General features: G+C 60.2%; 121 protein-coding genes, 1 tRNA gene, 1 other RNA gene and 1 riboswitch (2 of these 124 cut by a window edge). Of the genes, 85 read left to right on the forward strand and 38 right to left on the reverse strand.

What is annotated here, in order from left to right; all coding sequences use genetic code 11:
* The 3 genes in view from VWY60_RS15885 to VWY60_RS15895 are tightly spaced (at most 17 nt apart) and all read right to left on the reverse strand, a layout consistent with a single transcriptional unit that may run on beyond the window.
* A protein-coding gene (locus VWY60_RS15885) for a YbaB/EbfC family nucleoid-associated protein (RefSeq protein ID WP_019298230.1) crosses the window boundary here: on the reverse strand, positions 1-270 show its 5' portion. Its footprint begins 75 nt before the window's first position; the window shows 270 of its 345 coding nt (coding positions 1-270); its start codon is at positions 268-270; its stop codon lies off the left edge, out of view.
* 10 nt (positions 271-280) lie between these two features.
* Positions 281-652 (reverse strand): hypothetical protein, encoded by a 372-nt coding sequence (locus tag VWY60_RS15890; RefSeq protein ID WP_260082097.1) that lies wholly within the window; start codon positions 650-652, stop codon positions 281-283.
* Positions 653-669: 17 nt separating this feature from the next.
* On the reverse strand, positions 670-2532 hold the full coding sequence (locus VWY60_RS15895; protein ID WP_416541111.1) for a DNA polymerase III subunit gamma/tau: 1863 nt from the start codon (positions 2530-2532) through the stop codon (positions 670-672).
* Between the two features lie 230 nt (positions 2533-2762).
* Here VWY60_RS15895 and VWY60_RS15900 point away from each other — a divergent pair, with 230 nt between their 5' ends.
* Entirely contained in the window at positions 2763-3314 is a 552-nt protein-coding gene (locus VWY60_RS15900) for a protein-tyrosine phosphatase family protein (protein ID WP_416541228.1), read from the forward strand.
* 125 nt (positions 3315-3439) lie between these two features.
* Here the strand turns inward: VWY60_RS15900 and VWY60_RS15905 are convergent, their stop codons facing one another.
* The 3 genes from VWY60_RS15905 to VWY60_RS15915 form a co-directional block, all read right to left on the reverse strand.
* Positions 3440-3853 carry a hypothetical protein gene (locus VWY60_RS15905; RefSeq protein WP_416541112.1) on the reverse strand — a complete coding sequence of 138 codons (414 nt, stop codon included), beginning with the start codon at positions 3851-3853 and terminating at the stop codon, positions 3440-3442.
* A 91-nt stretch (positions 3854-3944) separates the two neighbouring features.
* Positions 3945-4186: riboswitch (cobalamin riboswitch) on the reverse strand.
* Between the two features lie 206 nt (positions 4187-4392).
* An RNA gene (gene ffs / locus VWY60_RS15910) (signal recognition particle sRNA small type) lies at positions 4393-4491 on the reverse strand.
* An 86-nt stretch (positions 4492-4577) separates the two neighbouring features.
* Complete coding sequence (locus VWY60_RS15915) at positions 4578-6446, reverse strand: 5'-nucleotidase C-terminal domain-containing protein (RefSeq protein WP_416541113.1); 1869 nt, start codon at positions 6444-6446, stop codon at positions 4578-4580.
* A 314-nt stretch (positions 6447-6760) separates the two neighbouring features.
* Here VWY60_RS15915 and nudC point away from each other — a divergent pair, with 314 nt between their 5' ends.
* The gene (gene nudC / locus VWY60_RS15920) at positions 6761-7756 is read left to right on the forward strand and encodes an NAD(+) diphosphatase (protein WP_416541114.1); all 996 of its coding nucleotides are present in this window, start codon (positions 6761-6763) and stop codon (positions 7754-7756) included.
* A 69-nt stretch (positions 7757-7825) separates the two neighbouring features.
* Positions 7826-8293, forward strand: a complete 468-nt coding sequence (locus VWY60_RS15925) for an SRPBCC family protein (protein ID WP_340546709.1) — start codon at positions 7826-7828, stop codon at positions 8291-8293.
* Between the two features lie 102 nt (positions 8294-8395).
* On the opposite strand, the gene VWY60_RS15930 is transcribed toward VWY60_RS15925, so the two are convergent.
* Positions 8396-9229: a prephenate dehydratase gene (locus VWY60_RS15930; RefSeq protein ID WP_340546710.1), complete on the reverse strand. Its 834-nt coding sequence runs from the start codon at positions 9227-9229 to the stop codon at positions 8396-8398.
* A 118-nt stretch (positions 9230-9347) separates the two neighbouring features.
* Between VWY60_RS15930 and VWY60_RS15935 the strand changes: the two genes are divergently transcribed.
* From VWY60_RS15935 to fnrL, 6 genes are all read left to right on the forward strand, one after another.
* Complete coding sequence (locus VWY60_RS15935; RefSeq protein ID WP_340546711.1) at positions 9348-9851, forward strand: c-type cytochrome; 504 nt, start codon at positions 9348-9350, stop codon at positions 9849-9851.
* Between the two features lie 232 nt (positions 9852-10083).
* Complete coding sequence (locus tag VWY60_RS15940) at positions 10084-12006, forward strand: extracellular solute-binding protein (protein WP_416541115.1); 1923 nt, start codon at positions 10084-10086, stop codon at positions 12004-12006.
* A gap of 9 nt (positions 12007-12015) precedes the next feature.
* Positions 12016-13101 carry a microcin C ABC transporter permease YejB gene (locus VWY60_RS15945; RefSeq protein WP_340546713.1) on the forward strand — a complete coding sequence of 362 codons (1086 nt, stop codon included), beginning with the start codon at positions 12016-12018 and terminating at the stop codon, positions 13099-13101.
* A gap of 3 nt (positions 13102-13104) precedes the next feature.
* Positions 13105-14211: an ABC transporter permease gene (locus VWY60_RS15950; RefSeq protein ID WP_340546714.1), complete on the forward strand. Its 1107-nt coding sequence runs from the start codon at positions 13105-13107 to the stop codon at positions 14209-14211.
* 88 nt (positions 14212-14299) lie between these two features.
* Entirely contained in the window at positions 14300-15910 is a 1611-nt protein-coding gene (locus VWY60_RS15955) for an ABC transporter ATP-binding protein (RefSeq protein WP_416541229.1), read from the forward strand.
* A 293-nt stretch (positions 15911-16203) separates the two neighbouring features.
* Entirely contained in the window at positions 16204-16944 is a 741-nt protein-coding gene (gene fnrL / locus VWY60_RS15960; protein WP_416541116.1) for a transcriptional regulator FnrL, read from the forward strand.
* 63 nt (positions 16945-17007) lie between these two features.
* Here the strand turns inward: fnrL and VWY60_RS15965 are convergent, their stop codons facing one another.
* Positions 17008-17847, reverse strand: coding sequence for a universal stress protein (locus VWY60_RS15965; RefSeq protein WP_340546716.1), 840 nt, complete (start codon positions 17845-17847; stop codon positions 17008-17010).
* A 207-nt stretch (positions 17848-18054) separates the two neighbouring features.
* On the opposite strand from VWY60_RS15965, the gene ccoN reads away from it, so the two are divergent.
* The 9 genes from ccoN to ccoS all read left to right on the forward strand — a co-directional run bounded on the left by ccoN (position 18055) and on the right by ccoS (position 27288).
* Positions 18055-19665, forward strand: coding sequence for a cytochrome-c oxidase, cbb3-type subunit I (ccoN, locus tag VWY60_RS15970; protein ID WP_340546717.1), 1611 nt, complete (start codon positions 18055-18057; stop codon positions 19663-19665).
* Positions 19666-19678: 13 nt separating this feature from the next.
* Complete coding sequence (ccoO, locus tag VWY60_RS15975) at positions 19679-20407, forward strand: cytochrome-c oxidase, cbb3-type subunit II (RefSeq protein WP_340546718.1); 729 nt, start codon at positions 19679-19681, stop codon at positions 20405-20407.
* Between the two features lie 12 nt (positions 20408-20419).
* Positions 20420-20617, forward strand: a complete 198-nt coding sequence (locus VWY60_RS15980; protein ID WP_340546719.1) for a cbb3-type cytochrome c oxidase subunit 3 — start codon at positions 20420-20422, stop codon at positions 20615-20617.
* Entirely contained in the window at positions 20614-21483 is an 870-nt protein-coding gene (ccoP, locus tag VWY60_RS15985) for a cytochrome-c oxidase, cbb3-type subunit III (protein ID WP_340546720.1), read from the forward strand. Before VWY60_RS15980 ends, ccoP begins: the two co-directional genes overlap by 4 nt.
* 153 nt (positions 21484-21636) lie before the next feature.
* A complete protein-coding gene (locus tag VWY60_RS15990; protein ID WP_416541117.1) occupies positions 21637-22437 on the forward strand; it encodes a transglutaminase-like domain-containing protein in 801 nt (266 codons plus the stop codon).
* A gap of 555 nt (positions 22438-22992) precedes the next feature.
* Entirely contained in the window at positions 22993-24432 is a 1440-nt protein-coding gene (gene ccoG, locus VWY60_RS15995) for a cytochrome c oxidase accessory protein CcoG (RefSeq protein WP_416541118.1), read from the forward strand.
* The gene (locus VWY60_RS16000; RefSeq protein ID WP_340546723.1) at positions 24429-24899 is read left to right on the forward strand and encodes a FixH family protein; all 471 of its coding nucleotides are present in this window, start codon (positions 24429-24431) and stop codon (positions 24897-24899) included. The genes ccoG and VWY60_RS16000 overlap by 4 nt, the downstream gene beginning before the upstream one ends.
* 6 nt (positions 24900-24905) lie before the next feature.
* On the forward strand, positions 24906-27086 hold the full coding sequence (locus VWY60_RS16005; protein WP_416541119.1) for a heavy metal translocating P-type ATPase: 2181 nt from the start codon (positions 24906-24908) through the stop codon (positions 27084-27086).
* Positions 27087-27129: 43 nt separating this feature from the next.
* Complete coding sequence (ccoS, locus tag VWY60_RS16010; protein ID WP_024095921.1) at positions 27130-27288, forward strand: cbb3-type cytochrome oxidase assembly protein CcoS; 159 nt, start codon at positions 27130-27132, stop codon at positions 27286-27288.
* A gap of 81 nt (positions 27289-27369) precedes the next feature.
* On the opposite strand, the gene VWY60_RS16015 is transcribed toward ccoS, so the two are convergent.
* The 3 genes from VWY60_RS16015 to VWY60_RS16025 form a co-directional block, all read right to left on the reverse strand.
* Entirely contained in the window at positions 27370-28950 is a 1581-nt protein-coding gene (locus VWY60_RS16015) for a D-alanyl-D-alanine carboxypeptidase family protein (protein WP_416538220.1), read from the reverse strand.
* Positions 28951-29272: 322 nt separating this feature from the next.
* A complete protein-coding gene (locus VWY60_RS16020; protein WP_416538221.1) occupies positions 29273-29599 on the reverse strand; it encodes a hypothetical protein in 327 nt (108 codons plus the stop codon).
* A 50-nt stretch (positions 29600-29649) separates the two neighbouring features.
* Positions 29650-30363 carry an HAD family hydrolase gene (locus VWY60_RS16025; protein ID WP_416534605.1) on the reverse strand — a complete coding sequence of 238 codons (714 nt, stop codon included), beginning with the start codon at positions 30361-30363 and terminating at the stop codon, positions 29650-29652.
* A gap of 88 nt (positions 30364-30451) precedes the next feature.
* Here VWY60_RS16025 and clpS point away from each other — a divergent pair, with 88 nt between their 5' ends.
* From clpS to VWY60_RS16050, 5 genes are all read left to right on the forward strand, one after another.
* Positions 30452-30793, forward strand: coding sequence for an ATP-dependent Clp protease adapter ClpS (gene clpS / locus VWY60_RS16030; RefSeq protein ID WP_340546728.1), 342 nt, complete (start codon positions 30452-30454; stop codon positions 30791-30793).
* A 14-nt stretch (positions 30794-30807) separates the two neighbouring features.
* On the forward strand, positions 30808-31800 hold the full coding sequence (locus tag VWY60_RS16035; RefSeq protein ID WP_416541120.1) for a class I SAM-dependent methyltransferase: 993 nt from the start codon (positions 30808-30810) through the stop codon (positions 31798-31800).
* A 106-nt stretch (positions 31801-31906) separates the two neighbouring features.
* Complete coding sequence (locus VWY60_RS16040) at positions 31907-32710, forward strand: SDR family NAD(P)-dependent oxidoreductase (protein ID WP_340546730.1); 804 nt, start codon at positions 31907-31909, stop codon at positions 32708-32710.
* 33 nt (positions 32711-32743) lie between these two features.
* Positions 32744-33637, forward strand: a complete 894-nt coding sequence (gene hemF, locus VWY60_RS16045; protein ID WP_416541121.1) for an oxygen-dependent coproporphyrinogen oxidase — start codon at positions 32744-32746, stop codon at positions 33635-33637.
* A gap of 116 nt (positions 33638-33753) precedes the next feature.
* Positions 33754-34593, forward strand: coding sequence for a GH25 family lysozyme (locus VWY60_RS16050; RefSeq protein ID WP_416534603.1), 840 nt, complete (start codon positions 33754-33756; stop codon positions 34591-34593).
* Between the two features lie 64 nt (positions 34594-34657).
* Here the strand turns inward: VWY60_RS16050 and hemC are convergent, their stop codons facing one another.
* Positions 34658-35632, reverse strand: a complete 975-nt coding sequence (gene hemC, locus VWY60_RS16055; RefSeq protein ID WP_416541122.1) for a hydroxymethylbilane synthase — start codon at positions 35630-35632, stop codon at positions 34658-34660.
* A gap of 110 nt (positions 35633-35742) precedes the next feature.
* On the opposite strand from hemC, the gene hemE reads away from it, so the two are divergent.
* Together hemE and VWY60_RS16065 are read left to right on the forward strand one after the other, a co-directional pair.
* Positions 35743-36777, forward strand: coding sequence for a uroporphyrinogen decarboxylase (gene hemE, locus VWY60_RS16060; RefSeq protein ID WP_416541123.1), 1035 nt, complete (start codon positions 35743-35745; stop codon positions 36775-36777).
* A 129-nt stretch (positions 36778-36906) separates the two neighbouring features.
* Positions 36907-37044, forward strand: coding sequence for a hypothetical protein (locus VWY60_RS16065; protein WP_340546850.1), 138 nt, complete (start codon positions 36907-36909; stop codon positions 37042-37044).
* A 2-nt stretch (positions 37045-37046) separates the two neighbouring features.
* Here the strand turns inward: VWY60_RS16065 and VWY60_RS16070 are convergent, their stop codons facing one another.
* Positions 37047-38147: a CaiB/BaiF CoA transferase family protein gene (locus VWY60_RS16070; protein WP_416541124.1), complete on the reverse strand. Its 1101-nt coding sequence runs from the start codon at positions 38145-38147 to the stop codon at positions 37047-37049.
* Positions 38148-38360: 213 nt separating this feature from the next.
* Between VWY60_RS16070 and VWY60_RS16075 the strand changes: the two genes are divergently transcribed.
* Positions 38361-40541, forward strand: a complete 2181-nt coding sequence (locus VWY60_RS16075; protein WP_416541125.1) for a heavy metal translocating P-type ATPase — start codon at positions 38361-38363, stop codon at positions 40539-40541.
* Positions 40542-40579: 38 nt separating this feature from the next.
* Here the strand turns inward: VWY60_RS16075 and VWY60_RS16080 are convergent, their stop codons facing one another.
* On the reverse strand, positions 40580-40774 hold the full coding sequence (locus VWY60_RS16080; RefSeq protein ID WP_340546737.1) for a SlyX family protein: 195 nt from the start codon (positions 40772-40774) through the stop codon (positions 40580-40582).
* A gap of 215 nt (positions 40775-40989) precedes the next feature.
* Here VWY60_RS16080 and hisS point away from each other — a divergent pair, with 215 nt between their 5' ends.
* The 4 genes from hisS to VWY60_RS16100 all read left to right on the forward strand — a co-directional run bounded on the left by hisS (position 40990) and on the right by VWY60_RS16100 (position 45256).
* Positions 40990-42477: a histidine--tRNA ligase gene (gene hisS, locus VWY60_RS16085; protein ID WP_416541126.1), complete on the forward strand. Its 1488-nt coding sequence runs from the start codon at positions 40990-40992 to the stop codon at positions 42475-42477.
* 3 nt (positions 42478-42480) lie between these two features.
* The gene (locus tag VWY60_RS16090) at positions 42481-43569 is read left to right on the forward strand and encodes an ATP phosphoribosyltransferase regulatory subunit (RefSeq protein WP_340546739.1); all 1089 of its coding nucleotides are present in this window, start codon (positions 42481-42483) and stop codon (positions 43567-43569) included.
* Complete coding sequence (gene hisG / locus VWY60_RS16095; RefSeq protein ID WP_340546740.1) at positions 43566-44258, forward strand: ATP phosphoribosyltransferase; 693 nt, start codon at positions 43566-43568, stop codon at positions 44256-44258. Before VWY60_RS16090 ends, hisG begins: the two co-directional genes overlap by 4 nt.
* 335 nt (positions 44259-44593) lie before the next feature.
* The gene (locus VWY60_RS16100; RefSeq protein WP_416541127.1) at positions 44594-45256 is read left to right on the forward strand and encodes a hypothetical protein; all 663 of its coding nucleotides are present in this window, start codon (positions 44594-44596) and stop codon (positions 45254-45256) included.
* A gap of 204 nt (positions 45257-45460) precedes the next feature.
* On the opposite strand, the gene VWY60_RS16105 is transcribed toward VWY60_RS16100, so the two are convergent.
* From VWY60_RS16105 to VWY60_RS16150, 10 genes are all read right to left on the reverse strand, one after another.
* On the reverse strand, positions 45461-46540 hold the full coding sequence (locus VWY60_RS16105; protein WP_416541128.1) for a tyrosine-type recombinase/integrase: 1080 nt from the start codon (positions 46538-46540) through the stop codon (positions 45461-45463).
* Between the two features lie 172 nt (positions 46541-46712).
* The gene (locus VWY60_RS16110; RefSeq protein ID WP_162894050.1) at positions 46713-46880 is read right to left on the reverse strand and encodes a hypothetical protein; all 168 of its coding nucleotides are present in this window, start codon (positions 46878-46880) and stop codon (positions 46713-46715) included.
* A 19-nt stretch (positions 46881-46899) separates the two neighbouring features.
* On the reverse strand, positions 46900-47202 hold the full coding sequence (locus tag VWY60_RS16115; RefSeq protein WP_416541129.1) for a hypothetical protein: 303 nt from the start codon (positions 47200-47202) through the stop codon (positions 46900-46902).
* A 35-nt stretch (positions 47203-47237) separates the two neighbouring features.
* Positions 47238-47891, reverse strand: a complete 654-nt coding sequence (locus tag VWY60_RS16120; RefSeq protein WP_416541130.1) for a hypothetical protein — start codon at positions 47889-47891, stop codon at positions 47238-47240.
* Between the two features lie 44 nt (positions 47892-47935).
* Complete coding sequence (locus tag VWY60_RS16125) at positions 47936-49072, reverse strand: DNA polymerase III subunit beta (RefSeq protein ID WP_416541131.1); 1137 nt, start codon at positions 49070-49072, stop codon at positions 47936-47938.
* Positions 49073-49220: 148 nt separating this feature from the next.
* Complete coding sequence (locus tag VWY60_RS16130; RefSeq protein WP_416541132.1) at positions 49221-49550, reverse strand: hypothetical protein; 330 nt, start codon at positions 49548-49550, stop codon at positions 49221-49223.
* The gene (locus tag VWY60_RS16135) at positions 49550-49807 is read right to left on the reverse strand and encodes a hypothetical protein (RefSeq protein ID WP_416541133.1); all 258 of its coding nucleotides are present in this window, start codon (positions 49805-49807) and stop codon (positions 49550-49552) included. The genes VWY60_RS16130 and VWY60_RS16135 overlap by 1 nt, the downstream gene beginning before the upstream one ends.
* Positions 49808-50040: 233 nt before the next feature.
* Positions 50041-50310, reverse strand: a complete 270-nt coding sequence (locus VWY60_RS16140) for a hypothetical protein (protein WP_416541134.1) — start codon at positions 50308-50310, stop codon at positions 50041-50043.
* A gap of 195 nt (positions 50311-50505) precedes the next feature.
* Positions 50506-51081, reverse strand: a complete 576-nt coding sequence (locus VWY60_RS16145; protein WP_416541135.1) for a hypothetical protein — start codon at positions 51079-51081, stop codon at positions 50506-50508.
* Positions 51082-51196: 115 nt separating this feature from the next.
* The gene (locus VWY60_RS16150; RefSeq protein WP_416541136.1) at positions 51197-51832 is read right to left on the reverse strand and encodes an XRE family transcriptional regulator; all 636 of its coding nucleotides are present in this window, start codon (positions 51830-51832) and stop codon (positions 51197-51199) included.
* 294 nt (positions 51833-52126) lie between these two features.
* Between VWY60_RS16150 and VWY60_RS16155 the strand changes: the two genes are divergently transcribed.
* From VWY60_RS16155 to VWY60_RS16195, 9 genes are all read left to right on the forward strand, one after another.
* Positions 52127-52450 carry a hypothetical protein gene (locus VWY60_RS16155; protein ID WP_416541137.1) on the forward strand — a complete coding sequence of 108 codons (324 nt, stop codon included), beginning with the start codon at positions 52127-52129 and terminating at the stop codon, positions 52448-52450.
* Positions 52447-52683, forward strand: a complete 237-nt coding sequence (locus VWY60_RS16160) for a hypothetical protein (RefSeq protein ID WP_416541138.1) — start codon at positions 52447-52449, stop codon at positions 52681-52683. Before VWY60_RS16155 ends, VWY60_RS16160 begins: the two co-directional genes overlap by 4 nt.
* 299 nt (positions 52684-52982) lie before the next feature.
* Positions 52983-53576 carry a class I SAM-dependent methyltransferase gene (locus VWY60_RS16165; protein WP_416541139.1) on the forward strand — a complete coding sequence of 198 codons (594 nt, stop codon included), beginning with the start codon at positions 52983-52985 and terminating at the stop codon, positions 53574-53576.
* Positions 53573-54484, forward strand: coding sequence for a helix-turn-helix domain-containing protein (locus VWY60_RS16170; protein WP_416541230.1), 912 nt, complete (start codon positions 53573-53575; stop codon positions 54482-54484). The genes VWY60_RS16165 and VWY60_RS16170 overlap by 4 nt, the downstream gene beginning before the upstream one ends.
* Entirely contained in the window at positions 54484-54792 is a 309-nt protein-coding gene (locus tag VWY60_RS16175; protein ID WP_416541140.1) for a hypothetical protein, read from the forward strand. The genes VWY60_RS16170 and VWY60_RS16175 overlap by 1 nt, the downstream gene beginning before the upstream one ends.
* Positions 54792-55055 carry a DUF2312 domain-containing protein gene (locus VWY60_RS16180; RefSeq protein ID WP_096868934.1) on the forward strand — a complete coding sequence of 88 codons (264 nt, stop codon included), beginning with the start codon at positions 54792-54794 and terminating at the stop codon, positions 55053-55055. Before VWY60_RS16175 ends, VWY60_RS16180 begins: the two co-directional genes overlap by 1 nt.
* Positions 55056-55063: 8 nt before the next feature.
* Entirely contained in the window at positions 55064-55489 is a 426-nt protein-coding gene (locus tag VWY60_RS16185) for a hypothetical protein (protein WP_416541141.1), read from the forward strand.
* On the forward strand, positions 55486-55905 hold the full coding sequence (locus VWY60_RS16190; RefSeq protein WP_416541142.1) for a DUF1064 domain-containing protein: 420 nt from the start codon (positions 55486-55488) through the stop codon (positions 55903-55905). The genes VWY60_RS16185 and VWY60_RS16190 overlap by 4 nt, the downstream gene beginning before the upstream one ends.
* A 9-nt stretch (positions 55906-55914) precedes the next feature.
* Positions 55915-56481, forward strand: a complete 567-nt coding sequence (locus VWY60_RS16195; RefSeq protein WP_416541143.1) for a hypothetical protein — start codon at positions 55915-55917, stop codon at positions 56479-56481.
* A 453-nt stretch (positions 56482-56934) separates the two neighbouring features.
* Here VWY60_RS16195 and VWY60_RS16200 read toward each other — a convergent pair whose 3' ends face one another.
* On the reverse strand, positions 56935-58131 hold the full coding sequence (locus VWY60_RS16200) for a DNA polymerase Y family protein (RefSeq protein ID WP_416541144.1): 1197 nt from the start codon (positions 58129-58131) through the stop codon (positions 56935-56937).
* An 81-nt stretch (positions 58132-58212) separates the two neighbouring features.
* Here VWY60_RS16200 and VWY60_RS16205 point away from each other — a divergent pair, with 81 nt between their 5' ends.
* Positions 58213-58488, forward strand: coding sequence for a hypothetical protein (locus VWY60_RS16205; RefSeq protein WP_416541145.1), 276 nt, complete (start codon positions 58213-58215; stop codon positions 58486-58488).
* Between the two features lie 499 nt (positions 58489-58987).
* Entirely contained in the window at positions 58988-60052 is a 1065-nt protein-coding gene (locus VWY60_RS16210) for a hypothetical protein (RefSeq protein ID WP_416541146.1), read from the forward strand.
* A 170-nt stretch (positions 60053-60222) separates the two neighbouring features.
* Here the strand turns inward: VWY60_RS16210 and VWY60_RS16215 are convergent, their stop codons facing one another.
* On the reverse strand, positions 60223-60855 hold the full coding sequence (locus VWY60_RS16215; RefSeq protein ID WP_416541147.1) for a DUF3885 domain-containing protein: 633 nt from the start codon (positions 60853-60855) through the stop codon (positions 60223-60225).
* Positions 60856-61195: 340 nt separating this feature from the next.
* On the opposite strand from VWY60_RS16215, the gene VWY60_RS16220 reads away from it, so the two are divergent.
* The 28 genes from VWY60_RS16220 (at position 61196) to VWY60_RS16355 (ending at position 82404) form a co-directional block, all read left to right on the forward strand.
* Positions 61196-61432, forward strand: coding sequence for a hypothetical protein (locus VWY60_RS16220; protein ID WP_416541148.1), 237 nt, complete (start codon positions 61196-61198; stop codon positions 61430-61432).
* 41 nt (positions 61433-61473) lie between these two features.
* Entirely contained in the window at positions 61474-62202 is a 729-nt protein-coding gene (locus VWY60_RS16225) for a lysozyme (RefSeq protein WP_416541149.1), read from the forward strand.
* The gene (locus VWY60_RS16230; protein WP_416541150.1) at positions 62202-62585 is read left to right on the forward strand and encodes a bacteriophage spanin2 family protein; all 384 of its coding nucleotides are present in this window, start codon (positions 62202-62204) and stop codon (positions 62583-62585) included. The genes VWY60_RS16225 and VWY60_RS16230 overlap by 1 nt, the downstream gene beginning before the upstream one ends.
* Positions 62586-62756: 171 nt before the next feature.
* Positions 62757-63308 carry a terminase small subunit gene (locus VWY60_RS16235; RefSeq protein ID WP_416541151.1) on the forward strand — a complete coding sequence of 184 codons (552 nt, stop codon included), beginning with the start codon at positions 62757-62759 and terminating at the stop codon, positions 63306-63308.
* Positions 63305-65254, forward strand: a complete 1950-nt coding sequence (locus VWY60_RS16240; RefSeq protein ID WP_416541152.1) for a phage terminase large subunit family protein — start codon at positions 63305-63307, stop codon at positions 65252-65254. The genes VWY60_RS16235 and VWY60_RS16240 overlap by 4 nt, the downstream gene beginning before the upstream one ends.
* A 108-nt stretch (positions 65255-65362) precedes the next feature.
* Positions 65363-65794 (forward strand): hypothetical protein, encoded by a 432-nt coding sequence (locus VWY60_RS16245; RefSeq protein ID WP_416541153.1) that lies wholly within the window; start codon positions 65363-65365, stop codon positions 65792-65794.
* Positions 65791-67386: a phage portal protein gene (locus VWY60_RS16250; protein ID WP_416541154.1), complete on the forward strand. Its 1596-nt coding sequence runs from the start codon at positions 65791-65793 to the stop codon at positions 67384-67386. The genes VWY60_RS16245 and VWY60_RS16250 overlap by 4 nt, the downstream gene beginning before the upstream one ends.
* On the forward strand, positions 67322-69409 hold the full coding sequence (locus tag VWY60_RS16255) for a phage major capsid protein (RefSeq protein WP_416592529.1): 2088 nt from the start codon (positions 67322-67324) through the stop codon (positions 69407-69409). Before VWY60_RS16250 ends, VWY60_RS16255 begins: the two co-directional genes overlap by 65 nt.
* A 74-nt stretch (positions 69410-69483) precedes the next feature.
* Positions 69484-69714 carry a hypothetical protein gene (locus VWY60_RS16260; RefSeq protein WP_416541156.1) on the forward strand — a complete coding sequence of 77 codons (231 nt, stop codon included), beginning with the start codon at positions 69484-69486 and terminating at the stop codon, positions 69712-69714.
* Entirely contained in the window at positions 69714-70025 is a 312-nt protein-coding gene (locus tag VWY60_RS16265; protein ID WP_303570110.1) for a head-tail joining protein, read from the forward strand. Before VWY60_RS16260 ends, VWY60_RS16265 begins: the two co-directional genes overlap by 1 nt.
* Positions 69985-70578, forward strand: a complete 594-nt coding sequence (locus tag VWY60_RS16270; protein ID WP_416541157.1) for a phage tail protein — start codon at positions 69985-69987, stop codon at positions 70576-70578. Before VWY60_RS16265 ends, VWY60_RS16270 begins: the two co-directional genes overlap by 41 nt.
* Before the next feature lie 3 nt (positions 70579-70581).
* Positions 70582-71115 carry a hypothetical protein gene (locus VWY60_RS16275; protein WP_416541158.1) on the forward strand — a complete coding sequence of 178 codons (534 nt, stop codon included), beginning with the start codon at positions 70582-70584 and terminating at the stop codon, positions 71113-71115.
* Complete coding sequence (locus VWY60_RS16280; RefSeq protein WP_061047705.1) at positions 71112-71537, forward strand: phage baseplate assembly protein V; 426 nt, start codon at positions 71112-71114, stop codon at positions 71535-71537. The genes VWY60_RS16275 and VWY60_RS16280 overlap by 4 nt, the downstream gene beginning before the upstream one ends.
* The gene (locus VWY60_RS16285; RefSeq protein WP_416541159.1) at positions 71537-71827 is read left to right on the forward strand and encodes a PAAR domain-containing protein; all 291 of its coding nucleotides are present in this window, start codon (positions 71537-71539) and stop codon (positions 71825-71827) included. Before VWY60_RS16280 ends, VWY60_RS16285 begins: the two co-directional genes overlap by 1 nt.
* Positions 71739-72215 (forward strand): GPW/gp25 family protein, encoded by a 477-nt coding sequence (locus VWY60_RS16290; protein ID WP_416541160.1) that lies wholly within the window; start codon positions 71739-71741, stop codon positions 72213-72215. The genes VWY60_RS16285 and VWY60_RS16290 overlap by 89 nt, the downstream gene beginning before the upstream one ends.
* On the forward strand, positions 72215-73114 hold the full coding sequence (locus VWY60_RS16295) for a baseplate assembly protein (RefSeq protein ID WP_096868916.1): 900 nt from the start codon (positions 72215-72217) through the stop codon (positions 73112-73114). The genes VWY60_RS16290 and VWY60_RS16295 overlap by 1 nt, the downstream gene beginning before the upstream one ends.
* A complete protein-coding gene (locus tag VWY60_RS16300) occupies positions 73107-73826 on the forward strand; it encodes a phage tail protein I (RefSeq protein WP_416541161.1) in 720 nt (239 codons plus the stop codon). The genes VWY60_RS16295 and VWY60_RS16300 overlap by 8 nt, the downstream gene beginning before the upstream one ends.
* Complete coding sequence (locus tag VWY60_RS16305; protein WP_416541162.1) at positions 73823-74380, forward strand: phage tail protein; 558 nt, start codon at positions 73823-73825, stop codon at positions 74378-74380. The genes VWY60_RS16300 and VWY60_RS16305 overlap by 4 nt, the downstream gene beginning before the upstream one ends.
* Positions 74381-74383: 3 nt before the next feature.
* Entirely contained in the window at positions 74384-74710 is a 327-nt protein-coding gene (locus VWY60_RS16310; RefSeq protein WP_416541163.1) for a hypothetical protein, read from the forward strand.
* Positions 74707-75576, forward strand: coding sequence for a hypothetical protein (locus VWY60_RS16315; protein WP_416541164.1), 870 nt, complete (start codon positions 74707-74709; stop codon positions 75574-75576). The genes VWY60_RS16310 and VWY60_RS16315 overlap by 4 nt, the downstream gene beginning before the upstream one ends.
* A gap of 11 nt (positions 75577-75587) precedes the next feature.
* Positions 75588-76070, forward strand: a complete 483-nt coding sequence (locus VWY60_RS16320) for a hypothetical protein (protein WP_416541165.1) — start codon at positions 75588-75590, stop codon at positions 76068-76070.
* Positions 76071-76169: 99 nt separating this feature from the next.
* Complete coding sequence (locus VWY60_RS16325) at positions 76170-77387, forward strand: phage tail sheath C-terminal domain-containing protein (RefSeq protein WP_416541166.1); 1218 nt, start codon at positions 76170-76172, stop codon at positions 77385-77387.
* Positions 77387-77893, forward strand: coding sequence for a phage major tail tube protein (locus tag VWY60_RS16330; RefSeq protein WP_416541167.1), 507 nt, complete (start codon positions 77387-77389; stop codon positions 77891-77893). The genes VWY60_RS16325 and VWY60_RS16330 overlap by 1 nt, the downstream gene beginning before the upstream one ends.
* A 9-nt stretch (positions 77894-77902) precedes the next feature.
* Positions 77903-78196 carry a phage tail assembly protein gene (locus VWY60_RS16335; RefSeq protein WP_052463898.1) on the forward strand — a complete coding sequence of 98 codons (294 nt, stop codon included), beginning with the start codon at positions 77903-77905 and terminating at the stop codon, positions 78194-78196.
* 114 nt (positions 78197-78310) lie between these two features.
* Complete coding sequence (locus tag VWY60_RS16340) at positions 78311-80806, forward strand: phage tail tape measure protein (protein ID WP_416541168.1); 2496 nt, start codon at positions 78311-78313, stop codon at positions 80804-80806.
* An 11-nt stretch (positions 80807-80817) separates the two neighbouring features.
* The gene (locus VWY60_RS16345) at positions 80818-81216 is read left to right on the forward strand and encodes a phage tail protein (protein WP_416541169.1); all 399 of its coding nucleotides are present in this window, start codon (positions 80818-80820) and stop codon (positions 81214-81216) included.
* The gene (locus VWY60_RS16350) at positions 81185-81406 is read left to right on the forward strand and encodes a tail protein X (protein WP_027247856.1); all 222 of its coding nucleotides are present in this window, start codon (positions 81185-81187) and stop codon (positions 81404-81406) included. The genes VWY60_RS16345 and VWY60_RS16350 overlap by 32 nt, the downstream gene beginning before the upstream one ends.
* Positions 81397-82404 (forward strand): phage late control D family protein, encoded by a 1008-nt coding sequence (locus VWY60_RS16355; RefSeq protein ID WP_416541170.1) that lies wholly within the window; start codon positions 81397-81399, stop codon positions 82402-82404. The genes VWY60_RS16350 and VWY60_RS16355 overlap by 10 nt, the downstream gene beginning before the upstream one ends.
* Positions 82405-82491: 87 nt before the next feature.
* On the opposite strand, the gene VWY60_RS16360 is transcribed toward VWY60_RS16355, so the two are convergent.
* From VWY60_RS16360 to VWY60_RS16380, 5 genes are all read right to left on the reverse strand, one after another.
* Positions 82492-82568: transfer RNA gene (locus VWY60_RS16360), tRNA-Pro, on the reverse strand.
* A 43-nt stretch (positions 82569-82611) separates the two neighbouring features.
* Positions 82612-83568: a DMT family transporter gene (locus tag VWY60_RS16365; protein ID WP_340546742.1), complete on the reverse strand. Its 957-nt coding sequence runs from the start codon at positions 83566-83568 to the stop codon at positions 82612-82614.
* A 212-nt stretch (positions 83569-83780) separates the two neighbouring features.
* Positions 83781-84884: a 3-isopropylmalate dehydrogenase gene (gene leuB / locus VWY60_RS16370; protein WP_340546743.1), complete on the reverse strand. Its 1104-nt coding sequence runs from the start codon at positions 84882-84884 to the stop codon at positions 83781-83783.
* 138 nt (positions 84885-85022) lie between these two features.
* Positions 85023-86090 carry an endonuclease/exonuclease/phosphatase family protein gene (locus VWY60_RS16375; RefSeq protein WP_416541171.1) on the reverse strand — a complete coding sequence of 356 codons (1068 nt, stop codon included), beginning with the start codon at positions 86088-86090 and terminating at the stop codon, positions 85023-85025.
* Positions 86087-86920 (reverse strand): hypothetical protein, encoded by an 834-nt coding sequence (locus VWY60_RS16380; protein WP_416541172.1) that lies wholly within the window; start codon positions 86918-86920, stop codon positions 86087-86089. Before VWY60_RS16380 ends, VWY60_RS16375 begins: the two co-directional genes overlap by 4 nt.
* 380 nt (positions 86921-87300) lie before the next feature.
* Here VWY60_RS16380 and VWY60_RS16385 point away from each other — a divergent pair, with 380 nt between their 5' ends.
* The gene (locus tag VWY60_RS16385; RefSeq protein ID WP_416541173.1) at positions 87301-88275 is read left to right on the forward strand and encodes a DUF2332 domain-containing protein; all 975 of its coding nucleotides are present in this window, start codon (positions 87301-87303) and stop codon (positions 88273-88275) included.
* A gap of 98 nt (positions 88276-88373) precedes the next feature.
* Here the strand turns inward: VWY60_RS16385 and leuD are convergent, their stop codons facing one another.
* From leuD to VWY60_RS16400, 3 genes are read right to left on the reverse strand one after another with little or no spacing between them, the layout of a single operon-like run.
* Positions 88374-88979, reverse strand: a complete 606-nt coding sequence (leuD, locus tag VWY60_RS16390; RefSeq protein ID WP_416541174.1) for a 3-isopropylmalate dehydratase small subunit — start codon at positions 88977-88979, stop codon at positions 88374-88376.
* Positions 88980-88991: 12 nt separating this feature from the next.
* Positions 88992-90395, reverse strand: a complete 1404-nt coding sequence (leuC, locus tag VWY60_RS16395) for a 3-isopropylmalate dehydratase large subunit (protein WP_416534593.1) — start codon at positions 90393-90395, stop codon at positions 88992-88994.
* A gap of 55 nt (positions 90396-90450) precedes the next feature.
* Complete coding sequence (locus VWY60_RS16400; protein WP_241770621.1) at positions 90451-90549, reverse strand: isopropylmalate isomerase; 99 nt, start codon at positions 90547-90549, stop codon at positions 90451-90453.
* 236 nt (positions 90550-90785) lie between these two features.
* Here VWY60_RS16400 and VWY60_RS16405 point away from each other — a divergent pair, with 236 nt between their 5' ends.
* From VWY60_RS16405 to rlmH, 3 genes are all read left to right on the forward strand, one after another.
* On the forward strand, positions 90786-92186 hold the full coding sequence (locus VWY60_RS16405; protein WP_340546749.1) for a mechanosensitive ion channel family protein: 1401 nt from the start codon (positions 90786-90788) through the stop codon (positions 92184-92186).
* 214 nt (positions 92187-92400) lie between these two features.
* Positions 92401-92769: a ribosome silencing factor gene (gene rsfS / locus VWY60_RS16410; RefSeq protein ID WP_416541175.1), complete on the forward strand. Its 369-nt coding sequence runs from the start codon at positions 92401-92403 to the stop codon at positions 92767-92769.
* An 84-nt stretch (positions 92770-92853) separates the two neighbouring features.
* Positions 92854-93324 (forward strand): 23S rRNA (pseudouridine(1915)-N(3))-methyltransferase RlmH, encoded by a 471-nt coding sequence (rlmH, locus tag VWY60_RS16415; protein WP_416538235.1) that lies wholly within the window; start codon positions 92854-92856, stop codon positions 93322-93324.
* A gap of 46 nt (positions 93325-93370) precedes the next feature.
* On the opposite strand, the gene VWY60_RS16420 is transcribed toward rlmH, so the two are convergent.
* Positions 93371-93739 carry a hypothetical protein gene (locus VWY60_RS16420; RefSeq protein WP_416534591.1) on the reverse strand — a complete coding sequence of 123 codons (369 nt, stop codon included), beginning with the start codon at positions 93737-93739 and terminating at the stop codon, positions 93371-93373.
* A gap of 36 nt (positions 93740-93775) precedes the next feature.
* The gene (locus tag VWY60_RS16425) at positions 93776-94528 is read right to left on the reverse strand and encodes a DUF599 domain-containing protein (protein WP_416541176.1); all 753 of its coding nucleotides are present in this window, start codon (positions 94526-94528) and stop codon (positions 93776-93778) included.
* Positions 94529-94619: 91 nt separating this feature from the next.
* Between VWY60_RS16425 and VWY60_RS16430 the strand changes: the two genes are divergently transcribed.
* From VWY60_RS16430 to VWY60_RS16450, 5 genes are all read left to right on the forward strand, one after another.
* On the forward strand, positions 94620-96068 hold the full coding sequence (locus VWY60_RS16430) for an FAD-linked oxidase C-terminal domain-containing protein (RefSeq protein WP_340546754.1): 1449 nt from the start codon (positions 94620-94622) through the stop codon (positions 96066-96068).
* 86 nt (positions 96069-96154) lie between these two features.
* Positions 96155-97255: an FAD-binding protein gene (locus VWY60_RS16435; protein WP_416538238.1), complete on the forward strand. Its 1101-nt coding sequence runs from the start codon at positions 96155-96157 to the stop codon at positions 97253-97255.
* A gap of 3 nt (positions 97256-97258) precedes the next feature.
* Complete coding sequence (glcF, locus tag VWY60_RS16440) at positions 97259-98593, forward strand: glycolate oxidase subunit GlcF (protein WP_416541177.1); 1335 nt, start codon at positions 97259-97261, stop codon at positions 98591-98593.
* A 128-nt stretch (positions 98594-98721) separates the two neighbouring features.
* Positions 98722-99561, forward strand: a complete 840-nt coding sequence (locus tag VWY60_RS16445) for a trypsin-like serine peptidase (RefSeq protein WP_416541178.1) — start codon at positions 98722-98724, stop codon at positions 99559-99561.
* A 243-nt stretch (positions 99562-99804) separates the two neighbouring features.
* Complete coding sequence (locus VWY60_RS16450) at positions 99805-100263, forward strand: Hsp20 family protein (protein WP_416538240.1); 459 nt, start codon at positions 99805-99807, stop codon at positions 100261-100263.
* A gap of 91 nt (positions 100264-100354) precedes the next feature.
* On the opposite strand, the gene VWY60_RS16455 is transcribed toward VWY60_RS16450, so the two are convergent.
* Together VWY60_RS16455 and VWY60_RS16460 are read right to left on the reverse strand one after the other, a co-directional pair.
* Positions 100355-102544 (reverse strand): esterase-like activity of phytase family protein, encoded by a 2190-nt coding sequence (locus VWY60_RS16455; RefSeq protein WP_416541179.1) that lies wholly within the window; start codon positions 102542-102544, stop codon positions 100355-100357.
* A gap of 135 nt (positions 102545-102679) precedes the next feature.
* Positions 102680-104155 carry an NAD-dependent succinate-semialdehyde dehydrogenase gene (locus VWY60_RS16460; protein ID WP_416541180.1) on the reverse strand — a complete coding sequence of 492 codons (1476 nt, stop codon included), beginning with the start codon at positions 104153-104155 and terminating at the stop codon, positions 102680-102682.
* Positions 104156-104357: 202 nt separating this feature from the next.
* Between VWY60_RS16460 and VWY60_RS16465 the strand changes: the two genes are divergently transcribed.
* The 7 genes from VWY60_RS16465 to VWY60_RS16495 form a co-directional block, all read left to right on the forward strand.
* Positions 104358-105143, forward strand: coding sequence for an alpha/beta hydrolase (locus VWY60_RS16465; protein ID WP_416541181.1), 786 nt, complete (start codon positions 104358-104360; stop codon positions 105141-105143).
* 260 nt (positions 105144-105403) lie between these two features.
* Entirely contained in the window at positions 105404-106612 is a 1209-nt protein-coding gene (locus VWY60_RS16470) for an aminopeptidase P family protein (protein ID WP_416541182.1), read from the forward strand.
* A gap of 351 nt (positions 106613-106963) precedes the next feature.
* Positions 106964-107716 (forward strand): CDP-alcohol phosphatidyltransferase family protein, encoded by a 753-nt coding sequence (locus VWY60_RS16475; protein WP_260079953.1) that lies wholly within the window; start codon positions 106964-106966, stop codon positions 107714-107716.
* An 18-nt stretch (positions 107717-107734) separates the two neighbouring features.
* Entirely contained in the window at positions 107735-108361 is a 627-nt protein-coding gene (locus VWY60_RS16480; protein ID WP_340546762.1) for a class I SAM-dependent methyltransferase, read from the forward strand.
* A 219-nt stretch (positions 108362-108580) separates the two neighbouring features.
* Positions 108581-109663, forward strand: a complete 1083-nt coding sequence (locus tag VWY60_RS16485; RefSeq protein WP_340546763.1) for a hypothetical protein — start codon at positions 108581-108583, stop codon at positions 109661-109663.
* Between the two features lie 2 nt (positions 109664-109665).
* Positions 109666-109860: a hypothetical protein gene (locus VWY60_RS16490; protein ID WP_416541183.1), complete on the forward strand. Its 195-nt coding sequence runs from the start codon at positions 109666-109668 to the stop codon at positions 109858-109860.
* A 147-nt stretch (positions 109861-110007) separates the two neighbouring features.
* Positions 110008-110132, forward strand: the 5' end (the start) of a protein-coding gene (locus VWY60_RS16495; RefSeq protein WP_416541184.1) for a hypothetical protein. 997 nt of this gene lie beyond the right edge of the window; the window shows 125 of its 1122 coding nt (coding positions 1-125); the start codon lies at positions 110008-110010; the stop codon falls past the right edge of the window.

Consider the following 110132-nt stretch of genomic DNA (forward strand, 5'->3'; position numbering starts at 1 on the left):
GGCTGCCTTCGCCTGGGCATCCTTGATCGCGGCGAGGATCAGGTCTTCGACCACTTCCTTGTCGTCGCCGTTGAAGATCGACGGGTCGATATCCAGCGCCTTCAGATCGCCCTTGGCCGAGGCGGTTGCCTTCACCAGACCTGCGCCTGCTTCGCCGGTGACCATGACATTGTGCAGGTCTTCCTGCATCTGCGCCATTTTGGTTTGCAGTTCCTGTGCCGATTTCATCATCTTGGCCATGTCGCCAAGACCGCCGAGGCCTTTGAGCATCTGTTTTCTCCTAAGTGCGAGGGCGCAGCGCGCCGTAAGTCATCCCGGCACATATCGCAACTGCAAGGCCGATGAACAAGTGGGGTGGCGCCAAGCAATCTTCTGCAAGGTCGTAGGCTACCGCATAATTCAGCGCGTTTTCGTACCGGTCAATCGCAACGACAAAGGCAAGACCGGCCCAGAGCACGGCAGCGATTGCGAAGGTCGGGCGGTTTCGTGTGGTCAGAGCGATGCCCGCAAGGGCAAGCAACGCAAGGGACACGGGCAGGGTGGAGAGGCCTATCAACTCATCCCAGGCGGTGGCCGGACCATCACCCGGTTTCCAAGATAGTCGTTCCTTATCACAGACTTCTGCAATTGCTGCAGCGGGAAACAGCGTCATTAAGCCTGCAAAGCAAGTTACTCTTCTTCGAAGGGATCCCATTCGTCCTCGACCTCTGGCAGGGCGTCTGCTTCGACCTCGGCGGCGAGGTCTTCGGCGGTGCGGATCTTGATGATCCTGGCCTTGGGGAAGCTGTCCAGAACGGCCTGCACGATCGGATGTTGACTGGCCTTGTCGCGCAGGGCGTTTTCCACTGCGTTGTCGCGTTCGGTGATCGTCTCACCGCCGCCTTCGTTTGCGATGGAAATGACCCAGCGTGCCTGCGTCCAGGTCTGCAGCTGCTGGCCAAGGCGTTGTGCCAGATCCTTGGGCGCGTCATCGGTGGGCTGGATGGTGATCCGCCCCGGCTGGTAGGAGACCAGCCTCAGGTAGGTTTTGACATATTCCAGCAGCAGGCCATCCCGGCGGACGCGAATCAGTTCAACGATATGTTCAAAGCTGGGGTATCGGGCCAGCGCCTGATCCATCTGCGGCGCAAGGGCAGTGGCCGGTCCGCCGCCCGTGGCGGAGATGGTCTGCGACATCGTCGGCCCGCTGCCAGGGCCGGGCTGATAGCCGGAGGCTGTCTGACCCGTGTTGTGGCCGGAGTTTTGATTCTGGCCGGTGTTTTGGCCCGCATATTGCCCGGCATGGTGCCCCTGCGCGCCCGCCTGCGGCAGGGGGGCGCCATTGCCGGGGCCAGCTGGTGGCGGCGGGGTGTCCTGAAGCGTGCGCATCAGCTGTTCGGGGGTTGGCAAATCAGCCACATGAGTCAGACGGATCACGGCCATTTCGGCCGCCATCATCGCGTTGGGGGCGGCGGCAACCTCCTCCAGAGCCTTCAGAAGCATCTGCCACATCCGCGTCAGCACCCGCATCGGCAGGGCTTCGGCCATCTGGCCGCCACGGGCGCGCTCATCGGGGCTGACGGTGGGGTCTTCAGCCGCATCAGGCGTGATCTTCACCACAGAAACCCAATGGGTGATCTCCGCCAGATCGCGCAGCACTGCCAACGGGTCTGCGCCCTCGGCATATTGCGCACTGAGTTCCGTCAGTGCCGCCGCCGCATCGCCGCGCAGGATCATGTCCATCAGGTCCAAGACCCGGCCGCGGTCGGCAAGGCCCAGCATGGCGCGGACCTGATCGGCGGTGGTCTCACCCGCGCCATGGGAAATCGCCTGATCCAGGAGCGAGGTCGCATCCCGGGCAGATCCTTCGGCGGCGCGAGTGATGAGCGCCAGCGCGTCGTCGGCAATCTGGGCGCCCTCAGCCGTTGCGATCTTGCGCAGGAGGGCAATCATCACCTCCGGCTCGATCCGGCGCAGGTCAAACCGCTGGCAGCGCGACAGCACGGTGACCGGCACCTTGCGGATCTCGGTGGTGGCGAAGATGAACTTCACATGCGCGGGCGGCTCCTCCAGCGTCTTCAGCAGCGCATTGAAAGCACTGGTCGACAGCATGTGAACTTCGTCGATGATGTAGATCTTGTAGCGGGCCGAGGCGGCGCGGTACTGCACCGAGTCAATGATCTCGCGGATGTCTCCGACACCTGTGCGCGAGGCCGCGTCCATCTCCATCACATCGACATGGCGGCCTTCCATGATCGCCGTGCAATGCTCGCATTTGCCGCAAGGATCGGTGGTGGGGCCGCCCTGGCCATCCTCGCCGATGCAGTTCATGCCCTTGGCGATGATCCGGGCGGTTGTGGTTTTGCCGGTGCCGCGGATGCCTGTCATGATGAAGGCCTGGGCAATGCGATCGGCGGCAAAGGCGTTCTTCAGCGTCCGCACCATGGCGTCCTGACCCACCAGATCGGCAAAGGTCTCGGGCCGGTATTTGCGAGCCAGAACCTGGTATTGACCCGAGGTTTGGTCTGCTGTGTCGCCTGCTGTGTCGCTCATGATGTCTCGTGCCAGATTCGGGGGTCGGTCGTTGATGTCCGGGTAAAGTAGGCAAGCCCGCGCGTGGCGTCCACCGCTGATGGTGGTCGCGGCAGGATAAGGGGTGTGTGCCATCGGGCTTTCAGAAACCATTAGGTGCAGGGCCGACAGATCGCTACATTGGAGGATGTGATCGTCCGGGGGGATTGCTGGCGTAGGATCAGGCGGTGAATTGGCAGTGGGGGCTGACCATGGAGGATGGATCTCAACACGGTGACATCGAAGAGGAGCGGGCCGGGGGCACGCTGATCTTGCACGCGCTTTCGGTGGCGGATGGTATTCTGGCGCTATGCCCGCTGCCCGGTGCAGGGGGCGATTATCGTGGCGATATGGACCACATTCGAGAGTGGCAGCCCGGTTTGGTCATTTCGATGACCACGGAGGAGGAACATGCCGCAGTTGGTGCCGAGACGATCGGGACGGATCTGCAGAGTATCGGCAGCCGATGGATACATTTGCCCGTCCCTGATTTCAGTGCGCCGCCGCCGGAGATCCTGAACCGTTGGCCGGAGGTCAGCCATCTGGCGCGCAAGGCGCTTGTTGGCGGTGGTCGCGTGCTGGTGCATTGCCGGGGTGGCTGTGGCCGGTCTGGCATGGTGGTGCTGCGGCTGATGACGGAATGCGGCGAGCGGCCGGATCTGGCGTTGGCACGGCTACGGGCCATTCGCCCCTGCGCAATCGAGACCGACGCTCAGATGATCTGGGCGTATGGCCCGAGGCGTATTCCCGGCAAAGGCTCCTGACCGCGGCTGTGTGAAACGGGTCGACACAGGGAGATGCTCCCGCCCGGATATGACCTTCGGCAAGGTCATATCCCGTTGGGCGTGGCGCCGCGCAAGCGCGGCGTGCGGTCCTTTCAAAGCGGCGTTCAGCTGACAGCTGCTAGCTGCGGCGGGGTGATTCGGGCCATCTGAGGTGCCAGCGGCACAGCCTGTGCCAAGCCGCAGGGGTAATCCGGCAGCTTGGCAAGGGGGAGGCTGTCAGCCGAGGGCAGAAAGAGGGCATCCGCGAAACGGTCAAGACCGGCCAGATCCGCCTCTTGCGAGACACCACAATAAATGCGGATGCGGTCATGTCTGGCGGCAAATCTCGCCTCGCAGGGCCGGTCGCAGGCGGTCAGCTCGCATGTCCCGGCAATTTCGAAATCCTCGGTTGTGACGGCTTTTGCCTGTCCCATGGCGGCGGCGAGGCGCGCAATCATGCGCTCTGCCGCCGGGCAGGGTTGCCCCAGATGCTGGCAGGTGCTCAGGGAATAGCCATGTGTCGTATCAGTCCAGTTCATTGCGCCCTCCGCGCGAAGGAGGGGATGAACGGTCAGAGCTGGCAGGCCAATCGGCGGACATGCAGACCCTGCCAGGACACCCCGCCCGGTTTCGAGTTTCTCATCAGATGGCAGGTCTCCTGACTCGCGGGTCGCGGCAACTTCGGGGCCTTCCCAACACCGTGGGATCCAACGGGATCCGTGGCATCAGTGGCATGGTCCGAGGTTGCTCACCGCTTACAGTTGCGGGGGCAGTCGCGGCATTGATCCGGTATGTCTACCATCTCGCACCGTGTTCCCTTTTCATCCTGATCGCGTGGCAGCGATGCAGGAACCATCTGCCACAAGGGCTAGCGGCTGGCGGGGCGAGTCGTCAAGCGCTACGTCAGGGGGTGGGGTATTTCTTCGGCGTATTGCCTACCATATCGGGGCGGAGTGGCGCCCCGTGCACTATATATAGCGGCAATGCCAGCGCCGTTTGGTGTGGTGGATCAGCGGCCAAACTGGCAAGAGGCAGCTAACTCTGCCGTGGGCGGCGACTGAATGTCGGGGATGGGGGGAGGTGAGAGGTTGGACATCGACCCAAGCGGGGCTCGTTGTGGCTGCTTCCTTCCGGATCTGACCAGGTTGGCGAGGCGCTTGCCCGCGCCAACCTCTCACTGGTCGATATAGGAGGGCAGATCAGGAATGGCAAGCCCGTCTGACCGCAATAAGGCGCATGGCAGCGGGCGCATTCAGGCGGGGATCAGAGCTTGACACCGATCCGCAAAAATCCGTCGGCGGTTGTGCCGTACAAATTGTGGCGGGCCGGGTCGAGATCGGTGAGATATGTGCGGGCGCCGGGTCCGGTAAAGATCTCGACCTCGGTCGAGGGGTGACTGGACAGTCGCCAAGGGGGCGGCGCTTGTTCCAATGGATCTCGCATCAGGCGCCCGGCGACATAATCGCAAATCACGTCCCTGACCCGCAGGGGGGGCGTCGGCAGGCGGGTCGCGGCCTGGGCCATCGTGAAGTTGCCGCCGCCGCCAATGCGGTAACTGCTTACTGCTACGGCGAAATGTTGGTTCTCTGGTATTGGAGCCCCTTTCCAGCGCAGATTGTGGATTCGGTGATTGCTGGGGTCAATCAGCTCACCATCGCTGGCAAATCTGGCAGGTACGGAGACATCGATGTCGTATTGCAGCCCAAAGATGACATCAAAGTTGTGACCGGCCCGGTCCGTGTCCAACAGCGGGTCTCCAGAGGTGCCCGGCGCGATCTGATTGAAGAGACCCGCCGACATCTCCAGCCAATCGCGCAGCTGGGCACCATTCAGAACCACCGTGCGCAGCTCGTTCGGGAAGGGCTGGATGTCGACGACATGGCGCATGTACATCTGGCCGGCCGGTACATCTGTGTAGTTGGACGGACCTGACCGGGCGCCGAATTTGCCGGGAGCGGTCGCTGAGAGCAGTGGCAGGTTTCCGGCAACGGTATCTCGCAGGGCGGGGCGCACCGCAGCCGCCTGGGCCCAGGCCACCAGCGCGAGGGCCTGATCGCGACCAAGGAAGGTGAAATAAGAGTGCAGCGGTCTGCTGGTGCTGCCGACAGGCTGGGCCATCCGCCTGCGTGTCTCTGCGTGGTCTTCTGCGAGGGCGTCGACCACGACGGGGTCTTCGGCCACCAGGGGAACGAGCATGCCACCCGCGCCGGCGATGGTCTTGCGCCGGGCGATAGGGCGTAATCTGCAGGTGGCTTTGGTCACGGTCCAGCGGCCCGATTGCAGCTGGACGTGCAGGTCGATCACGCCGAGGTGTGAGCCATGGGCACCTGGCATCACCACAGGCGCGGATACGGGGTGGCGCGGATCCGGCAGGGTCAGATGAGTGTGCCCTCCGATGATGGCGTCCAGAACGCCAAGATCTGCAAGCGGGTGGAGTGCGTTCTCAATGCCGTATCCGGTAGTTTGCTCTCCGATACCTGTATGGGCCAGTGCGATGACGATATCGCAGCCCCTGGCGCGCAACGCGTCGGCCTGCCGGGCGGCACATTGCACCATGTCGTCGATGGTGACGCGACCCTGCAGTTGATGCGCGGCCCATTTCAGGGTTTGCATCGGCAGAACCGAGAGCACGCCGATCCTAAGCGGCAGATCCTCCGAACCGGGGAAAACGCGTTCGAGCACTGCGGACTGGCAAAAAGGCAAGGAAGCCTGCGGATCCACCAGCTGCATATTTGAGCAGATGACGGGGCAGGAGATCTGCAGCAAGGCCTGCCTGAGCTGATCCAGGCCGAAATCGAAATCATGGTTGCCGAGCCCGATGGCATCGTAGCCGAGTAGGTCGAACGCGCGGGCAACCGGGGCCGGGCGGGCCTCGCTGAGCTGCATCGGGCGCTCTGCTATCGGGGTGCCGAAGATGCTGTCGCCATTGTCGACAAGCAGTGTCGCGGCGCCTTTGGCAGCGGCTTCCTCGCGCGCCTCAGCGATCAGTGTGGCAACACGAGAGAGCCCCAGGCTTGGGTCGGGGCGATCAGAATAATAGTCGTGACTCAAAAGATTAGCATGCAGATCCGTGGTCGCCAGAATGCGCAGGGATCCGACCTTTTCGTCTTCGGTTTGATCCGATCCTGTCATATTGCGCTTCTTAGCGGTCTCACGGCGAACCCCGGGGTGGCATTGATTGCCAATTTATTAACAAGCCTGTTTGCCTGTTTGAAGCAATCAAATGTGACGCCCGAAAGTCGCTTGTTGCCGAAAATTCTAATCAATCGCGTTGCTTTCCACTTGAGATGCTGCGGAATTACGGTTTTCACCTGTTGCGAGGGGTCAGGATATTTCTAGATCACTGTGGCGCAGAGGAAACAGCTTATCATCTCATAGATGTATTTCTCTGCCAGATTCAGGTGCTGCGACACATCCGTGCGCAGACGTAGCAGCGGGGCAGCGCGATGCGACAGGCGGAACAAGTGACATTTGGTGGCACCGGTCTGGACCGGGCCGCACAGCTCCGGGATGATCCGGCGGCCCTGACAACACGCTGGCAGAGTGAAAATTGCCGTATCCTTTTGATTTGGAGAGGGAAACCGCTGTGTACGCTACCCGAGGCGGGAGTGGAGAGCGGCGCTGTGCCGGATGCTCTGGCCTGGATCGGGTCCGATCATCCCCTAGCGACGGCTGGTGTGGGGCAGGCGGTCTTCCTGGGATCCTGTGCTGCTGGTTTGGCACGGTTCTCGCTTGATATCAGTGGGTGGCAGCCAGACAATCATGACGAGAGCGCGCTGCGCGGCTTTGTCGACAACAGTGAACAGCGGCACCCGGATTTGCCCACTGACACGGGGTTTGTGGAGCTGCGCCGCATCATGGCACAACTCAGTCGCGAGGACGCCGAACTGGCAGCCATGGCACGGGCGGTGTTCGGCTGGCATCACAGCCATGGGTTCTGCGCCTGTTGTGGCGCGAAAAGCAATATGGCGCAGGCTGGCTGGCAGCGGCTTTGTCCCAGTTGCGGTGCGGCCCATTTTCCGCGTACCGACCCGGTGGTCATCATGCTGATCACCCATGGTGATGCCGTTCTGGTTGGTCGCTCGCCGGGGTGGCCGGAGGGGATGTATTCGCTGCTGGCCGGTTTCGTGGAGCCGGGAGAAACGCTGGAAGCAGCCGTGAGACGCGAGACGGAAGAGGAAACAGGGGTGAAGGTCGGCGCCGTCAGCTACCTGTCCAGCCAGCCCTGGCCGTTTCCTATGTCGTTGATGTTCGGCTGTGCGGGCGAGGCTCTGGGGCGGGAGATCACCATCGATCCGAAAGAGATCGAAGCGGCGCGCTGGGTTTCGCGGCAGGAGATGATGACGGTTTTTGAAGGGGGCCATCCTGAAATTCGCAGACCGCGCAACGGCGCAATTGCACATTTCCTTTTGCAGAACTGGCTTGCAGATACACTGGATTGAGACGAATAGTAGAATTCAGCTCAAGACTGCCATTGGATCTTGCAGATCCGCCGTAACGACAGGATGCCCATGGATTTCTCCAGCAAAGAAGACATCGACGCACCTATCGCCGAAGTCTTTCGGTCGATTTCTGATTTCGAGAGCATGGAGCGGATGGCGTTGCGTCGGGGTGTCGATGTGCAGCGCCTGGGAGATGCGCAGCATCCGGAGAACGGGCTGGCCTGGGATATCGAATTTCAGTTCCGCGGAAAGAAGCGCAATCTGCATCTGTCGCTCAGCACCTACGAGCCGGTAACTCAGATGATTCTGAGCGGCACGGGTAGCGGGATGGATGGCACGATGGATATTGAGCTGCTGGCCCTGTCGCCCCAGCGCACCCGGCTTTCCGTGACCCTGACGCTGACACCGAAGACACTGTCAGGGCGTTTGATGGTTCAGTCGCTGAAACTGGCCAAAACCAAACTCAAGCGTGGTTTCAAGAAGCGGGTGTCCGAGTTCGCCAAGCAGACGGAAGAGCGCGTCAATCGTTCAGCCTGAGCGTGGCCCGCGGGCCAACCGGCTGCTGGGTTGGATTCGGGATGACCGATCCGGGGCCGGTAGCTGAGGCCGCCATCGACGCGTTAGCCGCGACGACACCGGTCAGAATCGGTCGTCATTGGCCGGGTAGACACCCAGTATTTCAATGTTGGTGGTGAAATAGGCCAGCTCGTCCATGGCGAGCTGCACATTTGGATCGTCGGGATGACCGTCGATATCTGCATAGAACTGGGTCGCTGTGAAGGACCCGTCGACCATGTAGCTCTCCAGCTTGGTCATGTTGATACCGTTGGTCGCGAATCCGCCCATCGCCTTGTAGAGAGCTGCCGGGATGTTGCGGACCTGAAAGACAAAGCTGGTGATCATGCCGTGGTTGCCACGGCGCTCCAGATTCGGCTCACGCGACATGGTCAGGAAGCGCGTGGTATTGTTGCCATGATCCTCGATATGGCGTGCCAGCACCTCAAGGCCGTAGATCTCTCCGGCCAATTCGCTGGCCAGCGCCGCATGGCTCTTGTCGCCTTGTTCAGCGACATCGCGCGCGGCGCGGGCGTTGTCCGGGCTGACGCGGCCGCGAATGTTGTTTTCGCTGAGGAAACGCGCACATTGCGGGAGCAGCACCAGATGCGAATGAGCGTCCTTGATATCCTCAAGCCGCGCACCAGGAACGCCAAGAAGATTGATATGCACCCGCACAAAGGCCTCATCAATGATGTGCAAACCGCTGTGGGGCAGCAGGCGGTGGATATCCGCAACGCGCCCGTAGGTGGAGTTCTCCACCGGCAGCATCGCCAATTCGGCTTCGCCGTTGCGGACAGCGTCAATGGCATCCTCGAAGTTGCGACAAGGCAGCACGTCCATGTCGGGGCGCTCCTTGCGGCAGGCTTCGTGGCTGTAGGAGCCAAGCTCCCCCTGAATGGCAATTCTATGGGTCATAACTGCGACATCCGTGCAAAACTTCAAAAACGGGCGTTTCGTCGCGCTGTCTATACCTTGCCACTTGAGAGGGGAAGCCTTAGACACCCTCCCAGACAGCTGAAATGGACTCGCGATCATGTTTGACACGATGACCCTTACCAAAGCGACCGCAGGCTTTTGCGGCGCTTTCCTCGTGCTCCTGCTAGGCAAATGGGCCGCAGAGGGGCTCTATCACACCGAAGCTCATGGCGAGGCTTCCTATGTGATCGAAGTGGAAGAGGCAGGTGCGGAAGAAGTAGTTGAAGTCGTCGACTTCGGCGAACTGATGGCCGCAGCAGATGTTGGCAAAGGTGCCAATGTCTTCAAGAAATGCTCCGCCTGCCACAAACTCGAAGCTGGTGCCAATAGCACCGGTCCTTACCTCTACGGAGTCGTTGGTCGCCCGATTGCTGCCGCAGATGGCTTTGGCTATTCCGCGTCGCTGGCGGGGATGGGCGGCGAATGGACAGCTGAAGAGCTCGATGCCTTCCTGACCAAGCCATCGCAATATGCGCCGGGCACCACCATGAGCTTCAGTGGCCTGAAAAAACAGAGCGATCGGGTGAACCTGATTGCCTATCTGGACAGCCTCGACAACTGATTTCAGTTGCTTTTGCCCATGATCAAAAGACCGCGCCAGTTGGTGCGGTCTTTTTGCTTTCGGGGTGTGCTGGCGCGGATTTGATGTCTAGGCAGGCGGGTTCATGCCCTGACATCGGTTGACACACGGGAAATTCAGCCAATCTGAACTTGAATGTAGGGGGTCGGCCCGCTTAGCTTTGGGACAGCGAATGATCCTGGCAGCGAAGGCCGGACAATGGAGGTATTGGCAGATGAAGACGCCCACCACACCGCGTCGTGCCGTTTTGGCCCGAGCGATTGATCCGCAACCGCTTTTTCGGGCCGTGATGACAGGGTTTGCCGCATTTGCGATGCTGGCACTGGCCGTCACCCTGGGACATGCCGAAGACAAGGTAATCAAAAGCCACGGGTTCACCGAATTTGGAGAGTTGAAATATGCCGAAGGCTTTGAACACTTCGACTACGTCAATCCGAAGGCGCCCAAAGGGGGCGAACTGTCTCTGTCGGCGGTGGGCACCTTTGACAGCATGAACCCCTATACCCGCAAGGGTCGGGGCGGCGCGATGTCGGCGGACCATTTTGAATCGCTGATGATTGGATCCTATGACGAGCCGGGATCCTACTATGGGCTGCTGGCCGAAAGCCTTGAGTATCCAGAAAGCCAGGATTGGGTGATTTTCAACATGCGCCCCGAAGCGCGGTTTTCGGATGGAACCCCTGTCACAGCTGAGGATGTGGTGTTTTCCCACAATCTGCTGCTGGAGCAGGGATTGCAGTCCTATGCGGAGGCGGTGAAGAAACGCATCCCCAAGGCCGAGGTTCTTGGCCCGCATCGGGTGAAATTCTACTTTTCGCCGGATTTCCCGCGCCGGGCGATGATCACGCAGGTCGGCGGCACCTCGGTGTTCTCCAAGGCATGGTTCGAGGCAGACCCGGAGAACCGCCGCCTGGATGAGCCGCGTCTGGATCCTGGCATCGGATCAGGTCCCTATGTGGTGGAAACGGTCGATGTGAACCAGCGCATCATCTACAAACGCAACCCCGACTATTGGGGTAACGACGTCAACGTGAACGTCGGGCGTCACAACTATGACCGCATCCGCATCGAGTATTTTGGCGACAGCGTGGCCGCGATGGAAGGGTTCAAGGCAGGCATTTACACCATGCGGCCAGAAAACAGCTCCAAGAGCTGGGCAACGTCGTATGAGTTCGATGCGGTCAAGGAGGGGGATGTGGTGAAGGGGGAATTCCCGGATGGCAATGTCCCGGCCGCCAGTGGGTTTGTGATGAACCTCCTGCGCCCTAAATTCCAAGATCCGCGCGTGCGTGAGGCGGTTCAGCTTGGCTATAATTTCGAATGGACCAATGACAGCCTGCAGTATGGGCTGTTCGCGCAGCGCCATTCCTTCTGGCAAGACACAGGGCTGGAAGCCAAGGGCCTCCCCGAGGGGCGCGAACTGGAGGTGCTGAAGGATCTGGGCGATCTCATTGATCCAGCGCTGCTGACCAGCGAACCGGTGATGGCTCATAGCTCCAACCCGGATCGTCCGGCGGATCGGCGTAACCTGCGTCGGGCCATGAAGCTGCTGGATGAGGCGGGATGGACTGTTGGCAACGACGGTCTGCGTCGCAACGCCGAAGGAGAGCTGCTGAAGCTGGAATTCCTGATCGATTCGCCGACGATCGAACGGATCGTGCAGCCCTATATCGCCAATCTGCGCCAGATAGGGATCGACGCGATTTCCAACCGGGTCGATTTTGCGCAATATACCAGCCGCCGTCGTGAAAAAGACTTCGACATGATCACCTACGCCTACCCGAAATATCTGCAACCTTCGACCGGGCTCTATCAGCAGTTTGGGTCTGACGCGCACGAGTTTTCGGTGTTCAACCCGGCTGGAATGGCGGATCCAGCAGTTGATACGCTGATCGGCGCGATCGTGAAGGCAGAAGAACAGGAAGAACTATATGCCAATGTGCGTGCCCTAGATCGCGTCCTGCGCGCCAAGCGGTTCATGGTGCCGACCTGGTATCTGGATGTGAACTGGGTGGCCTATTGGAATTTCTATGAGCAGCCAGAGACCCTGCCGCTGTTCGATCTGGGGCTGAGTGATGTCTGGTGGGTCAACGCCGAGAAAGAAGCGGCATTGAAATCCTCCGGCGCGTTGAGGTAAGCGCCTGACATGGCAGCCTATATCCTTAGACGTTTTCTTCTGGTGATCCCGACCCTGTTCGGGATCCTCGTCATCAATTTTGCTCTGGTGCAATTTGTGCCGGGGGGGCCGGTTGAGCAGATGATCGCTCAGCTGGAAGGCGGCGGTGACGTCTTTGAAGGCTTCGCCGGGGGCGGCGGGGATGCGGGCAGTGAGGCCGTTGCCGCCAATGACAACTACGCTGGCCGACAGGGGCTGCCGCCGGAGCTGATCGCAGAGCTGGAACGGCAGTATGGCCTGGACAAGCCGCCGTTGGAGCGGTTCCTCCTGATGGTCGGCAACTACATGCGCTTTGACTTTGGGGAGAGCTACTTTCGCAAGATTGATGTGATGGATCTGGTGCTGGAGAAAATGCCGGTGTCGATCTCCCTGGGGCTCTGGTCGACGCTGATCGCCTATCTGATTTCGATCCCGCTGGGCATCCGCAAGGCGTTGCGCGATGGCAGCCGGTTTGACACCTGGACCAGCGGTCTGATCATCGCAGCCTATGCGATCCCCGGCTTTCTGTTTGCGATTCTGCTGCTGGTGCTGTTTGCCGGCGGCTCTTACTGGCAGATCTTTCCACTGCGGGGGCTGACCTCCGACAATTGGGAGAGTCTCAGCCTGTTTGGCAAGGTGGCGGATTATTTCTGGCACATCACGCTGCCGGTAGTCGCCTCGACCATATCCGCCTTCGCCACGCTGACGCTGCTGACGAAGAACTCCTTTCTGGATGAGATCAAGAAGCAATATGTCATGACGGCACGGGCCAAGGGGCTGAGCGAGCGGCGCGTGCTCTACGGCCATGTCTTCCGCAACGCGATGCTGATCGTAATCGCGGGTTTTCCAGCAGTCTTCATCGGTGTGTTCTTCTCCGGCAGCCTGATCATCGAAACGATCTTCTCGCTCGATGGTCTGGGGCGGCTGGGGTTCGAGGCGGCCGTGGCGCGCGACTATCCGGTGATCTTTGGCACGCTGTTCATCTTTGGTTTGATGAGCCTTGTTGTCGGCATTATCTCCGACCTCATGTATGTGATCGTCGATCCGCGTATCGACTTTGAAAAGAGAGAGGGCTGACAGATGGCTTTGTCTCCGCTCAACCAGCGCCGCTGGAACAATTTCTGCCGCAATCGCCGGGCTTTCTGGTCGCTGTGGATCTTCTCGGTCCTGTTTGGCATTTCGCTCTTTGCCGAGTTCATCGCCAACGACAAACCGATGCTGGTCAACTACCGTGGTTCATATTTTACCCCGGTGTTCAATTTCTACCCGGAGACAGTCTTTGGTGGCGATTTCCAGACCGAGGCGGCGTATCGCGACCCTGAGGTTCGGTGTCTGATTGCCTCCGGCGGGATCGAAGACTGCTTTGACGACCCCGAAACTATTCTGGAAGAGATCGAGGCCGGTACATTTTCAGCAGACGGGTTCGTAGAAGGATGGGCCATCTGGCCGTTGATTCCCTATTCGTTTAACACCACGGTCGACCGGCCCGGTGCGGCACCGCTGCCACCGAATGGAGAGAACCTGCTGGGCACCGATGACACCAAACGGGATGTGCTGGCGCGGGTCATTCATGGTTTCCGTCTGTCGATCCTGTTTACCCTGATGGTCACCGGTGCAGCAACATTGGTCGGTATTGCTGCGGGTGCGGTTCAGGGGTTCTTTGGCGGATGGCTGGACCTGATCTTTCAGCGCGTGATCGAGATCTGGGGATCCATCCCGCAGCTCTATGTCATTATCATCATGTTTGCGATCCTTGGGCGCAGCTTCTGGTTGTTGGTGGTGCTGATGATCCTGTTCAGCTGGACCGCCCTTGTGAGCGTGGTGCGGGCCGAGTTCCTGCGCGCGCGAAATCTGGAATACGTCCGCGCTGCCAAGGCGCTCGGGGTCGGGAATATGACCATCATGTTCCGCCATATGCTGCCCAATGCGATGGTGGCGACGCTGACGTTTCTGCCTTTCATCGTGACGGGCACAATTGGCACGCTTGCAGGGCTGGACTTCCTCGGCTTTGGCCTGCCGTCCTCGGCGCCCTCGCTGGGCGAGCTGACCTTGCAGGCAAAACAGAACCTGGAGGCGCCCTGGCTTGCTTTCACCGCGTTTTTCACCTTTGCCATCATGCTGTCGCTGCTGGTCTTCATCTTTGAAGGGGTGCGCGATGCCTTTGACCCGAGAAAGACCTTCTCATGACCGGTTCAGGCTCTAATCCGCAGAATAGAGGCGTCGCGGCCTCCTGTTCGCCGCCGTGCGATGGTGCGACCCGCAAATGCTCCAACCCATGGGCAATCCGATGACAACACGCGATCAAACTGCGCCGCTATTAAACGTCGAGAACCTGCGCGTGTCTTTCCGCCAGGATGGAAAGGTGACCGAGGCCGTGCGCGGTGTGTCCTTCTCTGTTGGTCGCGGCGAAACAGTCGCGCTGGTGGGGGAGAGCGGGTCCGGGAAGTCGGTGACTGCGCTGTCCACCGTGTCATTGCTGGGGGACAGCGCCACTGTCAGCGGGTCTGTCACCTACGACGGACAGGAAATGGTCGGCGCCAGTGACCGCCGCCTTCGGCAGGTGCGCGGCAACGATATCAGCTTCATCTTTCAGGAGCCGATGACCTCGCTCAACCCGCTGCACACGATCGAGAAACAGCTGGCCGAGTCGCTGGCACTGCATCAGGGGCTGGCGGGCGCTGCGGCGCGGAACCGGATTTTGGACCTGCTGAACCGGGTTGGTATCCGCGACGCTGAAACCCGTCTCGATGCCTATCCGCATCAATTGTCGGGTGGTCAGCGCCAGCGGGTGATGATCGCGATGGCCTTGGCCAACCAGCCCGATATCCTGATCGCGGATGAACCCACCACCGCACTGGATGTCACGATCCAAGCCCAGATCCTTGAACTGCTCGGGGACCTGAAGGCCAGCGAGGGCATGGGGCTGCTGTTCATTACCCACGACCTGAGCATAGTGCGCCGGATCGCGGATCGTGTCTGTGTCATGCAGGCCGGAGTAATTGTCGAGACTGGACCGACAGCTGAGATTTTCGCCAATCCGCAGCATCCCTATACCCGCAAACTGCTGGATGCCGAACCCACAGGCCAGCCGGAGCCGGTGCCTCAGGCTGCTGAAGAGTTGGTTCGGACCGAGGATCTGAAGGTCTGGTTCCCCATCCAGAAAGGCTTGCTGAAACGTACCGTCGGCCATGTGAAGGCTGTGAACCCGACATCGCTTTCGGTGCGGGCGGGCGAAACGCTGGGCATCGTCGGCGAAAGCGGCAGCGGCAAGACAACGCTGGCTCTTGCCATCATGCGGCTGATTGCGTCGGACGGGCGTGTGGAGTTCCAGGGACAGGATCTGCGCCAGTGGTCTACGAGGGATCTGCGGCGGCTGCGTGCCGATATGCAGATCGTGTTTCAGGATCCTTTTGGCTCGCTCAGCCCGCGTATGACCTGCGCGCAGATCATTGCCGAAGGTCTGGCAATCCACAATGTCGATCAGGATCGGGATCCTCGGGATCTGGTGGCTGAGGTCATGACGGAGGTTGGTCTCGATCCGGCCTTTATGGATCGTTATCCGCATGAGTTCTCCGGCGGCCAGCGGCAGCGGATCGCCATTGCGCGAGCCATGGTGCTGCGGCCGAAACTGGTCGTGCTGGACGAACCCACATCGGCGCTGGACATGACGGTACAGGTTCAGATCGTCAACCTGCTGCGCGACCTGCAAAGGCGCTACGGGCTGGCCTATCTGTTCATCTCCCATGACCTGAACGTCGTGCGCGCGATGTCGCACAAGATGATCGTGATGAAGCAGGGCGATGTGGTGGAGGCGGGATCCGCTGCGGAACTCTTTGCCAACCCGTCGGATCCTTATACGCGGCAGTTGCTCGCTGCGGCTGGATGAGGGCTTGTTTCGGCGGAAAGGCCGGATCCTGAGCTTTGGTTCCGATGGCATGGGTGTCGCGACAGTTTGGCAGATCCGGCTTGCTGAAACGGCTGAGGCTGTCGCCGGCGCCTAACCTGCTGAGATAGCTAACAAGACTGCCCTGCACGGGTTATGTGGTGGGGCGGCCGTCCGGTGGGTTGGCACATCATGCCAACAAACGCGGCGTCGCCAATTGTGATTTGCGCGGCACATGTTTAAGTTGGTGGTTGCAGGTTGGCTTTGGCCTTGGCGCAGATCAAATCGGATCAATCATGAACGCTCCTACAATTCACAATGTGAACTGCGGCGATTGCCCCATTCGTCACCGCGCTGTTTGTGCGCGCTGTGATGCGGATGAATTGGAAGTCCTGGATTCGATCAAATACTACCGTACATATGAGGCCGGTCAGCCGATCACCTGGTCCGGCGACCGGATGGATTTCGTAGGGTCGGTTGTGTCCGGCATTGCGACCCTGACGCAGACGATGGAAGATGGCCGCACCCAGATGGTCGGCCTGCTCTTGCCCAGCGATTTTGTCGGGCGACCGGGGCGCGATACGGCTGCCTATAATGTCGTGGCGACATCCACGGTGGTCATGTGCTGTTTTCGCAAGAAACCGTTTGAGGACATGATGTCCCAGACGCCGCATGTGGCGCATCGGTTGCTTGAGATGACGCTGGACGAACTGGACGCGGCGCGGGAATGGATGCTGGTTCTGGGACGCAAGACAGCGCGCGAAAAAATCGCCAGCCTTCTGTCCATTCTGGCCCGGCGCGATGCGTCCCTACAGCGCCACAAGGACAGCAATCGGCGGGTATTCGATCTGCCGCTCACCCGGGAAGCAATGGCTGACTATCTGGGGCTGACGCTGGAGACAGTCAGCCGACAGGTCTCAGCGCTGCGTAGGGATGGTGTCATTGAACTGGAAGGCAAACGGCGTGTGACCGTGCCCGACATGGGCCGCCTGATGGAAGAAGCCGGCGACGACAGCGACGGGGGCTGTCTGATCTGACTTTCCGATAGAGCGCATGAGCAAGGGGCCAGCAACCGCGGCCCCTTCTTTTTTGGACCGCAGCTAATGCGCCATCAGAACCGGGACTTTGGCCTTCTCAAGCATGTTGCGGGTCGCACCGCCCAGGATTGCCTCGCGGAACCGGGAATGGCCGTAGGCGCCCATTACGATCAAATCGGCAGCCGTATCCACGGCGTGGCGGTTCAGCACATCGGAGACCCGGGTCATTGTTTTGCTCAGTACGTCGATCTCACATTTGACCCCGTGGCGTGACAGCATCTGGCAGAGCATTCCGCCTGGATCGGAACGTTCTGGACCGTGCTGCGGCGGATCAATCACCACCACACGCACCACATCCGCTGCCTGAAGCATCGGCAGCGCCTTGCGAATGGCGGTCATCGCTTCGATGCTTTCGTTCCAGGCAACCAGAACGGTTTTGGGTTGGTCGGGTAGTGGGCAGTCATCGGGAACCACCAGTACCGGCGCGCGGCCTTCGAATAGGGCGGCCTCGACGATGGCCTCCGCTTCGGCGGGGCGATCCTTGCCATAGGGCTGGCCCAAAACGACAAGATCAGAGAACCGCGCCATTCGTGCAACATGACGGCCGATATCGGCCATTTGCGCGACACCGGTCTCGACGTTGAAAGTCACGGCGGATCGCGTCAGCCGCTCGGTGGCGGCGGTTTCGATCTCGGCGACCTCCTCCTTGGCGCGGGCAAGGGTCTCCTGCAGTACCATCGCGTTGGCACCGGCGTAGTAGTACCCGGTCTGGGTGCGATCCACCCCCAGGCACAGGGCATCCAGATGGCCGTCGCTCAGGCGGGTCAGCGAGATGGATTGCTCCAGCTGGGCTCCGGTGTTTGCGGGTGTGGTAAGCACAGTCAGTAGTGTTTTGTAGGACATATTAACCTCACATGAGTACGAGCGACCGCAACAAACTTGTGGTTGTGCCGCGTGTTGCGCCATTGTGAAGGTGCTTCTCACATTCTGCGGCAAACCGTCTTGATACAGATCAAGGCGTTGTCCGGCGCAGTTTTGCATTTAAGGCTCAGAAAAAATCTGTCTGACGCGACCCAGAGAATCGTGTCGGGCAAGGAAAAGGGACGCAAGATGTCTAATTATATCAAGCTGATCGCGCTTGGTTTGGTCACGCTCTTTGCGATGATCGCGACCAATTACGCGCGGGATTTGGCCTATCAGGTTCATGCGATCATCATCATGATCGTGGCTGGTGGGCTGTTTCTATACACCCTACAACACACCGATGAGCCTGTGACTGCAACGGGATCGTTACAGGGCGAGTACTTTGACAGTGTTGTACGCGCCGGTGTGGTCGCAACCGCGTTCTGGGGTGTGGTCGGGTTTCTGGTCGGGGTGTTCATCGCCTTCCAGCTGGCCTTTCCGGTCCTGAACTTCGAATGGGCGCAGGGGCTGGCGAACTTTGGGCGGCTCCGTCCATTGCATACCTCGGCGGTGATTTTCGCCTTTGGCGGTAACGCGCTGATTGCGACATCTTTTTATGTGGTGCAGCGCACCTCGGCCGCCCGTCTCTGGGGGGGCAATCTGGCGTGGTTTGTGTTCTGGGGCTATCAGCTCTTCATCGTGCTGGCGGCGACCGGATATCTCTTCGGCTCGACCCAGTCGAAGGAATATGCCGAGCCGGAGTGGCACGTTGACCTGTGGCTGACCATCGTCTGGGTTGCCTATCTCGCGGTGTTCCTGGGCACCGTCATCAAGCGCAAGGAGCCGCATATCTATGTGGCCAACTGGTTCTACCTCGCCTTTATCGTCACCGTGGCGATGCTGCATCTGGTCAACAACATGACCATCCCGGTCAGCATCTGGGGATCCAAATCCGTGATCCTTTGGTCCGGTGTGCAGGATGCGATGGTGCAGTGGTGGTATGGCCACAATGCCGTCGGATTTTTCCTGACTGCGGGGTTCCTTGGCATGATGTATTATTTCGTGCCCAAGCAGGCGGAACGACCGGTGTTTTCATACAAGCTGTCGATCATCCACTTCTGGGCGTTGATCTTCCTTTATATCTGGGCGGGTCCCCACCATCTGCATTACACCGCGCTGCCGGATTGGGCGTCGACCCTTGGCATGGTGTTCTCCATCGTGCTGTGGATGCCCAGCTGGGGCGGCATGATCAACGGCCTGATGACACTGTCGGGTGCCTGGGACAAGCTGCGCACCGACCCGGTGATCCGTATGATGGTGATCTCGATCGGCTTTTATGGCATGTCCACCTTTGAAGGTCCGATGATGTCGATCCGCGCGGTGAACTCGCTGTCGCATTACACCGACTGGACCATTGGTCACGTTCACTCCGGTGCGCTTGGCTGGAACGGCATGATCACCTTTGGTGCCCTCTACTTCTTGGTGCCGGTTCTGTGGAAACGTGAGCGCCTCTATTCGCTCAGCCTGGTGTCCTGGCACTTCTGGCTGGCGACAATCGGCATCATTCTCTACGCGGCGTCGATGTGGGTGACCGGCATTATGGAAGGCCTGATGTGGCGTGAAGTGGATGCCAACGGGTTCCTTGTGAACTCCTTTGCCGACACCGTGGCTGCAAAGTTCCCGATGTATGTGGTGCGCGCCCTCGGCGGGGTCCTGTTCCTCGCTGGTGCTCTGATCATGTGCTACAATCTCTGGATGACCGTACGACGGGCGCCGGCCAAAGAGGCCAGCCTGACCGTTGCGGTTCCGGCTGAATAAGGAGGGCCGGACAATGGCAATTCTCGACAAACATAAAATCCTCGAGACCAATGCGACCCTCCTTCTGGTGTGCAGCTTTCTGGTTGTCACCATCGGTGGGCTGGTCCAGATCGCACCGCTGTTCTGGTTGGAAAACACCATCGAAGAGGTGGAAGGCATGCGCCCCTACACCCCGCTGGAGCTGGCCGGGCGTGACATCTATATCCGCGAAGGCTGCTATGTCTGCCACAGCCAGATGATCCGCCCCATGCGGGACGAAGTGGAACGTTACGGTCCTTATTCGCTGGCAGCGGAGTCGATGTATGACCATCCCTTCCAGTGGGGGTCCAAACGGACCGGCCCGGATCTGGCCCGTGTGGGTGGCCGCTATTCTGACGAATGGCACGTGGATCACCTGCGCGACCCGCAGTCGGTTGTCCCGGAATCGGTGATGCCCAAATATGGCTTCCTTGAGAACAACCGGATTGACGGCGAATACATCGGCGATGTGATGGCGGCGAACGCTTTTGTCGGTGTGCCCTATTCCGACGAGATGCTGGAAAATGCAGAGGCCGACTTTCGCGCCCAGAGCAATCCCGACGCCGATTATGACGGGCTTCTGGAGCGCTATGGCGAGAAGGTCAGCGTACGCAATTTCGACGGTCAGCCGGGGATCTCCGAGGCCGACGCGCTGATCGCTTATCTGCAAATGCTGGGGACTTTGGTTGATTTCTCGACCTTCACCCCCGCAGCCAACCGCTGATTGGAGGCAGGCATGGATATCTACACTCTGCTTCGGGAGTTTGCGGACAGCTGGATGTTGCTCTTTCTGTTCGTGTTCTTCCTGGCTGTTGTGATCTGGGCGTTCCGCCCCGGCAGCAGCAAGGTCTACAAGGACACCGCCAACATCCCCTTCCGGCATGAAGACAAACCCGCCCCAGAAATGGGTAAAGCCAAGGAGGCGCGGTCATGAGCAAGAAAGTGAAGAAGTTCGAGGACGATCCGAATACCACCGGCCACAGCTGGGACGGGATCGAGGAGTTCGACAACCCGATGCCACGTTGGTGGCTCTGGACCTTTTACGCGACCATTATCTGGGGCATTGGCTATACCATCGCCTATCCGGCCTGGCCGGGCATCCAGTCTGCGACTGCCGGTGTGTTGGGCTGGAACTCGCGGGCGCTGGTGGCAGAAGAAATCGCCGCGGTGAACGAGGCGAATGCCCCGATCAACAGCCGCCTTGAGGAGATTGAGCTTGCGTCGATTTCCACCGACCCCGAGCTGAACGGCTATGCGGTCTCGGCTGGTTCTGCGGTGTTCAAGACCTGGTGCGCCCAGTGTCACGGTGCCGGTGCCGCCGGGGCGAAAGGGTATCCGAACCTGTTGGATGACGATTGGCTTTGGGGCGGATCGATCGAGGATATCCACGCGACGATCGCCCATGGGATCCGCAACGAAGAAAGCGACGAGGCGCGTTATTCGGAGATGCCGGCCTTTGGTCGCGATGAGTTGCTGGAGAAGGAAGAGATTGATCAGGTCGTGAACTTCGTGATGTCGCTTTCGGGCGATCCTCAGGATGCGACGAAGGTGGAGGCGGGTGCGGTGGTCTTTGCCGACAATTGCGCCTCCTGCCACATGGACGACGGTACCGGTGACCGTTCACAGGGCGCTCCGAACCTGGCCGATGCCATCTGGCTCTATGGCGGGGATTACGCAACCCTGACAGAGACCGTCCACAATTCACGTTACGGGGTCATGCCAAACTGGAACACGCGTCTGACCGAGGCGCAGATCCGCGCGGTTTCGGCTTATGTGCACCAGTTGGGTGGCGGCGAATAGCTCTGCCTGTTTCGTGTCGCTGGATATGATCTCTGGGGCTGCCTTCGGGCGGCCCCATCTGCGTTCTGATAAGGCGAATTGTGGCGCATTTTTTGCTTGAAGCTACAGTTGCTGTAGGGTTTAGCAGGGTGGGGCAACCAGATAGGTGACCTCATGTCAGATACCCGCTTCCTTACCGCAACCTCTATGCTGGATATCACCGCGCCAGCAATTTCTGCTTTGATTTCAGCGCGTGGCTGGCAGCAGCTCGCACCCGCTGACCGGATCGGCGCCGCCTATACCTACGTCCGCAATGATATCCTCTTTGGCTATAACATCGCTGATACGCGGACAGCATCGCAGGTTCTGGCGGACGGCTACGGCCAATGCAATACCAAGGCAACCTTGCTGATGGCGCTGCTGCGGGCGCTTGGCATTCCGTGTCGTCTGCATGGCTTCACCATTGATAAGAGCCTCCAGCGCGGTGTTGTACCCGAACTGGTGTATTGGATGGCTCCGCGCAATATCCTGCATTCCTGGGTTGAGGTTCAGCTGGACGGCCAATGGATCAACCTGGAGGGTTTCATCCTGGATCAGGGCGTGCTCGGGGCTTTGCAGGCGGCATTTCCGGGGCGCGACACGCTATGTGGCTATGGCGCTGGCACCGATTGCCTGCAAGCGCCGATGGTCGCATGGCAAGGGCGCGACACCTATATTCAGAAAACCGGGATCAATGCAGATCTTGGTGTGTTCGATAGCCCGGATGCCTTCTACGCCCGCCACCGGCAGGACCTGCGCGGCATACGCGGTTGGCTCTATCGGAATGCCATTCGTCATTGGATGAACCATCGGGTCGCCGGGATCCGTCGCGGGCAGGTGCCGGTACTGCCAGGTGGGAGTAGTACATTGGAACCGCAGTTCTCCAGTCCGCTTCTTGCCGCGGACACCGGCCCGTATTCAACAGAGGGAGAGTAGATTTTGGCCGGTCTTTGATCCCGGTCAAATACAATGGACGGGATGCCGGATAGTCTTGCCTCATCAGACAGTGCCACCGATGTGCCCTTTCCAGCGCCGGTGGCCGTCCAGTCCGCTACCTGTCTTGCAGGGAAACGGACCCAGCGTCGGCTTTTCGATCTGTTCGCGCGTTTCCTGAAAAGCCGACGCTCTCGCTATCCCAAGCGTTCATCTCCATGTGCGGTGCCGGTTGCTCAGCCGATTGGGTTCTATCCCGCTGGCCACAATCACGCTAGGCTTGTTCCCGGAGCGCGGGACCGGTGACATCTCGCGGCTGCGCCCTGGTGTCACATCTGCGACGTGGCGACGCGGCCGACCGCGGGGAGAGGAGCGCAAAGGCCTCTACTTTATGGATTTATTGGGCGCGCCGTGGTTTCGGACGGAATGCCGCGCCCGGTTGACGATGTCGTCGCGACGGCAAAGGTGTGTTCCGCATACGCGTTTGATCCACGTCAAGGTTCGTCCGGGGCGCATCTGGGACAACCGCTGCAACAATGCAAGATTTGGAGTGAGTCCGTGAGCGATTCCGATCCCGCCCCCAGCCTATATGCCGCCAGAGAGCCGATTTTCCCCCGCCGCGTGTCCGGCGCCTTTCGTAACCTGAAGTGGTATATCATGGCGGTAACGCTGGGGATCTACTACCTGACGCCATGGATCCGCTGGGACCGTGGTCCGGCGCTGCCCGATCAGGCGGTGTTGCTGGATCTGGCCAATCGGCGGTTTTACTTCTTCTGGATCGAAATCTGGCCGCATGAGTTCTATTTCGTTGCGGGCTTGCTGATCATGGCAGGGCTGGGGTTGTTTCTGTTCACCTCGGCGCTGGGGCGTGTCTGGTGCGGCTATGCCTGCCCGCAGACGGTCTGGACGGATCTGTTCATCCTGGTCGAGCGCTGGGTCGAGGGGGATCGGAACGCGCGCCTTCGCCTGCACCGCCAACAGAAGCTGGATTTTCGCAAGGCGCGTCTGCGGATCACCAAGTGGGTGCTCTGGCTGTTGATTGGTCTCGCAACCGGGGGGGCCTGGGTCTTCTATTTTGCAGATGCACCGACACTGCTGCATGATCTTGTCACCGGGAATGCCCACCCGGTCGCTTATACCACTATTGCCATCCTGACCGGGACCACTTTCCTCTTCGGTGGTTTTGCGCGTGAGCAGATCTGTATCTACGCCTGCCCCTGGCCACGCATTCAGGCGGCGATGATGGACGAGGATACGCTGACCGTCGGCTACCGCGAATGGCGGGGAGAGCCGCGCGGCAAACCGCGCAAGACCGATGAGCCGGGGCTGGTCCACGGCGATTGCATCGACTGTATGGCCTGCGTCAACGTCTGCCCGATGGGGATCGACATCCGCGATGGTCAGCAGATGGAATGTATCACCTGTGCGCTTTGCATAGACGCCTGCGATGATGTGATGGAACGGATCGGTAAGCCGCGCGGGCTGATCGACTATATGGCGCTCAGTGACGAGGCGAATGAGCGCGCAGGTCATCCACCCAAGAACATCTGGAAGCATATCCTGCGCCCGCGCACGCTGATGTATACGGCACTCTGGGGGGGCGTTGGTCTGGCGCTCCTGTTTGCCCTGTTCATCCGTTCGGACATCGAGTTGACGGTGGCCCCGGTGCGCAACCCGACCTTTGTGACGCTCTCGGACGGCTCGATCCGTAACACTTATGATGTGCGGTTGCGGAACAAGACTGGAGAGCCACGCCCGTTTGAACTTTCGATCAAGGGAGCGCCAGGCATGCAGCTCACGCTGGAAGGCATTGATGGCTCAATCGTCACGGTGCCTGCCGATACCAGCCTGCTTCAGCGCGTTTATATCGTGGCACCGAAATCCGCCGATGCCGCCGCAACGCGCAGCACGCCGGTGCGGATCTGGGTTGCAGATATCGACAATGGCGAACGTGCGTATAAGGATACCAGCTTTAACGGGAACGGGAGCAGCCAATGACCGAGGGCAAACCGACACGACAGTTCACCGGCTGGCACGCGCTTATGATCTTCGGCGGCGCCTTCACCGTGATCATCGCTGTCAATATCGCGCTGGCGGTCAATGCGGTGCGGACGTTTCCTGGGTTGGAGGTCAAGAACAGCTATGTCGCAAGCCAGAGCTTCGATGCCCGTCGCGATGCGCAGCAGGCTCTGGGCTGGTCAGTCTATGCCTCGGCCGCCGGGGATCAGGTGAAACTGGAGATAACCGATGCCAATGGCGCACCGGTTGAGGTGGCACATTTGGCAGCGACACTCGGCCGTGCCACCCATGTGAAGGATGATCAGACACCTGATTTTCGCTTTGACGGTACGGCCTATGTCGCAGCTGCGCAGCTGAGCGCGGGCAATTGGAACATCCGAATGGTGGCCCGGGCCGAGGATGGCACCGAATTCACGCAGCGGGTCATCCTGCACGTGGCGCGGTAACTGGCCATGAGCACCGCCTTTGGCCCCCAACTGGCCGCATGCCCCGGCTGTGTCGCAGCGCCAAACGGCGCGGTTGAGCAGGCGCCGACCGAGGCACGTCTGGCCCTGTCGCTGCCCAGTATTCATTGTCAGGCCTGCATCTCCACGGTGGAGCGGGGTCTGAATGCGGTGCCGGGCGTGCGGAGCGCTCGGGTCAATCTCACTCTGAAACGCGCGCTGATTGAGGCCGATCCCGAGGTGCGTGCGCTTGATCTGGTGCCAGTATTGGAACAGCTTGGGTTCGAGGCGCACGAGCTTGACCTGTCGGCGTTGGGCGCGACCGAGACCGATCAGGCGGGACGTGAGCTGCTGATGCGTCTGGCGGTGGCCTTCTTCGCGTCGATGAATGTGATGCTGCTGTCGGTCTCGGTCTGGTCAGGGGCAAGCGATGCAACCCGTGACATGTTCCACTGGATCTCTGCGGCGATCACCTTCCCGGCGATCCTCTTCGCCGGGCAGCCTTTTTTTCGCAACGCCTGGCAGGCCTTGCGGGTGGGGCGGCTCAATATGGATGTGCCGATTGTTCTGGCAATCGTCCTGGCGCTGGTGACCTCTCTGTGGGAGACCTCGCTCTCTGGTGAACACGCCTATTTCGACGCGGCGCTGACATTGACGTTCTTCCTGCTGGCCGGTCGCTATCTGGACCATCGTACCCGCGCTGTGGCGCGTTCTGCGGCCGAGGAACTGGCGGCACTGGAGGTCCCGCGCGCCCTGCGGCTGGATGAGGCCGGGCAACCGGCGGAGGTTGCCGTTGCCGATCTGGCCATTGACGATCGTATTCTGGTACGCCCGGGCGGTCGGATGCCTGTGGATGGTGTCGTCCTGGACGGGCAGTCGGAACTGGATCGCTCTTTGCTGACCGGTGAAACGCTGCCGGTTTTTGCCGAAGTTGGGAGCCTTGTTTCGGCGGGTGAGGTCAATCTGACCGGACCCTTGATTGTGCGCGCGACCGCCGTCGGGGCCGAGAGCTCCCTGCATCAGCTTGCCGATCTGGTTGCCGTCGCAGAGTCCGGGCGGTCACGCTATACGTCGCTGGCGGATCGCGCGGCGAAGCTATATGCGCCCGGGGTTCATATCCTGTCCGCGCTGGCCTTCCTTGGCTGGTATCTCTTTACCTTCGACGTGCGAGTGGCGCTGAATATTGCCGCTGCGGTGCTTATCATCACCTGTCCCTGCGCGCTGGGGCTGGCGGTCCCTGCGGTGACAACTGCGGCCTCGGGGCGGTTGTTCAAGAAAGGCATGTTGATCAAACACGCAACTGCGCTGGAACGTCTCGCTGAGGTCGATATCGTAGTTTTCGATAAGACCGGCACGCTGACCAATGGCAACCCTCAATGCGATGACTTCGACCAGCTGTCTCTGCCAGATCAGCGGTTGGCCTATGCGCTGGCACAGGGGTCTGATCATCCGCTGTCGGTTGCAATCTGCCGTGCTGCGGAACAGGCCGGGATTGAGCCTGCGTTGCTGACAAGGCAGGAAGAGGTGCCGGGATTTGGCACCGAGGGGCAGCACGGGGGGCAGCGGGTGCGTCTGGGGCGCGCGGCATGGGTTGGCGCGGCGCCGGGGCAGAAGACCGCCGCCTATCTTGATCGCGGTGATGGTGCGCCACCGGCTTTGACGTTTTCGGATAGTCTGCGTCCCGGCGCCGCTGCGGCGGTAGAAGCGTTGCAGGCGGCGGGAAAGGACGTCTGGCTGATTTCGGGTGACACTGAAGGAGCGGTGAGCGAACTTGCAGGCCGCCTCGGGATCCAGAACTGGATGGCCTCCGCCTTGCCGCAGGATAAATGCGATCAGGTCTCGGCCCTGTCCAGCGCGGGCCACCGGGTGCTGATGGTCGGTGATGGTTTGAATGACACTGCTGCGTTGGCGACAGCACATGTGTCCATTTCGCCCGCTTCGGCGCTGGATGCAGCGCGGGTTGCGTCGGATATCGTTCTGCTGGGACAGGATCTGGCCCCCATAGCCGAGGCCTGTAATGTCGCGCAGAAGGCAACACGACGCATTCGCGACAACTTTCGCATTGCGACACTCTACAACGTGATCGCGGTTCCCTTGGCGGTGGCAGGGCTTGCGACCCCTCTTGTGGCTGCCTTGGCGATGTCGACATCGTCGATTACAGTATCCCTAAACGCGTTGCGCCTGCGCTGATGATGACCGCAGGCGACCGGCAGGCCAATTCAAGAGAGCCAAGATGAGCGTACTTACCTATCTGATACCGATCTCCCTTTTCCTGGGGGGCGTGGGACTTGTCGGTTTTCTCTATACTGTGCGCTCGAACCAATATGACGATCCAGAAGGTGATGCGCGCAGGATTCTCAGCGACGAATGGGATGATCACCCCAAGCCGTGATTGAACGCTCGCGTGATGGCACGGACCTGCAAAAGAAAAGGCGCCTTCTGGCGCCTTTTCCTATTGGCTTTGTGGCCCGCTTCAGGAGGGGCCGACCGTTTCGCAGGTGATGTTGCGGGCAGAGAGGCGGCGGCAGGCGAGGGCCGCACTCTCCTTGGTCATGCCAAGAAAATTGGCATCAAAGCCACGAGGTGTCTTAACAACTTTGCGCAGGCTGCCATCGAGGGTTGCCATTTCGGCAAGTGCCGTGCGCAGCAGCACTTTTTCGGCCTGATAGCGGCTGCCGTAGCGGCCCACGTTGATACCCCAGTAGCGCCCGCCCGAGGTTGAGAGCCGGGTGACAACCACCGGTTCCGGCTCGGCTGCGGTCTGGTTCGTGGCCAGCCGTGCCGGACGGGCCATGGGGCGCAGACCTACAAAGGGGCGTGGCCTGGCAATCGGAGCAGCCGTTTGTTCGGCTACGGCCGCCACGATTTCTGCCTCGGCGATGGCAGCCGTGATGCTGGCCTGTAGAACATCGCGATCCAGCTTCGGCGGTGCCTCTGCTGCAGGGATTTCGCTGGTGGTCGTCTCGGTCTCAGCCTCGGTCTGAGCCTCGGCCAGCACTGTTGCGGCCTCAGGTTCAGCGGCGCCTGGACGGCGTCTGGGGCGCAGGCTGGTTTTCACCAGACCCGAGACGCGAATGGTCTTGCCCGCCGCCCCGTCGGCAGCCGGTTCGTCAGCGCTGGCCAGCTGGGTGCCAAGACCACGATTGCCCTGGTAGGGCGGGCGCGCCGGCCGCCGCAATTTGGCGCTGCTTGGCGCGCGGCGAAACCCAAGATCGAGGAGTTCGGCGACTTTGGCATTACGAGAGGTTGATGATTTGCCGCCAAAAACAGTGGCAATGATCCGTTCGTTGCCACGTTCTGCGGAGGCGACGAGATTGAAACCTGCGGCCCGGGTGTAGCCGGTCTTGATCCCGTCGGCACCGCGATAGGCCGCAAGAAGACGACGGTTGGTGTTGGGCACGTTGCGCACACCGGCATCCGCCGAACGGCGCGAGAACAGATTGTAATACTCGGGATAATCATAGAGCAGATGCCGCCCGAGCGTGGTCATGTCACGCGCGGTGGACAGATGCCCGTTCTGGGTGAGGCCATGGGCGTTTTTGAACGTGGTGCGAGACATCCCAAGCGCCTTGGCCGTGCGGGTCATGCGGCGGGCGAAGGCGGCTTCGGATCCGGCGAGTGTCTCGCCAATGGCAGTGGCGGCATCATTGGCGGATTTTACGGCAGCGGCCCGAATTAGGTAGCGAAAGGCGATGCGCTGTCCGGCCTTCAAACCCAGTTTCGACGGTTGCTCGGATGCGGCGTTACGGCTGATCTTCACCTCTGTATCGAGGCTAATCTCGCCGTTGCGAATGGCTTCAAACGCAATATAGAGCGTCATCATCTTGGTCAGCGAGGCCGGGTGCAGCCGGGTGTCTGCATTTCGGGAGTGCAGGACTTCGCCCGTCCGGGCGTCGATGACCATCGCGGCATAGGGGGCTGCCATCGCACTGGGCGGCGCAGTTGCGACCATCGATAGGAAAATAACCAGTCCCAAGACCCAACGCCCCAAACGGGAATACACCCGCAAAGCGCGGATCAGCGGAGTCCGCCTGACCTGCACGATATCTGCCATTTTTGCCTCTTGTCGCCGGTTTTCCGACTGACGTTTTTGCCTGTATTAAAAAAGCGTAGCACAGGGTCACTTTGGAATAAACAGCCCGGTTTTTAAGGAAAAATCGAGTTCAGAGTTTGCTCTTCGACATCTAGTGGTGCGCTGCAATGATGACCACTAGATCGGCGGTTGGTTAAGGAAGTGTTAGCGAAAAAAATTGCTGCGGCGCGTGCTATTGGCGGTTGCACGCCTGCGTCTGGTGCCCTGCTGCAACAAGGCACGGCCGACACGCCGCCCATTGAGCGATTCCAGCAGGGCATGACGGGCTGAATCAGCGAGTCTGTCAGGGGTGATGCGGTCCTGTCGTGTAGAAGGGGCCCATGTAGGCCAGCTCCAGAGAGAAGGCGCAGGGGGTGGAGATTCGTGCTGTGATTGCGGTTTTCAACGCCGCAAGCAGCCTGTTGGAAAACGCGGCATCGCGATGGGGTTTCACCAGAACGGACACCTTCACCACAACATGGCTGTGATGATAGGCGTCGGTCGGATAGCCGCGTCCCTTGCAATCACCGGCCCCATCGTCGTGGGATAGGATGACCTGTTCGATTTCTGCCAGGATCGCGGGGATGTCGAGATCCAGATCGCTGCTGTATTTGATTTCGGCGTGGGGCATTGGTGTGTCCGTTTGTTGAGTGATGAAGGCGAGAGTCGCGATAGCGCGGATCAGCCGATCTCAGCCACCAGCGCGGGCAGTGCGCCCAGATCCGCGATTTCGGTGTATCGAGGGCTATGGGTCGGCGCCGGAGCAAACTCGACCTCCCAGATCAATCCATGCGGCACATATGTGCCCCAGCCGCCTGCCTCGATTGCCGGGACCACGTCCGAACGCATGGAATTGCCAACCATCATCGCCCGCTCCGCGCCATCGCCGTGGCGCAGGAAAATATCGGCATAGATCTGCGGCGTCTTCTCCGAGACGATTTCGACCCCGTCGAACAGATCACCCAGCCCGGATTGCGCCAGCTTGCGCTCCTGATCCAGCAGGTCGCCTTTTGTGACCAGCACCACGCGGTGGCTGTCGGCCAGAGCTTCAACCGCTGTCCGCGCGTTCTCCAGCAACTCGATAGGGTAGGAGAGCATCATCTGCCCGGCGGTGATCAGCTCCTGTATGACGCAGGCAGGCACCTGGGCCTCTGTCACGTCAATGGCGGTTTCAATCATCGACAGGGTGAACCCCTTAACGCCATATCCATAACGCCCGAGGTTCTGTTTTTCCGCTGCCAGCAGCCGCTCCCCCAAAGCCTGCGAATCGAGATCATCGGGAACGTGATCCATCAGCAATTCGGCAAAGCGGTCCTGGGTGATGCGGAAAAATCGTTCATTATGCCAAAGGGTATCATCGGCATCGAAGCCAATTGTTGTCAATTTTCGAGTCAATCCGACACTCTCAATCCCTTTTCCTATCCATCAGAAAGGCTATATAAGCGGGACATCAAAATCCATCCACGATCGGAAGTCTGTGCCAATGCTGCCTACGCCAGTTATGATGTCGGATCATTCAGATGACGATACCGATCTCGGTGTCCTGACCAAGACCCGACCCAAAACGCAGCGTCCGCCGCGCTACAAGGTGCTGTTGCTGAATGACGATTACACTCCGATGGAGTTCGTGGTCATGGTGCTGGAACGGTTCTTCAGCATGACCCATGCCGAGGCCTTCGAAGTAATGCTCACCGTTCACAAGAAAGGCGTCGCGGTGGTCGGCGTTTTCAGCCATGAGATCGCCGAGACAAAAGTGGGGCAAGTGATGGATTTTGCCCACCGCCATCAGCATCCGTTGCAATGCACGATGGAAAAAGAAGAATAAAAAGAGGCTTTTAGATGTCTGTTCGCCTGTCCCTGGCCGTCGAGACGGGCGGATTTTCCGTGCCCGAATCCGGCCGCATCGTTGTGTTTCACCCGCTGTCCGACCTTGACCTGTCGGCGCTGCCAAAAGAGCGGCTGCTGATCGTACAACCCTTTGCGCCCGATCATATTGCGCTGGCGGGCCAAGGCTACGATTGCGTGCCCGAACTGCCTGCGGACGAGCGGTTCGCGGCAGCGGTTGTTCTCTTGCCACGGGCGAAGGCTCTGGCGCGCGCGCTGTTGGCCAAGGCCGCCGGGGTCTGCGACGGCCCCGTGCTTGTCGATGGTGGCAAGACCGATGGGGTCGATTCGGTGCTGAAGGCGCTGCGTGCCCGCACCGAAGTGTCGGCCCCGATATCAAAGGCACACGGCAAGGCGTTCTGGTTCGACGCGACGCACTCCGATCTGGCGGACTGGCAGGGCGCAGCTGCCCAGGTCGAGGGTGGTTTTCAGACGGCTCCCGGTGTGTTCTCCGCCGATGGCATTGATCCGGCTTCGGCTCTGCTGGTCGCCGCACTGCCGGAGAAGCTGGGCCGCAATGTGGTCGATCTTGGGGCTGGGTGGGGCTATCTCGCCGCTGCGATCCTGCAACGCGAGGGCGTGACGGCGCTGCATCTGATTGAGGCCGATCATAATGCCCTCAGCTGCGCACGAAAGAACGTCAGCGATCCCCGCGCCCACTTCCACTGGGCCGATGCCCGCAGCTGGTCTGCGCCAGAACGGGTCGATTGCGTCATCTCCAATCCGCCGTTCCACACCGGGCGCACGGCAGAACCGTCGCTCGGACAGGCGTTTATCACTGCGGCGTCCGGTATGCTGGCACCGTCAGGGTCGCTCTGGATTGTTGCAAACCGGCATCTGCCCTATGAGGCGACGCTTGCCGAGCAGTTCGTAACAGTCGATGAGGTCGCCGGGGACAATCGGTTCAAGGTGCTGCGGGCCAGCCGACCGCGTCGTCACCGTCGCTGACAACGACCAAACACAAAGGGTGGTTCCCTTGTTTCTGTCGGCAGTCTAGGTTGCTGAAAAACGGGGTGGTGCCGTGGCGCCCTCCGGATCCTGACGGAGATCATTCATGTCTTTTTCCATTTCCGGCAAAACGGCCATCGTCACCGGTTCGGCCAGTGGCATCGGTCTTGCCATTGGCAAACAATTCGCAGCAGCCGGTGCCAATGTCATGTTTGCCGATACCGATGAGGCGGCGCTGCTGAGCGAGCTTGGCACGCAAGCGGATGAAAGCAATATCCGGTACTTTGCCGGGGACCTTCGGGAACGGCTCACCATTGCCAATCTTTTGTCGGCAACCATTGATGCCTTCGACGATATCGACATCCTGGTCAATGGCGCACGGCAGGTGGTGCCGACCGATCCGCTGGACCCGGAAGACAAGTCGATGGAGCTGCTGCTCAACGAGACGCTGTTGCCGACCATGCGCCTGTCGCAACAGGTCGCACGGCGGATGATCAAACAGGGTGAGCAACGCGACAATGGCGGGCCCAATGGCGCCATCATCAACCTGTCATCCATCGCCGCGCGCCGCTCGCACCCGGAACTGCTGGCCTATTGTGTGGCTTCGGCTGCGCTTGATCAGTTGACCCGGTCGCTGTCGGTTTCGCTGGCCCCTCATAGGATCCGGGTCAACTCCATTGCGTTCGGCTCTGTAATGAGCGCGTCGATGCAGGCGACGCTCAAGGATAATCGCGCCTATCGGCAGGATATCGAACGCCATACCCCCTTGGGGCGTATTGCCTCTCCCAGTGAACTGACCGAGGCGGCGCAGTTCCTGGCCTCTGACGCGGCGGCTTTTATGACCGGCCAGATCGTTACCCTGGACGGTGGCCGCACGCTGCTGGACACTGTCGCGGTGCCGGTCCATTAAGCGGCTTTCACCTTTGCGCATATAGGCGACCAGATGAGCATTGAAATGATCGACGAAAAAGCCCGAGCGGCAGCTTGGTTCAGATCCTTGCGTGATACGATTGTGGCCGCCTTCGAGGCGCTGGAAGACAGCCATGCCAGCGGCCCTTTCAGTGATCAGCCTGCCGGCCGTTTCGAGGTCAGCGAAACTACGCGCTCTGCCGAGGATGGCAGTGATGCCGGTGGTGGCCTGATGAGCGTGATGCGCGGCGGTCGCGTCTTTGAAAAGGTCGGCGTGAATATCTCTGAGGTCTACGGCACATTGGGTGAGCGCGCCCAGAATGCCATGGCGGCGCGCAAGGGCATTCCGGGGATGAAGGACGATCCGCGCTTCTGGGCCTCTGGCATCTCTCTTGTGGCACATATGCAGAACCCCCATGCCCCCGCGGTCCATATGAACACGCGGATGTTCTGGACCCCGCATGCCTGGTGGTTTGGCGGGGGGTCTGACCTGAATCCATGTATCGAATACGATGAGGACACCGCCCATTTCCACCGCATGCAGGAACAGCACTTGGCGGCCCATGGCGCCGGGCTGTATCCCCAGCTCAAGGTCTGGGCGGATGAGTATTTCTACATCCCTCACCGGCAGAGGGCGCGCGGGGTTGGCGGCATCTTCATGGATGACCGCAACAGCGGCGACTGGGAGGCGGATTTCGCCCTGACGCAGGATATTGGCCGCGCCTTCCTTCCTGCCTATCTGCCGTTGGTCGAAAAACGCAGGCCGATGGCATTTGGCGCAGCGGAGAAAGACGTCCAGCTGGTCCATCGCGGCCTCTATGCCGAGTATAATCTGGTCTATGACCGCGGCACCAAATTCGGCCTGGAAACCGGCCATGACGCCAATGCCGTCCTGATGAGCCTGCCGCCGATGGCGAAATGGGTCTGATCAAGGCGCGCGATCTCCTGCTGATGGCGCGGGCGCGCTGTCTTGATCATTGCTCTGAACGGGCTGGCGGGCTTTACTGAACCAAAGCGAAAATCGCAGAGATCGGGCAGGTCGGGATGAGCAGATTTTGGTGGGTGCTTGCAGGGATGATGGTCCTTGCCGCTTGTAGCGGCCGAACAACACCGGTTGCGCCACCGACACCGCCAATAGGCCAGCCGGTGCAGCCCGGAGAAACCACCGCCAGCCTTGCCGCGGCGCGGGCGCGGCTGATCACCCACCCTAAATTCGCCGACAGCGATCCGCACCCCTGGGACGGGCGCACGCCATGGTCGTACCCCATCCATGGCATCGACGTCTCACGCTGGCAGGGGGACATCGACTGGCGCCGGGTTCGGGCTGCAGGCATCAGCTTTGCCTATCTGAAGGCAACTGAAGGCGGTGATCTCACCGATCCGAAATTCCGCGATCACTGGCGTGCCGCACGACAGGCGGGCGTCAAACGCGGCGCCTATCATTACTTCTACTTCTGCCGCCCGGCCGCGGAACAGGCGCGCTGGTTCATCCGTCATGTCCCCCGCGACAGCGCGGCCCTGCCGCATGTGCTGGACATGGAGTGGACGCCACATTCTCGCACCTGCACCAAACGTCCCTCCGGCGCCAAGGTGCGGGCGGAGGCAAAGCGGTTTCTGGACCTTCTGGAAGCGCATTATGGCCAGCGGCCTGTGCTCTACACGACGGTGGATTTCTACCGTGAGACCAGCATCGGCCGCCTGCGGGATACTGAGTTCTGGTTGCGCTCGGTCGCGGATCACCCGCATGTCACCTATCCTGGTGCGCTCTGGCGGTTCTGGCAATATACCGGCACCGGACGCGTGCCCGGGATCGCTGGCAACGTCGACCTCAACGTCTTTGGCGGCGGGCCAGAGCGTTGGCTGCGGTGGTCGGGGCAGATCTGAGCTGCACCGGTCGGGCCATCTTCTGGCTCAAAATATCCCGGAGCGCGAGGCAGCGCCTCGCATTCTACTGCTGATCCTGGTGCTTCCAGTCGAAAAAGCCCGCTCCGGCCTGCGCCAGAAGTTTCGCGGCCATCTCGCGGCCCAGCTCCGCACCATCTTCGAGCGCACAGGTCTGATCGTCATTGATCGCTTCCGATCCGTCAGGGCGTAGGACTTCGCCGCGCAGCCTCAGGCTGTTGCCCTCCAACGTCGCAAGACCAGCGATCGGGGTCTCGCAAGAGCCATCCAGCGCGGCAAGAAATGCGCGCTCGGCGGTCAGGCGTAGCCCGGTCTCGCGGTCATGCAGAGCTGCCAGCATATCTCCGATACGGCTGTCGCCATGCCGGCGCTCAATGCCAATGGCACCCTGGGCGACGGCGGGCAGCATGTCTTCTGGGGGGATGGCGGTTGCCGGAACCTGATCGGCGCCAAGACGGTTGAGCCCGGCCATCGCCAGAAAGGTGCATTCGGCCACACCATCGCGCAGTTTGGTCAGCCGTGTCTGCACATTGCCACGAAATTCCACGACCTTGAGATCGGGACGCCGATGCAGAAGCTGTGCGCGCCGCCGCAGTGAGGAGGTGCCGACAACGGCGCCTTCGCGCAGCTCCGCGATGGATGAGACATTGGCGCAGATGAAGGCATCACGCACGTCTTCACGCGGCAGATAGGTGTCCAGCAGCAACCCCGCAGGCTGCGCTACGGGCATGTCCTTCATGGAATGCACTGCAATGTCGATGGCACCGGACAGCAGGTCCTCTTCGATTTCCTTCGTGAACAGCCCCTTGCCACCCAATGTCTTCAGCGGTTTATCTGCCTCGATCAGCGCCTGATTGTCACCGCTGGTCTTGATCACGACAATGTCGAATGCGTCCTGTGGCAGATCGAAGGCGGCCATGAGCCGGGCGCGGGTTTCATGGGCCTGGGCCAGCGCCAAAGGCGAACCGCGGGTGCCGATTTTCAGGGGCGAAGCGGGGGAGGGCAGATCGATCTGTGTCATATATCGACCCTTAATCGCGACATAATGCCATGACAAGCACCGGTCCTGCTGCCCTTGACAATTTGCCGCCAAGGCTAGACCTCAGATGCAACACAGATATGAGGGTGATCATGGCCGAACAGAAGAAGCTGCTGCGCGCATTGGCGGGCGAGACACAGGATGTGCCGCCGATCTGGATGATGCGCCAGGCGGGCCGCTATTTGCCCGAGTACCGCGCCACCAGGGCTGAGGCCGGCGACTTTCTGTCGCTCTGCTATAATCCGGAACTGGCGACTGAGGTGACGCTGCAGCCGATCCGTCGCTACGGTTTCGATGCAGCGATTCTGTTTGCCGATATCCTCTTGGTGCCGCAGGCACTCGGGGCTGATCTTTGGTTCGTGACCGGCGAGGGGCCGCGCCTGTCGACGGTCACAACGGAGAGCGATTTTGCCAAGTTGGGACCGGTCAGCGAAATCCATGAGACGCTGAACCCGATCTATGAAACCGTGCGGCTGCTCTCGGCTGCCTTGCCCCGCGAAACCACGCTGATCGGCTTTGCCGGAGCGCCCTGGACCGTCGCGACCTATATGATCGCGGGACGCGGCACGCCGGATCAGGGGCCTGCGCATCTGCTGCGTCAGGAAAACAATCCGCTGTTTGAGGCGCTGCTGAACCGTATCACTGAGGCGACGATCGAATATCTCTCGATGCAGATCAAAGCCGGTGCCGAAGTGGTCAAGATCTTTGACAGCTGGGCAGGATCGCTGAGTGGCGAGGCGTTTGAGAAATACGCATTGGCTCCCTGCCGCCAGATCACTGCCGCGCTGAAACAGCGCCATCCCGAAATTCCGGTGATCGGTTTCCCGCGTGAGGCGGGGGAAAAATATGTCGGTTTTGCCGGGGCGACGGGTGTCGATTGTGTGGCGCTTGATAACTCCGTTGACCCCGAATGGGCGGCGGCCAATGTGCAGGTTGACGGCTGTGTTCAGGGCAATCTTGCCTCGCGCCATATGGTGACGGGGGGGCAGGAGCTGATTGATGACACCCACCGTATCGTCAAAGCTTTCGGCAAGGGGCCGCATATCTTTAACCTCGGCCACGGGATCACCCCGGATGCCGATCCGGACAATGTGCAACGGATGATCGACGCGGTGCGCGGCAGCTGACCGGGCCGAACAGAGCTGTCCGGCGATCATGTTCGTCTTGCGCGCTGAGGCCAATTGCGGCATCAGCGCGTTTTCCACTCACGCCGAAAGGGCAAGTCGATGGATTACAAGAAATCTGGAGCCCCCAGAATGGGCAAAAACAGCCCGCGTCATCAGGAGCATAATGCCAAGGGCAGCGCCAAGAACCCCTATGGTGCGCGCGAAACCAAAGCCGAACTCCTGGCGCGGATGAAAGCAGCGGCGGAGAAGGCCAAGAAAGACAGCTGATCCTAGCGCTGCCGTTGCCTCAGCTCCGCCAGTATCTCGGAATTGTGCTGGCCACGTGCCGGGGCCGGTGGGACCTCCCAGCTGTCCTGACCAGAGAACCGTGGCGCCGCAGCGGCCTGGAGGCCATTCTCAGCTGTTACCCAGGTCCTGCGCTGGTTCATCGGATGTGCCTCTGCCTCGATGGGTGACAATACCGGTGCCACGCAGGCGTCGCTGCCCTTGAATAGCCTGTCCCAGTGGTCGCGCGGCTGCGCGGCAAAGATACCGGCCAGCCTTGCGCCCAGCACCGGCCAGAGGCTTTTGTCGTGCTGCCGGGCGAATTGGGCATCCTCGCTCAGATCGAGGCGCGACAGAAACTCGGCGTAAAACTGTGGTTCCAGACATTGCACGCTGATGTACCCGCCATCGGCGCAGACATAACAGCGGCTCCAATGCGGCCCATCCAGCAGGCTTCTCCCACGCTGGCTGCTGAACTGTCCGGCCTGCTGCAATGTCATCAACAGGTTCATCATATGGGCCGAGCCATCGTAGATCGCGGCATCGACGACGCATCCGGCTGGCGTGTCGCCGTGACGGGTTTCGCGCCTTACCAGCGCTGCCAGAATACCCGCGACCAGATAAAGCGCGCCACCGCCGATATCGCCCACCAAAGTCGCCGGTGGCTGGGGAGGGGTGCCGGGCGTTGCATCATACCAAAGCGCCCCGGACAGCGCGATATAGTTCAGGTCGTGACCGGCGGTTTCGGCCAAGGCGCTATCCTGCCCCCATCCGGTCATACGCCCATAAATGAGGTCGGGGTTGCGGGCGTGACATGTGATCGGCCCCAGCCCCAGCCGCTCCATAACACCGGGTCGAAAGCCCTCGACCAGCGCATCGGCAGTCTCGACGAGATGCAGCAGCGTTTCGACGTCAGCCGGCGATTTCAGATCCAGCGTGATGGAGCGTTTGCCGCGATCAATGATCGGATGTGCAGGCATCAAACCCACGCCCTCGCCTTTGCGGTGAACGCATATGACATCCGCACCCAGATCCGCCAGCATCATCGCGGCGAAGGGCGCAGGGCCCAGCCCTTCGATCTCGATTACACGAATTCCTGTCAGCATGGCGGGCCTCCTGTCGGGTAATGTCGGATGATGTCGCGACCTTGCTGTCAGCCTAGCGGCTTTCTGCCCGGCCCCAAGAAGACCGTTGCGGCACATCCCGAATACTGCTGTTTTCGGATCAGATTTTTCTGAAGAAAGCGCTTGAAGCTCCAGCTGCTGTAGCAATTACATAAGCAGCCGACACGATGTGATGACAAAAAAGGTGACATTGGAATGGCTAGGGATGCGATTGAGCAGCTGGAGTGGCGGGTAACCGGAATGGACTGTGGGTCCTGCGCGACCAAGGTGCGTGGCGCGGTTGAGCGACTGCCGGGTGTCAGCGGCGTCGAGGTCGCCATGATGTCGGAGCGGCTGCGCCTGGAGCTTGATCCACGCCAAGGCTCGGTGATGGCCGTCGAGAAGGCGGTGCGCGGGCTGGGGTTTGGTGTCACGGCAAGCAGCACTGCACCAGCTGGCACCTCTGCGCCCTGCTGTGGCGGCGTACAGCACGCCGATGCCGCCGATGCAGTGGCCCCGCCTTGGTATCACAGTGCCAAGGGGCAATTACTGCTGGTGACGGGGCTGCTGCTGGCGCTGGCCTGGAGCATTAAGCTGCTGGCATCGCCTACGGTTGGTCTCTGGGCGTTTATGCTGGCGACCCTGATCGGAGTGGCTCCTGTGGCGCGGCGTGCCTTTGCGATGCTGCGGGCGGGGATGCCCTTTACCATTGAAATGTTGATGTCGATCGCAGCGATTGGCGCCCTGTTTATCGGTGCTGCCGAAGAGGCGGCACTGGTGGTGTTTCTCTTTGCCGTGGGTGAGATGCTCGAAGGCCTGGCTGCCAACAAGGCGCGGGATGGTATCCGGGCGCTTGCGGATTTGGTGCCAAAGACGGCGCTGCTTGAAGGTGGTGACACCCTGGAGGAGATCGCCGCAGATCGCCTGCGGGAGGGGCAGATTGTCGTGGTGCGCCCAGGTGACCGCGTGCCTGCGGATGGCGAAGTGATCGACGGTATCTCGGGCGTCGACGAAAGTCCGGTGACGGGCGAGAGCGTGCCCAGCCTCAAGGAACCGGGATCCGAAGTCTTTGCCGGATCCATCAACACCCAGGCGGTGCTGCGGGTGCGGGTGACCCGCGCCGCAGCCAACAACACCATTTCGCGGATTATCCGGCTGGTGGAAGAGGCAGAAAGCGCCCGTGCGCCGACAGAGCGTTTCATCGACCGCTTCAGCCGGATCTATATGCCGATCATCGTGGGTATCGCGCTGCTGGTCGCATTGGTGCCGCCGCTGGTCTTCGCGGTGGATTGGGACACATGGATCTACCGCGCCCTTGCCCTGTTATTGATCGGGTGTCCCTGTGCCCTGGTGATCAGCGTACCCGCTGCCATCGCTTCGGCGCTGTCGTCCGGTGCGCGCCATGGTCTGCTTTTGAAAGGGGGCGCAGTGATCGAGGCCGCCGCCCGCACCACCGATGTTGCATTCGACAAGACAGGCACGCTGACCCGTGGGCGACCTCAGGTCACGGATATCGTTGTGGTTCAGGGCAGTGAGGGCAGCGTTCTGCAACTCGCCGCAGCGGTCGAGCGGGAGTCGAGCCACCCTCTGGCCGAGGCGATCTATGCTCGAGCTGTCGAAGCCGGGGTAGATATTCCGCCGGTGCAGGAAGCCCACGCGGTGCCGGGGAAGGGGGCCTCTGCCAAGCTCGGGTCGGTTGTCATCACCGTCGGATCGCCGCGCTTTGCCGCAGAAACAGGTGTGATGGCGCAGGCTTCCATGGTGCAGGCTGCCGAGCTTGAAGCCGAGGGGAAGACCGTTGTCGCCCTGTTCAGCGACGAGGTTCTATATGGATTGATCGCGCTCAGGGACGAGCCGCGCGAAGATGCGGTGGAAGCGATGCGCGCGCTCCGACAGATGGGGATCACCGCAACGATGCTGACAGGGGACAATGCCCGCACGGCAGCCGCCATCGCCGGCCAGCTGGGGATTGATCACCGTGCAGAGCTGATGCCGCAGGACAAGGTAGCGGCCCTGCAAGAGCTGACACAGCGTGGTCAGGTCATGATGGTCGGCGACGGGATCAATGATGCGCCCGCGCTTGCGACAGCGCAGGTTGGTGTCGCAATGGGGTCTGGCACCGATGTGGCCCTTGAGACCGCAGATGCCGCGATCCTGCGCAACCGGGTCAGCGATGTGATCGGCATTATTCGCCTGTCGCGCGCCACTTTGACGAATATTCGCCAGAACGTTGCCGTGGCACTGGGGCTGAAAGGCGTGTTTCTCGTGACGTCGGTTCTGGGGATCACGGGCCTGTGGATCGCGATTCTGGCCGACACTGGCGCCACGGTCCTGGTGACGCTTAATGCGCTGCGGCTGCTGTCTTTCAGACCCTCGCCAACGTCGAAGGAGCGCTAAGCACAGGCGTGGGCGACAGGCGCCGACTGAGGGAGAGATCAATAATGCGGAGGACGTTCGTCGCCAATGACAACCCCGCCGCCACCGTCCTGCTCGCGTGAAGCTTCCCGCTGAAACAGCATGGCGACACGATGGGTCAGCCGGTCAATCTCGGATTGCTGCCGGTTGACCACATCGCTCAGCTCATCGACGGTGCGCGTCAGGTGGGCGATCTGTTCTTCGAGATGTTGCATCGGTTTCTCCCTTCGGGTCTGCCGCTGTCATAGGGGCAGTTGCGTGCAGGGTCCATGCTCGGTTGTGCCAACGCCGCCGCTTTGGGTTGCATGGAGATCAGGCAACAACGGCACGGCCATAGGGCCTGCGCGCTCTGCCGCCTTGCTGTTGGGCCGCCCTTGGGCTAGACCGCCGGGCGAGTATCTGACCCATTTGACACCCCGAGGAGGCCAAGATGGCCAAAGTCAAGAAACAGCCCCGCCCCAAGGCGATCACGCCGAAGGGCTTCCGTGACTATTTCGGCGAAGAGGTGAGCCAGCGCAGCGAGATGTTGCGGGCCATTGCGGGTGTCTATCATCATTACGGGTTTGATGCGCTGGAGTCTTCGGCGGTGGAAACAGTCGAGGCACTGGGCAAGTTTCTGCCCGATGTCGACCGCCCGAACGAGGGTGTCTTTGCCTGGCAGGAATATGACGAAAGCGGCAACGGCGACTGGATGGCGCTGCGCTATGATCTGACCGCCCCGCTGGCACGGGTCTATGCCCAGCACCGCAATGATCTGCCGACGCCTTACCGCCGCTATGCGATGGGGCCGGTCTGGCGCAACGAGAAACCGGGTCCGGGCCGCTATCGCCAGTTCTACCAGTGCGACGCGGATACCGTTGGAACCGCCTCCATGGCCGCCGATGCCGAGATCTGCGCGATGTTGTCCGACACGCTGGAAACCGTCGGCATTCCGCGCGGTGACTATCTGGTGCGGGTGAATAACCGCAAGGTGTTGAATGGCGTGCTTGAGGCGATGGGCCTTGAGGCGGGCGATGCCAAACGTGACGACGTGCTGCGCACCATCGACAAATTCGACAAGGTGGGCGAGGCTGGTGTCCGCGAGCTGCTGACCAAGGGCCGTCTGGATGCCTCCGGCGCCTTCATTGACGGGGTTGGCCTGTCGGATGACCAAGCGGCGCCGGTGCTGGCGTTCCTGACCTCCAAGGGGGCTGACGCCGCCAAGACCCTTGCCAACCTGCGCGCCGCCATTGGGGGTAGTGCGATTGGCGCGGAGGGGGTCGCCGAGCTGGAGCAGATCGGCGATCTGCTGGCCGCTGGTGGGTATGGCGCTGACCGCATCGATATCGACCCTTCGGTCGTGCGGGGCCTCGGCTATTATACCGGCCCGGTTTACGAGGCCGAACTCACCTTCGAGATTCTGGATGAGAAGGGCCGTAAACGGCAGTTCGGCTCGGTTTCGGGCGGTGGGCGTTACGACGATCTGGTGATGCGCTTCACGGGTCAGGAAGTCCCGGCGACCGGCGTCTCCATCGGTGTTGACCGGCTCTTGGCCGCGCTGCGCGAGAAAGGCCGGATCGAGGCAAAGACCACCGGCCCCGTTGTGGTGACGGTGATGGATAAGGCGCGTATGGCGGATTACCAGACCATGGTGGCCGAGCTGCGCAATGCAGGCATCCGGGCTGAGGTCTATCTTGGCAATCCCAAGAACTTCGGCAACCAGCTGAAATACGCGGACAAGCGCAACTCGCCCATAGCGGTGATCGAAGGCGGTGAGGAAAAAGATCGCGGTGTGGTGCAGATCAAGGATTTGATCCTCGGCGCGCAGATTGCCGAGAACGCCACCCTCGAAGAGTGGAAAGAGCGTCCGAGCCAGTTTGAGGTGCCACGCGTTGATCTGGTCGCCAAGGTGCGCGAAATCCTTGCAGGGCAGGGCTGAACCATGGGTGATCGTCTGAGCGCTCTGTCGCTGGCCGCGCGGCTGCGCATGAGTTTCGAGGCCGCCGGGGCAAGGGTGGTCGAGCCGCCATTTCTACAGCCTGCCGAAACGCTGCTGGATCTATATGGCGAGGACATTCGCGCCCGTGCCTATGTGACCTCCGATGCGCTGCGCGGGGAACAGATGCTGCGCCCCGATTTCACCGTGCCGGTGGTGCAGATGCACATGAGCCATGGGGCCGAACCGGCGCGTTACACCTATGCGGGCGATGTGTTCCGCCGTCAGGAACATGACGAGGATCGCGCCAATGAATATCTTCAGGTTGGCTATGAGGTCTTCGAACGCAACGATGCCGCCGGTTCTGATGCTGAAGTTTTTGCGCTGATTGCGCTCCAGCTTCGTGATTTGCCGGTGCGTGCGGCTACCGGGGATATCGGTATCCTGATGGCTGCGGTGGAGGGGCTCAACACCACCAGGCTGCGCAAGGCTGCGCTCATGCGCCACATCTGGCGGCCGCGCCGGTTCCGGGCGATGCTTGACCAGTTTGCTGGCCGCGTCCCTGTCGCCGAAAGCCGTCGCAAGCTGTTGTCGACCGAAGGCGTTCTGACCGGGCAAGTGCCTGCGATTGGCAAACGCCGCCCGGCGGAGGTGGATGCGCGCGTCGATGCATTGCGTGCGGATGCAGCCGCCCCGCCGATTGCAGAGAACGAACTGGCCGCGCTTGAGGCGCTGATGGCGGTGCGGGAGACTATCCCCTATGCCTCGGAACAGCTGCGCGATATCGCCGTGGATCTGCCAGCGATCAACCCGGCGCTTGACCGGCTGGACGCCCGGACAGCCGCGATGAAAGCCCGAGGCATCGATGTGGACAGCCTTGATTTCGAAGCCTCCTACGGGCGGACATCAATGGAGTATTACGATGGTTTCGTGTTCGGGTTTTACGCCGATGCGCGACCCGATCTGCCGGTGATTGCCAGCGGCGGTCGCTATGACGCGCTGACACGGCAGCTGGGGCAGGGAGCAGAGATCCCCGCCGTCGGCGGCGTCGTTCGTCCTGATCTGATGCTGCTCTTGGAAGGGGCACAATCATGAGCCTGAAGCTTGGTGTGCCGTCCAAGGGACGGCTGATGGAAAAGACCTTCGAATGGTTTGCCAAACGCGGTATCATCCTGTCGCGTACCGGGTCGGATCGTGAATATGCCGGTGCGGTTGATGGGATCGACGGCATTGATCTGGTGCTGCTGTCTGCCGGTGAGATGCCGCGCGAACTCGCAGCGGGGCGGATTCACCTGGGCGTCACCGGTACTGATCTGGTGCAGGAAAAACTACCGCTCTGGGAACAGCAGGTTGAAGAGATTGCAGGCCTCGGCTTTGGTCACGCTGACCTGATCCTTGCTGTGCCGCAGATCTGGGTGGATGTCGAGACCATCGACGATCTGGACGCGGTCGCAGCGGCGTTTCGGGCCAAACACGGCCATCGGTTGCGGATCGCCACGAAATACCATCGCCTGGTACGGGAATTCCTGATGGATGCCGGTGTCGCGGACTATCAGCTGGTTGATAGCCAGGGCGCGACCGAAGGGACCGTCAAGAACGAGACCGCCGAAATGGTCGCAGACATCACATCAACTGGGGAGACCCTGCGGGCAAACCATCTGAAGCTGATGTCCGACGGGCTGATCCTGCGGTCGCAGGCAACACTTTGGCGCAGCCGCGTGGCGAAATACAGCGCTGGTGAAAAAGCGTCTCTGAGCGAGCTTCTGAAACGTCTGCACGGTTGATTGCGGCACGCCAACGTCGGCGGGCCTATCGGGCGGGTTAGAGCCACATGTCTGCACATGCCTCCGAGAGGCCGCCCGCGCACCCCGTGGCGGCCTCTCTGTTCTTTTGTGGTGGGGGTTCGGTTAGGATCGTTTACCGGCGGCGCGACGGCTTGCGCGCCATTGGATCACGCAGATGTGCATTTCCCGCGAGCGGCGCCGCCAACCGCTCATTTGAAAATCTTCCGTCGGCCTCTACCTGAATACCTTGGACACGGGGGGGCGAGGGACTGTTTGCGTGATCTCAGTATTGTGCATCTCGCCTCTCTTGGTCCGATCAACAGGGAGAGACCGATATGATATCCACCAAAGCCGCTGCCAAAGCGGCACTCACCGCTATTCCGCTGCTATTAGCTGTCAGCCCGGCGGCACTCGCCCAGGACACCAGCATGAGCTTCTTCGTGACCAGCGTCGGTTCGGGAAAAGGCGGCGATCTGGGTGGGCTTGAGGGTGCCGACGCCCATTGCACCAATCTCGCCGAGGCGGCAGGCGTCACTGGCAAAACCTGGCGCGCCTATCTCAGTACCCAGGAAGAGGGCAAGCGTGGTATCTCGGCACGTGACCGGATCGGAAGCGGCCCCTGGCATAACGCCAAAGGGGTGCAGATTGCCGCCAACCTTGATGAGCTGCACCTCAATCCGAATATCGTCAAATCCACAGGGCTGGATGAAAACGGCAATCTGGTGAACGGGCGTGGTGACAAGCCAAATGTTCATGACCTGCTGACAGGGACCATGGCTGACGGCACGGCCTATTTCCCGTGGATGGAAGGCGACAAAACTTGCAGCAACTGGACCAGCTCCGGCGAGGGCAGTGCAACGGTTGGGCATCATGACCGGCATGGTGGCGGCAATACATCTTGGAATGCGGCGCATGACTCGCGCGGCTGCTCGATGGAGGCGCTTGCGATGACCGGAGGAGCCGGCCTCTTTATGTGTTTTGCGACAAACGGCGGCTGACCTGCTCAGACCAAGCCCGAAAAACATAAAAGGCGCCCCAGGGCGCCTTTATATTTGGTCGGAGCGAGAGGATTCGAACCTCCGGCCCCTGCCTCCCGAAGACAGTAACAGGCCATTTGTTCGCGTTATATTTATGCTTTTCCCTTGTTTTGTTCACGGTTCGACTTCCATTAAAAACACCGTAACTGTTACGCGTAACAGAAACTATCGCCGCTCCACTGCGCGCAAGGCGCTTTCTTGGTGATGCGGCGAATGGTGACCATAGACTTTTTCAATCGTCTCGGCGCTGGTCGCAAAGAACCCCGCTGCATCCCAAACACTGGCACCGTTCTGTAGCGCCCAGGTAATCGCGGTGTGCTTGAGGGTGTGAGGTGTGCAAGGTGTCACGCCGGAATCCTGTACGGCCTTGGCAAAGGCCCGCTTGATGTTGCCGACGCGAGCGCCCTTGTACTCAACCGCCCAGATGGAGCCGCTTGCATGCCAACGGCGCAAGTGGGCCAGCAGCTGACGAGGAATGCGGGCTGGTGTCCGCCGTTTGCTGGTCTGGCGCTCAGCGTCTCCACGCCGAAACATGATGCCTTGATCGAGATCGAACCATCCGCCCACGGTGTTCGGTTCAAAGCCCATGCGCATGATCGCATCTTTGCGGGTGCCGGTGTAGAGAGCGATTAAGATGAAGCGGGCGATGTGCCGGGTGTTGTGCCCCCGGTATGCTTGCCAGAGCAGTTTTGCTGCCTCATCGCGCGAGAGCCAGCGCTCTTTCGCCTCTGGTTTTTGCGGTAGCGTGACAACTGGCGCGGATGTCACATAACCTTCGGCATGCGCATAATTGATGGCGCTTTGAAGGGCCCCCAACTCCCTGCGCACCGTGCCCGTTGAAATCGGCTCATATGCAACCGGCTCATTGGTTTCTGGGTCGCGCTGGGCGACTTTCTTTCTGGTCCTTGCATATCGTCTGCAGGTCTCGCCTTTCACATGGCTCAGCCGCAGACCGCCCCAGAATGGCAATAGCGCTTCAATCGCGTATCCAATCCGCTCCGGGTCTGCAACAGTGGGAGCGTGTTCCTCGGCATAGATCGCCAGGACTTCGCCGCATGTTACGTTGGCCGGCTCATTGGCAACACTTTCCCGCCCCTTGGTTGCGATGTAGGCGGCGAGCGCTTTTTCAGCATCTGCGCGGCTTGTGCAGCCCGTTGACTGGTCTGGTCTTCCGGTGTCTCGGATGTACCAGTACGGCCGGTGTTTGAATTTGTGCAGGCGGGCGCCCTTGCTTGGTCTTGGCATGCTTTCACCAATTTCGGAAAATCGTTTCTATCAATGCGAGTGGCACGGCCCATTTTGATGAGGAACCCATGCTCTTGTGCTGCGGTTTTTAGCGATCCTTTAGGTACGCCCAATTCCGCCGCCGCCGCGTCAATGGTCAATAGCTGAGGATTAGCCATACTGGTCTCCGGGGTTAGGTGGAGCGGCGGGCCGGGTCATCGTCTCGGTGCCGGAAGTGGGCGAGTGCGGCTTCCTCTGCGGCGCTCTCGATCAAGCTTTCGACGGTGCGGCCGAGCTGCGTGGCAATGGCATGCAAGCGCCGGTCTGCGGCTTCGTCTATCGCGACGTGGTACGTGTTCATGGTGCCTCCGGGGTTGGGGTTAGGTGGACATTTTGCACCGCATCCAGCGGTTTTTGAGGCTATTCCAGCTTTGCCGATCCAGCCGAATTTCGCCGATGTTGTCGCCGTTAGTATCAAGCTGATCAGCCCAAAAGTCAGTGTTCTCATCAATGGAACCGCCCACGTGACCTGCGATCCGCGCACGTTTGAGAGCCAGAATGACAGCGGGTCGGCCACGGGCAAAAATAACTTCATCGGCCAGCTTCAGTTCGCCACCAACCATTTTGCAAAGAGCGAGGCCTGCGGTTTCTGGTAGGATGTCGGGTTCAAAGGGCAGGGGCATGTGGCCTCCGGGGTGCGTTTCGGGGTTGGTTGGGGTTAAGCGGCTGCGTAGCGGGCTTGCGATGCAGCGCCCCATTGATCAGCCATCGCAGCGGCAAGTCCTGGAAAGAACTTGCTGCGGATCTTCCAACGATCAGCGCCGGGGCTGGCTTTGTGCACGCTATCCCGCGCAGTACTGCCGTCCAGCTGACCGGTGTGGTTCAGCTGGGGCAGGCCGCGAAGCCAAAGACAGGTCCGCTTCTTTTCATTGTTGGGGCCGTCGGGATCGCTGCCGAACTGCCATGGCTGCACGGTTTGGGCTGGCGGTTCGTAGTTCTCGATCCTCTCCTTGGCGTGACGGTGCATTACCGGGTTTTCGATAGCCACGCATGGGATGTGGGGCACGTTCCAGCAGGCTGAAAAGAGCGCTGCGCCATCGTCCAGCTCACGCCACATATCATCAAGACTGCGGCCCGGTGGCGCTTGTGTCAGCCACCGCACGCCGCTGTTGCACAGTCGAGTGCATGGCGGGTGCATCACGGCCATCAGATCCCAGCTGTCCTGCATGACATCGCGAATGTCGCCTTGAATGTGGCGGTTGGTCGGCGTGTCGGAGGGCAGCAGATCGCACGACCACGCATCATGCCCGAGGGCAAGGAATGCCTCTCTGACAATACCGCTGGTTTCACATCCGATCAGGACTTTAGCCATATCTCTCTCCATCAAAGGGGTGCGGTTGTGGTCGATACGGCGCTTCAAACCCGCATTGGCATCAGGACCATGATCAGATCCGTATGTGCCTCACTGGTAGCCAAGGCGGGCGCGCCCTTGTCTTTCGCGCGCAAGCGAATGTTCCCCATCGTTGCTGTCGTCTGGGCCAGGTAGAGAGTGTTGAAACCGATATCCGGCCCAGACTTGCCCTTGGCGGCATAAGTCACAGACAACTTGCCATCGTGATCCTCTCGGCCAATCGTCATGGTGCCGTATTCAGGGGAAATCTTGCAGCCAAGGTCGTGCGGTCCGGCCATCAAGCGAAGGCGCTGAGTGGCGGATTTGGGAATGATGGTATCGAATGCCTGTTCCCCGTCGACTGAGGGGATGACCCGGTTGTAATCGGGATATGTGCCATCGATCAGTTTGCAGTGCAGTTCTCGGTCGCCGATCTCAATACTAAGAAGGGTGGGCGTCTTATCGGCACCGCGATAAGTGATCTTGGCAAGCTGATTGCCCTTTGCGGTCAGCATGGCTGAAAGCGGCGTTATGCCGATCCGCGGGAAGATCACATCAAATGGCGGATTTGGTGCTTCGAGATCCAGGCGGGCGAGCCGATGCCCGTTCGTCGTCACCATGCGTGACGCACCGTCGTATGAGGTCCAGTAGATCCCGTTCAGATAGTACCGGGTTTCTTCGGTCGATATGCACGGTTTGACCAAGGTAAGCGCGCGGAGGAGGACGTTTTCACCGACCTCAATGCCGCCTAGAGGCTCTTGCTTATTGATAGTTGGCCAGTCCTCGGGCGGTGCCATAACGTTCATGGCAAGGGACATGCCGTCAGCCGTCAGAGTGAGGAGATCCTTGGCAATGTTATGCTCAATGGTGACGGTGCCGGACAGACCTGCCGTGACTTTCATCACCCGGTGACCGTTCATCACAAATGACCAAGCGTCAGAGGTGTCGCAGGAGAGTGACTGTCGTGCTTCGCGATCAAGGCAGGTGGCAGTAATCGTCAGCTGACCGTCTTCAACCTGAAACAGGTTCTGGCTCAAGATCGGGATACGCGACCACGTTTCCCGCACCTTGTTGACCCAAGCGAGGGCGGCGCGAAGTTCTGAGATGTCGACCTTGAGTGATTTGGTGGCGACATCAGTCTTGATTTCACTGTGAGCGTTCATCTTAGGGCCTTTCGGTGCATGGTTTCATTTGGGGCGCGGCCGGTTTCCGTGAGTGGGATTGCCGCGCCCGGGTGGAGCGGGCGCCACCCCGCATGTGTTGGAAAAGGACCGGGACCGTAGCCCCGGCCAGTTTGTGCCTCAGCAGGTTTCAGGCCTCTGCAACAGGGAGTGAGGGTGGCAACGGCGCCTGTCCGTTGTAGGGGCAGTCAGGCCGCCAGTCGGTGGCGCGTCGGGCCGGGGTCAATCGGCAGGATATTCGGGCCGTGCTGATCCACGCAGACAACGCGCTGGGCAGGTCGATGCCGTCTACGCTGATGCCCAGAAGATCGACGCGCCACTGCGCCTCATGGGCCGGAACACCGGGCGTAATCGGGTGCGCTGTGCCGCCAAGCGTGCGCAGCAGGGTTGCCCGCCCAAATACGCCGCGGTGTTCCATCGCCAGCGCTGCGGCGTAGACCTCTTGAACGCTGGCGGGCATCACGCGGCAACCTCTTGAGGTTCCACCTGAGGCGACAGCTTGGCGATCCAGTTGCTGATCGCTTCATCCTCGCCGATGCCAGTCGCGCAGACGCCGTGCAGCTGGATTTCCACCAACGCGCGCTTTGGAAAAGGGAAGGGGTAGAGGCCACCGGTTTCGATCACCGCGCAGGCTACGGCATCGCGGCGTTCACGGCCCTGTAGCTGGGCAATGGTCTGCGCAAAGCGGGCTGCTCTATCCGACTGTTCTATCTGCATAGTGGGTCCTGTTTGTCTGTGGCGCAGGCGGCTTGCAATTTGGAGGATTGAACCGCCCGCGCTCGATCCGCACCGCAAGACGGGTGCGAAACCTCTGGAATACGCGGCAAGACCAATCCTCAAATCCTTGCCGCGTAGTGTGTCATGGTGGGGCGGGTGGTGCCCGTGAGGGCTGTCCGATGTATTCTGCTTTGGCCGCGAAAATCGGCGGAGCATTTCGGGCGCGTCGAGCTCTACGCCGCATGGCGGCAGTGCGGCTGGATACCACGTGCATTCATAATCTCGCGAACCTTCTGGCCGACGCGATGTAGAACCATATCTGTTGGCTCCGGTGTGGGCGCTGGGCGTTCAATCAGATGTTGCGGACGCAGGCGGGCGGGGTTGAACCCTTGGCCGCGCGCCGCTTTCAGCGTGGCCCATGCGGATGTGAACAGGTGGATTTGGTCGAGGTGATCCTCGGGAGAGCCGGCGATCTGCCGGGCGGTCTGGGTAATGTCTTGCATTCAATCCTCCATCGGTTGATGAGGGAATTGGTAGCAGGGGACAAATATCCCTGTCAATCAGAAAAGGGGACTATAATCCCCTTTTGCAGGTGGGCGCGCCGCTTACATGCTGTTAGGCTGCAACCACAGCAACAAAAAGCCCCGCGCTAGGCGGGGCAATGGAGGATGAGATGGTTTTAAAGGCGCAAATTTGGGTCAATGGACGGGAGGTTTCCCCTCGCGCCGGAGATACGCTTCAATTTCACTGTGCCATTTTGCCGCCGTCTCAGGTGTCATCGCCAGCTTTATCTGCGCCCCATCTGCACCAAGTGTCACATGGAGACGCCTGTCAGTTTCCAGTGCGTTGGGGTGTTGGGTGTCAAGCCTGTCGACAGGTCGGGCATCGCCGTTTTCAGGCGCGGCTACTGTCTGAAATTGTTCAAGAAATTTACGAGACAGCTCTTTGTTCAGATTGATTGGCACATTGAAGTCGCCGAGGTCGAAGAACAGGACATGGCTGCCGTCGTCTTGTGGGTGAACCTCCACGTCAACTGCCGTGATAGCCTGCTGGATCTCCGGACGGTTCTTGGTGTCCGCACTACTTTGTTGCAAAGCCAGCAGGTGCAGGAGCAACTGCGCGGCTCCCTTGTTTGACATGGTAAGAGCGAATTGCTCGCCACGAACAGCGAATACTATCCCGGTTCTGCTGTCACCCTCGATGCGAACCGGCTTGATGGCTTCAGCATGGCCAATGGACTTGATGTCCTTACCCTCAAATGTGTCGTCGGTCATGGGTAATACCTTTTTGTTAGAAATGAGTTCTAAGTCTTGCAAACTGGTGGGCTGGGCGCTGGGCGCGTGCGGTGAGAGTTTGAATTAAGGATAATCGAAATTGACCGATGGGACATCAAGGCCCATGTTTTTTCGCCAGTTCGGCTGGCCAGTGAAGCTGCACACGCGCGGCCCACCGTAGCTGCACGTTCCACAAATTGTTGGCGCCGGGGTTTAGCGAGATCAGGTGGAACAGTCCTGGCTCATCACCCGCCTTTACCTGCTTTACCCAACCCATACCTTCAAGGTCCTCGCAGACGCAGCGATGACCAATAATGTCAGACGGCACGCTGTCATGGCCGTTGCGGCTATAGAACAGCAGATCACCAGCGGAATAGACTGGCTCCATGCTGTCGCCTTCAACCTCGACCGCTACAATATTGTGAGGGGTGAGGCCGGGCGGGCATTCGACTTGCGGACCGGAACCCTTCGGATAGGCATCGAACACGGGAACCTGAGCGCCAGCTCCGACCTTGCCTGCTATGGCAATAGTGGGGTGCCCTTGAAACTCTCCAGCCATAAAGCTCTCAAGAGACACTCCTAGCGCGGCAGCTAGGCGCAGTGCATCTTCTGCATTCGTGCTTTGAGTTTTGCCTTGGTTGATCTTTTTGAGTTGCTCATACGAAACCCCAGCCTTCTCAGCCAGTTTGCGCATCGAAAGTCCTGATGCTGCCATTGCTGCATTGAGCGCTTCTCTGAAAGACATGGGCATAGGGAGACAATATTCCCTTCCGAATGCCGGGAATAGGAGAGGATTGTCCCTTGTGAGTTGGGGATATTTATCCCTATATAGTGGCATGATGACCGCACAGTTGATTTCCGAGATCGAAAAATTCGCCTCCCTGAGGGGAATTGCTCCGGCGACAGTAACTAGTCGCGCGGTGGGGAACAGTCGGCTGTATCGTCGCCTGAAGGATGGAAAAAGTTGTACGCTTGGCGTAGCCGACCGCCTCCGTCGCTATATGGCCGACAATCCGGCACCTGCGGACGCGCCGGAGGCCGCCACATGAGCCGCCCGCGTTTAACCCTGATTGTGAACAATGATGTGCCATGCCCCGACACTGGGGCAGGCGCTGGGCAAAAGTCTTGGTCAAATAAGTTTGACCCGTATGCACTGAAGGTTAGCGCGGCTGACCTTTGGTCCAGCTACTTCAAATCCCGCTTTAACAGCCCACGTGAAGTCGCGCTGTTTTGCGATGTGTCATTCCAGACAGCTTTGAACTGGTGGGGGGCGGTGACCGCCCCCGCTAGCCATATCGCGCTGTTGGTTATGCTGACCGATCCCGGTGCGCCGGAGTTCTTTGGTCAGGCGTTGGAGGTGGCGGCATGACGGAGCCTCGTAAGCACGACGACCGCATCAAGATCACCGAAGATGGGGTAGAGATCTCTTCTAATCTTGGGATCCTGATGTTCACTGAGGATGGGTTGACGATCTCAGCCGCTCCAATCTCGGTTGTCTCGAATTCGATCAAACGCAGCATCGATGGCGGTCATTCCTGTCCGCATTGCGGCGCCGAGATCTCGCGCTCCCTCAGGAAGCTCGGAGGTCGGGACGTTGACTGAACTGAGCGCTGCGCGCAGTGGGGTTCGGCCCCCACAGCGCATCCCACGGTTTTTGAGGATCACAGGAATTCTCGATTCACGGAGTGTCGCCTCTGGCGGTTATTCCGCAAAAGAACATGCGCTGGGATACTTCGCCGCTGAACATCACGGGACAGCGGAACACCAAGATCGTGCTGGCATCAGGACCCGGCGCATTCTGAAGGTACATATACGCCTGAGAAGCACGATCACCGGGGCGCGGGCGGGCGCCAGAGGCGGGTTTTCCCGTCACCGTCAGCCATTCCGGAGGTGCGCAGCCCATGGGTAAGCGCAGCACCTTCAAGCGCCGCAAGAACGACCTGTACCGCACACCGTGGGATCCGGTGCCGCTGCTGGCGCCGCATCTGCCCACACGGTTCCGATATGCCGAGCCATGCGCTGGAAACGGGCGGCTGATTGATCACCTTCGATGGATCGGCGGCACCTGCACCGAGGCGGTTGATATCAATCCGGGGCGTGGTGACGTCACGCAGGGCAACGCTTTGCACTGGACGCCAACGGCTAAGCCGCGCCGTCCGCTCGATTACATCATCACAAACCCGCCCTGGTCGCGGGAGATCCTGCACCCGCTGATATTGCGCTGGGCAGGCCTGTGCCCGACGTGGCTGCTGTTTGATGCGGACTGGTGCCACACGCTGCAGGCACAGCCGTACCTGCGCCACTGCCGCAAGATCGTCTCGGTCGGGCGGGTGAAGTGGATCGAGGGCAGCAAGCACACCGGAAAAGACAACTGCGCCTGGCATCTGTTCACAGCAGGGAGCCACGGGCGCACCGAGTTTGTCGGCAGGCCGGATGCAGCCAAAAAGACAACGCCCAGCGCTGGGCGCACTACGAGCAGCAGGAGCCAATCATGAGCCACAAGGCAGTCAGCTGGGCGCTTGAGCAACGCCACCTAAAGCCGGGGCCATGGATCGTATTGATCCAACTGGCTGACCGGCACAACAAAGACACCCTGCAGTGTGATCCGGATCAGAATCTGATCGCGGCTGACTGCAATATGTCCCGCGCCACGGTCAACCGGCACCTTGAGGACCTTGAACACACAGGGTTGATCCGCCGTATCCCGCGGGTAAATCCTCGCACGAACAAGGCGCTTTCGACATTCTACATATTGGGCCTGAATTTCGACAATCCACCAGAGGTCGAATTTGCTGTGTCTCAAAATGAGACACGGAAAAAGAAGGGGCAAAAAGAGAACAAAGGCGCATCCCGTGTCTCAAATTGCGACACGGTCCCGAGTCTCAAAAAAGCGGATTCCCGAGTCTCAAAAATCGCGATTCCCGAGTCTCAAATTGAGACACAAACCTTAGTAAATAAACCCGTAAGGGAACATTGCGCGGCTGACGCCCCGCACAATCCTGAATTTGATTTTGATGGTTTCATGGCTGAGTTCTCGGCTGCCTATCCCCGGATGGGCCTGCCAGAGGCGACCGAGGACGCACTGCGCGCGGCGCTGGGCGAGGGGGCAGACCCGGCGGAGATCCTGGCTGGTGCCCGCGCCTATGCGGTTGAGCAGGATGGCAATGCCCCGCGGTATGTGAAGCTCTCCGAGAACTGGATCGCTGAGAAACGCTGGCGCCAGCACCTGACCACCCCCAAGGCGCAGGCCGATCAATCCGAGGTGCTGGCCTACTGGGCGAAAGAGATCCTTGAGGCCAAGCCCCACATGCGCGGTCGTGTGTCGCCGTCCATGGCCCGGGAATGCCTGAGCGCAGGACTGGTGACCGAGCAGGATTGCCGACAGGTCGGGGTTTCGCTGTGATGTCGCCGCATTCCGACCCAGAAACCCATGGCGTGCAGTTTGGCCGGGTGGTTGTGACCGTCGACGCCGCACTGGGCGATTGCATCGTCACCGCCCCGCAGCCCGGCCCGATCTGCACCAGCCCCAAGCGCATGCGCCTGAACAGCCTTGATGAGATCCGCGGGGCCTACCGCACCCAAAGCCGCCTCGCTGCGCGCGTACCGGATCAGTACCCCCACGCCAAAGACATCGCAGCAGCGCTGGAATTCGCAGGAAAGACGCTGAGCGCCGCACAGGGCGTAAAACACCAAACGAAAGGCAAACAGTGATGGACATGACCGAAGACCAGCAGAGCGACAGCTATCGTGTGACAGCAGGCGAGCTGCGCCAGTTCATTGAACGGTTCGAGCGCCTGGACGCTGAGAAGAAAGAACTGGCTGATCAACAGAAAGAGGTCATGGCAGAGGCCAAGGCCCGCGGCTACGACACCAAGGTCATCCGAAAGGTGATCGCCCTGCGTAAGCGCGACAAGGATGACATCTCTGAAGAGGAAGCCGTTCTCGAGATGTACAAAGAAGCGCTGGGCATGTGAGCGCGCCCATGCCGAGACCGCTTGCCAATATCACCAAAGAGACGCTGGCGCCGCTATGGGGGCGTCATGATATTCCCACCGAACGGATCGCAACTGCGCTGGGCGTGACACGTCAAGCTGTGAGCTACAAAGCAAAGAGCCTCGGCCTCCCCAGTCGCGCCAAGGTGCGCCGGTGCTACGTCGACAACGAGACCTTCACCCGGATGTGGAACGCAGGTGTCTGCACCTCGGACATGGCGGCACATTTCGGATACACGCACCGGTCAGCCATTGGCGCCCGGCGCCGGATCCTTGGTCTGCCTGCGCGTACACGCGGCAAGGGCGGCACCAATTCTGGTGGCTGGCACCAAACAATCAGCCTGACCCAGTTCTTTGAGGCGGAACTCGCCACCGCGATGCAGGAAGAGGCACAGCAGCGAAAGGCAGCACAATGACAGAGCGAATGACGGCAGAGCAGTACAAGGCCGCCCAGCGCGCTACGGAGGGGCAGGGGGAAGACAGACGCCGGGTACGCGGCACAAAGCGCACCACGACCGCTGACGGCATCACCCACGATAGCAAGACAGAGGCGGATCGCTGGGAAGAGCTGAAGCTGTTGCAGGCCAGCGGTGCGATCTGTGGTCTGCGACGTCAGGCCCCAATCCCGCTCATCGGCCGGGATGGCCCGATCATGACGGACAGCGGCAACCAGCAGCGGGTTTACCGGGCCGACTTCGTCTACGTCGACAACGCGCTGGGCGTTATGGTGGTTGAAGACCGCAAGGGGCATGAGACCGACAAGTTCAAACTGGTGAAGTCAGTTCTGGCGGCTCAGGGCATTGAGCTGCTGATCACCCGCGCGAAGGGGTGAGAGCAGGAAATGGGTGTTGAAGACGATCTGAAACACGAACTTGCGAATATGCGCAAACTGCTCGACCAAGCGCAACGCGCTGGGCGGTCTGCACCGTCGCGCTCATCACCGGCGGTCGTAGCGCAGCAGCTCCAATTGCCGAATGTTGTTCGCTTCCCCTTGGCGCAGTTCGCAGCCGGTCGCGGCCGCAAGGTTCCCCTGCCTGAGTTGGTACAAGAGATTGCGGAGGTCGTAGGCCGCGAAAATGCGGTCAAGCTGGTGGAGGGCACACGTCAGCGCGGCACGCGCCGTTGGCGTCGCCATCTCTATATCCCTAGCGACATTCCTGAAAATCACCGGATTGTTTCCCTGATCGGCTGGGAGGCAGCGCAGGCGCTAAGTTTCAGCCATGCAAACAGCGTCCTAGAATTGCCCAGCTGCCACGGTCTGAGAAAAGCCTATCTGGCCGACGTCGTGATCAAAATGGCGGGGCAGGGCGCGGATCAGGCCGAAATCGCCTCAGAGCTCGGTGTCGAGCGTAAGACGGTCGCAAACCTGCTGGATCTGGCGGACTACTGGGCGCCGCGGTTGGTTTAGGGGGGAGGGGTAATGTCTTGGGGGCCGCGACAACCGACTGAAAAGCCGCCGAGTGTACCAACTCGGTGCGCCTATTGCGGGACAGCAACCAGCCAAGACCGGTGCCCCAGCTGTGGCGCGCTACGGTCTGCTGTAAAGGGTGTGGAAGATGAACGCCTTTGATTGGTGCGATGTACAAGACCTGCGATTGCAAGCGGCACTAGACCGAAAAGAGGCCGCATTGGATGCAAGGGAATGGTTGCAGCTAATTGTTTGGGAGCGGTTTTCAGGGGTCAGCAGGAGAAGGGAGCATAACCGTGCCTGTCGAAGTTTCGATTGAGGTCTAGAATTGGAGCGGCGTTAGTCTTCGTTGGCCAGACGCACTTCATACAGGTCTGTCCGCTTCTTGAGCTCGATCAGGCTTCGAACTCTTCCAGAAGATACCCATTCTCATATGTCTCAGTCCTGAAACTATCACTTCTCGAAGAAGCCCGGATGATCCTGGTGAATGCCGTAGGTGATCACCCGCTGGCCAAACCGGCGGTTGATCCGGTCGATGGTTGCCGACAGCTTCTCCCGCTTGTTGGACTCGCCCGGCGCCAGCGGAAGAAACAGCTCACCCGGTCGTTCTGAAAGCGGGATGACTTCGCCTAGGTGGACACCGATCGACAGCACATATCCGTGCCGGTCGTCACTAAACTGCGCCCACTGGCTCTCGAACAGCTTCAGGAAAATCGCTGAATCCTGGCTCGCCGTCAGGGTTTTCGTACGGGTCCAACCGCGGCCTTCAGGAAGCCGGATCATGAGGGAAAACCGCCGGGCGCAAAACCCGTCGCGCCGCATCCGCTCGACCGCTTTTTCAGTCAGCCAACGGCCGACAAGGCGCGCGGCATCTGGACGCCGATGCTGTGGAGCGAGAACCTTCGAGTTGCCGTAACCGTTTCGCTGCGTGGGCAAGAGCGGAATATCCATGCCCTGCAAGGCTCGAACGAACCGCTCGCCTTCGACGGAGCGCCATATCTGCCGGGCATGGCGGGGATCGAGCGCATAGAGTTCTGCGACGCCCCACACGGCGGCGCGCTGCAACCGGGCTTTGATGCCGTGGGAAATCCCGGGCAGATCGTCAAGCGACAGATGCGCGATGCGGTCCGGCATGTTCTCAGGCGCCAGCCATTGCAGGCCGTCCGGCTTTTCCAGCTTGCCTGCGATTTTTGCAAGCAGGTGGTTCGGGCCGATGCCGACAGAACAGCGCAGCTCGGACCCGACCTGTTCGCGGATCGCGGCCTTCAGGCGGCGGCCGAGATCGAGCGCGGCCGACAGCTCTGCTGTCTGGCCGCCGAGGGCGATCTGAAATTCATCAACGGAGCGGACGGCCTGAAGCTCCGCGATCTGGTCAATGACGTCGGCGATCTTCTGGTTCACGCGGACATAGAGGCGGTGGCGGCTCGGGCGGAAAATGATGCCCGGGCACAACCGGCGCGCGTCGTAGACGCGCGTTCCGGTTTTGACGCCGAAGGCTTTGGCCTCATAGGATGCTGCGACACAGGCCCCTGATTCGGCGGTGATGGCGGTAATGCCGACAGGCTTGCCGCGCAGCGAAGGATCTGCCTGCTGCTCCACGCTGGCAAAAAAGCTGTTCATATCAATGTATAAAGACCGCATCGGGGTCATGCTTCACGATCCTGCTTGTCAAGAAATGCCATATGTTCTTATTTTGTTCTCATGGTGGAACGCAAGGATCAGCTTCGAAACGTGGCCTTTGGCGGCAGCTGGTCGGAAGAAATTCTGATCGTGGGCGAGCTGCGCCAGGTGCTTGCAATTGTCGAAACAGCCGCGGCCGATTGCGCAGATCGGAATGTGGAGACGGAAGAATTTCAGGAGGCCATGCTCTATGTTCGGCAGAACATAGAGAAAGGGCCGATGCTGACGGGCGCCTTCTTCAAGGCGCTGCGGATAGAAAATCAAAGCCTGCGTCGGGCGGAGGCCCTGCGTGTGGCGAAGATGATCCGGGGATGGGCCGGACTTTAGGGGCGCGAAATGTGCAATCTAGAAATGTGCAATCTATATGGCCCAACCGGCCCGAACGTGCACACATGGGGGTTATGAAGAACAACCTGTGAACATGGTGGCGTAGGCCATTCTCTGCTTTCAGCCCAGAGCAGACGGTCGTGCCAGGCCCGGCGCTGGTATCGCCGCAGGTGCAAAGGTCTTGGGCCAATTTCCCGGAAGCGGACCCTCGGCAGGGCCGAACTGCTTCACGGGATGCTGCGGGTTGCACCGGAGGCAGCGGAGCACAGGAAGCGCCCTTTGCAAACTCAGCCGTTTGACGCAACTGGCCGAGGGTTTCTGCTGCGGCGCAGCCCGTCGTTCCGGTCGTTCGCTGCAGCTGCGAGCTCTTGGAACCGGTGAACTCACTCAGTGCGGGACAAAGCGCCTTTTCGCAGCGGCTGCGCCAATGACTGCTCTTGAACACTAGGGCTCGTCAAAGATCCAATAGTTCTTGCGTATCGGCCCTACGGGAGTGTTATTGGTCGACATGCTTCTATATATTTTTCTTGGATTTCTCATCGGGTTTGTACTTTCTCTGCGGTTTATTCGAAACCCGCGCAAAGCTCTCAACTGGGGAGTAATATTGGGTGTCGTCCCTTTGGTTTTGCTGCTGGGACCAGCCAATGCTCCTATGCAGGGCATTGGTTCGGTTCTGAACTTTGCTTTCTTCGCGCTTGGACCCATCATGCTAGTTCCATTTGTGGCAAGCAGCGCTGCGCTCGGCATGGCTGGCGCTTCGATTGTGTTGTGGATCGGGCACCAGCGACCAAGGTGGGCCTCATGGGCAACTGGGGTTGCAATCCTGGGGCTGACAGTATCGGTAACACTTTTGCCAGTCGCGCAGCGTGAAATAGCAAAGCGCCATTTAGCTGAGGATCAAGATGTTCGGGCCGCAGAAATCATCCGCGCGGATTTCACGGGCACCTTGGCAGAGCATCAGGTTGCTTTTCCAGCGAGTCCTCGCCTCCGCGTATTCGACGGCTGTGCGCCGGATGTTCAAGCTGGGCTATTCGGATGCTCAACAAACCTAACCAACCCCGTTTCCGGTTTCACCAAGCCAAACGACGTACTCCTGCATGAACGTCGCGACCCTATCAATTTTCGAACCATCAGAGTTTCACCTGTAGAGCATGACTGTCGCCTAGGAAACGACTACTGCCTCACACAAGAAAAAGTGGATCATTGGTGTCGCGAAATCCGCCCAGATCAGGCCGATAGTATCTGGTGCCGCGACATACCGACGATGCAATTTGAACTACGTAGAGATGCGACGCCTGGCCCATCTGACCGAGACGAGCCGGAATTGACCGCACAATACTCTGACACTGCGCTCGGGCCTGGACGGGTCACATGTTTCTATAGCCCCGACCCTGCCGAAACTGACAGGCAAGGCGTAACCTGCCGTCTTGTTTTCGAGTTAGCGAATAGAGTAAGCGCCACCCTAGGCGTTCGCCGTGAGCAAATAACTGCAGGCGATCCGGAATTGATTAAAACGATTGAGTTGATCCCTGATTACTGGGCAAGTTTGACGGAAACTCGCTAGCGGACCTTTGTTGGGTCTGCAGCATCGGGAAATATGGGCTCGGAGCCGCCTTACGGCGGTGCGGCGACAGGATTGCAGCGAAACTTCACCAGGACGATTCTACCAGACGACGCCAGGCAGCCCAAAGTTCCGAATGCTGCGATCTATTCATAAGGACCGCTTTAGCGGCTTCAGCCTTCGAATACAGCTTTCATCCTTGAAGCGTCATGCTCAAGAAGCCATGATTTATGATCGTCATACAGGTGAGCCAAATTTTCCTTGTCCATCGATACAACGTCCATTCCTCGGTCATCATAGGGATGGAGCGCGATGCTCTTTTCAAAATCAACGATATATGTGTCAGCATGCACCGTTGGTTTTATGCCGAGTTCTGAGCCCAGAGTAAGCCAAAGAACTTCCCGAAGTTGCTCTTTATCAACAAGTTTAGCTACATCCCAATGGCGAAACAGATCTGAACCAGGCGCATCGACGTGATCGCTATCCTTCTGCGGGGTGGCACCAAGATATTCAAATGATGACTTGGTAAGGCCACATAACTTGTAGGGTTTTAGTCTTCTTTTTGCTGGACGTTCAGTTCCATATGTAGACGACAGCAGCCACAGCGACGATGATTTGTTGAACAAGCTTGAGGAAACTGCATCAGCTCGTGAAAATGCTTGTGCGAAGCGCTTCAGAGGTCGGGAAGTAGGACTTCCCTCGCCGCCAAGTTCAAATCGGAGCCCTATGTCGAACTTGTAGAACATCCCATGTGGAAATTCTGCAAGGGTGAAATCACTCTCAAATCGTTGAATAAATTCTTCCATGGGGATCGGTTAAGGTGATCGACAACCATAATCAATAGTTCGCGCACCCATTCCAAAGCAGACTTTGGATTTTTAGGTGCCAAAGGCTGCTTCGTCCGGCATCCCGTCCGTTCGATGATAGTAGGTAGCTGCACCTGCGGCGAAGGTCCGCTCCATTCCATTGCTCGTGCAGCATAGGACCGCCGCCCGGCTGGCAGATCCCAAGACTTTGCAAAGGTCGCTATCTGCGCAAACGACCCATAGCGAAAGTCGTGTCGGCTTTGGTCGCTCAGAAAATCCGCCAGAGGTGATCGCCCCATAAACGCACGATCCTGTCCAAAAAGGGCAGAGGGTCGCGCGCATGACGCTTATCGAACGCATAGAGCAGGCATCAACCGGCATTGCAGTGACAGCCATGACCGCGGCCGCGTCGGGTGCTGTCTGGCTGGTCCGCCGCATCTTTACCAATCAAAGGCAGATCGAGATCCTGCAGCAATCGCTCGAGGCGCGCGATAAGCAGCGTGACGAGGATCGCGAGGCCCTTTCCGACGTCAGAACGGATGTTCGCGAGATTCGCGAATTCCTTCACCGCAGATAACCCGGGCAATGCCCCGCCTGGGGTGAAAGGAGATCTTTGCCATGCAGCTCATTCAAAACTGGAAGCAAACGCTTAAAGGGGCGTGGTCAATTCGTCTGATCGCAATCGCGTGCCTGGTGTCAGCCGTCCCTGTTTTCCTCTCGCTTGTGTCTCCCGGCTTGCTGGGCATTGACCCAGTGATTTTCGCGGCAGTTGCCATGGTGATCAATGCCCTTGCTATTCCCGCGCGCCTGATCGCACAGGTTGGGTTTACCGATCTGCTGTCTGAATTCCGACGTGATACATCAGGGGTAGTGAGCACCCGCTTTGTAAAACAGGTGGGTGCGGGCGCGCTGGTCATTGCCTTGGCCACGCCATTCATCGCGAAATGGGAAGGTGTCAGGCTTGAGGCCTACCGCGATATTATCGGCGTGCCGACGATCTGTTTCGGCGATACTCATGGCGTGCGGTTGGGTGATACGGCAACCATGGGCGAATGCGTCGACCGGCTCGAGCAGGATGTCCAGGCTTTCTATTCCGAGATCGCGGCTTGCATGACAAATCCGGATATTCCAGTTGGTGTTCAGGCATCAATGCTCGAACTGGCCTTCAATGTGGGATCACGTCCGGTGTGTCGATCCACGATGATGCGTCTGGCCAATGCGGGCAGATATCGCCTCGCGTGTGACGAACTACGACGTTGGGTGATTGCGGGCGGCAAGCGCGTGCGTGGTCTGTCGAACCGACGGGCCGATAGCAAAGCAACACTCTGCCTGCAGGGGCTCACGTAATGCGCTCTCTCTCGCTGCTGATGCTCTGCGTTGTTCTGGCGTCCTGTGCAAAGGGGGCGGGGATTATCGCCGGGGCGATTGCAGGTGGTCCCAATGTGGCAGCCAATGTTCAGGCGGGCAGTACCAATGCCCAGACCGTTGGGCAAACCACGCTGCAGGATCAGCGGATCGATGACACGCAAGCCCGCAACATCGAACAGAGTTCCGGAGACACTCAGCTCAGAACCGAGCGCGTTGAGACCGTGATCCTGCGAGAAGATCCGCCAGCGTGGTTGCTGCTGGTGGCTCTGATTGGCTGGCTACTACCGACACCGCAGCAGATTGGCGCCGGGTTCGTTTCTCTGGTCGCCAGACCTTTTCGCGGGTCCCTCCCTGGGGGGTAAGGCCAGTGGGTATGCATATGCGCAGAAATTTATGTGTGGGTGCGGCTGGGGCATAGGGTTGTTTATTATATAGATCGTCCAAGCGTTTGAAAAAAAACAGCAATCCAGATCCGAAATATAAATTGGCGGCAGGTTTGGGCTACTGCCCGGTTTTTTCTCGCGAGGCGTTAAGTGTCTGTAAAAAATAAAAAATCACGTGGGCGGAATGTAAACCGAACCGAACTGGCTGAAATCAACGGCGTGTCCATGCCAACGGTTGACGACTGGGTGAGCCGCGGCTGCCCGGTCGTTCAGCGTGGGGCGCGCGGACGGGCGTGGATCTTCAACACGGCAGAGGTGCGCAGCTGGCGCGATGACGATATTCGTGCCCAGACCAGCCACACCGAAAATGCATCGAAAGATGAGTTACTGCTGCGCAAGTTGGCAGCGGAAACAGAGCAGGCGGAACTGGATCTGGCCAAGGCAAAGGAACAGGTCGTTCCTGTCGAGCAATATGAACGCGCTCTGACAAAAGCCTTTGGTGAGGTGCGGGCTGGCCTGCGAAATGTCCTGCCGCAGCGGGCCGCGCGTCGACTGATGGGCGAGAGCGACGAAACCAAGTTCAAGGATGTGTTGCGCGAGGAAGTCGACCACGTCCTCGAGGCGCTTGCAGATCGGGATCTGGTTGAGGAGTCGGATATCGCGCTTGCAGACGATGAGGGCGAGGGGGCGGACGGTGAGTGAACGCCCGGGCTGATTTCTCCAATGCACGCGCGGTGGTTCAGGCAACCCGGCGCGCGCGAGAATTTCTCCGGCCGCCACCGGATCTGAAACCCTCGGATTGGGCGGAGGCAAATATCAAGATCCCGGTCGGCAATGCCGTGCCGGGACCGATGCGCTTTGACAATGCGCCGTATCAGCGTGAAGTGATCGACATGACCGCCAACTCGCGCTGTGATCGCATCACGTTGATGTGGGGCGCGCAGGTTGGGAAGACGCAGACCGCGCTTGCCGCGCAGGCCTACCGGATTGGCTTCAACCCCGTTTCGCAGATGATGATGCAGCCCAGCCAGGGTGACCTGACCACGTGGCTGGAAACCAAGTTCAATCCCATGGTTGAGGCCAACGAGGGATTGCAGAACGTTCTGGCAAAACCACGTGGCCGCGACGGTGTGAATAACCAGCGGATGAAAAGCTACCCCGGCGGGTTCTTGATGTTCAGCTGGTCAGGATCGCCCAAGACCATGCGTGGCCGGTCGGCGCCATTCATCGTCTGCGACGAAACAGACGGCTATGATCGAACCGGTGAGGGCCATCCGGTTGGCCTTCTGTGGCAACGGGCTGCGACCTTCGGCGATCAGAAACTCCTTTTGGAGATCAGCACCCCGACAATCAAGGGCGAGAGCTGGATTGAAACCGCGTTTCTTGAGGGGGATCAGCGACACTTCCACGTTGTTTGCCCGCATTGCAGCCATAGACAGACGCTGAAATGGTCTCAGGTTTCTTGGTGTAAAGACGACGACGGGCAGCACCTGCCAGAAACCGCTACCTATCTTTGCGAGGGTGAGGGTTGCCACACTGCTTGGAATGATGCCGAGCGATGCGCCGCGATCCGCAATGCAGAAGACCAAGGCGGCGGATGGATCGCAAAGAAGCCGTTTCGCGGCCATGCCTCTTATCATCTGTCGGAGCTCTACAGCTGCTTTCGGTATCTGAAAGACATTGTGCAGTCATTCCTGGACAAACGCGCTGCCGGGGATCTTCAGACGTTTGTGAACGTGTCGCTGGCCGAAACGTGGGAAGAGGCAGGCGACCAGCTGGAATCCTCTGTTCTGATGGCACGGGCGGAGGAGTTCCGGGCACCGGTGCCAATGGGTGCGGGGGTTCTGACCGCTGGGATCGACATGCAGAATGACCGGCTCGAGGTTGAAATCGTGGCTTGGGGGTTGGGTGAAGAATCGTGGTCTGTCGATTACAAGGTCTTGTGGGGCGACCCGCTGCAGGGTGACGTCTGGGATGAACTGGACGAGGTGCTCGCGGATACCTGGACCCATGAAAGCGGGGCGGAGTTGCGGATCTCTGCCGCCTGCCTGGACACCGGCGGCGAGGGCGGACGGACGCAGGCCGCCTATGATTACGCGCGCGAGCGGCTGGGCCGCAAAGTCTTTGCCGTGAAAGGCGTTGGGGGCTGGGGCCGCCCCATTGTGACCCAACCCAGCAAGATCCGCCAGCGCGGCGCGCGCCCTGTATGGCTCCATTCAATCGGTGTGGATGAGGCGAAGGTTGTGGTGGCTCAGCTGGCGCGCATCCCGGCCCCGGGCCCTGGGCATTGTCACTTCCCGGTGAATCGAGATCCCGCCTGGTATGACATGTTCACGGCAGAGACGTTGCGCACCAAGTATCTGAAAGGGTTCCCGATGCGGGAATGGCAGAAGGTGCGCCCGCGAAACGAGGCCTTCGATTGCCGCGTCTACGCTTATGCCGCACTCAGCATCTTGCGACCCAACATAAAGCGCTTGGTGACGGCTTTGGAGGTTCAGGGGGGCGAGGATCAAGACCTTGATCAGGCGCCGCAAAGCGAGGCTCCGGAAAATATGCCAGAGGATACATCGTCCGCAAACTCCGACAGTGGCCCAAAGCGCCGACGGACAAACCGACGAAAACGCAGGCGGCGCCATAACCTTGAATAGGGCAAAAACGTGGGCGCACTACCAGCTGAAATCGGGGCAGGGGTTACCTTTCGGGCGAGTGTATGCCTGCCGGTCTACCCTGCAACGGAATGGGGGCTTTCGCTGATCATGCGCGGCGCCAGCCAGATTGATCTGGTGGCGGATAGTGACGGCGAAAATCACAACCTACATGCAGCGGCCAGCGAGACTGCGAGTTGGTTGCCTGGTCACTACCGCTATGAACTGCGGGTGGCCGATGGTTCAGACTTGGTCACGGTCGAGTCGGGCGAGCTGCGGATCGCGCCGGATCTTTCGGCGCAGGGTGCTGGTGTCGACAATCGCGACCACGTACGCAAGGTGCTCGATGCGATTGAGGCCGTGATCGAAAACCGGGCCAGCATTGATCAGCAGAGCTACCAAATCAACAACCGGTCCCTGCAGCGGACGCCACTGAATGAGCTGTTGAAGCTGCGTTCCCGCTATCGGGCAGAGCTGGCATCGAAGAGTGCGAGCCGTAAGCGCCGGGGCATGGGCCGCACTATCAAGGTGCGCATGCCATGATCGGAAAATGGTTTCGCCGTTCTCAAGCAACAGTCGCCGATGAGGTGCAGCGGGGAGCGCCGCCCATGATTGCGCCAGCCCGCCGACGCGGCGCGCGCTTGTATCAGGCCGCGCAGGCGGATCGGGTCACCTCCGGTTGGTCAACGTCGCCGCTTCCTGCTGATCAGATTGTGCGCCGGAATTGGCGCGCGCTGGTGGCTCGCTCCCGTGAACAGCTGGTGAACAACAGTTATGGCAAGGCGTTTCAGCGCAGCGTGCGCCGCAATGTCATCGGTCAAAAAGGGTTCATCCTGCAGGCTCAGGTGCAAGGTGCTGATGGCAAGCCTGATGCAGATGCAAACCGCGCAATTGAGGCGGCGTTCAAGACGTGGAGCAAGGCCAAGAACTGCGATGTGAAGGGCGTCAGATCCTTCCTGCAGATCCAGAAAACACTGGTTAACGGGCTGCCGAGCGATGGCGAATTCATGGTACGTCACGTCTATGGCCGGGACGCGGGGCCTTGGGGCTATGGGCTGCAGATCCTCGATCCGGTCAACTGCCCCGTCGATTTCGATGAGGACCGCCGCCCCAATGGTCGCTTTATCCGGGCGGGCATCGAATACACCAAAATGGGGCGGCCCGTTTATTACTACTTCCACACGCTCGATGTATCGCAGTCAGACTATTCCCATGCAGGCCGCGCCTTCATTCGGGTGCCTGCGGATCAGATCATCCACTGGTTCGAAGAGGATCTGGTCGGGCAAAAGCGGGGCTTGCCCTGGATGGCAACGGCACTTCTGCGGATGCGCCAGTTGGATCAATTCGAACGTGCTGCCCTAACCAATGCGCGCGAGAGCGCGAACAAGCTGGGCGTGATTGAGTGGGATGAAGGTTTCGGGCCAGAGCCGGAAAGCGATGATGATGACGGCGAGGCTGCAGAGGTAGAGCTCACCAGCGAAGAGGGGATCTATCACGAGATGCTGCAAGGCCAGCGTCTCAAACGGGTTGAGAGCCCTTATCCAAATGGCGAGATGGCGGTGTTTTCAAAACACAACCTGCGCGGCGTCGCCTCTGGTCTGGGGGCCGCATACAACGATCTCGCCAATGACCTCGAGGGCGTGAACCTGTCGAGCATGCGCCATGGCATGCAGGCTGAGCGTGACCGCTGGAAAGAGCTCCAGGAAAGCCTGATCGAGAGCTTTGTCTCAGAGGTCTTTGAGAAATGGCTCGAGTATTCGTTGGTTGCCGGAAAGATCATCTTGAGCAACGGCGCGGCGTTATCACCACGCCACCTGTCCAATTACCTCGATGCAACATTCCATGCCCGGCGGTGGGATTGGATGGACCCTTCCAAGGATGTGAAGGCCGACGCGGACGCGGTCGACAACCTGTTCAAGTCCCGCGGCCAAGTGATCCGGGAGCGGGGCCGCAACCCGCGTGATGTGTATCGCGAATTTGCCGAGGACATTCAGGCGATGAAAGACGAAGGCATCCCGCCCGAAGTCATAGCAGCGCTGATCACCGCGAAATCAAAAGGAGGGCCCCCAAGTGTCCCAGCAGTCGAAACCGACTCCGATGAAACCGTTGCAGGCGGAGGAAACGACAGTGCGTAAGCCGAGTGACCTGATCGGGAAATCCCTGACCCGCTCGCTGACACCTGAACAGATCAACGCTGGGCAGCGTGGCGGTGCTCAGGGCCTGCAGCGGGTGGCCGAGGTTGTCAACATTGACGAAGAGGCGCGCACAGTTGAGCTCGCGTTTTCGTCCACGACGCCGGTCATGCGGTGGTTCGGTGAGGAAGTCCTTTCCCATGAACCGGGCGCGGTCGACCTTGAGCGGTTGAACAATGGCGGCGCGCTGTTGATGGACCACAATTGGCGCGACCAGATTGGCGTCATTGTGTCGGCCCGGATCGATGCCGATCAGGTTGGCCGTGCTGTCGTCCGGTTCAGTCGCAGCGCGCGGGCGGATGAGATCTTTCAAGACGTGGTGGACGGTATCCGCAGCCACGTGTCGGTTGGCTACTCCGTCAGCGAGATCAAAGAAGAAAAACGGGACGGCCAGGCCAATCTGGTGACCGTCACCCGCTGGGCTCCTTTTGAAGTCTCAATGGTTGCTGTTCCTGCAGATCAGACCGTGGGCGTCGGGCGTTCCGGAGAAAATCTGCCAGAGGTGGCGGGGGACGATACCGGGCAGATTGCAGAGAATGAAACAGGCGCGGGCAATGAGGCCGCAGGTAATCAGCAAAGGGAATTTGAGATGAAAACCATCATCACCCGCGACAATGAGGGCAATCTTGTCCGGGCAAAAGTTGACGACAACGGCAATATTGTCGAGGTCGTGGAAATGCTTGAACGGGCAGGTGCAGGTGATGCGGCCCTGCTGCAACGCGGGCGCGAGCAGGAAGCAACCCGGGTGCGCGAACTGACCGAGATTGGCAGTCAGTATGATGCAGAGGATCTGGCGTTGGAACTGATCCGCAGCGGTCAAGGTGTCGAGGATATGAATGCCCGACTGCTGGACCATCTGCACCAGCGCAGCACCAATCACCGTCAGATCATGGACCGTTCCGATATCGGTATGACGGATGACGAGGCCGATCAATTTTCTTTCCTGCGTGCAATCCGTGCGCTGGCTAATCCGACAGACCGGGCGGCCCAAGAAGCTGCGGCGTTCGAATTTGAAGCCTCCGACGCCGCCGCAGAAGCGCAGGGCCGGGATGCGCAGGGCATCATGGTCCCGATGCACGTGCTGATGCGTGCCCCGCTCAACACCGGCACCGGCGGCGTTGGTGCAGGCGATACCGGCGGCAATGCTATTGCAAACCCGCTGTTGAGCCAGAGCTTTATTCAGATGCTGCGGGTCCGTACGATCCTGCTGCGCCTTGCGACGCCTCTGATGGGGCTGGTCGGAAATCCTGATATCCCGACGCAGGAAGGTGGCGCGACAGGCTACTGGATCGGTGAAGACGGAGAGGCGGCAGAGGATATTCTGAGCCTTGGTCAGCGTCAGTTCTCGCCGAAGACTGTGGCCGCCTATTCCGAAATCACGCGCCGCACGTTGAAACAGACCAGCATGGATATTGAGGCTCTTGTCCGCAGCGATTTGGCGCTCGCACTTGCGACATCGCTGGACTTTGCGGGGTTCTACGGTACCGGCACGGATGATCAGCCCCTGGGGATCGCCAACACCAATGGTGTGAATGTGGTCGACTTTGGCGGCGCGGGTTCCGGTGGTGGCGCGGCGATGCCGACGTGGGACGACGTCATTCAGATGGAAAGCGAGATCGCGGCCGCCAATGCGGATGTTGACCGCATGGCCTACGTCCAGAACGCCAAGATGCGCGGTCACTTCAAGAGCAAACAGAAGTTTGCTGGCACCAACGGGGCGCCGATCTGGGAAAGCGACAACACCGTCAATGGGTATCGCGGCGAAGTCACCAACCAGGTCAAGAATGGTGATGTATTCCACGGCGACTTTGGGAATGTGCTGGTTGGCATGTGGGGTGGCCTGGATCTCACCGTCGACCCCTACACGCACAGCCGTCGTGGTCGCCTGCGTCTGGTTGCGATGCAGGATGCGGATTTCGTCCTGCGTCACGCAGCTGGCCTCTGCTACGGCACCGACGCCAGCTAACGACTGAGAACAAATCCTGAGCCTTGGCCCTGTTAGGGCCGGGGCCTGAATGCTCCCTGAAAGGATGTGAGAAGATGGAAAAACAGACCAAGGCCCAAAAGTCCGAGTACAAGGTCGCGAGCGCGTTTGTCTGGGATGGCAAGATCCAGAAACCCGGAATGAAAGTGTCGCTGACGAAAACAGAAGCCCATGGGCTGATCAAGCGCGGCAAGATTGAAGAGGGCACCGGGCGTCAGGCGCCTGCCAAGAAGGCTGCCAACAGCAAACCTGCCGCGCCCCAGCAAGATCCCGGTAAAGGCAGCTGATGGTTTCGCCCGCCTGGGATGATCTGGACGCCTTCCTGCAGGTTGACGATTTCGCCATCGAGGCGACCGTCACGCCGCGGGGAGGCGTTCCGCGTCAGATCAAGGGGGTATTCGACGAGCCGTATTTCAATACCCAACTTGGCGAGTATGAGGCGGACGCAACGCAGCCCCGTTTCACCTGCAAGGCCGTTGATGTTGCCGATTTGCAGGATAAGGCCGAGGTCGAAATAAACGGTCAGCCTTATTTCCTGCTGACCAATCCGCAGGAAGATGGAACCGGAATGGCGGTCCTCCAATTGGCGCGGGGTTGAGGCGGTGCTGTCTTTCGACTTCGACGCAGGCGAGTTGGCGAGGATCGCGGAAGAGTTCGGCGCCAGCGAAAAGGATCTGCAATTTGCCTATTCCCGGGCGCTGCGTCGCACGGCTCAAACAATGAAAAGCCGCGCGCGCAAGGGGCTGCGCACAGAGTTGGAATTGCGCACGGCAGCCGAGATGCGCAAACGCCTGCAAGGGTTCCGGTTCTCGCGGGGCAAAGGCATGGGTGAGGTCCGCATGTGGTTTGGCCTCAACAACATGCGCGTTTCGGCTTTCAAGGGGCGCGCACTTCGCACCGGCAGCGGTGCCAGCTATGCAGGCCAGCAGTTTGCAGGCGCATTTATTGCCAAAAACTCAAAGGGCCGGCCAACCGTGATGCGCCGCGCCACTCAGCGGGCCTATCCGATCAAAGAGGAACGCATGCCGATTGAGGATAAGGCCCAGATCTTTATCGAGGATCAGGTTTTCGACGAGATCGAAGAGGTGTTTTTCAAGAATTTCCGGGCCGAGATCCGCGCCCGTACAATCTACAATGTGGGCAACAGGTAAGACATGACTGACGGTATCGATCTGGACAATCTTCATGAGGCCATCAAGGCGGAGATATCTGCAAAGTTTCCCGCCGTCGGGACCGTCGAAGACTATGGCGTCCCGCGCAAAGATCTCGCTTTACCCGCCATCCTGGTTGAGCTGGTTGATATGGAGGCTGATCCGGATAGCGACCCTGGCACAGAGCAATTGCCGGTCATCTCCAAGTGGGCCGCGCGTGTGGTTCTGAGCTTTCGCGATGACAACGTAAAACGTGAAATCCGCAAACTTGCAGGTGCGCTTGGGGTTCTGGTGCATCAAAACCGCTGGGCGCTGAAGGCAGGCCCAGCCCAGGTGACTTACATCGGGCCGGATGCCTTCGACCCAGACTTCGACAATGTCGAGGTCTGGGCCGTCGAATGGGATCAACAGATCGATCTGGGGCAAAGTGTATGGATAGGCGAGGGGGTCACACCGGATCGCGTGATGATCGGCTACGCGCCGAAAATTGGGCCGGGTCAGGAAGGTGATTACAGCGAACTTGGGGGCAATTCATGAGTTATTCAGCTGCGCGAAACGAGCAGGTTCGGGAAGGCATAGTCCGGTTTGGCGTTGTTACTGCGGTGGACACGGGGCGGGCCCGGGCAAAAGTGTCCTTTGGCGGTGAAAGCGAGAGTGACTGGCTGGCGTGGATGGCAGAGCGGGCCGCGGAAATCTCAGTCTGGGCGCCGGTCAGCATTGGCGAACAAGTCGTCATCCTGTCCGAATCCGGGGATACGGCGCAGGGCGTCATTCTTGGATCTGTGTTCAGCAGCAATAACCCGGGTCCCGGAACCAATGAAGCCACGCACCGAGTGAAGATCGCAGGCTCATCGATCACCATCACCGCCGATGCCATCACCCTGGCGTGCAACGGGTCGACGGTGGTGATTGATGCGGACGGCGTTTCCATCAACGGCGTTCGGATCGATCTGAACTGATGCCGGGCGTGACCAGAAAAGGTGACAGCTGCACCGGCCATGGCCCCTTTCCGCCGCGGGCCAGCACCGTGGGCAGCGGGTCGGTCTTCATCAATGGTATCTCCGGGCACAGGCAGGGCGACGCCTGGGCGGTGCATTGTGATCCACAGCCCGTGTGCCACGGCGGCAGCCTAGGAGCAGGGTCCAGCACGGTATATGCAAATGGCAAACAGCTGGGCCGGATTGGTGATCCTGTCGATTGTGGGTCAGCTGTCGCGAGCGGTTCCGGGGATGTATTCGCCGGGGGCTAGGGAAAAACGCCAGAGGACCGGGTGTCACGGTCTGCGCCATCATGGCGACATGAACGGCATCAACGCATCCACGGGAAAACCGCTTTCGGGTCTGGCTCATCTGCGCCAGTCCGTGCGCGATATCCTGACCACCCCCATCGGCACCCGCGTGATGCGGCGAGACTATGGCAGTCGGCTGTACCGTCTGGTGGACGCGCCGATGAATGATGCGACCCGCCTTGAGATGATGGCGGCGACCTATGAGGCGCTTGAAACATGGGAGCCGCGGTTGCAGCTGGATCAGGTTGCAGTTGATATGCCTGAGCCGGGCGGGGTCATTGTGTCCATCCAGGGTCAATATTTGCCGACTGGTGAGCCGGTAACACTCGATGGCATTGAGGTGCGCTGATGGCTGGTGGGTTCTCTGCCATCGATATGTCGCTGTTGCCAGCGCCGGATCTGGTTCAGTCTGTCGATTATGAGGCAGCATTATCAGCGATGCTGGGTGAGTTGCGCGCGCGGGCCCCGGCCTTTGATGCGCTGGTTGAAAGTGACCCGGCATTCAAACTGGTTGAGCTTGCCGCGTTTTTCCAAACTCTGACGTTGCAGCAGATCAACGATGCAGGTCGGGCGGTCATGCCCGCGACAGCAACTGGTGCGGATCTGGACAATATCGCGGCCCGTTATGGGGTTGCACGACAGGTGATTGATCCGGGTAATCCAGAGGCATTGCCGCCAGTCCCGGCAGTTCTCGAAAGTGATGATGATTTCCGGCGCCGAATGCTGGTCGCTTTTGAGGGGCTTACGACCGCAGGCTCTGCAGGGTCCTATATCTTCCACGCTCTGAGCGCTCACCCAGATATTGCCGATGCAAGCGTCGAAAGTCCGGCGCCGGGTGAGGTGCTTGTCACGATCCTGACGCGCGTCGCCGATGGTTCTGCAAGCCCGGAACTGCAGGCATCCACCCTCGAGGTGTTGAGCGCCGACGACGTGCGACCGCTTGCCGATATGGTGACTGTCCAGAGCGCCGCCATTACCCCATATTCTATTGATGCCAGCCTCACTGTATTGCCAGGGCCAGATAGTGAGGTGGCACGCAGCGCGGCTCAAGAGGCGGCTATATCCTATGCCGCCGCGCAGCATCGACTGGGGCGGGATGTGACATTGTCGGGCATTTACGCCGCGCTGCACCAGCCGGGCGTTCAAAACGTGACGCTCACAAGCCCAGCTGCGGATATCGTGATTGGCAATGACGGCGCCGCCTTTTGCACCGGAATCAGCGTAACCGTTGGGGGGTCCGGTGTCTGACAGCTTGCTTCCTCACAATGCAACGGTCGAAGAGCGCGCGCTCGAGGCCGTGATCCGCGCAGGCCTTTTGCCGCCGGTGCCGTTGCGGGCAATCTGGGACCCGGTCACATGCCCTGTTGAATTGCTGCCCTGGCTTGCGTTTGCGTTTTCAGTCGACGAATGGGACCCATCTTGGAGTGAGGCCGCCAAGCGCGAAGTTGTTCGACAGTCCGTGCAGGTTCATCGCCGCAAGGGAACCGTTGGCGCAGTGAAGCGTGCTTTGCAGGCCATCGGCACGCCTGCAGAGATCATTGAATGGTTCGAAGATGGATCAGCGCCTTACACCTTCAAAGTGTGGTTGGACCTGCGGGCGATGCTGCGCAACGGTGCTGATCTACCCGCCGAACTGGTAAAACTGCGGCGCGCGATCGATGCGGCCAAACCTGTTCGCAGTCACTACACGGCGCATGCGAGAATGACAGGCCCAGCCCCAGTTTATTGTGGTGCCTTCGCTACCGCAAAAGGGGCCTGCTTCAATACCGCGCGCATACCAGATGCGCCGCCGGTCGCACTGCAAACCCATGGCGGGGCTGCCCCGGTCATCATCAAAGCCCGTCTTGGGAACAGCGTCAGCATACCTGATGCCCCGGATATTACGGCCTTTCGGCATTACGGCATTACTGCCAGTGGCCGAGGATACATCTATTCACCAATTTTGGAGGCGCCAGCATGAGCGAACCCTATGGTTTTCTGACGAATAAGGGCCGCCAGCTGGAAGCTGCCGCCCTGGCAAACGGAACCGCACTGAACGTTGCCGAGATCGCCTGGGGCACGGGTGCCCGTGCAATCACCGGTGGGGAAACCTCGCTTGAGAACGAGACTGGGCGTGCCCCGGTGATCGCTTCCGGTATCCATCCGGACAATAGCAGCGTCGCGTTTTTCCGCCATGATTTCGCGGCACAGGATGGCCCTTACATCATCAGCGAGGCGGGGCTGTTCGATGCCGCGGGCAATATGCTGGCAATCGTTACCTATCCGGTGCCGATGCCCAAGCCGCTGAATTTTGCGCTGACCTTTGACATTATGGTCGCCTTTTCGGATCTCGAGAACCTCAATATCAATGTTCTTACACCGGGTTCTCTGGTGCCAGAAGAGCGTCGCATTGACACCGGATCAGGTCTGGTCGGCGGTGGGGATCTTTCCGGCAATCTCAATCTGTCCCTTGATCCAGGCGCGTTCCAAACAATGAACGACGCCGAACACCTCGCCATGATTGCAGGAGCCTAACCCATGAGCATCATTCCAAACCGTTTTCTGGCGCACGTCACGCAAGCCGGTGTCACCATGCCGCCGGTTCCGGCGGATCACACCCGCCATATTGCCACCATTCAGACCAGCAATGACGCGGCATCCGGTGTCATTCTGACCTGTGAAATCGACGCAGGCGGCGAGACCTACAAAGTGACGCCCGCCCAGACCATCACCGAAGGCGACGCCCGCGCCAGTATCGTCGGCCCCGGCACGCTCTTGGCTGGTGACGTGCTGCGCTTTGTTGCCAGCGACGATGCCGCACTTGATATCTGGGTCAGCTATCACGACCGCCCGGTGCCCGCATGAGACGTGTTGTCGGACATGACGGGGCGCTGAGCAGCCCGCTGCTGTCGATTGGCAGCGCAGGTCAGGCCGGGGGCGGCTTTGGGTTCGCTGGCCTTGCCGGAGTGGGGTTCCTGAAACGAACCATTCGCCCGCGTGATATACCGGGTTCGCCAACTACGGGTTACATTCCGGGGATCTTTACTGTCCTCAACTCAGATGGCACGGGCAAGCTGATCACCAGTTCGGAGACCTCGGGTGGCAATATTGTCATCTACGATATTCAGAACTGGGACGATTTCAGCGATCCGGTCAATTCGGTCATCAGCTACGCGCCGATTTCGCTGGGGTCCACCCGTCGGATCTGTATGGCAGAGGACGGGCGGCATATTGCGCTCTACGGATCGTCAGCCTGTCGGATCTACAATCTGACAACGCCTTGGGATCTGACGACGGCGGTGCAGCTTTCTATCCCCAATGTCAGCTATTCCTGCGTAGCGCCTGATGGCAGTTTCATGCTGCGTATCCTGACGGCGGGGTCAAACCCCTATGTCACCACGCTGGAAAAGTGGGATGCCTCCACCCCGTGGGATTTCTCCGGTATCGACGTCGCGAACCCGGATCAGAGCCAGCATATCCCCGAGCTTTGGAACAACGGGGGATACGGCATTGAGATGCCGACGCAAGATCTGATCATTACCGGGAACCGGGCGGGCACATCCACAGGCTACGGAGGCCAGACGCTGAGTTTCACAGCGCCCGGCGACATCAGCTCGCTTCAATACCACGGGCAAATGATGCTGGCGGATCTGAGCGGTCAAACCGCTTTTGCGCCGGGTCGGGTTCTGAACGCCTACCCTGGACGTGAATACTTTTATGAACTGATGTGAGGTCAAAGCAGATGACACAGCCCCTTTATTCCTTGAATGGCGCGCGCCCGGCCTTGCCCCCGGCAAAGCTGCGCCTGCCCAGTGGCCGCTGGCGGACAGCCCCCTATGCCGAGGCGGATCTGACGGCTGCGGGATATGCGCTGGCCCCGGCCAGGCCCGCCTATGATCCGGCCACTGAGCGGCTGGACTGGCAGAATGGCAACTGGACGGTCGAACCGCTGCCGCCCCGCGATCCGGTCTACCGCCCCCTGACCAAGCTGGAAGCCATGACCCTGTTTCGGCACGTCACCGGCATGGATGACGCGGGCGAACTGGCCCTGCGCGAGGCTGAAAACGTCAAGTTGCTATGGATGAAATGGGAAACGGATGTTCCTCAGAGCATCCACCGCGACAACCCGGTTGTCGGCTTCTTTCTGGATGAGCTGATCGCCAAGGGCCACGCCACCGCCGAACACAAAGCCGCCATGCTGGCCGCCTGGCCGGTCGAGGGCTGACGCTTATCGGGCGGGCGTGCGTTCGGAAAATGCGCCAGAGGGAATGAGGTTGCAAACCTCGCATGATCGCAGGGAACTGCAATCATCAGCGAGGCTCTAATGTCTGGTTTTCTTCACGGCGTCGAGGTGCTCGAGATCGACACAGGCCCGCGCCCGATCCGCACAATCTCGACCGGCGTTATCGGTATTGTGGGCACTGCGCCCGCTGCTGATGCAGACGCTTTCCCCTTAAATACACCCGTTTTGATCGCGGGTAGCCGTTCTGAGGCCGCAAAGCTGGATATGACGGCTGACGGCACCGGTGGCGGGACGCTGCCGGGCGCGCTCGATGGCATCTTCGACCAGATTGGCGCGGTTGTGATCGCCGTCCGCGTCGAGGAAGGTGCCGACGACACCGAAACACTCGCGAACATGATTGGCGGCGTGAACGCCACAACGGGACAATTTGAAGGTGTGCATGCGCTCTTGGGGGCTGAGAGTGTTGTCGGCCATGCCCCGCGTATCCTTTGCGCGCCCGGCTGGACGCATCAACGCCTTGAGGATAGCGGCAATCCGGGCACCTATCTTGCGAACCCGGTCGTTGCTGAACTGGAAGGGATCGCGGATCGCATCGGCGCAGTGATCATCGCGGATGGTCCCAATACAACCGACGCCGCAGCGCAGGCCTACGCTGGCGACTGGGGCACTTCCGGCCGCATCTATGTGGTTGACCCATGGGTCAAGGTGCTCGGCAGCGATGGCGCTCCGGTAGATCAACCGGCATCGGCCCGTGTGGCTGGTGTGATCGCACGCACTGACAATGACCGGGGGTTTTGGGTTTCGCCATCCAACCAAGGCATTTTTGGCATTATTGGCACATCGCGGCCGGTTGATTTCAAACTCGGGGATAAGGCCAGCCGGGCCAACCTTCTGAACGAAAACGACGTCGCTACCATCATCCGCCAAGATGGCTATCGCCTTTGGGGCAACCGGGTTCCGACAGCTGATCCAAAGTGGCAGTTCCTGTGTGTGCGCCGCACCGCTGACGTCCTCAACGAGAGCATTCAGCGGGCGCATATGTGGGCCGTCGACCGCGCGATCACCAAAACCTACATGGATGACGTCGTCGAGGGGGTGAACGGATTTATCGCCACACTGGTTGCCCAAGACGCATTGCTGGGCGGCAGCTGCTGGGCCGACCCCGATTTGAACACTGCCGCCAGCATCCAAAATGGGCAGGTGTGGTTTAATTTCGACTTCACGCCGCCTTATCCTGCCGAGCGGGTGACGTTCCGCTCTGACCTCACCAATGAATACATCGCGGAGGCACTGGGCTGATGGCTATTCGGAACATCCTGAAAAACTTCAATCTATTTGCCGACGGGCGCGGCTTTGCGGGTGAGATCGGGGATTACACCCCGGCCAGCCCGTCAATCGCCGCCGAAGAATACCGCGCCGGTGGCATGGATGGCCCAATCGATATCGATATGGGCATTGAGAAGATGACCGCCAGCTTTGTCTTGCGCAACTACAGCGCGGACGTGCTGTCCCTCTGGGGCATCGCGCCGGGGGTGTTGATCCCTGTCACCGCCCGCGGTGCGCTGGAAAGCGAGGACGGGACTGTTACGCCGGTCATTCACAACATGCGCGGCAAGATCATTCAGCCAGACCGGGGCACCTGGTCACCCGGTCAGACTGCCAGCCTCACCGTCAACATGACGCTTGAGGCGTTCAAGGAAACCATCGGTGGTCAGCTGATCACTGAAATCGACATCATCAACATGGTGCGCAGGACCGGCGGCGTGGATCGCCTCGCCCAGATCCGCGCAGCACTGGGCATCTAAGGAGCTCTCATGGACGAATTGCCTGACTACCTAACCCTGAACTCGAACGGGGAAGAGGATTCCATTTCCGTTTCCCTGCTTAAGGGTGTGACCGTCGACGGTGAAAAGCGCACAGCCTTGACGCTGCGCGAGCCGAGCGTGGGCGATCATATCGCCGCGCGCCAAACGGGGAAAAATGACAACGCCCTGGCCGAGGTCATCTTGATTGCAAACCTTGCGGAGGTGCCTCCCGATGCAATCAAGGCGGCCAAGATGAAGGATTACGACCGGCTGCAAGAGGCGCTGGGTTTTTTGAATGGCTGACGCCTGAATCCTGCCGGGCAGGGGTGTTGATCCTTGCCCGACATACCGGGTGGTCGCGCACCGAGATCACCGCAATGAGCGTCAGCCAGTTCAAATGGTGGCTGGGGGGTATCAATGGCAAAACAACGCCTTAGCGCCAGCATCACAATCGGCGGCGTTCTCGAGAAATCCTTCAAAAAGAACATTGGCCTGATCCGGTCAGGCTTCGAGAACATTGGCGATAGCATCAAGTCGGTGAAGACCCGACAGAAAGAGCTGTCGCGACAGCGCGTGGATCTGGTCAAACAGGGCCGGTCGGTGGAAGCGCTCGACCGTGAATATGAAGACCTAGAGCGCACCTTGGAGGCTTTGGCCCGAAAGCAGCGACGCTGGGAACGCGCTATGCGCGACAGCCGTCGGGTTGGTGAGAGTTTCGACCGCATGACCAGCAATTTCGGGCGGATGGGTCGCCGCGTTGGTGCTGGTGTCGCAGCCGTCGGCGCTGGTGTTTTTGCGCTGGCAAGCTCGACTGCATCTTATGGCGACCAGGTCGCCAAAACTGCGGGCAAGCTGGGCATCGGCATCGAGGCACTGCAGGAATACAGATACGCTGCTGAGCGTTCCGGGGTTTCAACCGACACATTCGATAGCTCTTTGACGGCGATGCAAAAACGGCTTGGCGAGGCCGCAAAGGGTTCCGGCGCTGCCAAGAAGGCGCTGGACCAAATGGGCCTGTCTGCAAAAGACCTGGTTGCGATGGGTCCCGAGCGTGCCATGGAGCAGATCGCGGATAGACTGCAGACCATCGAGAACCCGGCAGAGCGCGCGGCCATCGCGTCGGCGCTGTTCAGCCGCGCAGGGATCGGCATGATCAACATGCTGGGCGGTGGGTCTGAGGCTCTGCGACAGCTCCGCGAAGACGCGCGCAAGACGGGATATGTGCTGAGCGAAAAAGCCGCCCGCGACGCAGAGGCCTTTGCCGATGCTCAGCTTGATGCACAATTGACGGTCAAGGGCCTGAAAAACACCATCGGCGCGGAGCTGATGCCGGTTGTCACGCGTTCCATGAAGACCTTCAGCGCCTGGGCGATATCGAACCGTGAGGATGTCGCCGATTTTGCAGACACTGCGGCGCGCAAGCTAGAGGCTGCGTTGCCAGTGATCGGGCAGGTGGTTGAGGGCATGGGTAAGGTATCCACCACCATCGGCGGGGTGATTTCCAAGGTAGCCACGATGGTCGGCGGCTGGGAAAACTTCGGCATGATCATCGGCGGCCTCTTTGCTGCGCGGACAATTGGCAGCGTCCTCAGTTTTGGCTTTGCGGTTGCACGGCTGGGCGTGTCTGTCGCCGCGCTCGTACCGCTTGCCACCGGCGCGGGCGCGGCGATGGGCGTGCTGTCAGGTGGTCTGGCGCTGGTAAAAACCGGCATCATCACTGTCGGCCGTGCGCTGATGATGAACCCTATCGGGCTTGCTGTCGGAGCCATAGCGGGATCCGCATATCTGATCTACAAGCACTGGGACAAGGTTGGCCCATGGTTCGGGAAGCTCTGGGGGAACGTCAAACAGACCTTTTCCGGCGTTGGCGGGTTCATCACTGGGGGGTGGCGCGGAGATTGGGATGCTGCAGCGGACGGCCTGTCGACCGCTTGGGAGGGTGCCAAGGGCTACCTGACCACGGTGCTTGATGGCATCGGTTCAGTATTTAAGGCCGCCTGGGTCAACGTCATCAAGCCGGTAACGGATAAGCTGGGGGTCACGGACGCCATCACGACGGCATGGGAGGGCGCCGAGGCGACCTTCGGCACCGTGGTGAGCGGCATCGGGTCTATTCTGCAGAAAGGCTACAACGGCACAATCAAGCCAGTGATCGACGCGCTGGGATCCACTGGGGGCATCTCTGCGGCGTGGGATGAGGTCAGAACCGCAGTGGGCGCGGTGATCGAGTGGCTGGCAGAGAAATTTGATTGGCTCATGGGAAAGTTGCAGCCGGTTCTGGATGGCCTGTCCTGGCTGCGCGATAAGGGCGCTGGGGCTGTTGCCGGTATTCAGGATATCGGATCGGGAATCCGAAGCTTGTGGACTGGTGAGGATCCGGGGCAAGAGCGCGCGGCTGGTGGTGATCCGTCTGGACCAACCCAGCCCCCAGCGGCCCAAAATCCGCGCTCAGGCAAAGCTGTCCCGAAAAAGGTCTCTGGATCTTATCTAGGGGGCAGCATCGGCCGTGGGTTCCGCGAGGTAGGAGAGCAGGGCCCCGAAACGATTTGGACCTCAAAAGGGGGCTATGTCGCGCATGCCAATGCAACCGAACGGCTTGCCCGCTTGTCTGAGCGCGCCGGACCGCTGCTGGATGCGATTGGGGGCGGGTTACGATCCGCAATGTCCAAAGCGGAGAACGTTTCGGCGCCTATGATACAGCAGGTTCAGCTGGCAGCAGACCGCATAGCCCCGGCAGTACAACCCGCGCCAGCCCCTGCCGCAGCTGCACCGGTAACAATCTACGCCCAGATCAACGCGCAACATATGACGGCGAACGAGATCGCCGAAGAATTGGAACGCAGGGGAAGAGCGGCCCAAGCTGGCGCGCTTTACGACCAGGCGCATGATTATGGCCAATACGGGGGCGCATGATGGCAGGAACAATGCTGCAGCTCGGCACCTATCAATTCAGCATCAACAATGCTGCATATCAGAGCTTGCAACGCTCCACCGAATACCGCTGGGCCGCACAGGAGCGGGTAGGCGCTTCGGACGCCCTGCAGTTCACCGGGTTCGGGTCCGACACGATCACTCTGCAGGGAGTGATCTATCCGCATTTTCGGGGTGGACTGGGGCAGGTCGACAAGATGCGCCGCACCGCCTCGCTTGGCTTTCCGCTGCCGTTTGTCGCTGGCACCGGTCGGGTGCTCGGCATTTGGGTGGTTGAATCCGTCAGCGAGGGTCAACGCATATTTGCGGCCCAAGGCGCCCCGCTTCGGCAGGAATTCACGATCAGCATTAGGAGATATGATGGCGGACTCCGCAGTCTTCTACCGTTCTAAAGAGGGTGAAACCGCAGACGAAATCGTCTGGCGGCATTATGGCAACCGCATAGCCGGGGCGCTTGAGATCGTGCTTGAGGCCAACCCAGGCCTTGCGGCACTGGGGCCGGTGCTGCCACTGGGTACTCGGATCAGGCTGCCGGAAATTGACACCCCCAAGGAAGCGGAGGCGATCCGTCTATGGGATTGATGGATTTCAGGCCGTTTTTTCGGGTCGAGGTGGACGGAAAAGACATCAGCAGCACCCTGGCCCCCAGGCTGATCAGCCTTTCGCTGACCGACGCAGCTGGTGTCCAGTCTGACAATGTGCAGATTATCCTGAGTGACACCACCCTATTCGGGCGGCTGGCTGAGCCAAAGGCCGGGGCCGAGATCCGGGTCTGGCTAGGCTATCCCTTTCAGCTGAAATACATGGGTCTGTTTATCGCGGACAACGTAATTGTCGGAGGGCCGCCAGATCAGATGACGATCACCGGTATTGCGTCGGTGAATGGCGAAACCTCAAGCGGCAAGACCGCGCTGACCGACCAGAAGAAACGCAGCTGGCCCAGCGGCACCACGATCAGCGCACTGGTGCAGAAGATCGCGGGAGAGCACGGCCTCGAGCATGCGGTTTCTGAGAGCCTGGCAAAGGTGGTTCTGTCTCATATCGACCAGATTGACGAGAGCGATATCAATCTCCTGTCTCGGATCGCGCGGGACCATGATGCAATCGCAAAGCCGGGGAATGGCCGACTGATCATGGCAAAGCGTGGTGAAAGCCTGACGGCATCCGGCGCACCTATGCCGGTGCTCAGCATCACGCCGAAGAAGATCAGTCGCTGGCAGTACCAAAATTCAACCCGAGAGAAAGCGGGCTCTGTCGTTGCGGTCTATCAGGATCATGGCAAAGGCAAACCGGTCGAATGCACCGCGGGTGAAGGCGAGCCAAAGCAACGCCTCAAGCGCCGGTTCCCGAACAAGGATGCAGCAGAGCAGGCCGCGGCGTCGGAGTTGCAGCGGCTCAAAAGGGCAGGGCGTGGCCTATCTGTCACCATGCCGGGCGATCCTGACGCGATGGCCGAGGCGAAGCTGTCGGCAGCTGGGTTCCGGTCATACGTCGACGGGGAATGGCTGATCAGCCGTGCTGTGCATCAACTCGATAGCGGTGGATATCGCACAAATATCGAAGCCGAACCGCTCAAATAGAATGGTGCGGCAGCCACTTCATCGGAGTTTCCGTTACTAGTAACAGAAACAGCCCACTTTTGTGGTTGTGCAAGCTATTGATTTTATTGGTCGGAGCGAGAGGATTCGAACCTCCGGCCCCTGCCTCCCGAAGACAGTGCTCTACCAGGCTGAGCTACGCTCCGACCGTGGCGCGGAATTACACGGCAGCGGCTGGATATGCAAGCCCTATTCCGCCGGTTTCTCCGGGCTTTGCCGTTTCAGCATGAGCGACACATTGGTGCCGCCAGCCGTGTACCCACGGGTCCGGGTGCGCAGAACCGGGGTGTTGTCCGAACGCCCGCCAAACGCTTCGCGCAACACGATGAAAATACCGCTGGCAATAATTATCGCGGCACCGACCAGTGTCATCAGGTCGACCTTTTCATTGAACAGAACCACGCTGAATATCGTTGCCCAGATGATCTGTGAATATTGCATGGGGGCGACAATCGCCGCCTCGCCAATGGTATAGGCGCTGACCGTCAGCAGGGTCGCGCAAAACCCGAACAGAGCGACGACCGCGATCCCGCTGAAGGTCACGCCATCCATGGGGACGTAGACCAGCGGCAGAGCCAGGCCCATAACCGCAAAGGTCATCAGCATCGGGTAGATCATCAATACCACCCGGCGTTCGTCGGCGCTGATTTTACGCAGTACAACCGATTGGAAGGCCGCACAGAGTGCGGCGAAGAGCGCCGCCGCATGACCGAGGCCAAAGCTGGTCGCACCGGGGCGCAAAACCACCATAACGCCGATGAACCCGACCACAACGGCCGCCAGCCGTGGCAAGCCGACACGTTCGCCCAGAATCGGGATCGACAGCAGTGTAATCAGAAGCGGCGTGGCAAATAGCAGGGCATAGGTCTCGGCGAGCGGCAGCTCTGAAAACGCATAAAAGGCGCTGGCCGGAATCACCGCCATCGTCGCCGACCGTGCCGTCATCCACCAGGGGTGTACCGGTCGCAGGTGGCCTTGGGTTGCATCCTTGACCAGCATCAGTACCAGCAGCGGAAATGACAGAAGACTGCTGAAGAACACCAGCTGAATCGGCGACACATCTGCGCCAAGCACCTTTACCACCACGTCGTGGGTTGAAAATATCGCATAGGCCAAAAGAGCAAGCAGGGCGGCTTTTATGTTCATGGGACAATCCGACTAAGCGCAACAGGGCGGGCGAGCTATTGCACTATAGCGCTAACATTATCAGGAAAATACTAAAACCCGTTCGCGCGCATGGAGCCGCACGCTCTTGGTTCGCCGGCCTCCTGCACCGCGGATATGAAGGTCCGACGAGGGCTGGCTACGGTGCTGCGAGGGCCCGATATGGCCCTCGCGCTGATCAATGGACCGAAACCTTACAGGCTCGCGTCGAGGGCGCCGATGATCGCATCGCCCATGTCCGAGGTGCTGATCGGCGATACGCCTTCTTCGCCCAGCAGGTCGGCGGTGCGGTGGCCATCAGCGAGAACTTTTTCGACCGCCGCTTCAAGACGATCAGCCTCGGCGCCCTGATCAAAGCTGTAGCGCAGCGCCATGGCAAAGCTGAGGATACAGGCGATCGGGTTGGCCTTGCCCTGGCCCGCGATATCCGGGGCGGAGCCATGAACCGGCTCGTAAAGCGCTTTCGGACGGCCATTGGCCATCGGTGCGCCAAGGGACGCAGAGGGCAACATGCCCAGGCTGCCGGTCAGCATAGCAGCACAGTCGGACAGGATGTCACCGAACAGGTTATCGGTCAGGATCACGTCAAACTGCTTGGGTGCGCGCACCAGCTGCATGGCGCCATTATCGGCATACATGTGGGACAGCTCGACCTCGGGATAGTCCGCAGCAACGCGGGTCACCACCTCGCGCCACAGGATGCCGGATTCCATCACGTTGGCTTTTTCCATCGAGCAGAGTTTCTTGTTCCGGCGCATCGCCAGTTCGAACGCAGAGCGGGCGGCGCGCTCGATCTCCGACTCCGTATAGCGCTGGGTATTGATGCCGACGCGCTCGTTGCCCTCTTCGAAGATGCCGCGCGGCTCGCCGAAATAGACGCCGGAGGTCAGTTCGCGCACGATCATGATATCGAGACCCGCGACGATATCCTTCTTCAGCGAGGAGAAATCCGCCAGCGCGTCAAAGCACTGCGCCGGGCGCAGGTTGGAGTAGAGATCCATCTCCTTGCGCAGGCGCAGCAGCCCACGCTCCGGCTTCACAGAGAAGTCGAGATCGTCGTATTTCGGGCCACCCACGGCACCCAGCAGGACAGCGTCGACCTCTTGCGCCTTTGCCATGGTCTCATCCGCCAGCGGTTTGCCGTGCACGTCATAGGCGGCACCACCGACCAGATCCTCGCTCACATCGAACTGTAGATCGCGCTTTTCGCCATACCAGGTAATGACCTTGCGGACCTCGGCCATGACTTCGGGGCCGATCCCGTCGCCGGGCAGAATCAGAATCGATGGGTTGGACATAGGGATACTCCTTGAAAGCTTGCAGCCGGGGGTAACGGCACATCGCCCGTGGGTCAATGTTCCGGGCGCATATAGCGCGCCATCGCTTTGTTTTTATGGCTGAGAGGGCGGTTCCTGCGCCATCTTGTTGCCGTGACCTTAGTTCTGGATTTGCAAATCTGTCCAGACCAGAGCGTGACGGCTGGCAGGGCGCTCAGAACCGCTATACCGATCCGCGATGTCTTCGGTCCATATCAGTCCCGAGGCGACGACCTGCGCAGACTGTGACGGGAGGATGTAGTCTACGCGCATACGGCCGGATCTGCCCCAGTTTACGGTTTCCGCGCCTCCGGTCTGATCCACCGGGCGCGGGTCCTGTAGCCTTGGGTCGCGGAGCAGATCTGCAATGGCCTGCCGATAGCCTGCCCCCCGGTCGGGATCAAGGTTCGCACCGCCAGCGATAACCCAGGGTTCGGCGGGAACGGGGCCAAGCCGGCCATCCAGCAACACCTGCCAGAGCCGGATCTCATCCCGGTTGCGCAACGCGTTACGACCCTCAGGGCCGTCAAACAGCGGCGGTGTCGCCTGAAAGGTCAGGACAGACAGTTCAGAACCATCGGGCAACAGGATCGGGACGATCCAATGGCCGGTGCTTGGCAGGCGCTGGATCGCTAGCGCCTGTGGGCTGGGAAACGGACGACCATCGGGGTGGGCAGGAAGGATGGCTCCGGGAAGATCCCGCCACAGCAGATCGGAGAGATCGCGCGCCTTGGCATGCAGGATCGGAAACCGCGACAGCAACGCAAGCCCGCCCTGTCCGGTAAACCGGCCATAGCCCTGCGCATCCCGGGCGGTCGAAGGCTCCCCGTCTCCGTCCATGTCCAGCCCGGTGTGCAACCCGCTATTGGGACGTGGGGCATAGATGTGATCATAGCGGGGCAGGCGTTTGTCCAGCTGATCGCGCAGCTCGGCGATGGCGTGACCATCGTGATCCCAATCAATGCCCTGCAACAGCAGGATATCAGCCTCTGCCGCACTTAGGCTGTCCAGAATGGCGGTGATTTGTGGATCTTCGCCGCGGCGCAGATCGCGCAGCAATAAACCCGGCCCCTTGCGCGACAGCTCGGTGTTGAAACTGGCGATACGGATCAGTGGCTTGACCTGGGGCTGGGCATGACAAATCAGCGGAAAGAGGGCGGCCAGCAGCAGGGTGGCCAGCGCTCTCATGCGGTCTGCAACGCCTCGGAACTGGCGTAAGCAGCGCGGCGCTTCTGTGCGATCAGGTCGGAGACACGCAGCATGGCAAGACCGCGCATCACCATGGAGGCAGGCACAAACGCCCAGGCGGCGATGACCCAGACCAGCGTCTGCGGGGCGGACAAAAGACCGGGATCGACCAGGCCCGAGGCCAGTTTGACAACGGCCGGAAGCGCAAAGGGAAAAAGCACCCCGCCAACAATATTGATGCGCGCATCCCGTTGCAGTCGTTCGACCACATCGCCGCCGGTTGTCGGGTCGAAGAGCGGCAGATTTGTCCAGACGTTGAAGGGCCCATTACCGAGCGGCCAGTCATAAAGCCGGATCGCCAAAGCAAAACCAGTGATCGCAAGCAGTGCAACGATATAGGTCAGCGCTGCCGCTGCCATCACCCGGGTCACCAGTTCAGGCTCCACATGCGCTGGCATCATCAACCCGATAAGCTGGACGGGGGAAAAGGCAAAATCCAGCGTAGTTCCTAACCAGGAGGCCAGCCCATGCACCAGCGACGTCAGGGCTGTTGCCTCGATCGGGTGGCGCGCCAGCAGACTGACCAGAATGACAATCAGCGCCAAGGCGATAAACCGCATTCGGTTCAGCGGCGGGGCTTCGCGAAACTCGACGAAACTGGGGTAGCTTGAGAAATATTCGGCAAAAGTCAGCGCCGCTGCGAGGATCGCAAGAAGGGCAATCACCTCCGGTGATCTGGTTGCCGTATCCGGCAACAACAGCGATGGCATTGCGATCAACAATGCAACAAAGATGCCGCGGATGGCCGCGCCTGTAATCCGTGCAATCACGCTTCGATCCCTTCAAACTGGACTGGCCGGTGCATTGCCGTGCCGTTGTTCCAACTTGATGCTCGGAGTCATTTCTTGATGAAATGTTGTTGCCGAGCGCTGCCTCATTTCTGCCTTATTTCTGCCTGTCAGCGGGAATTTGCTCAAGTTTGATGACGTGATTTGGGATCCTTCCGTGTACTTTGGGTTGCAGACTGGTGCCGGTTTGCATCAGTTGCATATCTTGAGTTGCAATGAAAACAATGGCTTATCGACTTCTTCACAAGATATTGTGGAATGTCAGCCGTAAAGGGCTAGTAGAATCGTTTCACGGGACGAGGGGACGCAGCTCAGCCCAGTCAGCGCACTGACAACCGCCGCACCATCTGACCGGGGGAGCCATGACCAGCGAGATTGCCGCACGTTACACCAGATTCGCGCAGGTGGAGGCTGCAGGTCAGTCGCTGATTTACGAACGGCTTGCATTGCAGGTGGCCCGCTCGCCGCGCTGTCTGGCGTTCCTGTCAGCGCTCCCTGCGGATCGCCAGCAACCGAATCTGCTGTTCGCGGCACTGCGTTCGGTTACAGGCGATATCCCATGCGATGACCGGCTGGATAGGGCAATCCACAAGCAGGGGGATGATATCGCAGCCGTGATGCTGTGCCGGACAACCCAGACGAACGAGCCGGGACGCTGTGCGGTCCTGTTGCCCGTATTGGCCCAGATCATGGGACCGATTGCCCTGATTGAGGTCGGAGCATCCGCAGGGCTTTGTCTGTTGCCGGACTACTATGGCTATGATTGGGAAGGTTATCAGCTGCCGCCGTCGCAGCAAGTCGGGGTTCGTGCCCCTGTGATGATCTGCAATGCGTCACCCGGTACACCTTTGCCGCGGGCGCATCCCGAAATCATCTGGCGCGCGGGGCTGGATCTGAACCCGCTTGATGTCAATTGCGAGGCGGATGTCCGCTGGCTCGAACACCTGATATGGCCCGAACATCAGTCGTGCCTCGACAGGCTGCGCGCCGCTATCGCCGTTGCCAGGAAGGCTCCTCCGTCGATTGTCGCCGGGGATCTGACCCAGGATCTGCCTGCTCTAATTGCCAAGGCACCTTCCGAGGCGACGGTTGTCGTCTTTCATACAGCGGTGGTGACTTATGTTGCCGATCAGGGCCAGCGCGACGCCTTCGCGGAAATGATGTTGAACAGCGGGGCGATCTGGATCAGCAACGAGGGTACGCGGGTCTTCCCGCAGTTTGCGGACCGTGCGGGACCGGTGCGGGACAATATGTTTCTGCTGACGCAGAATGGCCATCCGCTGGCCTGGACCGGCCCGCATGGCCAGGCGATCGAGTGGCTGCCAGAAAATCGTTGAAACCTCGAGTTTGCCGATTTTCGCCCGCGATCCGCCTCATGGAAAAAGCCGCCCATGCGGGGCGGCTTTTCTGTGCATAGTTGGTTTGAACCGTCGGGTCAGACCCAGGGGCGCTCCTGCGCGGCCTTGTCTTCAAAGCTGGCGATGGACGCGGATTTTTCCAAGGTCAGGCCGATATCATCCAGCCCGTTCAGCAGACAGTGCTTGCGGTGACCGTCGACTTCAAATGCGACGACTTCGCCGTCGGAGGTGGTGACTTCCTGTGCTTCCAGATCCACGGTCATACGGGCATTCTCACCCTTCTCCGCGTCCTTCATCAGCAGATCAACCTGCTCCTGCGGCAATACGATGGGCAGGATCCCGTTTTTGAAGCAGTTGTTGTAGAAGATGTCCGCAAAGGAGGTCGAGATCACGCATTTGATACCGAAATCCTTGATCGCCCAGGGCGCATGTTCGCGCGAGGAGCCACATCCAAAGTTGTCGCCTGCAACCAGAATCTCGGCGTTGCGATACTGCGGCTTGTTCAGCACGAAATCCGCAATCTCAGACCCGTCGCGGTTGTAGCGCATCTCATCGAACAGATTCTTGCCGAACCCGGTGCGCTGAATGGACTTCAGAAACACCTTCGGGATGATCATGTCGGTGTCGATATTGACGAGCGGCATCGGTGCGGCGACGCCGGTGAGTTTTTGAAACTTATCCATTGGGCGTATTCCTTACATCAGCTCGCGAATATCGGTCAGCTTGCCGGTCAGCGCGGCAGCGGCAGCCATGGCAGGCGACACCAGATGGGTGCGGCCCTTGTAGCCCTGACGCCCCTCGAAATTGCGGTTCGAAGTGGCGGCGCAACGCTCGCCCTCGGACAGCTGATCGGGGTTCATAGCCAGACACATGGAACAACCCGCAAGGCGCCATTCAAACCCGGCCTCGGCAAAGATCTCGGCCAGGCCTTCCTCCTCGGCCTGAGCGCGCACCAGACCGGAACCCGGTACGATCATCGCCCGCATGCCTTCCTTGATCTTCTTGCCCTTCACCACCTCGGCAACAGCGCGCAGATCTTCGATGCGGCCATTGGTGCAGGAGCCGATGAACACGGTGTCGATTTCGATGTCAGTGAGCTTCTGGCCGGGGGTCAGCCCCATGTATTCGATCGAGCGGCGCGCGGCTTCAACCTTGCCGCCCTCGAAATCCTCGGGGTTCGGCACCACGCCGGTGATCGGCAGCACGTCCTCAGGGCTGGTGCCCCAGGTCACAACCGGCTCGATATCTTCGCCCTTCAGGGTGACGACCTTGTCGAAATGAGCGCCCTCGTCGGTGTAAAGCGTCTTCCACCAGTTCAGCGCCGCTTCCCACTGGGCGCCTTTCGGGGCGTGCGGGCGACCTTTGACATAGTCAAAGGTGGTCTCGTCCGGTGCGATGAGGCCTGCGCGAGCGCCGCCTTCGATTGCCATGTTGCAGACGGTCATGCGGCCTTCCATCGACAGGTCGCGGATCGCTTCACCGCAGTATTCGATGACATAGCCGGTGCCGCCGGCGGTGCCGGTCTCGCCGATCACCGCCAGGGTGATGTCCTTGGCAGTCACACCCGGCTTCAGCTTGCCGGTGATCTCCACCTTCATGTTCTTGGACTTTTTCTGGATCAGCGTCTGGGTGGCCAGCACATGCTCCACCTCGGAAGTGCCGATGCCATGCGCCAACGCGCCGAAGGCACCGTGGGTGGCGGTGTGGCTGTCGCCGCAGACCACGGTCATGCCGGGCAGGGTCCAACCCTGTTCCGGGCCAACGATATGCACGATGCCCTGGCGAATGTCATCCACCGGGTAGTAATGCACGCCGAATTCGCGGGCGTTCTTGTCGAGCGCCTCGACCTGAATACGGCTTTCCTCGTTTTCGATGCCTTTGGCACGGTCCAGTGTGGTCGGCACGTTATGGTCCGGCACCGCGATGGTCTTCTCGGGCGCGTGCACTTTGCGGCCCGCCATGCGCAGGCCTTCGAACGCCTGCGGGCTGGTCACTTCGTGAACCAGGTGGCGGTCGATATAGAGCAGGCAGGTGCCATCCTCTGCTTCATGCGCGACATGCGCATCCCAGATTTTATCGTAGAGCGTCTTGGGGGACATGAGTCCTCTCCCGTAGTTTTTGGAATGTAGCTGGCAAAAGGGCTTGGCGGCAGCCTTATAGCCGCGCCAGGACCGTGCGGGCGGCGCCAAAGAACCGTTCGCGCAGGCGCGCGCGGTCTTGCAGTTCGATATGATGGGCCAAAACGAGCGTCATGAGCGCTGGGATACCGCGCTACGCCACGGCAATCAAGATTCGTTCTGAGCGGCCAGCCCGTCATGACCGTGCCATTCGCCCGGCGCGCGTCGTGCCAATGGCGGTCAATGAAGCTCCTGTCGCCGGGTGGGCGGACCTACCGCGTTGCAAAAACAACCAAATCTTTGACAGGCCTGGCCGCGACCCCTTGCTTTTGGCAGGTCTCTATCGGCATCCTGAAAAGCAGGAGGCGCGTCATGGAAGAACTGGAACTGCCAGCAACGGTGGTCACGCTTTGGGATCAGATCCTGCATGTCGTGGAGTTGGGGCTGACGCCCGGCTGGCGGCAGTATCAGATCGCCATCATCATATGTCTCTTCATCGTCGCCTATGTTCTGAGGCTCGTGACGCAGCCGGGCTGGGACCGCTGGGCCAGATCCAGAAGCGGCTGGCCCAAGTGGCGCTTGCGGGTTCTGGTGCAGGTACTGCGGCGCATCACCCTGATTTACTTCGTTATTCTTTGCTGGGGCACCTATGTCGTCATGCAGCAGATGACCTGGCCTTCGCGAAGTTACCTGATCGGTGTTGCGGCAACGCTGGGGGTGGCCTGGCTGATGATCGGGTTTCTGGCCCGATTCGTGCATAACCGGACATTGCGCCGTCTGGTGACATGGTCGCTGTGGATCTACGCCACGCTGGTCGCGCTCAACCTTGTCGATGACGTGGCGCAGTTCCTCGATGGGGTCGCGCTGGATATCGGGTCCATGCACCTGTCGTTGCTTGCGGTCCTGAAAGCCTGTGTTCTGGGGGCGGTGCTGCTGACGATGGCGCGGCTCGGGACGCAGGCCGCAGCCGGTGGCTTGCGCCGGAACGAGGATATCTCGCCGTCGATGCAGGTCCTGATGGGCAAGGCTGTGCAGGTTGTGCTCTATGGTTTGGCTTTGCTGTTCAGCATTCGCGCCATCGGATTCGATCTTACCGGGCTTGCAGTCCTGTCTGGCGCGATCGGTGTCGGTATCGGGTTCGGCCTGCAAAAAGTGGTGTCGAACCTGGTCTCGGGAATCATTATCCTGATGGACCGGTCGATCAAACCGGGTGATGTGATTTCGCTGGGCGAGACCTTTGGCTGGATCAATGCGCTTGGCGCCCGTTACGTATCCGTGGTGACCCGCGACGGGCGTGAATATCTGATCCCGAACGAGGATTTTATCACCAGCCAGGTGGTCAACTGGTCCCATTCGGACCGATTCGTAAGGCTCGATCTGAATTTTGGCACCGGTTACAATGATGACCCGCATGAGGTGCGCCGCGTCGCCATCGAGGCCACAAAAACGGTGGGTCGGGTGCTCAGCGGTGGCAAGCGTGCCCCCGTCTGCCACATCGTCGGCTTTGGCGACAGCAGCGTGGATTACGTCCTGCGTTTCTGGATCAGCGATCCGACCGGCGGTCTGACGAATATTCGCGGCAATGTCTATCTGGCGCTCTGGGACGCCTTTAAAGGCGCCGGAATCTCCATACCTTTCCCACAACGGGAAGTGCGCGTCCTGAACGACGCACTGCCGGTCGCAATGCAGGATACGGAGGCACGGCGGGGCGGCGGCACAGTGGATGGTTCGGGGGCAGGCCCAGAAGCCGCCGCGCGGCCAATTCAGGACTGACATCACCCGGCCGCACGACCATGCGTTTCGCGCTGCTTTCACGCCTGCACAAGACGCATAGCCGCCGACCATCAAGCTTCATTGAAAAACCGCTTGTAGCTTGCTACATTAACTCAACCCCAGCGCCGGGGGACCGGCGGCGCGCTACAAGGAGGACAATGTCCTGTCACCCGAACCTCAGGCGGCCCCAGATGCTGGTCGCGGAGTGGCCGTAATGGCTACCACATCACAGCCAACCAGCGACGAGCTGCTGGCGCGTGTTCTTTCCTCGCTGAATGACGACAAGGCCGAAGATGTTGTGCAGATCGACCTGCGCGGCAAAACGGCTATTGGCGACCATATGGTCATCGCCTCGGGTCGCTCGACCCGTCAGGTGGCGTCGATGGCTGAAAAGCTGGCCGACCGCCTGAAGCAAGACTATGGCATGGTCTGCAAGGTCGAAGGCAAGGACACCGGCGACTGGGTGCTGATCGATACCGGCGATATCATCGTCCATCTGTTCCGCCCGGAAGTGCGCGAATTCTATCAGCTCGAAAAAATGTGGCTGCCCGTAGGCACGTCACCAGCCCAGAGCGAGAACTGATCCAGCGACGGGATCCGGTTCCAAGAGATCGGTCCGCGCAGCTTGCCCTTTGCGTCTGGCGCGGACCCGTATCGAAAGTTCCTCATGCGACTCCATTTCTGTGTGGTCGGGCGCCTCAGGGCCAGCCCGGAAAAGCAGCTGATCGACGATTATATCGAGCGTTTTGACCGTACCGGTCGTGCGCTGGGTCTGGGTCCCTGCCGGATTGTTGAAGTTGAGGACAAGAAAAACGCAGGCATGGCCGCTGAGGCGGAACTGCTGCGCAAGGCAATCCCCAAGGGGGCTGTCATCTGCGTGTTGGACGAGCGTGGCAAGCTGCTCAGCTCGCCGGATTTCTCCAAACGTCTGTCTGATTGGCGCGATACCGGCCGTCAGGATGTTGCTTTTGTGATCGGCGGGGCGGACGGCATTGATCCGAGCCTGCGCGCTGAAGCCGATTTTTCAATTTCATTGGGCAAGATGGTCTGGCCGCATATGCTGGTGCGGGTGCTGCTGGCAGAACAGGTCTATCGTGCCGCAACCATACTGGCGGGCAGCCCCTATCACCGGGTTTAGCAGGCGCAGAGCGTCTGGTGCGCAGGCACCGGCCACCGCGCGGTGTTCAGCATGAGGTGCAGGTCAGGCGGAGCGTATATGTTGTCTCAGCCCAGCCGTCGACATTGCAGCGCGCCTGAATGAGGACGCTGTCCAGCCCGTCTGGTATCGCCACACCGGCCAGTGATCTGGTGAATGGCTGTTCGTTGACATGCGGATGCGCCAGTTCCCTCAGGCCCAGCACATTCCCGTCCATATCGAGCACCCGCCAGCCGTCGGTATAGTGACCCCAGCCGGTATCGGGGTGGCGCAGGGTGACGCTGATGCGCCAGCTGCCAGCTGTCTGCTGCGCGACAGCATCAGTTATTTGCGGATCATCGGCCAGCGCCGCCGCAGGCAGGCTTACCGCCACGAGCAAGGCGAAGAGTTTTGTCATGGCGCGAGTATAGGTCCGAAGCCTGCCGCGGTAATGTCACAACTCTGTGTTGGCAGCGGATCCTGAGGGTTCGTTTAAGGGTGGGGTCGCGTTTGCTGGGACCCGCTGCAGAATCTGGCGGGACTGCGAGGCAAACTCCCGCCGATAAAGCACCGCAAAGGTCACGATTGTCGCCGCAACCAGCGCCCATGGTCCGATCAGCCATGCGACGGCGGCGAGCGCGAAATAGGTGGACCGCATGGCGCGGTTGAAACTGCGCGCGGCCGTGATGCTCAGGTCTGCTGCCTGTCGCGCGCGGGGATAGGCACGGGGGTCGGCGTCGGTATTGGGCACAGCGGCCATCAGCACAAAACAATAGCCGAACAGCCGATGCGCCCAGACATATTTCAGGAACGCATTGGACAACAGCAACAGCACCAACAGGATTTTGACATCCCAGACAAAGGCAGGCGCGCTCTCCAGACTGAGATCCTGCGCCACACCGGCCAGTTGATCGGTATTGCCGATCAGTGCCAGCCCTCCGCCGATGGCGATCATCGAGGCAGAGGCAAAGAACGCGCTGCCTTGTCGCAGATTTGCGATCAGCTGGGCGTCAAAGATGCGGGGATCACGCTGCACCATCTGAATCATCCAGGCATGGCGGAACTCGGCCATCAGGCCAGAGACCGAGGGATGCTCCGAAGTGGCGTGTTCAATGCGCCAGCCGATGCCGATCCAGCAGAGCATCAACAACAGGCAGGCCGCCAGATCTAGGGGCGAAAACAGGGCGATACGGTCAAGCAGTGTCATGGCTCGACCCTACCTCCGGAACTCGGGGCTTGCCAGATCGTATAATTGGTAATATTAGTTTACCAAATTTAGCAATCCACAGGAGAGCCCCATGGAGATGCCAGCCCCGGATCAGACCGTCCTGTCGCGCAAGGCTGAACTTGTTTCGCGTCTTTCTGCTGTGTTGCCTGCGGATGCGCTGGTCGAAGATCCCGCAGAGACGCGGGCCTACGAATGTGATGCGCTGACCGCCTACAAATGCCCGCCGATGCTGGTGGTGCTGCCGCGGAGCACGCAAGAGGTCTCGGATGTGCTGCGGATCTGCCACGAGGCAGGCGTGCCGGTGGTCCCGCGCGGGGCCGGGACGTCGCTGGCCGGCGGGGCGCTGCCAACGGCCGATTGTGTCCTTCTGGGCGTCGCGCGGATGAACGCGGTGCTGGAAACGGATTACGACAACCGCATTATCCGGGTGCAAACCGGTCGCACCAACCTGAGTGTTTCGGGCGCGGTGGAGGAACAGGATTTCTTCTATGCTCCTGATCCGTCCTCGCAGCTGGCCTGCGCCATCGCCGGCAATATCGCGATGAACTCCGGTGGCGCGCATTGTCTCAAATACGGTGTGACCACCAACAACCTCATGGGTGTCACCATGGTGATGATGGATGGCACGGTGGTCGAGATCGGCGGCGCCCATCTGGATGCGGGCGGGCTGGATCTGCTGGGGGTGATCTGCGGCAGTGAAGGGCAGCTGGGCGTGGTGACCGAGGCGACCCTGCGGATCCTGCGCAAACCCGAAGGCGCGCGCCCGGTGCTGATCGGTTATGACAGCAACGAGGTGGCGGGGGCCTGCGTCAGCGATATCATCAGGGCAGGGGTTCTGCCGGTTGCGATCGAATTCATGGACCGGCCCTGCATCGAGGCCTGCGAGGCCTTTGCCAAGGCGGGTTACCCGATGTGCGAGGCGCTGTTGATCATCGAGGTCGAAGGCAGCGATGCGGAAATTGACCTCCAGCTGAGCCTGATCACCGAGATAGCCCGTTCGCACAATCCGGTGGAGCTGCGCGAGGCGCGTGACAGCGACGAGGCCGCGCGGATCTGGCTGGGCCGAAAATCGGCCTTCGGGGCGATGGGGCAGATCAACGACTATATGTGTCTGGATGGCACGATCCCTGTCACCGCGCTGCCGCTTGTCCTGCGCCGCATTGGGGAAATGAGCCGGGAGTTCGGACTGGACGTCGCCAATGTGTTCCATGCGGGCGATGGCAATATGCACCCGCTGATCCTGTTCGATGCCAACAAGCCCGGCGATCTGGAGACCTGCGAAGCCTTTGGTGCCGAAATCCTGAAGCTCTGCGTGGAGGTGGGCGGATGCCTCACCGGAGAGCATGGCGTGGGGATCGAAAAGCGCGATCTGATGCTACATCAGTACCGGCCCGCCGATATCGAGGCGCAGCTGCGGGTGAAAGATGTGTTCGATCCGAAATGGCTGCTCAACCCGGCGAAAGTGTTCCCGCTGTCCACGACCCAAAGCAGACGCGCGCCCGCAATCGCGGCTCAGTAACTGATGGTAGTCGACAGGCCCCGATGTGGGCCTGTTGCGGGGGCCTTGCCCCCACACCCCCAGAGTATTTTTGAAAAGGTGAAATCATGACACCTCAGAGTGAGGCCGAACTGGCCGAGATTATTGCGGGGGCCAAGGGGCCTTTGAGTATCCGAGGCAGCGGCACCCGTGGTATCGCCGACAACGGCGCGCCGCTGTCGGTCGCGGGGTTGAGCGGTGTCACCCTTTACGAGCCGGGAGCGTTGACGCTTGTTGTGCAGGCGGGCACACCGGTTGAGGAGGTAAAGCAGATCCTGGCAGGTGAAAACCAGCGCCTCGCCTTTGAGCCGATGGACCATCGCGGACTGCTTGGAACCGATGGCGCGCCCACTATGGGCGGTGTGTTTGCCGCCAATATCTCCGGTCCCCGCCGCATCCAATGTGGTGCGGCGCGCGATTTCCTGTTGGGGGTGCGGTTTGTGGACGGCCGCGGTGACGTGCTGAGCAATGGTGGCCGGGTCATGAAGAATGTCACCGGCTATGATCTGGTCAAGCTGATGGCCGGTGCCCATGGCACCCTGGGTGTGTTGAGTGAGCTGTCGTTGAAAGTCTTGCCCAAGGCTGAAGCCTGCGGAACCGTGGCGGTTGACGTCGCCGATCTGGCAACAGCAGTGGCGGCCATGTCGCTTGCGCTGGGCTCTCCTTATGATGTGACCGGGGCCGCCTATGATCCGGATGCGCGAAGGGCCTATATCCGGCTTGAGGGGTTTGAGGCCTCCGTTGCCTACCGTGCCGAAGCCCTGGCGAAGGAGTTGGCTGGATTTGGCGCCCCGGAGATCTCTCTTGGTGAGAGCACCGCATTGTGGGAGGGGGTTCGCGATGTGGCAACTTTCCACGACAAACCGGGCGATGTCTGGCGTATTTCGGTGAAACCCTCCGACGCGGTGGCGCTGGCGCCCGCGCTGCGGGCGGAGGCTTTGCAGTTTGACTGGGGCGGCGGGCTGATCTGGGCGCTGGTGCCCGAGGGGACTGACCTGCGGGCGCGGATCGGCGTGCCAGGCCATGCAACGCTGGTGCGGGCGTCTGCTCAAACCCGGCAGCAGCTGGGACAATTTCATCCGCAACCTGCCACGCTTGGCGCGATATCTGCGGGGCTGCGCCAGCAGTTCGATCCGCGCGGCATTCTTAATCCGGGACTGATGGGGTAGATCATGCAAACCACGTTTACCGAAGAGCAACTGCGCGATCCCGGCACCCAGCGGGCCAATGAGATTCTGCGGACCTGTGTGCACTGCGGCTTTTGCACGGCAACCTGCCCGACCTATCAGGTTCTCGGCGATGAGTTGGACAGCCCGCGCGGACGGATCTATCTGATCAAGGACATGCTGGAGAACGAGCGCAAGCCCGACGCCAAGACGGTGAAGCACATCGACCGCTGCCTGTCCTGCCTCGCCTGCATGTCGACCTGCCCGTCGGGTGTGCATTACATGCATCTCGTCGATCACGCCCGTGCCTATATCGAAAAACACTATGACCGGCCCTGGAGCGATCGTGCCCTGCGCTGGCTGCTGGCGCGGATCCTGCCCTATCCCGGCCGCTTCCGGCTGGCGCTCGTCGGGGCGAAGCTGGCACGGCCGTTTCGTGCATTTGTGCCTGACGCGCGATTGCGGGCGATGCTGGACATGGCGCCGAAGCGCATTCCGCCGGTCAGCCGCAACGATGATCCGCAGCGATTTGCACCAATTGGACCGCGCAAGAAACGCGTGGCCCTGATGACCGGGTGCGCGCAGAAGGCGCTCAACACCGATATCAATGATGCCACCATCCGCCTGTTACGCCGTCTCGGCTGCGAGGTTGTCGTCGCCGAAGGGGGGGGGTGCTGCGGGGCGCTGACACATCATATGGGTCGCGAAGACGAAAGCCATGCCACCGCTGCCAAGAACATCCGCGCCTGGTGCACAGAGATGGACTGGAAGGGCCTCGATGCGATTGTGATCAACACCTCCGGTTGCGGCACGACGGTGAAAGACTACGGGCATATGTTCCGAAATGATCCTCTGGCGGCAGATGCGGCGCGGGTGTCGGCCATTGCCATGGACATATCGGAACTGCTGATGCAGCTGGAACTGCCAGAAGGTGAGGACAAGCAGCTGACCGTGGCCTATCACGCGGCCTGTTCACTGCAACATGGCCAGCAGATCAAAACCCACCCCAAGACCCTTCTGAAGCGGGCAGGTTTCTCTATTGTTGAACCGGCGGATCCACATCTGTGCTGCGGGTCGGCCGGAACTTACAATCTGATGCAGCCGGAAATTTCGGCAGAGCTGAAGGCGCGCAAGGTCAAGACGCTTGAGGCGAAGAAACCGGATCTCATCGCGGCCGGGAATATTGGCTGCATGATGCAGATCGGATCGGGTACTGAGCTGCCTATCGTGCACACTGTTGAGCTGTTGGACTGGGCGACAGGCGGGCCCAAGCCGCGCGCGCTCCAGCTGGGCGGTAGCGTCACTGACACACGGGCCGGTGAGATCCCGATCTTGCGCTGACGCGGTCGGCAAGAAGCCGCCGCAGGCGCTAAACTGCCCGGGTGCATTCCACGTCCGCTTGCCGTAATTTTGCCCCAAGCAGTGCTTACCCTCGGAGGCGAGCGATTGGGACATGGGGCGGCGAAATGATGAGCGCGGGAATACGGATCAGGCAGCTGGTGCTGTCGCTGGCAGCTGCGCTGTCGGGCGTTGCTGTGCCCTCGGCAACGCTTGCCGATGACAGCCGTCTCCAGCGCCTCGAAACCACAGAGGCGGGCCGTGACTGGCAGGCGGTTGGTCGGCTGGACGTCAATGGCGAAGGGTTCTGTACCGGTGCGCTGATCGCGCCGGATCTGGTGCTGACGGCAGCGCATTGCCTCTATGATCGGGACAGCCGCACCCGGATCGAGCCGCAGACTATCGAATTTCTAGCCGGGTGGCGCAATGGTCGGGCCTCGGCCTACCGCAGCGTGCGTCAGGCGGTGATCCATCCAAGCTACATCTACGATGGCAAGGTGTCGACCGACAGGGTGCGCAACGATATCGCACTCCTGCAGCTGCAACGACCGATCCGCAACACCACAGTGACCCCGTTTGAAACCGACCAGCGCCCGGAGAAAGGCGCCCGGATTGGCGTTGTCTCTTATGCGCATGACCGATCGGAGGCGCCGTCGCTTCAGGATGTCTGTGCCGTCATGGCCCGGCAGGAGGGGGTGCTGGTGATGTCCTGCGATGTGGACTACGGCTCCTCCGGTGCGCCGGTGTTTTCCTTTGATGCCGGTCGGCCCAAGATTGTGTCGGTCGTCTCTGCCAAGGCCGAGGTCTCAGGCCAGCAGGTTGCGCTCGGGGCCGCCCTGGCTGAGGAACTGGCGCTGTTGCGCGCGCAGCTGGCCGGAAGCCGGATCGGTGGCCAGATGCCGCCCGGTGTCGGGCGTGTGACCGTGGGCGAACGGGGTACGACCTCAGGGGCCAAGTTCATCAAGCAATGAGATTTCGCGCCGCTGGCCGCAGCCGGTCGGTAGATCGGCGGTTCAGGCGCATTTCGGCGGCTGTCGGCAACCGGATGAAAGCTGAGAAATTTGTGCGCCCCAGAGGGTGGACGCCCTCTTGAACCGGCAATTCCAGTCCTTATCTCAGTGCTGTTCGGATCGCCGATGAACGGGGTCCGACGCTTCAGACGCCCGTCCCGATTGGGAGGGCAGGTTGAAATCGCTCACTGATGAGGATGACACATGCGTAGTTTTGATTTTGCACCGCTGCACCGGGCCACCATTGGCTTTGACCAGATCGCCGACCTGATGGATCGTGCACTCAGCTCTGATGTCGCGCAGCCGAGCTATCCCCCTTACAATATCGAAAAAACCGCCGCTGATGCCTATCGGATCTCGATTGCCGTTGCGGGCTTCTCCGAAGCCGATCTGGGTGTCGAGGTGAAGGAAAACGCGCTCGTCGTTTCGGCCAAGAAATCCGAGGATGACAGCGACCGCACCTACCTGCATCGCGGTATCGCGACCCGCGCGTTTGAGCGCCGGTTCACCTTGGCCGACCACGTGCGCGTCACCGGCGCCAGCCACTCCGACGGGATGCTGCATATCGACCTGCAGCGCGAGGTGCCCGAGGCGCTGAAACCGCGCCGGATCGAGATCACCTCAAACAATACCCGCGAATTGGACGCCAAACCGGTCAACTGATCCGCGCTGATCGCTGAGTTCGGTTAATCCAGAAACACAACAGCCCCCCGGATCCGCCGGGGGGCTGTTTGATTTTGTGTCGGGAGTCGGCTCAGTTCACCTTGAGCTGGCTGACCATCCCGATGGAGAAGAACATCGTCTCGCCGGAGGCATCATCGACGCCGTCGTTGTCCGTCACGACAAAGCCTTCTCCCTCGGCAGTGATCGCGAGGCCTTCGACCTTGTCCAGCACGTAGCCACCGGTTGCGGTCAGATCGGGCAGCAGATCGCGGACCAGCTCCTTGCTGACAACCGGCAGATCGCCGCCCAGCGGTGCAGGCTGCATCTCAGCCAGCGGAACGCGGTAGATCTTCTTGGTGATGGCGCGGAAATCATGCTGGTTGTCGCGTTCGATCACATAGACATAATCGCCATGCGCCACGATCTCCGACAGGCCGGTCCAGCCGGTCTGCGGCTCAGCCTTGGGATAATGGACCGCCCCCCATTCCTTGGTTTCCAGATTGTAGGCCACAAGTTTGACGTGGTTCTTGGGATCGTCTTTCCACTCGCGCTGAACCGCCATCCAGAGCGTCTCGCCGATCCTGGTGATGCCTTCAAAGCCAAAGCGTTTTTCAACCGCCATCAGTTCGGCGGGCAGACCGATTTCACCCGTCTTTGCCTTTATCAGACCATCCTTGGAAACGTGATAGATCGCGTGCGGGATGACGCGATCGCTGCGGCCTTCGGAGGCCACGTAAAAGCCGCCTGCGCCGTCAAGCGTAATGCCTTCCAGATCCAGTTTCTGGGCGGGGTTGCCGTCCTGCCGATGGATGCGGATCACATCGACGATGCGGGCCGGTGTCTGGCTGGGGTCAATCTTGAAGATCGAGGGCTGGAAGCCATAGAAACTGTCGTTGACCGCGTAGATCATGCCATCGGCATCCGCGACCATGCCCGATAGCGCGCCCCAGCCGATCAGTTCATCCGCCCCGGCAGAGGTCAGATGCGGATAGACCGGCGCGCCATCCTGTAGCGCGTACATCATCACGTGGGCGCGGGGGCCCTTGTCGTCGATCAGGTCCTTTTCATTGGCGGAGACCAGCAGATTGCGCTCAGGCAGTACAGCGTAGCCTTCCGGGCCGACGCCCGAGGGCAAGAGCTGTGTCAGCACCGGGTTGGCCATATCGCTGACATCGTAGACGCCGACAACAGACGCCCGCTCAGCCCCGACAAATACATAGGGTGTGCCGTCGAACTCCGCGAAGATCACGCTTTCGGGTTCCACTCCTTTGGCGTCAGAGCGTTTGTCAGGGTAGTGGCCGATCTGCACGATTGCATGTTCGAAGGAAGTGCCACTGTCATAGACGACGGTGCCGTCCTTGTTAAAGATCGTCCAGCCGCGCGATCCGCCCTGATAGTCGCCTTCGTTTGCGGTGGCGAAATGGGCGTCATCAATCCAGGTCACCGCATCCGGTTCGCGCAGGCGACCCGTCTGGTTCTCCTCAAAAATCAGTGCACCGCGTTCGTCCGTGGCGTCGATACCCTCCAGATCGACAGCCCCTGCCGAGAAATGGTTCACGATCTCGCCGTCCCTGGAGACGATCACCAGATGATTGTTCTCCTGAAGGGTGACGACGGTTTCCCCCAGCCCATTCACAGAGACATACTCTGGTTCCGGGTCCTCGCCTGCGATGTCAGCAAGGCCTGTCAGGTTCACCATCTTCATCGACGCGCAATCAAGGCCTCCCTCGGTGGTATTCACCAGCACCAGATTGCCCGCAGGCATCTGCGGCAGCATGCCATCATTCAGATCCTCGTCCCGCTCGTTTTCGATCGCCACGGCGAGGAAGGCGCCATCTTTGGACTTGGCGAGTGAATCCGGCTGACCACCCAGGTCGCAGGATCCGGTTTCAGCGCCTGTTTCCGTGTCAAAGGATGTCAGCAGGCCCGAGGGCTGCGTGTAGCTCTCAGAGGTGTTCACGCCCACATAGGCCGTGCTGCCAACAACCGCGACCGATGTCGGCTCACCCGGCAGGGCGATATTGCCCTTGGGGGACGGATTGGCCGGGTCGGTGATATCAATCAGCCCCAGCGCGCCCAGCGGGCTGTCGGTATAGACCAGCGTCATGCCATCGGCTGTAGCGTCGATGATCTCGGGCGAGGTCTCGCGCGTCTGATCCTCACCGGCGGCCATATTCTGGACGACGGGAAAGGCGGCGACGCGGTTAAAGGATTTCTCTGCCTGGGCGACACCAGCGGTGAGGGCCAGCACAGAAGTCAGGCACATGAGGCGCGGAAACATCGGCTACTCCGAAAATTGGACAATTGACTGCCCATGCTCCTGCCCGTTCTGCCTAACGGGAATGTGACGGTTCGATGTAGTTTTGATGATGCAAGAAGGCCCCGACAGCGATCTGTCGGGGCCCTATGTTGCGGATCAGACCGACATGCAGATGTATTTCATCTCCAGATAGTCCTCGATGCCGTGGTGGCTGCCCTCTCGGCCCAGCCCCGATTGCTTGACGCCGCCAAACGGCGCCACCTCGGTCGAGATGATGCCGGTGTTAACGCCGACAATCCCGTATTCGAGCGCTTCGGCCACCTTGTAGACCCGGCTCAGATCCTTGGCATAGAAATAGGAGGCAAGGCCAAAGATGGTATCATTGGCCATCTCGATCACGTCGTCCTCGGTCTCGAATTTGAACAGAGGTGCCATCGGGCCAAAGGTTTCGTCCTGAGAGAACACCATATCCTGTGTGGCGCCGGTGATGATCGTCGGCTCAAAGAAGGTGCCGCCCAGCTCCGAAGGATTGCCGCCCAGGATCACCTCTGCACCTTTCTCTTTGGCATCGGCAATATGTGCCTGCACTTTTTCAACAGCTTTCTGGTTGATCAGCGGCCCGAACTGTGTGCCCTCACTCAGGCCATCACCAACCGTCATCTTGGCCACGGCCACCTTCAGCTTGGCAGCAAAGGCGTCATAGACACCGGCCTGCACGTAGATCCGGTTGGCACAGACACAGGTCTGGCCGTTGTTGCGGAATTTGCACATGATCGCGCCTTCGACAGCCGCGTCGAGATCGGCGTCGTCAAACACGATAAATGGCGCGTTGCCGCCCAGTTCCATCGAACATTTCATGACGGTATCTGCCGCCTGCCGCATCAGGATACGACCAACCTCGGTGGAGCCGGTAAAGGTCAGCTTGCGCACGGCTTTGTTCTCGCAGAACTCCTTGCCGGTCTCAGACGCATTGGAGGAGGGGACGACATTGAACACACCCGCAGGAATGCCGGCGCGCTCCGCCAGAACCGCCAGAGCGGTCGCCGACAGCGGGGTCAGCTCGGCGGGCCGGGAGACAAAGGCGCAGCCAGCCGCCAGCGCCGGGCCCGCCTTGCGGGTAATCATCGCATTGGGAAAATTCCACGGCGTGATGGAGGCTGCAACGCCGATCGGCTGTTTCAGAACGGTGATGCGCTTGTCACGCTGGTGGCCCGGAATAGTCTCGCCATAGATGCGTTTGGCTTCCTCGGCGAAAAACTCGATGAACGATGCGCCATAGGCGATTTCGCCGCGCGATTCCGCCAGAGGCTTGCCCATCTCGGCGGTCAGGATCACCGCCAGATCCTCCTGGTTTGCCATCATCAGGTCGAACCATTTGCGCAGCACACCCGCGCGCTCCTTGCCGGTCCATTTGGCCCAGTCCTTCTGCGCCGCCTCTGCATGGGCGATGGCGCCTGCCACCTGGCTGCGGCTGACATCGGCCACCTGCGCGATCACATCGCCACGGGCCGGGTTGATCACGTCAAAGGTGCCGTCGTCGCCATCAACGAACTGGCCGCCGATATAGGCCCGGCTTTCCAGCAGGCTGGGGTCTTTGAGCAGGGATTTCAGATCTGTAGTCGCGTCAAGCATGGCTTGCCTCCCGGATGTCGTTTGCTGGCAATGGAAATCAGCTGTCACTTGATATGTCCAGAAAGAGTGATGAGTCCAGAATTTGATCAAATATACCGGCGGTATGTGGCTCGCTATTGCGCCGCCGGTTGCCGTGGGCCGTTTGACATGTCCGACCCAAGGTAGTCAGGTAGGGCAAATACCAAAAAAGGGGAGGTCCGGCATGGAACTGGACGACGCATATTCCAACGGGGCCTATATTGAGAACGCTGAAAGCTATCCGCCACGCTGGGCGGCCTCGGCCGAGGATTTCCGCAACGCCATGCGGGAGCGGTCGCGTATTGACGTCTCCTATGGGGACAGCGAACGCCAGAAATATGACCTGTTCTTCCCGAAAGGAGAGAGTAGGGGTCTCCTTGTCTTTGTCCATGGCGGCTATTGGCTCGCCTTTGACAAATCCAGCTGGTCCCATCTTGCGGTCGGGGCGCTGGCCCATGGCTATGCTGTCGCCATGCCCTCTTATGACCTCTGCCCCGAGGTGCGCATTGCCGATATCACCCGCCAGATTGCGGCGGCGGTGACGGCCATTGCAGCAGAGGTGCCCGGCCCGATCTCGCTGGCCGGGCATTCGGCCGGGGGGCATCTGGTGGCGCGGATGCTGGACAGGGCGCTGCTGCCCGCCGAGGTGGGGGAGCGCATCCAGACGGTTGTGCCGATTTCGCCTCTTGCGGATCTGAGACCGCTTCTGCGGACCTCAATGAACGACAAGTTCAAGATGGAGGCAGCCAGTGCGGCGGCGGAAAGCCCGGTGGATATGCAGGACCGCTATCCGGCGGAGGTCACTGTCTGGGTTGGCGGTGAAGAACGCCCGGCGTTTCTGGATCAGGCGGTCTGGCTCACCGAAGCCTGGGACGCAGATCACGTGATCGCCTTTGGCAAGCACCATTTCAACGTGGTCGAACCGCTGGCCGATCCTGAAAGCGATCTGGTGAAGCTGCTGACCAGGTAGCCGATCCGAAAGATTACGATCACCGGGCCGCATAAATTTGCGGCCCTTATCTTTCCAGGGGGCGTTTCGGCAGCCCGTGTCGAGGTCGCTTTTGGGCGATAGCTGGTGATTTCGAACCAGCGCCGTGGTGGCGCTCGGCCTATCGTGGTGTCACGGGTAAGGCGATGGCGTCGCCGCATGCACAGCATATTGCCCATGATTGATCTCAAAAAACACGTCCTGAACGCCGGGACCTTTCTTGTAAGATGGAAGGGTCGACTATGACTTCACGTCCTGAAATGTATCGTTTTCACAATGGTGAGAAGGCGCCGCTGCAATTTGCCGTTTCCGAATATGAGACGCGGATCGCAGGCCTGCGCAAGATCATGGCAGACACCGGTGTGTCCGCCGCGGTCTTCACCTCGATGCACAACATCTCTTATTATTCGGGCTTCACCTATTGCGCCTTTGGCCGCCCCTACGGTCTGGTGGTGACCGCAAGCGAAGCCGTGACCATCTCGGCAGGTATCGACGCGGGCCAGCCCTGGCGCCGTTCGTTCTGCGACAACATCACCTATACCGACTGGCAGCGTGACAATTTCTGGCGTGCAATCAAGTCGGTATCGGGCGAGGGCGCGGTTGTCGGCTATGAGAGCGACCACCTGACCCTGCTGCAGAAGGCCAAGCTGGAGGGCTTCCTGAAGCCGTCACAGCTGGTCGACCTCTATGAGCCGACCATGCGCCAGCGGATGGGCAAATCCGCAGCTGAACTGGAGATGATCCGGGCCGGTGCTGCGGTGGCGGACGTCGGCGGCTTTGCCATCCGCGACGCGGTCAGGGAAGGTGCGCGGGAGATTGACGTGGCGATGGCGGGCCGTGACGCGATGGAGCTGGAGATTGCCAAGCGTTTCCCGGATGCCGAATACCGCGATACCTGGGTCTGGTTCCAGTCCGGCATCAACACCGATGGCGCCCATAACCCGGTGACCGGTCGCACCCTGCAGCGCGGAGATATCCTTTCCCTGAATACTTTCCCCATGATTTCAGGATATTACACCGCGCTGGAGCGGACCATGTTCGTAAAGGAGGTGGATGCCGACTCGCTGCGCATCTGGGAGGCCAATGTGGCGGCTCATGAGCTGGGCATCTCGCTCTTGAAACCGGGGGCAAGCTGTGCGGAGATCACTCATCAGATCAATGCCTTCTTTGAGGAACAGGACCTGCTGCAATACCGCACCTTCGGCTATGGTCACTCGTTCGGCGTCCTGTCGCACTACTATGGCCGCGAGGCCGGGCTGGAGCTGCGCGAGGACATCGACACGGTGCTGGAGCCGGGCATGGTGATTTCTATGGAGCCGATGCTGACCATTGCCGACGGCCAGCCGGGCGCCGGCGGCTACCGTGAGCATGACATCCTGATCATCCACGAGGACGGCAACGAGAACATCACCAAATACCCCTACGGGCCGGAGTTCAACGTCGTCGGCTGACCCCGGCGCTGGATGGGCTGAAATATTGTCGGCAGGCGAGTGCTCCCGCCTGCTCCCCGCCTCCCGAAGGGAGGCCGTCCCAGTTGGGCGTGGCACCGTGCAAGGCACGGTGCCACATCGCACTTCCGAAGGTCTCCCCCGATCTGCGAGCGGCGGGGTGCCGCGCGTCTTCGCTGCGGGTGTCGGATGATCCTGCCGTCAGACCGGACCGGTGTGTCGCAAAGATTGCGCTGGCGTCCGGCATGAGGCATATGTGCGCTAAGGCGACATCTGATCCAGCGATCACGCCCGGTTCCCGGCTTATGCGGGGCTGCGGTGGATCCCGGTCGTGAACAAGGACATATCACAGCCATGCACCACCCCCCGGAGAAGCGAAAATCCGAATATGCGCTGATCCAGCTGTTGCCGAACATGATGACCATCGCGGCCATCTGTGCGGGGCTGTCTGCGATCCGCTTTGGGGTGCAGGGCAATTACACGCTGGCGGTTCAGCTGATCCTGGCGGCTGCGATCCTTGACGGGTTTGACGGGCGTCTGGCGCGTATCCTGCGCAGCGACAGCAAGATGGGCGCTGAGCTCGATTCGCTGGCGGATTTCCTCAACTTCGGCGTCGCCTCACCGCTGGTGATATACTATTGGGCATTGCAGGATATGCGCGGCCTCGGCTGGCTCGCGGTGCTGGTGTTCTCGGTCTGCTGCGTGGTGCGTCTGGCGCGCTTTAATGTCTCCACCAAGTCCGAGCAGAAAGTCACCGCAAAAAGCGTCTATTTCGAAGGCGTCCCATCTCCGGCGGGGGCGCTCCTGGCCATGCTGCCGATGTTCATCTCATTTGCCTTCGCCGACGCGCCGGTGGTCCCGGACATTCTCATTTGCCTTCACATGGTTGTCATTGGATTGCTTATGATCAGCCATGTGCCAACCTGGTCGCTGAAGGCTGTCAAAATTTCGCGCGAAAACGTGAAGTACTTTCTGGTCGGTTTTGCCTTTGCGGGGGCAGCCGTCCTGATTTACGCATGGATTACGTTGGTGATCCTGTGCCTTGGGTATGCCGCGATGGTGGCCTGGGGATTGGTTAAGAGGAAAACGCCGGAGACCGGCGCATAAAAGAGTAAGGGTGGAGAATTGGATATAAAGGCTGTTGAAACGTCGTATGCCCGTTGGGCGCCCGTTTATGACAAGACCTTCGGGGCGATCACCAATGTCGGCCGCCGCCGCGCTGTTGGGTACGTCAATGAACATCGCAGCGGTCGGGTTCTGGAGGTGGGCGTTGGCACCGGCCTCTCTCTGCCGCTCTACAAATCCCACCTGAAAGTCACCGGTATCGACTTCAGCGAAGACATGCTGCGCAAGGCGAAAAAACGTGTCGCCGAAAACAAGCTGCATCATGTCGAGGCACTGCGCCAGATGGATGCGCGCGCGCTCGATTTCCCCGATGCCACCTTCGACACCGTTTCTGCCATGCATGTCCTGTCGGTTGTACCCGATCCAGAGAAGGTGATGGGCGAGATTGCCCGTGTCCTCAAACCCGGGGGCAAGGTTGTCATCACCAATCATTTTCTGCGCGAACAGGGGGTGCTGGCCTTCATTGAACGGGTTTCGGCGCCCTTTGCCAATGTGCTGGGCTGGCATTCGGATTTTGAACTCGACACGATCCTCGGTGAAGATCATCTGTCCGTGGAGCATCATCAGCCCTTGCCGCCCTTTGGCCTGATGACGTTTCTGGTGCTGTCCAAAATTCAGTCCGTCTGAGCCGCCGTGCCGCACGGTGGGGGCGTCATCTGACGGCAAAGACCGATCGGGGAGCCGGTCGGTCTTTTCATTGCGGGGTGGCTCTGCAAAACTATCGCCAACCGGCCTGATGTCTGGTGCCTGATGACGGCACGGCAGTCGGGTTTTCTTTATCCGGGGGATGTAAATTCTGTTCACATTCCCCATATGACACATAAGACATTGCAGAAAGGGCACTTTATGAGCCAATCACAATTTGACGAGATGGTACGCGCCTCCCAGGACAAGGTGCGCGAGTCGCAATCCAAGATCGAGGCGCTGACCTCGCGCATCGAGGTGGCGCGTAGCAAGATCGAGGCGGGCGAGGATGCCAGCATCGACATCGAAAACGCGACGCTGGAGGATGTTCACGCCCACACCGAGGTGATGAACGCCAATATCGCCGAGCTGATCATGGGCCTCGACGATGTGACAACAGCCTTCTCCAGAGATTTCGACGAGATGCGCTCGAAAACCGGCTGGGAGAGCTTTGTCGGCTTCTTCTCCAAGGGCAAATCGGACTCGATGCGCCAGGAGCGGATGCGCACCGCCAGTATCGACGACAAGCTTCAGGATCTGATCGCCAAATCCGACGTCATCGTGAAACTCTTGGAGGGCCAGCTGGCCACTCTGGAAGAGCAGCGCGAGAAGGTACAGGTGAACCTCTCGGCCACTCTGGACGACCGCGAGTTGACGGTGCAGGAGCTGGAAGGCGTGCGTGCAGAGATTGTGGCGCTGGACCCGCAGATCATCGAGCTCGAGAACAAAATCTCTGTCGAGCAGGACGCCGCGGCACGCACCAAGCTGGAGACAGAGCTGGCGGAGATCAACGCAAAATACAACGCGATGGTGCAGGACGAGCAGGTAAAACTGGCGAAATCCCAGACGCTGGAGCGCTATATCGAGAAGGGCAAGACCTGGGTCGACTCCCTGCAAAACCAGGCGGCGACGCAGATGGTGCTGATCAACAAGCTGCAGACGGACACCCAGCAGCGGGTGGTGCTGTATGACGCGCTGACCAAATCGCTGAAGACCGCACAGCAGCAGGATGTGGCGCACCGGATCAACGAGATCGGCGTGCAGACAGATAAAGAAGCCCAGACCGCAATGGCCGCAATCGGTACTGCGACCAACCAGAAGATGGCCGACATGCTGGAAAGCCACGAGGACAACATGGTGTTCGCCCGCGACGTGCTGGAGAAGAAGGCCAAGGCCGATGAACGCTTTGCCCGCCGGTTCGCGGCGATTGTCGAGAAGCACGATAAGAACCTGTATGGGGGGTGAGCTTGGACTGGCTGGAGTTCCTGAATGTCTCGTGGCCGCCGAATTGGTTCTGGTGGAGCGTGCTGGCGGTCATTTTTGGGACTTTGGCTGTTCTCTACTTCGCTGTTGGCGACCCTTATGCGGGCTGGGTTTTAGTTGCAGTGGCTGGGATGTTTGCGGCATTTGCCTGGGATCTGCGTAAGGAGCGGGATGGCTAGGCACTTGGTGTCACTCAGTATTGGAATTGAGATGTTCAGAAAATTCAACAGAGGGTCACGCCCGGCCCGAGGGTGGGCGTACTCCGCGCCCGCTCTGGGGGGCGGGTCGGGCGCAATCTGGGCTGCTGTGCATCCCGGAGGGTTGTCATGACCGATCCCTCGCATGATCACGCCGGCCTCAGCGATACCTTCGCCTCACGCCGGTATTTCAAGAAGTTCGAGACCATTATCCGGCACCTAACCCGGGTGTCGGCAGCGATGCAGGCGGAGGG

It is taken from the genome of Phaeobacter sp. JH20_26, from assembly GCF_048056275.1.
Classification (GTDB): domain Bacteria; phylum Pseudomonadota; class Alphaproteobacteria; order Rhodobacterales; family Rhodobacteraceae; genus Phaeobacter; species Phaeobacter bryozoorum.

Bases quoted from the DNA above. Each gene is read 5' to 3' on its own strand.
- VWY60_RS15890 (WP_260082097.1), bottom strand. From the start codon at position 652: ATGACGCTGTTTCCCGCTGCAGCAATTGCAGAAGTCTGTGATAAGGAA.
- VWY60_RS15895 (WP_416541111.1), bottom strand. From the start codon at position 2,532: ATGAGCGACACAGCAGGCGACACAGCAGACCAAACCTCGGGTCAATAC.
- VWY60_RS15900 (WP_416541228.1), top strand. From the start codon at position 2,763: ATGGAGGATGGATCTCAACACGGTGACATCGAAGAGGAGCGGGCCGGG.
- VWY60_RS15905 (WP_416541112.1), bottom strand. From the start codon at position 3,853: ATGAACTGGACTGATACGACACATGGCTATTCCCTGAGCACCTGCCAG.
- VWY60_RS15915 (WP_416541113.1), bottom strand. From the start codon at position 6,446: ATGACAGGATCGGATCAAACCGAAGACGAAAAGGTCGGATCCCTGCGC.
- nudC (WP_416541114.1), top strand. From the start codon at position 6,761: ATGCGACAGGCGGAACAAGTGACATTTGGTGGCACCGGTCTGGACCGG.
- VWY60_RS15925 (WP_340546709.1), top strand. From the start codon at position 7,826: ATGGATTTCTCCAGCAAAGAAGACATCGACGCACCTATCGCCGAAGTC.
- VWY60_RS15930 (WP_340546710.1), bottom strand. From the start codon at position 9,229: ATGACCCATAGAATTGCCATTCAGGGGGAGCTTGGCTCCTACAGCCAC.
- VWY60_RS15935 (WP_340546711.1), top strand. From the start codon at position 9,348: ATGTTTGACACGATGACCCTTACCAAAGCGACCGCAGGCTTTTGCGGC.
- VWY60_RS15940 (WP_416541115.1), top strand. From the start codon at position 10,084: ATGAAGACGCCCACCACACCGCGTCGTGCCGTTTTGGCCCGAGCGATT.
- VWY60_RS15945 (WP_340546713.1), top strand. From the start codon at position 12,016: ATGGCAGCCTATATCCTTAGACGTTTTCTTCTGGTGATCCCGACCCTG.
- VWY60_RS15950 (WP_340546714.1), top strand. From the start codon at position 13,105: ATGGCTTTGTCTCCGCTCAACCAGCGCCGCTGGAACAATTTCTGCCGC.
- VWY60_RS15955 (WP_416541229.1), top strand. From the start codon at position 14,300: ATGGGCAATCCGATGACAACACGCGATCAAACTGCGCCGCTATTAAAC.
- fnrL (WP_416541116.1), top strand. From the start codon at position 16,204: ATGAACGCTCCTACAATTCACAATGTGAACTGCGGCGATTGCCCCATT.
- VWY60_RS15965 (WP_340546716.1), bottom strand. From the start codon at position 17,847: ATGTCCTACAAAACACTACTGACTGTGCTTACCACACCCGCAAACACC.
- ccoN (WP_340546717.1), top strand. From the start codon at position 18,055: ATGTCTAATTATATCAAGCTGATCGCGCTTGGTTTGGTCACGCTCTTT.
- ccoO (WP_340546718.1), top strand. From the start codon at position 19,679: ATGGCAATTCTCGACAAACATAAAATCCTCGAGACCAATGCGACCCTC.
- VWY60_RS15980 (WP_340546719.1), top strand. From the start codon at position 20,420: ATGGATATCTACACTCTGCTTCGGGAGTTTGCGGACAGCTGGATGTTG.
- ccoP (WP_340546720.1), top strand. From the start codon at position 20,614: ATGAGCAAGAAAGTGAAGAAGTTCGAGGACGATCCGAATACCACCGGC.
- VWY60_RS15990 (WP_416541117.1), top strand. From the start codon at position 21,637: ATGTCAGATACCCGCTTCCTTACCGCAACCTCTATGCTGGATATCACC.
- VWY60_RS16000 (WP_340546723.1), top strand. From the start codon at position 24,429: ATGACCGAGGGCAAACCGACACGACAGTTCACCGGCTGGCACGCGCTT.
- VWY60_RS16005 (WP_416541119.1), top strand. From the start codon at position 24,906: ATGAGCACCGCCTTTGGCCCCCAACTGGCCGCATGCCCCGGCTGTGTC.
- ccoS (WP_024095921.1), top strand. From the start codon at position 27,130: ATGAGCGTACTTACCTATCTGATACCGATCTCCCTTTTCCTGGGGGGC.
- VWY60_RS16015 (WP_416538220.1), bottom strand. From the start codon at position 28,950: ATGGCAGATATCGTGCAGGTCAGGCGGACTCCGCTGATCCGCGCTTTG.
- VWY60_RS16020 (WP_416538221.1), bottom strand. From the start codon at position 29,599: ATGCCCCACGCCGAAATCAAATACAGCAGCGATCTGGATCTCGACATC.
- clpS (WP_340546728.1), top strand. From the start codon at position 30,452: ATGCTGCCTACGCCAGTTATGATGTCGGATCATTCAGATGACGATACC.
- VWY60_RS16035 (WP_416541120.1), top strand. From the start codon at position 30,808: ATGTCTGTTCGCCTGTCCCTGGCCGTCGAGACGGGCGGATTTTCCGTG.
- VWY60_RS16040 (WP_340546730.1), top strand. From the start codon at position 31,907: ATGTCTTTTTCCATTTCCGGCAAAACGGCCATCGTCACCGGTTCGGCC.
- hemF (WP_416541121.1), top strand. From the start codon at position 32,744: ATGAGCATTGAAATGATCGACGAAAAAGCCCGAGCGGCAGCTTGGTTC.
- VWY60_RS16050 (WP_416534603.1), top strand. From the start codon at position 33,754: ATGAGCAGATTTTGGTGGGTGCTTGCAGGGATGATGGTCCTTGCCGCT.
- hemC (WP_416541122.1), bottom strand. From the start codon at position 35,632: ATGACACAGATCGATCTGCCCTCCCCCGCTTCGCCCCTGAAAATCGGC.
- hemE (WP_416541123.1), top strand. From the start codon at position 35,743: ATGGCCGAACAGAAGAAGCTGCTGCGCGCATTGGCGGGCGAGACACAG.
- VWY60_RS16065 (WP_340546850.1), top strand. From the start codon at position 36,907: ATGGGCAAAAACAGCCCGCGTCATCAGGAGCATAATGCCAAGGGCAGC.
- VWY60_RS16070 (WP_416541124.1), bottom strand. From the start codon at position 38,147: ATGCTGACAGGAATTCGTGTAATCGAGATCGAAGGGCTGGGCCCTGCG.
- VWY60_RS16075 (WP_416541125.1), top strand. From the start codon at position 38,361: ATGGCTAGGGATGCGATTGAGCAGCTGGAGTGGCGGGTAACCGGAATG.
- VWY60_RS16080 (WP_340546737.1), bottom strand. From the start codon at position 40,774: ATGCAACATCTCGAAGAACAGATCGCCCACCTGACGCGCACCGTCGAT.
- hisS (WP_416541126.1), top strand. From the start codon at position 40,990: ATGGCCAAAGTCAAGAAACAGCCCCGCCCCAAGGCGATCACGCCGAAG.
- VWY60_RS16090 (WP_340546739.1), top strand. From the start codon at position 42,481: ATGGGTGATCGTCTGAGCGCTCTGTCGCTGGCCGCGCGGCTGCGCATG.
- hisG (WP_340546740.1), top strand. From the start codon at position 43,566: ATGAGCCTGAAGCTTGGTGTGCCGTCCAAGGGACGGCTGATGGAAAAG.
- VWY60_RS16100 (WP_416541127.1), top strand. From the start codon at position 44,594: ATGATATCCACCAAAGCCGCTGCCAAAGCGGCACTCACCGCTATTCCG.
- VWY60_RS16105 (WP_416541128.1), bottom strand. From the start codon at position 46,540: ATGCCAAGACCAAGCAAGGGCGCCCGCCTGCACAAATTCAAACACCGG.
- VWY60_RS16110 (WP_162894050.1), bottom strand. From the start codon at position 46,880: ATGAACACGTACCACGTCGCGATAGACGAAGCCGCAGACCGGCGCTTG.
- VWY60_RS16115 (WP_416541129.1), bottom strand. From the start codon at position 47,202: ATGCCCCTGCCCTTTGAACCCGACATCCTACCAGAAACCGCAGGCCTC.
- VWY60_RS16120 (WP_416541130.1), bottom strand. From the start codon at position 47,891: ATGGCTAAAGTCCTGATCGGATGTGAAACCAGCGGTATTGTCAGAGAG.
- VWY60_RS16125 (WP_416541131.1), bottom strand. From the start codon at position 49,072: ATGAACGCTCACAGTGAAATCAAGACTGATGTCGCCACCAAATCACTC.
- VWY60_RS16130 (WP_416541132.1), bottom strand. From the start codon at position 49,550: ATGCCCGCCAGCGTTCAAGAGGTCTACGCCGCAGCGCTGGCGATGGAA.
- VWY60_RS16135 (WP_416541133.1), bottom strand. From the start codon at position 49,807: ATGCAGATAGAACAGTCGGATAGAGCAGCCCGCTTTGCGCAGACCATT.
- VWY60_RS16140 (WP_416541134.1), bottom strand. From the start codon at position 50,310: ATGCAAGACATTACCCAGACCGCCCGGCAGATCGCCGGCTCTCCCGAG.
- VWY60_RS16145 (WP_416541135.1), bottom strand. From the start codon at position 51,081: ATGACCGACGACACATTTGAGGGTAAGGACATCAAGTCCATTGGCCAT.
- VWY60_RS16150 (WP_416541136.1), bottom strand. From the start codon at position 51,832: ATGCCCATGTCTTTCAGAGAAGCGCTCAATGCAGCAATGGCAGCATCA.
- VWY60_RS16155 (WP_416541137.1), top strand. From the start codon at position 52,127: ATGAGCCGCCCGCGTTTAACCCTGATTGTGAACAATGATGTGCCATGC.
- VWY60_RS16160 (WP_416541138.1), top strand. From the start codon at position 52,447: ATGACGGAGCCTCGTAAGCACGACGACCGCATCAAGATCACCGAAGAT.
- VWY60_RS16165 (WP_416541139.1), top strand. From the start codon at position 52,983: ATGGGTAAGCGCAGCACCTTCAAGCGCCGCAAGAACGACCTGTACCGC.
- VWY60_RS16170 (WP_416541230.1), top strand. From the start codon at position 53,573: ATGAGCCACAAGGCAGTCAGCTGGGCGCTTGAGCAACGCCACCTAAAG.
- VWY60_RS16175 (WP_416541140.1), top strand. From the start codon at position 54,484: ATGTCGCCGCATTCCGACCCAGAAACCCATGGCGTGCAGTTTGGCCGG.
- VWY60_RS16180 (WP_096868934.1), top strand. From the start codon at position 54,792: ATGGACATGACCGAAGACCAGCAGAGCGACAGCTATCGTGTGACAGCA.
- VWY60_RS16185 (WP_416541141.1), top strand. From the start codon at position 55,064: ATGCCGAGACCGCTTGCCAATATCACCAAAGAGACGCTGGCGCCGCTA.
- VWY60_RS16190 (WP_416541142.1), top strand. From the start codon at position 55,486: ATGACAGAGCGAATGACGGCAGAGCAGTACAAGGCCGCCCAGCGCGCT.
- VWY60_RS16195 (WP_416541143.1), top strand. From the start codon at position 55,915: ATGGGTGTTGAAGACGATCTGAAACACGAACTTGCGAATATGCGCAAA.
- VWY60_RS16200 (WP_416541144.1), bottom strand. From the start codon at position 58,131: ATGACCCCGATGCGGTCTTTATACATTGATATGAACAGCTTTTTTGCC.
- VWY60_RS16215 (WP_416541147.1), bottom strand. From the start codon at position 60,855: ATGGAAGAATTTATTCAACGATTTGAGAGTGATTTCACCCTTGCAGAA.
- VWY60_RS16220 (WP_416541148.1), top strand. From the start codon at position 61,196: ATGACGCTTATCGAACGCATAGAGCAGGCATCAACCGGCATTGCAGTG.
- VWY60_RS16225 (WP_416541149.1), top strand. From the start codon at position 61,474: ATGCAGCTCATTCAAAACTGGAAGCAAACGCTTAAAGGGGCGTGGTCA.
- VWY60_RS16230 (WP_416541150.1), top strand. From the start codon at position 62,202: ATGCGCTCTCTCTCGCTGCTGATGCTCTGCGTTGTTCTGGCGTCCTGT.
- VWY60_RS16245 (WP_416541153.1), top strand. From the start codon at position 65,363: ATGCGCGGCGCCAGCCAGATTGATCTGGTGGCGGATAGTGACGGCGAA.
- VWY60_RS16250 (WP_416541154.1), top strand. From the start codon at position 65,791: ATGATCGGAAAATGGTTTCGCCGTTCTCAAGCAACAGTCGCCGATGAG.
- VWY60_RS16260 (WP_416541156.1), top strand. From the start codon at position 69,484: ATGGAAAAACAGACCAAGGCCCAAAAGTCCGAGTACAAGGTCGCGAGC.
- VWY60_RS16265 (WP_303570110.1), top strand. From the start codon at position 69,714: ATGGTTTCGCCCGCCTGGGATGATCTGGACGCCTTCCTGCAGGTTGAC.
- VWY60_RS16270 (WP_416541157.1), top strand. From the start codon at position 69,985: ATGGAACCGGAATGGCGGTCCTCCAATTGGCGCGGGGTTGAGGCGGTG.
- VWY60_RS16275 (WP_416541158.1), top strand. From the start codon at position 70,582: ATGACTGACGGTATCGATCTGGACAATCTTCATGAGGCCATCAAGGCG.
- VWY60_RS16280 (WP_061047705.1), top strand. From the start codon at position 71,112: ATGAGTTATTCAGCTGCGCGAAACGAGCAGGTTCGGGAAGGCATAGTC.
- VWY60_RS16285 (WP_416541159.1), top strand. From the start codon at position 71,537: ATGCCGGGCGTGACCAGAAAAGGTGACAGCTGCACCGGCCATGGCCCC.
- VWY60_RS16290 (WP_416541160.1), top strand. From the start codon at position 71,739: ATGGCAAACAGCTGGGCCGGATTGGTGATCCTGTCGATTGTGGGTCAG.
- VWY60_RS16295 (WP_096868916.1), top strand. From the start codon at position 72,215: ATGGCTGGTGGGTTCTCTGCCATCGATATGTCGCTGTTGCCAGCGCCG.
- VWY60_RS16305 (WP_416541162.1), top strand. From the start codon at position 73,823: ATGAGCGAACCCTATGGTTTTCTGACGAATAAGGGCCGCCAGCTGGAA.
- VWY60_RS16310 (WP_416541163.1), top strand. From the start codon at position 74,384: ATGAGCATCATTCCAAACCGTTTTCTGGCGCACGTCACGCAAGCCGGT.
- VWY60_RS16315 (WP_416541164.1), top strand. From the start codon at position 74,707: ATGAGACGTGTTGTCGGACATGACGGGGCGCTGAGCAGCCCGCTGCTG.
- VWY60_RS16320 (WP_416541165.1), top strand. From the start codon at position 75,588: ATGACACAGCCCCTTTATTCCTTGAATGGCGCGCGCCCGGCCTTGCCC.
- VWY60_RS16325 (WP_416541166.1), top strand. From the start codon at position 76,170: ATGTCTGGTTTTCTTCACGGCGTCGAGGTGCTCGAGATCGACACAGGC.
- VWY60_RS16330 (WP_416541167.1), top strand. From the start codon at position 77,387: ATGGCTATTCGGAACATCCTGAAAAACTTCAATCTATTTGCCGACGGG.
- VWY60_RS16335 (WP_052463898.1), top strand. From the start codon at position 77,903: ATGGACGAATTGCCTGACTACCTAACCCTGAACTCGAACGGGGAAGAG.
- VWY60_RS16340 (WP_416541168.1), top strand. From the start codon at position 78,311: ATGGCAAAACAACGCCTTAGCGCCAGCATCACAATCGGCGGCGTTCTC.
- VWY60_RS16345 (WP_416541169.1), top strand. From the start codon at position 80,818: ATGCTGCAGCTCGGCACCTATCAATTCAGCATCAACAATGCTGCATAT.
- VWY60_RS16350 (WP_027247856.1), top strand. From the start codon at position 81,185: ATGGCGGACTCCGCAGTCTTCTACCGTTCTAAAGAGGGTGAAACCGCA.
- VWY60_RS16355 (WP_416541170.1), top strand. From the start codon at position 81,397: ATGGGATTGATGGATTTCAGGCCGTTTTTTCGGGTCGAGGTGGACGGA.
- VWY60_RS16365 (WP_340546742.1), bottom strand. From the start codon at position 83,568: ATGAACATAAAAGCCGCCCTGCTTGCTCTTTTGGCCTATGCGATATTT.
- leuB (WP_340546743.1), bottom strand. From the start codon at position 84,884: ATGTCCAACCCATCGATTCTGATTCTGCCCGGCGACGGGATCGGCCCC.
- VWY60_RS16375 (WP_416541171.1), bottom strand. From the start codon at position 86,090: ATGAGAGCGCTGGCCACCCTGCTGCTGGCCGCCCTCTTTCCGCTGATT.
- VWY60_RS16385 (WP_416541173.1), top strand. From the start codon at position 87,301: ATGACCAGCGAGATTGCCGCACGTTACACCAGATTCGCGCAGGTGGAG.
- leuD (WP_416541174.1), bottom strand. From the start codon at position 88,979: ATGGATAAGTTTCAAAAACTCACCGGCGTCGCCGCACCGATGCCGCTC.
- leuC (WP_416534593.1), bottom strand. From the start codon at position 90,395: ATGTCCCCCAAGACGCTCTACGATAAAATCTGGGATGCGCATGTCGCG.
- VWY60_RS16400 (WP_241770621.1), bottom strand. From the start codon at position 90,549: ATGACGCTCGTTTTGGCCCATCATATCGAACTGCAAGACCGCGCGCGC.
- VWY60_RS16405 (WP_340546749.1), top strand. From the start codon at position 90,786: ATGGAAGAACTGGAACTGCCAGCAACGGTGGTCACGCTTTGGGATCAG.
- rsfS (WP_416541175.1), top strand. From the start codon at position 92,401: ATGGCTACCACATCACAGCCAACCAGCGACGAGCTGCTGGCGCGTGTT.
- rlmH (WP_416538235.1), top strand. From the start codon at position 92,854: ATGCGACTCCATTTCTGTGTGGTCGGGCGCCTCAGGGCCAGCCCGGAA.
- VWY60_RS16420 (WP_416534591.1), bottom strand. From the start codon at position 93,739: ATGACAAAACTCTTCGCCTTGCTCGTGGCGGTAAGCCTGCCTGCGGCG.
- VWY60_RS16425 (WP_416541176.1), bottom strand. From the start codon at position 94,528: ATGACACTGCTTGACCGTATCGCCCTGTTTTCGCCCCTAGATCTGGCG.
- VWY60_RS16430 (WP_340546754.1), top strand. From the start codon at position 94,620: ATGGAGATGCCAGCCCCGGATCAGACCGTCCTGTCGCGCAAGGCTGAA.
- VWY60_RS16435 (WP_416538238.1), top strand. From the start codon at position 96,155: ATGACACCTCAGAGTGAGGCCGAACTGGCCGAGATTATTGCGGGGGCC.
- glcF (WP_416541177.1), top strand. From the start codon at position 97,259: ATGCAAACCACGTTTACCGAAGAGCAACTGCGCGATCCCGGCACCCAG.
- VWY60_RS16445 (WP_416541178.1), top strand. From the start codon at position 98,722: ATGAGCGCGGGAATACGGATCAGGCAGCTGGTGCTGTCGCTGGCAGCT.
- VWY60_RS16450 (WP_416538240.1), top strand. From the start codon at position 99,805: ATGCGTAGTTTTGATTTTGCACCGCTGCACCGGGCCACCATTGGCTTT.
- VWY60_RS16455 (WP_416541179.1), bottom strand. From the start codon at position 102,544: ATGTTTCCGCGCCTCATGTGCCTGACTTCTGTGCTGGCCCTCACCGCT.
- VWY60_RS16460 (WP_416541180.1), bottom strand. From the start codon at position 104,155: ATGCTTGACGCGACTACAGATCTGAAATCCCTGCTCAAAGACCCCAGC.
- VWY60_RS16465 (WP_416541181.1), top strand. From the start codon at position 104,358: ATGGAACTGGACGACGCATATTCCAACGGGGCCTATATTGAGAACGCT.
- VWY60_RS16470 (WP_416541182.1), top strand. From the start codon at position 105,404: ATGACTTCACGTCCTGAAATGTATCGTTTTCACAATGGTGAGAAGGCG.
- VWY60_RS16475 (WP_260079953.1), top strand. From the start codon at position 106,964: ATGCACCACCCCCCGGAGAAGCGAAAATCCGAATATGCGCTGATCCAG.
- VWY60_RS16485 (WP_340546763.1), top strand. From the start codon at position 108,581: ATGAGCCAATCACAATTTGACGAGATGGTACGCGCCTCCCAGGACAAG.